Source organism: Deltaproteobacteria bacterium (genome assembly GCA_029210625.1).
Taxonomy (GTDB): domain Bacteria; phylum Myxococcota; class Myxococcia; order SLRQ01; family SLRQ01; genus JARGFU01.
The window spans coordinates 113,693-196,106 of sequence record JARGFU010000012.1 but is presented as its reverse complement, the minus strand read 5'-3'; the positions used below and the strand labels follow the sequence as shown (position 1 = coordinate 196,106).

Genomic DNA, 82,414 nt, shown 5'->3' with positions numbered 1-82,414 from the left:
GGGCCGCGGACCCGGGCGCCCGGGGGGCACGAGCTGGTGCTCGCCCTGCGCACCGACGTCGACCCCCTGAGCCCGGGGGGCTTCCCCGGGGTGCAGCTCGCCTGGGCCCACCGGCGCGTCGGGGCGGCCTTCGCGCTCCTCCTGCGCCCCTGGGAGACCTCGGGGGGCGCGCCCCAGCGGGTCCTCGGGGGCCGGCTCGAGCTGCGGGCCTTCCCCTGGCGAAAGGACGAGGCGAGCTTCTTCCTGACCGGGGGCCTCACGGCCCTGGACGAGTTCTTCCACCTGCGGGCCGGGCTCGGCGGCGGCTACGCTCTGGGGCCGGTCCGGCTCGGTCTGGAGGCGGCCTACGAGCGCCTGCTCTTCGAGTCGGATCACTTCCGCTCGAACGTGCTCGTGCTGGGCCTCTCGGTCGGCCTGACCCTGCATCGCTGACGCGCCCCCCTTGGCGCCCTAGGTTGCAGGCGAGTCTCGCGCTCGAACGAGGCTCGTGCGTGAACGAACCGTCGTGGGTGCGAGGCGGTCTGCAACGAGATCGACGATGCACGCAGACAGCCACCCCCGAAGACCACCTCGCCGCTGGCGGGAGAGTCTCTACGCGCGGGCGGCGCTCTTCCTCGCGCTGGGCTGTGGCAGCCTCATGGGCGCGGTGGGCGTGCTCGTCACGCTGATGGTGGACGACTCGGTCGAGCGCCTCCTGCTCGAGCGCACCCAGCTGGCCTCCGCCGCCGGGGCGTTCGTCGAGCAGCGCATCCTGCAGCAGCTCGCGCACCTGGCCCACCAGATCCCCGTCCACGATCCCGAGAGCTGGGGCGAGCCCGACCGCTGGACCGCCTACCGGGACGCGCTGGCGCGGGAGTATCCCACCTGCCTCTTCTCCGAGGGGGTCTTCCTCACCGACCTGGAGGGAAAGGTCCTGGTCGGCGCCCCCGACGTCCCCGAGGGGCTGCAGGCGCTCCTCGATGAGGATCAGCTCCTCGCGGGGCGGCCCCGGACCGTGGCCAGCCGGCAGGCCGAGCTGGCCCACCGGCCCATGGTCGTCTTCCTCCAGCGGCTGGAGGATCCGCTGGGGCAGCCGGCCGGCTACGTCGGCGGCCTGCTCCAGCCGGCGACCAACAACCTCCTCGAGCCGCTCACCGAGCTGGCCCGCCCCTCCCGGGCCGAGATCGAGCTGATCGATCGCGGGGGGAAGGTGGTCGCCGCGACCCGGGTCTCGGATCTCCTGAGCAAGCGCGACCACGATCGGGCCCTGGCCGACTCGATCCAGCGGCGAGAGACCCTCCAGGGCCGCTGCCACTCCTGCCACGGCGTCGAGGAGCCCGACCGGGACACCGACGTGCTCGCCTTCGCGCCCCTGCCCACGCTGCCCCTGGGGGTGGCGGTGATCCAGCCGGAGCGGATGGCCCTGGCGCCCGCCCTGCACCTGCGCAACCGCCTCCTCTTGCTGGGCACCTCCTTCATCATGCTCTTCCTGATCTTCGCCGGGCTCTCGGTTCGAGCGACGGTCGCGCCGGTGAAGCGCCTGACCCGCGCCGTCCACGCCGCCGAGGACCACGAGAACCGGATCTCCCTCGGCCCCAAGAGTCGCGACGAGATCGGGCAGCTCGCCCTGGCCCTGGAGAGCTGGCGGGGGCGGATGGTCGACTCGGTGCTGGCCATGCAGAGCGAGGAGCGCACCCTCGTCTCCCGGCGCCGCCTGCTCCACCGGGTGCTGCGGGCCCAGGAGGACGAGCGGGCGCGCGTGGCCCGCGAGCTCCACGACACGGTGGCCCAGGATCTGGCGGCCATGCGGCTGGAGATCGAGCGCCTCACCGGCCGGGTGAGCTCGGAGGCGGTCCTTCACTCGCTGCGGGAGCTCGAGCAGCGGGCCTCGTCGATGCTCGAGACCGTGCGCCGGATCCTCCTGGATCTGCGCCTCTCGGTCCTCGAGACCATGGGCTTCGTGGCTGCCCTGCAGTGGCTCCTGGAGCGGGATCCCCGCCTCAAGGCGCTGCACGGCATGCTGGAGCTCGACTGCCCGGGAGACGAGATCGAGCTCGAGTACGAGACCTCGGTCTCGCTCTACCGCATCGCCCAGGAGGCGCTGAACAACGCCGTGCTCCACGCCGGCGCGGAGCACGTCCTGGTGACGGTGCGCTGCAACGAGTCCGACATCGAGCTGCTCATCGAGGACGACGGCCGGGGCTTCGATCCGGGCCGCATCGTCGAGGAGGCCAGCGAGCAGGGCCGCGGCCTGGGGCTCATCGGGATGTCCGAGCGGGCCCGCCTGATCGGGGGCGAGATCGCCATCACCTCCAGCCGGACCGAGGGCACGACCGTCCGGGTCGTGGCCCCGCTACGGGCCCACCCCCTGAACGAAGAGGGAGAGAGCGCATGACCCTCCTACGAGTCGCCATCGCCGATGATCACGTGGTGCTCCGGGTGGGCCTGCGGGCCTTCCTCGAGGAGCAGACCGATCCCCAGATCGACATCGTCGGGGAGGCCAGCGACGGGGACGGCGCCGTGGCGCTGGTCACGGAGAAGCGCCCCGACGTGCTCATCCTCGATCTCTCCATGCCCGGGCTCGGCGGGCTCGGGACCGTGATCGAGCTGCGCCGCCAGCGGGTGCGCACCCGCATCCTGGTGCTGACCCAGCACGCCGAGGAGGTGTACCTGCGGCGGGCCCTCGAGGCGGGTGCCAACGGCTACCTGCTGAAGACCGCCCGGGGCGAGGAGCTGCTCTCGGCCCTGCGCGCCGTCGCCAGCGGCGGGACCTACGTCGATCCGGGGCTCGCCGGCGCGCTGCTGCCGGGGCGCCGGAGCGAGGAGCCGGTCCCCGCGAACGACGAGGAGATGCTCCACCTGCTCACGCCCCGGGAGCAGCAGGTGCTGGGGCTGGTGGCCGAGGGCCTCTCCAACAAGGAGATCGCCGCGTCCCTCGGGGTGGCGGTGAAGACCGCCATGGCCCACCGGGCGAACATGATGGAGAAGCTGAGCATCCACAACCGCTCGAAGCTGGTGCAGTTCGCCATCCGCGTCGGGCTGCTCACCCTCGACCCCCACAGCGACTGATCGCTTCAGGGCAGCTCGTGGGGGCGGGCCGGGGAGAGGCCCTGGAGGATCCGCCGCGCCTCCCGCGGGTCGAGGTCGGTGAGCAAGCTCACCTCGCAGCTGTCGTCATCGAGGGTGGTCGAGAGGAAGCGCCAGCCCTCGGGGCAGAGCGCTCGCTCCTGCAGACAGCCGGCCAGCCCGGAGAGGGCCGGCGGGAGGCTGCCGGCGTTCCAGCCGATCCAGATCCGGGTGCGCTCGCTGCCCTCCTCGCGCAGGCCCAGCCACTCCTGCGGCGCCTCGCCGCCGCGAAGCCAGACGACCGCCGGCGGCCAGGTGAGGGAGGCCGGCAGGTAGGCGGGCAGGACCGGGAGCCCCACGCGGTGGGTCTCGAGGGAGACCTGGCGCCAGACGTCCTCCGGGGGCTTCGGCGCGATCACCCGCCGGTCCAGGAGGAAGAGGCCGACCACCAGCAGCGCCGTCCAGAGGGCTCCCCCCAGCCAGGTTCTCAGCGAGCGCGAGGGGCTCATCCGATGCTCCAGAGCAGGGCGCCGATCAGGATCAGGCGCGGCAGCCGGAAGAGGAAGCGGTCGCCGAGGCCCACCGTGGTGTGGCGGCGATCGTGGAGGAGGGCGAGCACCCGGGCGCGGGTGGCCTCGAGGTCGGAGCGCCGGTGGACCTCCAGGCGGGCCCGGCGCAGGGCGGGCTGGTCCTCGCGCAGGCGGGTGCGGTTGCGGGTCTTGAGCAGGGCCGAGGCGAGGGCGGCGGGGCGGCCGGTGACGGCGGCGGCCAGGGCGTCGCAGGCCGATTCGTTCGCCTCGAAGTGGGCCCGGGCCAGGGTGAGGGCAAAGGGGTTGGGGGCCTGCAGGGCGCGCAGCAGCCAGAGCCCCAGCCGGACGAGGTTGCCCCCGCGGGCCACGTGGGCCAGCTCGTGGGCGATCACCCCGTCGAGCTCCCGCTCGTCGAGGCGCGCGACGATCCCGGTGGAGATGACCACCCGGGGATCGGTGAGCCCCCGCACCGCGGCGATCGCCCGCGGCTCGTCGATCAGCTGCAGCCGGGGCGGGCGCGCCCAGCGGAAGTGGCCCCGGGCGCGGAAGCCCTCGAGGAGCGCCTCGTAGCGGGCGAGGAGCTCGGGCGGCGGCTCCGGGATCACGGCGGCGTGGTCCATCCTCCGGGAGTAGAGGAGGGGCAGGGCCTCCTGGAAGAGGAAGATCAGGGCGGTGCCGCAGAGGAGAACGGTGAAGCCGATCCAGAGGGGCCAGCCGCCGTCCACCAGGAGGTCCAGCCAGCCCTGGCTCCGCAGCAGGCGCCAGCCCTCGGGGAGGCCCGGCGCGCCCGCCAGGCGCAGGACCGGGACCAAGACCGGCAGCGTCAGCCCCAGCCCCAGCAGGTGCGACCACCGCGAGGCCGAGAGCGCGCCGGTGAAGGGGCGCAGCCCCACGCAGAAGAGGAGGGCCACGGCGGCGTGGAGCAGGTTCGTGACGAGGAGGAGGAGCATCTATCCCGGCCTTCGGGCCGTTAGGGAGTCGCAACCGAACAACTAGGGAATCTTACCCCCTAAGACCACGCACTCTTCCCGAGGGTAGGGGGAAGGCCCAGTGGATACGTTTGCAGTGGGCCAACAAAGAACCCCGAAAGGAGCCCGGCCATGAAGAACTACTTCTCCAATCAGCCCGTCCCCCGTGGTGTCTACTTCAACCTCAACCCCATCGACCTCCAGTTCGTCAGCAGCGACGACGAGATCCTCGAGGGCGAGCCGGGCGCCAACTACGTCCGGATCCCGACCTTCCTGGCCCTCCTGGGCAGCCCGCTCCTCGGCGTGGCCTTCGTGATCCTCTTCCCGGTGCTGATCTTCGCGTCCATCGCCGTCCTCGCCGCCCAGGCCCTCTCCAAGAAGGCCGGTGAGGCCGTCCGCGAGCAGGCCCCGCTGCTGCGCATGCAGGGCGCTCCCGTCGCCTCCTACCTCCAGCGTGAGAACGAGGGAGAGGAAGGGTCGGATCGGGACGAGCTCTCCGACCTCGAGACCGAGGTGGACGCCGCCCGCGCCGAGGAGGAGGCAGACAAGCAGTAGGTCTGACCTTCCCCCACGAGACCCCTGCTCGCAGGAGGGACCAGCGATGAACACACCCATGAATGAACACCCCCGGCTGTTCTCCATCCTGCTGTCGGCCCGGGCTGCCCTGCTCGCCGGTACGGTCGCGCTGACCGTGCCGGCGCTGGCCGGGGCGGTACCAGCCGGTAGCCAGGACTGCCTGGACTGTCACGCCGATCTCGAAGGGGAAGAGGTCGAGTTCGCCGACGGCTCGGTCATCGACGTCGGCGTGGACCAGGAGAAGATCGACGCCTCGGTCCATGCCACGCTCGCCTGCCCGGACTGCCACCGGGCGATCAGCGATCATCCGCACCCGGAGCTGACGGCGGGCAGCCGCCGCACCTATCAGATCGACTCCGCCAAGACCTGCAACCGCTGCCACCACGCCTACTACACGCGGGCGCTCGACGGCATCCACTACCAGCTGCTCGAGCAGGGCAACACCGACGCGCCCACCTGCATCGACTGCCACGGCGCGCACGAGGTCAAGAAGCCCGGGAACCACCGGGCGACCCTCGGCCGGGGCTGCGCCCGCTGCCACGAGGAGGTCTTCTCCCGCTACGAGAAGTCGGTCCACGGCCCGGCCCTCGCCGCCGAGGCGAACGGAGATCTGCCGGCCTGCACCGACTGCCACGGCGCCCACGCCATCGCCGATCCCCGCAAGAAGGAGTTCCGCGTCGCCGAGCACGAGATCTGCGTGAAGTGCCACGGTGACGCCAAGCGGATGAAGCCCTACGGTCTCGACGCCAACGTGGCCAGCACCTACCTGGAGGACTTCCACGGGGCGTCGAACCAGCTCTACGCCGCCGGGGCCGGCCTGCCGGGCAAGCCCATGGCCACCTGCACCGACTGCCACGGGATCCACTCCATCCAGAAGTGGGATCGGGAGGGAGCCCCCGACGAGATCCGGGCTCGCATCGCCAAGCAGTGCCGCACCTGCCACGAGGAGGTGCCGGACAGCTTCGCCGACGCCTGGATGCGCCACTACCCGCCCACCTTCGAGAGCGCGCCGCTGGTGTGGGCGGTGAAGTGGTTCTACCGCCTGCTCATCCCCTTCATCATCCTGGGTCTGGTGCTGCACATCCTGATGCACCTCTGGAAGGCCCGCAGCATCTCGAACCACGGTGGGAGGAACTAGCCATGAATGCTCCCAAGCTTCGCGTCCTCGAAGATGGCACCCGGGAGATCGAGCGCTTCTCCCCCTTCCGGAGGGTCGAACACTGGTTCGCCTTCGCCACCTTCGCCCTCCTGATCCTCACGGGCTTCCCGCAGAAGTTCTACGACGCCGGCTGGGCCTCGGCCCTCACCGAGCTCTTCGGCGGCCTGGACACCATGCGCACCTTCCACCGGGTGGCGGGCATCGCCTTCTCCATCCACGCGCTGCTCCACGTGGGCGCGGCGGTGGTCGGCCTGCTCACCCACAAGATGCGCTGGACGCTCCTGCCCCTGCCCCAGGACCTGCGGGATGCCTGGCAGAACCTGCGCTACTACCTCGGGATGGCGCCGAACCCACCGCGGCTGCCCAAGTTCGACTACCGCCAGAAGTTCGAGTACGTCGGCCTGATCATGGGTGGGGTGGTGATGATCGTCACCGGCTTCTTCCTGATGTACCCGATCATCGTCGCCCAGCTCCTCCCCGGTCAGTTCATCCCCGCGGCCCGGATGATGCACTCGAGCGAGGCGGTGCTGGCCTTCCTGACCATCGCCGTCTGGCACATCTACGGCGCCAGCCTGGCCCCCGAGGTCTTCCCCTTCGACAAGGTGATCCTCTCCGGCTACATGCCGGTGGAGGAGCTGCGTCACAAGCACCGCCGGGAGTACGACCGCCTCTTCCCCGAGGGGGAACAGAGCGCGGCGCCGGCGGGCGAGGAGGGTAAAGCGGAGCCCCCCGAGAAGGGGGCAAAAGCCGGCTAGACGTAAACCGTAAACTCGAACGTTCATCAGCGGCGTCAACCAGAAATGGTTGGCGCCGCTAACGTTTCGAAATCACGGGCCATCCTCGGGTGGCACTCTCCTTGCCTTACGCCTCCGGAGAACGGTCGCTCCCTGTTCCGTTCAGGTGAAGGTCACCTGCAAATATTGCGACCCGCCACGGAGGCAACATGCATTCTCGATCGAAGCTCCTCTTCTTCTCTCTGGCGTCGCTGGCGCTGCTCACCCTCGGCGCGGGCTGTCCCGCCGAGAAGTCCGCCTGCGATCCCGCCTGCGACGCGAACGCCTGCATGGTCTGCGACGAGAGCGGCGAGAGCGCCGCCTGCGTCAGCACCTGCGGCGAGGGCACCACCTGCGAGGCGGGCGCCTGCGTGGCGGACGCCCCGGTCACCTGTGACCCGGCCTGTGGGCCCTGCCAGACCTGCGACACCTCGGGCGCCGCCCCGGCCTGCGTCGACAACTGCGGCCCCGGCCTGGTCTGCAACGCCGGCGCCTGTGAGGTCACGGCCTGCGATCCGGCCTGCGGCCCCTGCCAGACCTGCGACACCTCGGGCGCGGCCCCGGTCTGCACCGACAACTGCGCGGCGGGCGTGGCCTGCAACGCGGGCGTCTGCGAGTCGCCGGCCTGCGATCCGGCCTGCGGCCCCTGTCAGTTCTGTGATGCGTCGGGCGCCGCGCCGGTCTGCATCGACCTCTGCGGCCCCAACGAGACCTGCGACACCGGCGTCTGCAGCCAGATGAACTTCCACCAGGGCTTCACCGCCCTGGCCGGTCCCTTTGCCGACGGCCCGGCCGTCACCACCGCCTGCCTCGGCTGCCACCCCCAGGCCGGCACCGACATGCTCCAGACCGCTCACTGGAAGTGGGAGGGCTCCACTCCCGCGCTGCAGGGCCACGAGAACGACACCACGGTCGGCAAGAAGAACCTCATCAACAACTTCTGCGTCTCGATCGTCGCCAACGAGAAGCGCTGCAGCCAGTGCCACGCCGGCTACGGTTACGACTCGCCCAGCTTCGACTTCGGCAATCAGAACAACATCGACTGCCTCGTCTGCCACTCCGATCCGGGCGTCGGCTACACCAAGGAGCCGAAGACCGCGGGCCTGCCGCCGCCGGCCTACGACCTTGCCATCGCGGCCCGCAGCGTCGGTCGCCCCGAGCGCGCCAACTGCGGAAAGTGCCACTTCAGCGCGGGTGGCGGCGACAACGTGAAGAAGGGCGACATCGGCTCGGCCCTGGCCGCCCCGACGGTCGACACCGACTTCCACATGGGCAACGGCATGGACTGCGCCAACTGCCACGCGGGCCCCAACCACACCCTCACCGGTCAGGGCGTGCACCTGCCCGTCTCCGAGGGCCGGCTGGCCTGTGAGGACTGCCACGGCGGCACCCCCCACGCGAGCGCGGCCACCAACAACCACGCCCTCGACATCGCCTGCCAGACCTGCCACGTGCCGGCCTTCTCGCGGCAGCAGCCCACGAAGATGGACTGGAACTGGTCCACCGCCGGCAACCGCACCCGCGGCACCGATGGCGTCGAGACCACCACCCTCTCCGACGGCACCGTGGTGAAGAGCTACGACTACATGAAGGGTGACTTCGTCTGGGAGAAGAACGTGCGCCCGGCCTACCGCTGGTACGACGGCCGGACCACCCGGATGACCCTCGCCGACAGCTACCCGGCGGGCGACGGTGTCTCCGCCGCGCAGCCCGTGACCCTGGGCGAGCCCCTGGCCACCTTCGCCGACGCCGGCGCGAAGATCTTCCCCTTCAAGCGGATGGTCGGGCAGCAGCCCGCCTTCACCGCCACCCGGCTGGTCGCCGCGCCGAAGCTCTTCGGCCCCGGCGGCTTCTGGGCCACCATCCCCGACGCCGCCTCCTACGATCCGGCCACGGTCGAGGCGAACTGGACGGCCGCCCTGCAGGCCGGCGGCATCGCCGCGGGCCAGCTCGCCGCCGGCACGGTCCTGACCGCCTCGGACTGGGAGTGGATCCACACCGAGCTCTACCTGGGCATCAACCACGAGGTCGCGCCGCGGACCGCCGCGCTCGGGTGCTCGGACTGCCACAACGGCAACGCGGACTTCGACTTCGCCGCGCTGGGCTACAGCTGCGATCCGATGACGGGTGGCGCCGTGGCCTGCGGTAGCCGCAACCCCTAGGCCCCGGGCCTGCCCGCCGCCGGGCCTCGCCCCCTCGGGGCCCGGCGGCGATTGTCACCCGGGATCTGGCGCCTAGGGTGGTCCGGACCGCCCATGACGCGCCAGACACCTCCAGAACGACCTCCCACCGACGGCGGCGCGCCTCCCATGGAGATCTACGTGGGCGGAATCGACAGCAAGGAGCTCCTCCAGCAGGTCCTGGCGACCCTCCCGGCGGGTCTCTTCACCGTCGACGTCGAGGGGACCATCAGCTGCTGGAACCGAGCGATGGAGGAGCTCACCGGACTGAAGGCCGAGGAGATGGTGGGGCAGAACTGCTCGGCCATGCAGGGGGACACCTGCTTCGGCGGGCCCATCGGTCCTCCGGGGAAGCGCTGCGTCCTCTTCGAGGAGAAGCAGGGCTTCGATCGCAAGCGCTGCACCCTGCGCCGGAAGGACGGCAGCCGGGTGGCCGTCCACAAGAACGCCCGCCTGATGCGGAACGCGCGGGGCGAGATCATCGGGGCCATCGAGTCGGTGGCCGACCTCTCGGAGATCGAGGCCCTGCAGAACGAGGTCAGCGCGCTGCGCGATCGGGCCAAGGTCCGCACCGAGATCATCGGCCGGCACCCCTCGATGATGGCCCTCTTCGATCGCATCGACCTGGCGGCGCCCTCCCGGGCCTCGATCCTCATCACCGGCGAGACCGGCACCGGCAAGGAGCTGGTCGCCTCGGCCATCCACCACTCGAGCCCGCGCCGGAGCCGGCCCTTCATCCGGGTCAGCTGCCCGGCCCTCTCCCCCTCCCTGGTCGAGAGCGAGCTCTTCGGCCACGTGAAGGGCGCCTTCACCGGCGCCGCCACCGATCGCATCGGCCGCTTCGAGGCGGCCAACGGCGGGACCATCTTCCTGGACGAGATCTCGGATCTCTCCATCGAGGTGCAGACCAAGCTGCTGCGGGTGCTGCAGGAGCAGCAGTTCGAGCGGGTCGGTGACAGCACGACCCGCACCGTGAACATCCGGGTGCTGGCCGCCACCAACGTCGACCTGCTGCAGCGGTGCCAGGAGGGACGCTTCCGCACCGACATCTACTACCGCCTGGCCACCATCCCCCTGACCGTGCCCTCCCTCCGCGAGCGCCGGGAGGACATCCCGGTGCTGGTCGAGCACTTCCTCGAGCGTCACGCCCGGGAGCAGGAGGGCGCGCGGCCCTCGATCGGCCCGGAGGTGATGGACCGCCTCCTCGAGCACACCTGGCCGGGCAACGTGCGTGAGCTCGAGCACGCCATCGAGTTCGCCCTCACCGTCTCCCGCGACGGCCAGATCCGCCCCGAGGATCTGCCGCCTCTGCTGCGCGATCCGCGCTCCGCCAACGGCCACCACGGCGGGCGCCGCCGCCACCGGCGCGGTGATCCGCGCCCCGCCCCCGAGACCCTCCAGCGGGCCCTGGACGCCGCCGGTGGCATCCGGGCCCAGGCCGCCGCCGCGCTCGGCGTCAGCCGGGTCACGCTCTGGAAGTGGCTCAAGGAGGCGGGGCTAGGCGAAAACGGCGAGGGCGAGTAGAGCCCCCGGTCCGCCCGCGCACGCGCACGCGCTCACGCTCGCGCACGGCCTTTCCTAGGATGGCCCTCATGCGGACCCCGTCACTTCTCCTCGCCCTCGTGCTCCTCCTCACCGCCTGCCCCGAGCAGAAGGAGGAGGCGCCGCCCCCCACCGCGCCCGCGCCAGAGGAGGCCGCGCCCGCGCCGACGAAGCCCGAGGCGCCGCCCGCCGTCGAGCTCACCGGCTGCTACCAGTGGTCCGAGGAGGGGCAGGAGCCCCACCAGCTGCGCATCACCGGCAGCGAGGGCGTCCTCTCCGCCGAGTACCTCGGAGTCGAGGGGCCGGACTTCGTCGCCTGGTTCAAGACCGACGCGAAGGCCGTGAAGGTCGAGGGGGTGAAGCTCTCCTTCCAGCTCGGCGAGCGCGATCTCTGGGGCGACGCCATCGGCCTGGACACCGACCTCTCGGGCAAGGAGAGCGATGGCTTCTCCCGCAACCTCTGGACCTACTCCGGCACCCTCGACGCGAAGGGCTTCACCTTCACCTGCGAGGCCGAGGGCGCGGACGAGCACTGCACCCTGGAGCAGGGCGTCTTCGCCCGGGTCGACGCGAAGGTCTGCGGGCCCGTGCCCACCGGTTTCTGATCAAGGTACCGGGAGCTCGCAGCGGCCGTAGGACGCGTAGCAGCGGCCCTCGACGCAGACGCCCTCGCAGTCCAGATCGAGCTGGCAGTGGCGCCGCTCGCAGGCGCCCGCGCTGCAGTCGAAGTCGGGCGGGCAGTCGGGGGCCGCGGCGCAGCTCGTCGCGACGCAGTGCGGGTGCTCGCGCGCGTCACAGCTCCACCCCGTGGGGCAGAGCACCAGCCCCGAGCAGGGGTCGGTCGGCGAGCAGCCATCCCCGGGGTCCCGACAGCCCGGCACGCAGGCCCTCGCGCCCGAGCAGGAGCAGCGGACCGGCTCGCAGATCTCGAAGTATCCGCACTCCGCGTCGCTCGTGCAGTCCCCCGGCGCGTCGTCGCAGATGCCGCAGGAGGGCACCGAGCCCGGAGGGGAGCAGGGAGCACCGGCGTTGGAGCAGTCGGCGGTGGCACCACAGCACTCGGGCTGCGGACAGTCGTAGTCCGGGCACTCGGCCGGCGCGGCCGACGCCTCACGGCACGCGTGGAAGGTGGGTGCGCAGGAGCAGACGAAGCAGGTGTCCACCGCGCAGTCGGCGCGCTCCCGGCAGCCGGCCTCCGCCAGCTCGGCGCAGGGCGTCGTCGAGGCACCGCCCCCGTCGGGGTCGCCGGGGTCGTCGTCAGTGGGGCAGCCGGTGAAGAGGAGCAGCCCGGCGGTGGAGAGGAGCAGCCAGCGGTCGAACATGGAGGTCCTCCTTGTCGTTCTACTTGCCCACCTCAGCGTAGGCGGCCAGGGCCGGATCGTCACCCTCCAGGCGAGGCAGGTGCTCGTCCACCGAGACCCAGGGCAGGTGCTGCTCGAAGAAGACGTGGGCGCCGATCTCGCGGTCGAGCTCGCCCTCTAGGCAGGCCGCGGCCACGTGTATCTCGCCAGGCGCGGCGGTGGTCTGGAAGAAGAGGGTGGTGCCACAGGTCGGGCAGAAGCCCCGCCGACTCCACCTCGAGGACGCGTACCAGGTGACCGAGGTCTCGCCGGAGACGAGCTCGAAGCGCTCCTCGGGCACGCCGGTCCAGGTGACGTAGGCCGCCCCGTGGGCGCGGCGGCACCAGCGGCAGTGACAGTGGACGCCGAAGAGGGTGGGCAGCTCGAGGCGGGCGCGGACGGCGCCGCAGAGACAGTGGGCGTTCAGGTGGGTCATTCGCTCGCTCCTTCAGGGGCCCGGGGTTCTCACTCCGCGGTGCGGAAGACGAAGGGGTAGGTGACGATGACGATGCCGCCGCCCGCGGGCGCGGGGAAGCGCAGGCGCTGGAAGCGCTGGAGCAGGCAGCGCTCGACCCTCTCGTTCTGGAGGGTGGTGCGCGCGATCTTGGCGGTGCTCACGCTGCCCTCGCTGGTGATGACGAACTTCACGGCCACCTCGCCGGCCATCCCCGGCGTCGTCTGTAGTTCCTTCTCGTAGCAGTAGCGGAACTCGGCGCCATGGCGCCGGACCACCCGGGCGATCACCTCCTGCGAGAGTGAGCCCATCACGGTCGGCGGCCGGTGATCGGCCGCGCCCGAGGTCCCGGCGGGGCCGTGGTCAGGGCCGTCCCCGTCGCCGAGACCGTCGGCGGCGGGAGGGCGGCCCATCATGGCCTCGAGCAGCTCGCTCATCCGGTCGCGCCCCCCGGGCGCCGGCGTGCGGAGCGGCGAGGTGACGAGGAGGGTGTCGGGGTAGAGGAGGGCGCGATCCCACGCCTCGCCCGGGCCTTCGCGGGTGGCGTCGAGGACGTCCACGACCTGCTGCAGCGAGCTCTCATCGCCCGGGTAGATCGCGACCAGGGTCTCGTCGGGGTGCTCCTCCTTGAGCCGGGCGAGGAGGGCGCCGAGGGCCGCGCGATCGACCTCACCCGCGGCGGTCGCCGGGATCGGCGCGAGGGGGCCGAGGGTGGTCGAGGGCCGCACCTCGGCGCCGTCGAGCTCGAGCATCAGCCCGAGGGCGTCCTCCCCCGGCGTGATGAACTCCGCGATCCGCTCGGCGAGCCCCAGGTTGATGGCGCTCGCCTCCGGGCCCGAGAGCACCAGCAGCTCGCCGGGGATGCCGAAGGAGAGCAGGTGGGCCCGCCGCTCGTCGGAGAGAGCGAGGCGCTCCCCGCCGGGGCGCTCTCGCACCAGCAGGCGGATGCCATCCACGCGGTCCCGCTGCAGGCCGGCCGCCAGCGAGCGCAGGGTGGTCCCGGAGGTGCTCGCGTCCAGGGCCAGGTTGGGGCGCTCGCGTCCCTGCAGCTCACCCGCGCCCTCCCGGGCCGGTACCAGCGCCTCTCCCCGCAGGAGCAGGATGGCGTGGTCGCCGTCGGGGACGAGGCGGGCGCTGCTCTCGGGCAGGTCCAGGTCCGCCGGGAGGGGGCTCTTCAGCGCCTCCCGGAGGACGGCGTGGCGCCGGCCCTCGTTGCCCTCCCCGAGCCGGTCGATGCCCACGCCCCCGCCGACGAGGACGAGGAGGAGCACCAGCTGCAGGGGGTGGCGCCCGGCGAAGGCCGGGGCACCCGGGCCGGCGAAGATCAGCAGGGGCGCCGCCACGAAGAGCGCGGCCAGGGTGGCGATCACGCCGAGGAGGGAGGCGGTCCGGGAGAAGGCCATCGAGGCGGTGAGCATCGCGGCCATCTGATCCGGCGGGGCGGCGTAGACCGCGGAGAGGGCGGTGGAGCGATCGCCGCTCTCGAGGGCCAGGGCGAACCCGGCCACCCCCAGGAGCAGGCCGAGGGCGGCGCCGAGGGCCAGCGCGAAGCCATGGGCCCGCTCACGCTCGTCCTCGTGCTCGGAGAGCCCCTTGAGGGCCGGCGCGGCGAGGGCCAGGAGGGGCGCGCAGAGCAGGAGCACGACCCCGAAGAGGACCGGCCGCAGGCCGGTGGCCTGGCTCTCGATCAGGCCCAGGACGATCACCGCCGCCGCGCCCACGACCGCCGTGCCGCCGGCGATGCCCGCGAAGGGCAGGTGCTCGCCCGGCGTGCGGCGGGTGAAGGCCGCCGCCGTCACGCCTGCCAGGGTGAAGAGCCCGCCGGCGGAGACCAGGAAGAAGGCGAAGGCGCGGGGGATGTCGGCGATGGAGAGGGACATGCCCCACATCGCGCCCTTCTGATCCGGGGCGGCGTAGGCGATGGCCTCGAAGGCCTGCTCGATGCCCAGCACCCGGCCCAGGACGCCGACCAGCAGGACCAGGAAGGGGAGGGCGAGGTAGAGGGGCAGGGGCACCCGGCGGGAGAGGTGGAGCACCGAGAGGAGGATGGCCGCGCCGGCCTGGGCGAAGAAGAGGAGGAGAAGGAGGTACATCCAGGGGCCCCCCTCCACGAACCAGCGGCCCGGTCCCCGGCTGGCGAGGACGACGGCGGCACCGACGCCGAGGAAGGCCAGCAGATCGAAGCCGATCACGAGGGCCAGCGCGAGGCCGGGAGAGGCGGGCTTGCGGACGTCAGCGGTCGTCACGGGACCTCCTGCGAACGAGGGTACCGCCCGTACCTATCAGGAAGCGGTCAGCGCTCCGAGGGCTCGCCGAAGCGGCCGCGCAGGGTCTTCACCAGCACCTCGTCGCCGCGCCGCCAGAAGTAGGCGAAGAAGGACCAGCCCTGCCGCCAGACCAGGTAGCCGGTGATCACCATCAGCAAGAGGGTCAGGGCGATGTTGGGCCAGCCGTTCAGCGCCCACTGCCCCGACCAGGTCAGCTGCAGGCTCCGGTCGAAGGGGGCGAGGTAGGGGATCGGCCACTGGTAGCCGTCGGGCCCCCGGGAGCCGACGAGGTCCTCCAGCAGGTGGAGGTGGACCACCGCGAAGACCAGCAGGCCGGTGAGCCAGCGCCGGTGGGCCAGGAGGAGGGCGATCCCGGTGACCGCCACCGCGAAGGTGAGGTTGTGGGCCAGCACGTGGTGCCAGGCCTCCCAGTAGTCCCGGCGCAGCGCGAAGTCGCCGCGCAGGAGGTCGACGACCAGACCGGCGCCGTCCAGGTCGGGCGAGAGCGCGGCGAGGGTCACGAGGGCCCGATCGCGCCGGTCGAGCTGGAGGGCGCTGCCGAGCACCCAGCCCGAGAGGCCGTGGGTGACGGGGTTCAAGCGGCGAGCTCCATGAAGGTGAGGCCGACCGCGGCCAGCTCGCAGGCCTGCTCCAGGCAGTCGTGGTAGGGGCCCAGGAGGGGGTCCTTCTCGAGGCCCGCGGTGAAGAAGAGGATCCGGTCGAGCCCCCGCTGCCGCAGCTGGCGCGCCACCTGGGAGGCGTGCTCCCGCACCTCCTCGGCCAGGAGGAGGTGGTCGTAGTGGGGGATCGGGGTGGAGGCCTCGAGGAGGCCGAACTCGCCCGAGAAGATGAGGAAGTCGGCGCCGGCCTGCCGGGCGGCGGCCTCGACCTCCCGGATCCGGGGGTCCGTGTAGCGCTCGATCGCCGGGAGCGGCGCGCCCGCAGCGTCCTTCTCGGCGGAGCAGGGGGTCACGAAGGCCAGGGTGGCGGTTCCCGGGGGGAGGTCCCGGCAGCGGCCGGCCCGTCCGTTTGCACTCGTCGAAGTCATCGAAGTTCGGTAGAAGAGGCCCTCGAAGTCGAGGGAAGTTACGGGAAGGTCAACCGCGCCGGTACCGATGGGATGCCTGGCGCCTGGTGAAGGAGACAGCCATGTCGACGAACAAGGATACCAAGACGCTGCTGGAGTGCATGCTCAACTGGGAGAAGCAGGGCAAGGACCGCCGGGTCTTCACCCAGCCCATGGGCGGCGGTGACGAGAACCTCAAGTACTACACCTACGGCGAGGCGATGGAGGAGGCGAGGCGCCTGGCCTCCTACATCAAGAGCCTGGAGCTGCCGCCGAAGAGCTGCATCACCCTGCTCTCCAAGAACACCGCCTGGTGGATGATCACCGACATCGCCATCTGGATGGCCGGCCACGTGAGCGTGCCGATCTTTCCGACCTTCACCGCCGACACGGTCGAGCACATCATCAAGCACTCCGAGTCGAAGCTGCTCTTCGTGGGCAAGCTCGATCCGGTCTGGGAGCAGATGAAGGAGGGCATCCCCTCCGACATCACCATCGTCGCCACCCCGCTGGCGCCCGAGAACGACTACCTGCAGTGGGACGACATCATCTCCAAGCACGAGCCCCTGCAGGAGGTCGATAGCCCCGATCCGGCGACCCTGGCCACCCTGATCTACACCTCGGGCAGCACCGGCCAGCCCAAGGGCGTGATGATCAGCCACAAGGCCATGCGCCAGAGCGCGCAGTACATCTCCGAGTACCTGGACACGGGCATCACCGACCGGGCGCTCTCCTACCTGCCCCTGGCCCACTCCTTCGAGCGGGCCTTCATCGAGGCGCACCTCTTCTACTGTGGCGGGCAGGTCTTCTTCGCCGAGGCGCTCGAGACCTTCGTGAAGGATCTGCAGCGCGCGGCCCCGACGATGTTCCTCTCGGTGCCCCGCCTCTGGCTGAAGTTCCAGCTCGGCGTCTTCCAGAAGATGCCCCCCGAGAAGCTCGCTCGCCTGCTGAAGATCCCGATCCTCAAGGGCATCGTGAAGAAGAAGGTGCTCACCGGCCTCGGCCTGCAGCACGTCCGCTTCGCGGGCTCGGGCTCGGCGCCGATCCCGAAGGAGGTCATCGAGTGGTACCGCTCCCTCGGCCTCGACCTCCTCGAGGGCTACGGCATGAGCGAGAACTTCGCCTACTCCCACTCCAACCGCCCGGGCCAGGCCAAGGCCGGCACCGTCGGCGTCCCGCAGACCGGCGTCGAGTGCAAGATCTCGGAGGAGGGTGAGATCCTCGTGAAGAGCCCCGGCGACATGATGGGCTACTACAAGAACGAGGAGGCCACCAAGGAGATGTTCACCGAGGATGGCTGGCTGAAGACCGGCGATCGCGGCTCGGTGGACGAGATGGGCCGCCTCACCATCACCGGCCGGGTGAAGGAGCTCTTCAAGACCTCGAAGGGCAAGTACATCGCCCCGGCGCCCATCGAGAACATGATCAACAACCACCCCCAGGTGGAGCTCTCCTGCGTCTGCGGCAGCGGCCAGCCCCAGCCCCACGCGCTGGTGATGCTCTCCGAGGACGCCCGCGCCGGGAAGAACGGCGACAAGGCCGCCCTCGAGGCCGCACTGAAGGCTCACCTCGACGAGATCAACAGCGAGCTGGCCGGCTACGAGAAGCTCGAGTTCCTCGCCGTGGTGAAGGACGAGTGGCTCACCGAGAACGGCTTCCTCACCCCCACCCTCAAGGTGAAGCGGGGCGTGATCGAGGACACCTACACCCCGATGGCGCCGGCCTGGTACGAGGCCAAGAAGCCGGTGATCTGGCAGGAGTAGTAGTGTCGAATTAGCGACACCGCGATCCGGATTTCACGGAAGTCGACGGGGCCTGGGGATCTTCCCCCGGCCCCGTTTTCTTTGATCTCGCGGGCTTGCGAGATCGCGGCCTTCCGTCAGATCCGGCACGCGACTTGCTCGTACCTATGGTTATGAAAGTCGCCAGCTCGAGTCCCGACGAGGGGCCAGCGACAACGCCTCCCTCGGGACTCTTTCGGGGTGCGCGGCGCCGGACCTAGATTCCCGTCCGGCCCGCGCGAACCCCGGAGGCGTAGCGGGGGCGCAGCTCACTCGGAGAGCTGCCGCTCCACCAGGCGCCGGTAGACCCCGTCCGAGGTCATGAGGCTCTCGTGGTCGCCGGTCTCGACCAGCCGGCCCTGATCGAAGACCAGGATCCGGTCGGCGTCCCGGACGGTGGAGAGCCGGTGGGCGATGACGAAGGTCGTCCGCTCGTGCATCAGGCGGGAGAGGGCCTCCTGCACCAGGGCCTCGCTCTCGGCGTCGAGGTTGCTGGTGGCCTCATCGAGGATCAGCAGGCGGGGGTTGGCCAGGAGCGCCCGGGCGATGGCCAGGCGCTGACGCTGGCCCCCCGAGACCCGCACCCCGCGCTCGCCCAGCAGGGTCTGGTAGCCCTCGGGGAAGGCGGTGACGAAGTCGTGGGCGTTGGCGTCCCGGGCCGCGGCCTCGATCTCCGCGGGGGTGGCGCCGGGCCGGCCGTAGGCGATGTTCTCGGCGATGGTGCCCGAGAAGAGCACCGGCTCCTGCTCGACCATGGCCATGGCGCCGCGCAGGTCGGCCAGGGCCAGCTCGCGCAGGTCGACCCCCTCGAGGCGCACGGCCCCGGCCGTCGGATCGAAGAAGCGGAAGAGCAGGGCGGTGAGCGTGGTCTTGCCCGCCCCGGAGGGGCCCACCGCGGCGACCAGCTCGCCGGGGTGGATCTCGAAGTCGACGCCCTCGAGGACCTCCTGCTCGGGCCGGGCCGGGTAGGTGAAGTGCACGCCCTCGAAGCGCACGGCGCCGCCGCCCTCGGGCAGGGCTCGCGGCGAGGCGGGGTCGCGGATCTCGGGGAGGGTGTCGATGATCTCGAAGATGCGCTCGGTGGCGCCGGCGGCGCGCTGCAGGGTGCCCCAGAGGCCCGCCAGGCTCGCCACCGCCACCCCGACGATCGAGGTGTAGATCATGAAGGCGGCCAGGTCGCCGCCGCTCATCCGGCCGTCCACCACCCAGCGGCCGCCGATCCAGAGGATGGCCGCGATGGCGGCGTAGCCGGCGACGGTGACCGTCGCCATGAAGGTCGCCCGCCAGCGAGCGAGGTCCACCATCGAGCCGAAGGCCCGCTCGATGCCCTCGCCGTAGCGCGCCTGCTCGAAGGTCTCGCGCACGAAGGCCTGCACCGTTTGGATCGCGCCGAGGGACTCCTGGGCGTCGCCGCTGGTCTCGGCGAGACGGTCCTGCACCTCCCGGCTCATGCGGCGGATCTTCCGGCCGAGGACGACCATCGCCAGCATCATCGGCGGGACCACCGCCACCATGATCAAGGTGAGCAGGGGGCTCTGCCAGAGCAGGAGCGTGAGGCCGCCGATGAGCTGGATGAGGTTGCGCAGGGCGATGGAGAGCTGGCTGCCGACGAAGCCCTCGATGATGGCGATGTCGGCGGAGAGCCGGCCGATGAGCTCGCCGGTGCGGCGCAGGTGGAACCAGCCCACCGGCAGGTAGACCAGGCCATCGAAGCTCTGGCGGCGCAGGTCGGCCACCGCCCGGTCGCCCAGCCAGGACATCAGGTAGTGGCGGATCCAGACGACGCCGGCGTGGAGGGCGAAGAGGATCGCCAGGAAGAGGGCGACCTGATCCAGCACCTCCCTCGAGCCGCCCTCCCCGAGGCCCTCGTCGATGGCGTAGCGGGCGGCCTGCGGGTAGACCAGCGCCACCAGCGAGCCGACCATCAGGGCCACGGTCGCGACGGCGAAGCGCAGCTTGTGCGGCCGGAGCAGCTCGACCAGCCGCAGGAGGATGCCGAGCCGGCGGCTGCTGGAGTCAGAGCTCATTCGCCGCTCACAATAAGACCTCGGCGGCCGGGCACAAGGCAGGGGGGCTCTTTGCTAGAGTGAGAGCCTGTTCCGGGAGGGACGATGAAGATCGGCACCACCACCAGCCTGGGGCTGGCCATCATGCTCGTCATGGGTCTCGGGGCCTGCCCGAAGGCCCCGCGCTGGAGCGGCGAGAAGGTCAGCTGTGAGAGCGACGCGGACTGCCGCGAGCGCTTCGCCGGCAGCGAGGAGGTGAACCCCGACCAGCTCTGGTGCGACGCGAGCGTGGGCTTCTGCATCCAGGTCGAGCAGCCCGACTGCGCCACCGTCGACGACTGCCCCCAGGGGGTCCCCTGCGCCGAGGGCAGCTGGGCCTGCAACCTGGGGCGCTGCGAGCTCGCCTGCGTCGGCTGCGACGTGGACGGGGATCGGGACGGCTTCGGCGAGGGCGAGGGCTGCGCCGGCCCGGACTGCGACGACACCCACTCCGGCGTGGGCCGGCACACCGTGCGCCAGTGCTACGAGGGCCCCGAGGGGACGGCGAACCGGGGCGTCTGCCGCTCCGGACAGGAGTGGTGCATCGAGGGGATCTGGTACCCCTGCCACGGGCAGGTCCTGCCCTCCGAGGAAACCTGCAACGGCCTCGACGACGACTGCGACGGCACCGACGACGAGAGCGTGCCCCTCCCGACCTGCGGGATCGGGGTCTGCGAGGCCGAGGGGCGCTGCAGCGGCGGCGCCCTGGGGGCGTGCGTTCCCGGCACCCCGGCCCCCGGCGGCGAGGGCACCCTCCCCAACGGCGAGGACGACGACTGCGACGGGGTCGTCGACGAGGTCCTGAACGCCTCCGGCAACCTGCCGGACTGCATCTTCGTCGCGCCGACCGGCGCCGACACGCCGGGCAACGACGGCCGCAACTCCCTCCTGCCGCTGCGCACCCTGCAGTTCGCCCAGGCCGAGGCCGAGCGGCAGCTCGCCACCGAGGAGCAGGTGACGATCTGCGTGGCGGGCGGCCCGATCTGCGGCACCGGGACCGCCGACTACGTGATCGACACGGCGACGGAGGGCTTCCGGATGCACGACCGGGTCTCGATCGTGGGCAGCTACGAGAGCACCACCTGGACCGAGTGCCCCGGCCACACGACGCGGCTGCTGACCCACCACCCGCAGGGGCTGATGGTGCCCGACACCGTGCAGAACCCCACGGCGCTCGCCCGGATGGTCCTGCGCCGGGCGCAGGCCGACCTCATCGGCATGACCATCAGCGGCGCCCGGTCGTTCACCCTCTCGAACGTGGCGATCATCGGGGCCGAGGTCAGCGAGAGCACCACCCTGGGGCTCTCGATCAAGAACGGCGCCGAGGTGCGGGCCACCCGCCTCAACGTCCACGGGGGTGGGGGCGTGCTCAGCAGCGTCGGGATCAAGGTGGAGGCCTCCCGCCTCCAGCTCGAGGACAGCTGCACCCCCGACCCGAACGCCGGCGGCTGCGGCTCCTGCGCCGGGGACTGGAGCCGGGGGATCCACGGCGTGGAGTCCTGGGTCGCCAGCCAGGGCGCCGTCGGTATCGAGCTGATCGACGCCCAGGACACGACCCTCGATCGGATCTCCATCTGTGACACCCAGGCGACCTACGGCCTCGGGCTGCGGGTCAGCGGCCGGGCCCAGGGCGTGGCCTTGCGGCAGAGCTGGATCGAGGCGAGCCACGCCGGGCAGACCGGCCTCGGGGTGCTCCTCGAGTGCCACCGGGGGGCGCCGGAGATCGCCTTCAACCCGGCCATCCTCGCCAGCAGCGACGGGGCGAGCCCCGGCAGCAGCGCCCTGGGCATCGTGGCCGGCCGGGACTGCCCGGCGGTCATCCACGGCAACGGCGCGATCGTCGGCGCGGCCAGCGTGACCGGGCTCTCGATGGCCGCCGGCATCTTCTGCGAGGGCGTCCCGGACGATCCTCCGATCGACGATCCCGGGACGGCCTCGGCCTGCCAGATCATCGGCAACCGCTTCATCGCCGGCGGCGGCGAGCTCGCCGCCCCGGTGACCGCCCTGGGGGTGGCCTGCGGCGGCGGGGCCTGCGCCCGGATCGAGGGCAACCGGATCGAGGGCGCCGAGGGCAACCCCGGAGCCGCCCACTCGGCGGCCCTGGTGCTGATGCCCGACAGCCGCCCCCTGGTGGCGCGCAACCAGCTGATGGGCGGCTGCGCCGATCCCGCCCGCCCCGAGGGGACCTACTGGGCGGCGGGCCTGGAGGCGATGGACAGCGGGGCCCGGGTGGAGAACAACGCGATCCTCGGCGGCAACTGCGTCGCGACGACGGGCTCGGTGGCCTTCGGCCTGCTGGCCCACGTGACCCGGTCCACCTACGACCTCGACGTGGTGAACAACACGATCGACGGTGGCGGCTACGGCGGCGCCACGGTGGGGATCGCCTTCGACAGCGACCCCGCCGATCCCATCCGCCGCGGCTACTACCGCAACAACGTCGTGCGGCCCGGGCGGGGGGACTACGGCTGGGCCTTCGGCGCGATGAGCGCCGGGGCCCGCCCCCGGACCCTCGGCACCAACCTCGTCTGGCTCTCCCGGAGCTCCCAGGCCCTGGCCATCGACTACTCGAACCCGGCCAGCCCGGTGGTGGCCAACGACGTGGCGGAGGCCCGGGCCTTCCTCGGCGAGGCCTTCGACGTCCTCTTCGGGGATCCCCGGCTCGTCGCGCCCGACAGCGTCCCCCTCGATCCCCACGTCGAGGGGGGCTCGGCCTGCGTCGATGCCGGGGCGCCCGGCGGCGCGCCGCAGGGGGACTTCGATCTCCAGCGCCGGGACGACGGCGCCATCGACCTCGGCGCCGACGAGCTCTAGCCCAGCGCGTTCCCGAGGAGGTGGAGGCCCGCGAGGAGCAGGCCCGCGACCCCCAGGGAGAGGCCGGCCGCCTCCAGCCGCCCGCGGGTCGAGGCCCGCCCGGGCAGGAGGAGGGCGAGGATCAGGGCGATCCCCAGGAGCGCCCCCGCCGGGGGGGTGGCCGCGAGGCTCGGCGTGAGGAGCGCCGCGGGCTCGAGGCCGGCGAGCAGGCCGGCGAGGACCAGCCCCAGGGCCAGGCCGGCGCTGCGGGGTCCGCTCGTCCCCGGACGGTCCCGGAGGGCCGAGAGGAGCCGGGCGGTGGGGCCGGCGAGGAAGGGGAGGAGGGGGAGCAGGAGCGCCGGGGCCGCGGGGGCGCCGGGCGTCGGCAGGAGCGCGGCGAGCAGGACCGCGGCCACCACGCCCAGGCTCACCAGGAGGAAGCCGCGCCGGGTGCCCCGCTTCCACCAGAGCCCCAGCCCGAGGAGGCCGAGGAGCACCCAGGGGGCACGGAGCAGGAGCCCCTCGCCGCCGAGCGCGGCCGCGAGCAGCGGCGCGGGATCGACCGAGAGGGCGGGCAGGTCGGGGACGATGGGATCGTCCCACACCAGGCCCGCGGCGGTCAGCGGGAGGGCGAAGCCCGCCATCCCCGCCATCGCTCGCCCGGAGAGCTTGTCGAAGCGGGGCGCGGGCAGGTGGCGCCAGCCTCCGAAGAGGCCGTGGAGGGCGACGGCGATGATCGCCGGCGCCAGGTAGGGGTGGGCCAGGAGCGCGCCGGCGAGGACGGCGCCGGCGCCGGCCAGGACGGTCGGCCGCTTGCTGCGGTGGCTGCTGACCACCAGGAGGTGCGCGCCGAAGAGCAGGGCCATGCCCGTCGTCAGGGTGGAGCGCGCCGCCACCGCGGCGAGGGCCGGCGAGGCGGCCACCCAGGCGAGGGCCCCGGCCTCGGTGGCCCAGCGGTTGTCGGCGTGATCCTGGAGCAGGTGCGCCTTCGCGGCCTGGACGACGATCACCGCCGGCAGGGCCAGGAGGAGGAGCGCGCGGCCCGCCTCCAGCCACTCGCCCGGCGGGACCTCGGCGCCCGCCGCCGCCTCCAGGGGGAGGAGGGGCCAGCCCAGGGCAATACCGACGAGGGTCGTCAGCAGGAGGGAGAGCGTGCGCACGGCGGGGGGATCAGGAGGTGCAGACCGCCGGGTCGCTGCCGCTGCAGCAGGAGGGCGCCGGGATCTCGCAGCTGCGCGCGGGGTCCATCGGCTCACCGGCCATGCGGGCGTTCAGCCAGTCGAGCTGCTCGCGCAGGGACCAGGTCCCGCCCTGGACGTGGTTGGCGTCCTGGCAGACGAGCAGCTCGATGCCGTAGCCGCTCGCGCAGAGCTCGCTCACCCCGTCGGTCACGGTCACCAGGGGGACCAGCTCGTCGAGCTCGCCCGCCGCGACGAAGAAGGGCGGATCGTCGCCGCGCGGGATCGGCGCGGCGTTGATCGAGTTCACCTCGAGGTAGCAGTCCCAGGGCTCGCCCACGCTGCCGCCGCGCATCCCCTCGGTGAAGTCCGCCTCGTAGAGGGAGCCGCTCGCCTGGAGGATCGCGCCGAGCTCGTCGCCCGCGTCGCAGGCGTCGGTCGGGTACATGAGCGTGTCGATGTTGTCGGCCAGGTTGTGGGGCGCGTCGTTGACGAGCACGCCCTCCATGCTCGCCGGGGCGCCGTACCAGTTGCGGTAGGCGTTGAGCATCGCGGCCAGCAGGCCGTGGATGCCTCCCCGGTCGTCCACCCCGAAGGCCATCAGCTCGCGCATGTCGATGGGGGGGATGGAGGGGAGCACCGCGTCGATGTCGAACTCGGGGGCGTAGTGGGGCCCGTAGCGGGCGGTGAAGAAGGCGGCGTGGCCGCCCTGGCTGGCGCCCATGATGGCGGTCTGGTGGGAGGGGACGGCCTCCACCCCCTCGGCGGCGCCCAGGGCGATGGTGGCGCGCAGGGCGTCCCAGCTGGCGATCGCGGTGGGCTCGCCGATCAGGTAGGGGTGGCGCAGGTCCACGGTCTCGCCCAGGCCGGTGAGGCCGAGGTAGTCGGGGGCCGCCACGATGTAGCCCCGCGCGGCGATGGCGGCGGCCAGGAGCTGGCCGCCGAGGTCGGCGGAGGGCGCGCAGGGATCGGAGAAGCCGGTGGTGCCGTGGGTGTAGATGAGGAGGGGGAGCTCGGCCGGCAGATCGGCGTTCGCCGGGAAGGCCGCCACGGTGGTGGCCTCGCGGACGACCCCGCGATCCTGGGTGCGGTAGCGCAGGCGGAAGACCCGGGCGCCGTAGGGGGAGGGGCCCAGCACGTCGGCGAGGCCGCCGGCGGCCAGCAGGCCGTCGATGCCCGCGGCGTCGAGGTCGAGGAGGGTGACCTCCTCGGAGGCGACGACCCCGCCCACCTCCTCGGCCGGCAGCAGCTCGTAGCTCTCCATGCCGCAGAGCGCGACGGGCAGGGCGGGCTCGGGGTCGCGGCAGCCCGTCGAGGGGAGGATCAGGAGGAGGGCGGCGGCGACCAGGAGCAGGACTCTCATGGGAATCTCCTAGCTTGACCGGGGGATCCCGGGCATCTATACAGGTGTTCAGTCACCCTGGGCGATCGGCCCGTCGGAGGCGATGTCAGGGGTGGGGGCTAGACTGGCGCGCATACCCAAGGGGCGGTCGAAAGAGAGACCGCCTGCAGCTTCGAAACGAAAGGAAATGGGCATGGCAAACGATCCTCGCGACAACAAGGAAAAGGCCATCGATCTGGCCGTCTCGGCCATCGAGAAGCAGTTCGGCAAGGGCTCCATCATGCGGCTGGGCGTCGGAGAGCCCCTGGTCGCCGACATCGAGGCCATCCCCACCGGGGCGCTCTCCCTCGACGTGGCGCTGGGCATCGGCGGCATCCCCCGCGGGCGGATCATCGAGGTCTACGGCCCCGAGTCCTCGGGCAAGACCACCCTCACCCTCCACATGATCGCCGAGGCCCAGAAGCGGGGCGGCATCGCGGCCTTCGTCGACGCCGAGCACGCCCTCGACGTCGCCTACGCCCGCAAGCTGGGCGTGCGCACCGACGACCTGCTCATCTCCCAGCCCGACACCGGCGAGCAGGCCCTCGAGATCGCCGACATGCTGGTGCGCTCCGGCGCCATCGACGTCCTGGTCGTCGACTCGGTGGCCGCGCTCACCCCCCGGGCCGAGCTCGAGGGCGAGATGGGCGACTCCCACGTCGGCCTCCAGGCCCGGCTGATGAGCCAGGCGCTGCGGAAGCTCACCGGCTCGATCTCCAAGTCGCGTACGGTGGTGATCTTCATCAACCAGATCCGCATGAAGATCGGCGTGATGTTCGGCAGCCCCGAGACCACCTCGGGCGGCAACGCGCTGAAGTTCTACGCCAGCCAGCGCCTCGACATCCGGCGCATCGGCGCCATCAAGCAGGGTGAGGAGGTCATCGGCAACCGCACCCGGGTGAAGGTGGTGAAGAACAAGGTCGCCCCGCCCTTCCGGCAGGTGGAGTTCGACATCATCTACGGCGAGGGCATCAGCACCGAGGGCGACACCCTCGATCTGGCCGTCTCCAAGGACATCGTGGAGAAGAGCGGCGCCTGGTACAGCTACGAGGGCGAGCGCCTCGGGCAGGGCCGCGAGCGGGTCCGGGACTTCCTCAAGGAGAACCCCGAGATCCTCGCCAGCATCGACGCCAAGGTGCGCGAGGCCTTCGGCCTGAAGGTCACCCGCCCGCAGCTCCGCGCCGTCGAGGGGGGCAGCGAGGGCGAGGCCGCCGAGCAGGCCTCCTCCCGGGGCAAGAAGGCCGCGCGCTAGCGCGCTCGCGGCGAAGGCGGGCCGGTGAATCCCCGGCCGCCTCGAAGGGCTCTCACTCGCAGGGGCGGGGAGAGCCCTTCTTCATTTCGAGACGCTCCATGATCGAAGTCATTGCCCACTACTGCCCCCAGAACCACCCCTGCCCGGTGGTTCGCCTCTGCCCCGTCGATGCCATCGAGCAGGAGGGCAACTCGGCCCCGAAGGTGGACCAGGAGAGCTGCATCGACTGCTGCGCCTGCACCAACGCCTGTAGGGCCTTCCAGGGGGACTGCTGCTGAGCGTACGCTGCGGCGAATGCTGCCCCAGCCGCGCGAGATCCCCAAACCTCACCTCGCCGAGGACGGGCGGGTACGCATCCGTCCCTATCGCGAGGACGACGTCGAGCCGATCTACGAGGCGATCGCCGCCTCCAAGGTCGAGATCATGCGGTGGCTCCCCTGGTGCCACCCGGAGTACGGCATCGAGGAGACCCGGGCCTGGGTGGAGAGCCGGCCCGGGGCCTGGGAGAGCGGAGACGAGTTCAGCTTCGTCGTCGAGGAGCCCTCGACCGGGCGGATCCTCGGGGCCAACGGAATCCACGGCGCCTTCCGCAGCCGCCTGGTGGGCGGGCTGGGCTACTGGATGCGCACCGATCACGCGGGTCAGGGCCTGACCACCGCCGCCTCGCGGCTCACCCTGCGCTTCGGCTTCGAGGTGCTGGGGCTGCACCGCATCGAGATCCTGGCGAAGACGGGAAACCTGGCGAGCCGGCGGGTGGCCGAGAAGCTCGGCGCCACCTACGAGGGCGTCCTTCGCGACCGGCTCTTCTACGGCGGCCGGTCCCACGACGCGGCCTGCTACTCGCTGCTGCCCGGCGAGCTCTGACCCCTGCCGGCGTGGCGGCGGCACCACTCGGCCATCGCGACGGCCGAGGCCGCGCCGGCGTTGATCGAGCGGGTCGAGCCGTACTGCGGGACGTGCAGGATGCGCTCGACCACCTCCCGGGCTTCCGGCGAGAGGCCCTCGCCCTCCTGCCCGAAGAGGAGGAGGCAGCGGCGGGGCAGCTCGCTCTCGTGGAGCGAGCTCGAGCCCGGCAGGTTGTCGATGCCGATCAGGGGGAGCGCCTGCTGCCGGGCGTGGGCGAGCAGGCCCTCGAGGGTCGGGTGCTCGAAGAGGTGCAGGTAGCGCTCGGTCATCATGGCGCCCCGCCGGTTCCAGCGGTGCCGCCCGACGATGTGGACCCGGCCCACGCCGAAGGCGTTGGCGTTGCGGACCACGGCGCCGATGTTCGGATCCGAGCGCCAGTTCTCGATGGCGACCTCGAGGGGGTGCCGGCGGGCGTCGAGGTCCTCGACGATCGCCTCGACCCGCCAGTAGCGGTAGCGATCGAGCACGTTGCGACGATCGCCGCCGGCCAGCAGCTCGGGATCGAGGCGGGGGTCCTCCGGCCAGGGCCGGGGGTGGGGGCCGACGCCCACGGCCGGCCGCTCGGGGTCGTCCAAGGCCCTAGCCCTTGGCGGCGCCCTCGATGGCCGCGGCCAGCTCGAAGTCGAGCTTGGTGAGGCCCTCCACCGGGTAGGTGAAGAGGCTGACCTTCAGCTGGCCCGGCGTCAGGAGGAGGGCCGGGTGGTGGCGCCGCTCCTTGGCCAGGGTGCCGATCTTGTTCACCAGGGTCAGGGCCGCGACGTAGTCGGCCGGGGCATAGCTGCGCTCGAGGCGGCCCTCCTCGCCGACGCTCCAGCCCTCGCCCAGGGTCTTCACCTGCTCGGCCACCGTCTCCTCACCGAGCTTCTCGGCGCCCGCCGAGGTGGGGCTGTCGCCCTTCATCGCGTTCACGTCCACCATCCGGGCGGTGGCGAGGCCCATGACCGCGTCGGTGATCTTCGCGGCCAGGATGAAGTCGTTCTCCGAGAGGCCGTCGACGTCGTGGGTGCGCAGGGAGACCCGCACCTTGCGGCGGTCGAGGGCGAGCTCGGGGTGGTGGCCCTCCTGCTCGGCCAGGCCGCCGGTCTGGTTCACGAAGTCCAGGCCAGTCTCGAAGGCCGGGAAGACGAACTCGCGCACGAGCGTGCCCTCGCTCACCTCCCAGCTCTCGCCCAGCTGCTCGAGCAGGGGCTTCCAGGCGGCCTCGTCCAGGGGGGCGCTCCCCTTCTCGATGGGGGTGCAGCTCTTCTCCAGCAGATCGTTCATCTCTCGCGTTCCTCCGGACCTCCGAGGTTCGGGCAGCGGCGGGGGCCCGGTCAAGGGTCGCGTCCCGATCGGGAGGCGCTGCTGCGTTGCGTCATCCCCGCGCCCGGCGTACCGTCCGGTGCCCATGAGCCAAGGGAACCTCAGAGTCGCCGTCGCCGGGGCCACCGGCTATGCCGGAGCCGAGCTCCTGCGCCTCCTCCAGAGCCACCCGGAGGTGGGTCACCTGCGGGCGCTCGCGCGCAGCGAGACCGGCAAGACCGTGGCCGAGCTCTTCCCCTCCTTCCCGGGGGAGCGCGGCGCCGGGGCGCTGGTGCTCGAGCCCCTCGGCGAGCCCGAGGCGGTGGCCGCGGACCTGGCCGGCGAGTGCGATCTCGTCTTCCTGGCCCTGCCGCACGCCACCAGCGCGGCGCTGGCGGCCCCCCTCCACGCCGCCGGCCTGAAGGTCATCGATCTCTCCGCCGACTTCCGCCTGCGCGATCCCGACGTCTACGCCGGCTGGTACGGCGAGCACCCCTGCCCGGAGCTGATCCCGGAGGCGGTCTACGGGCTGCCCGAGCGCTACCGCGAGGCGCTGAAGGAGGCCACCCTGATCGCGGCCCCGGGCTGCTACCCCACCGCCACCCTCCTCTCGATCCTGCCCCTCCTCGAGGCCGGCCTGGTCGACGGCGGCATCATCGCCGACTGCAAGAGCGGCACGAGCGGGGCCGGCAGGAGCCCCAAGGTGGGGACCCTCCTCTCGGAGGCCGGCGAGCAGATCTCCGCCTACGGCATCGCCGCCCACCGCCACGAGCCCGAGATCGCGCAGGAGGCCGGCCACGCCGCCGGGCACGCGATCCGGGTGACCTTCACGCCGCACCTGGTGCCCATGAGCCGCGGCATCCTCGCCACCGTCTACCTCGGCACCACCGAGGAGGCGCCGGAGGACGAGGAGGGGCTGCGCGCCCTCTACCGGGAGCACTACCGGGACGAGCCCTTCGTCGAGGTGCTGCCCGCGGGGCGCTTCCCGGGCACCGGCTCGGTGCGCGGGAGCAACCGCTGCGCCATCGGCGTCACCCGTCACCCCCGCTCCGGGCAGGTGATCGCGGTGTCCGCCATCGACAACCTGATCAAGGGCGCCGCGGGGCAGGCGATCCAGTGCATGAACCTCTGCTGCGGTCTCCCGGAGACCGCGGGCCTCACCCCGATGGGTCTCCTGCCATGAGCGACGCTCCCTCGGTCGCCTTCACCCGGCAGCTGGGCATCGAGGTGCCCGTGATCTGCGGCGCCATGTATCCCTGCTCGAACCCCGAGCTCGTCGCCGCGGTCTCCGAGGCCGGCGGGATCGGCGTGATCCAGCCGGTCTCCCTGGCCTACGTCCACGACGAGAGCTTCCTCGACGGCCTGCGCCGGATCCGCTCTCTCACCGACAAGCCGGTGGGCTTCAACGCCGTGGTCGAGCAGAGCTCGAAGGTCTACGAGGACCGGATGCGCCTCTGGGTCGATCAGGCCCTGGAGCACGACATCCGCTTCTTCGTCACCGCCCTGGGCAACCCCCGCTGGGTGGTGGAGAAGGTCCACGCCGCGGGCGGCGTCGTCTACCACGACGTCACCGAGCGAAGGTGGGCCGAGAAGGCCCTCGAGGGCGGGGTCGACGGGCTGATCTGCGTGAACGGCCGGGCGGGCGGCCACGCCGGCACCCGGAGCCCAAAGGAGCTCCACGACGAGCTGGCCGATCTGGGCGTGCCCCTGGTCTGCGCCGGGGGCATCGGCGGCAAGGCGCGCTTCGACGAGGCGATGGCCATCGGCTACGCCGGGGTGCAGCTGGGCACCCGCTTCATCGCCACCACCGAGTGCACCGCCCACGAGGACTACAAGCAGGCCATCCTCGCGGCGCGGGAGGAGGACATCGTCCTCACCGACAAGATCTCCGGGGTCCCGGTGGCGGTCATCAAGACCCCCTACGTCGAGGAGATGGGGATCGAGGCCGGGCCGGTGGCCCGCCGCCTCCTGAAGGGGCGGCGCACCAAGCACTGGATGCGGGCCTTCTACACCCTGCGCTCGGTCTGGCAGCTCAAGCGCACTTTCCAGCGCGGGCGTGGGTACAAGGACTTCTTCCAGGCGGGGAAGAGCGTGGAGGAGGTGCACGAGGTGATGAGCGCCGCAGATGTGCTGCGGAGCCTCGTCGCTCCGGCCTGAGTTCTCGGCTGCGAGCTACGAGCCATGAGCTTCGAGCTTGGCGTGTCCCGCGCTCGCAGCTCGTAGCTGCCGATCAGCCCGCGGCCTTCGCCGCGTCGTCCAGCGCCCGCTGGACCTTCAGCGCGAGGCGCTTCACGTCCTCGTTGATCTTGATGAACTGGGCCTTGCCCTGCTCGTCTTCCATGACGCTGTTGAGGCGGTCGACGGTCTTCTGGGCCGCGGCCTTCTCCGGCACGCGGTCGTTGTCGCCGAAGAGGGTGGTGTCCAGGGCGTTGATGTGGGCGAAGCGCGCCTCGAGATCGTCCTCCTGGATGGCGCCGAGGAGATCGTCGAGGTACTGGAGGTCGGCGGCCTGGGCCAGGGCCCAGCCGGCGCGCTCGCGGACCTTGCCGTCCAGATCCTTGAGCTTCTTCACCCAGCAGGCGTTGTCGGTGCCGCACTCGTCGGCGGCGACGACCATCGGGCGGCGCTTGGCGGCGCGCTCCTCGAGCTTCGCGATCCGCTTCTGGCACTCGGCCTCGATGGCGGCCTTGTCACCCTCGAACCAGGCGGTGCAGGTCTTCAGGTCCTTGTTCTTCTCGACGATGCGGTCGTAGGTCTTGGTGGCGTTCTTGAGGGCCAGGCGGGCGTAGCCCCAGAGGGCCTCCTCGCGAGCGTCGTAGCCGAAGCCCTCGAGGGCGGAGTCGGCCAGGGGCTGGGCGCCGCGCTGATCGCCGATCATCACGAGGGCGCGGGCGTAGGCGCCGCGAGCGTTCGCCTCTTTCTCCTCGAGCATCTTGCTGATCTCGCCCACCGCCTCCTTGGCCCGCAGGCGGCCGAGGGCCTCGGCGGAGAACATCGGGGGCAGGAGCTTGAGGTCGGCGAAGGTGTCGTCGAACTTCAGCCGCCGGCGCAGAGAGGGGATGGCCCGGCGGTCGGAGAGGTCGCCGAGGAGCTGCGCGGTCTTCGCGTAGATGCCGGCTTCGAGCACGCCCTGGCCCTCGGCCCACTTCATGAGCTCCTTGTTCTTCCCGTCGAGGATGTCGATCAGCTCGGGGATGGCGTCGGCGCCCACCTGGAAGATGGCGAAGGAGGTCTCGCGGTAGAAGGAGACGCCCCGCCGCTCGATGAAGAGCATGTGGATGAGGGTGGGCATCGCCTTCGGATCGCCGATCTTGCCCATGGCCTGCACGGCGTTCTTCGAGATGAAGGGATCGGTGGCCTCGGCCTCGGCGATCTCCATCAGGGGCTCGAGGGCGGAGGGATCACCCACCTCGCCGAGGGCCTGCACGGCCGCCAGCGCGGTGAAGTTGTCCCGGCTCTTGGTGAGCTTGAGCAGGGTGCGCACCGACTTGGGATCCTTGAGCTTGCCCAGGGCGTCGGCGATGCGGCCGTTGGCCTTCGAGGCCTCCTTGTCGGAGACGGCGGCCGAGAAGTCGATGGCCGAGAGGAGGGGATCCACCGCGGCCTTGTCGCCGATCTCACCCAGCAGGAAGGCGGCCGCGGCGCGGGCCGGGTAGCTCTCCTGGAGCAGGGGGATCAGGGTCGGGACGAGGGGCTTCAGGTCCTTGCCCTCGCGAAGGTCCTTGGCGCCGAGCTTGCGCAGCTCCTCGGCGGCGTCCTTGACCTCCTTCTCGCGCTTCAGCTCCGGGATGGCCTTGGCCCACTCCTCGGCGGTGGTGGGCGGCGGGCTCGAGCAGCCGGCGATCAGGGTCAGGGCCAGGAGCGAGGCCAGAAGCGAGGAAAGCCGCGAGATCATTGGGTGTCCCCCTTGGAGGTATCGGATGCGCGACGGGTATCGAATCGACGCGCTTATAACGCGACGCGTGATTCTCGTCACGACCTGCGGCAGCCCCGAGGGGCCGCGCGAGGGGGTCGCCCGCAGGCGGCGGCGTCAGCTGCCGATGGTGCGCAGCGCCGTCCGGATGACGCTCTTGATCCGGGCGTTGGCCGGATCCTTCTCCATCGCCTCGAGCATCACGCGCGAGCCGGTGTCGCCGGCCCGGCCGAGGGCCTGCACCGCATAGAAGCGCACCCGCAGATCGGGATCCTTCGCGCTGCGCCGCAGGACGTCGATGGCCTCCGAGCCCCCGGCGAAGCCCAGGAGGACGAGGGAGGGGATCCGGGCCTCGCGATCGACCAGACCCAGCACCCGCTTGATGTGATCGTCCACGTCGATCAGCCCCTCCATCTCGACGAGGCTGGCGTCGACCGCGGCGATGACCTCCTCGGTCTCCAGGGGAGAGGAGAGGAGGCCCGCCAGGGGCATCAGGCAGCGGCCGTCCTGCAGGGGACCGGCGAGGCGGGCGGCGTGGGTGCGCACCCGGTAGGAGTCGCTCTCCAGCGCCGAGAGCACGGCCGTGACCTGATCCTCGCGAGGCCAGGACTTCAGGGCGCGCTCGACCGCGTCCCGCACCGGCGGCTCGGGATCACCGAGGAAGCCGGCGAGGGCGTGGCGGGCGTCAGGGGCGTCGAGGCCCCCCAGGAGCTCCACCGCCACCATCCGGGCGGTGCCCTCCGGGCGCTCGCGGGCGAGCACGAGGTAGGGGATCGCCTGGGGGCTGGCCAGCTGGCCCAGGGCCTTGCGGCAGGCCCGGCGGACGAAGGCGTCCTCGTCCCCGAGCCCCTCGAGGAGGGCGTTGATGGCGGTGGCCTCGCCGAGGTTGCCCATGGCCATGGCCGACGCGCCGCGCACCGCGTAGTGATCGTCCTCCTGGAGGGCGCGCTCGAGGGCCGCCAGGTCGTGCCGCGCGTCGCCGCGCCGGCCGAGGAGGAGGGCGGCCTGGATCCGGGCCTTGTAGGTGCCGCTCTCCGCGAGGGTCGAGTGGAGGGTCGCCCGCTCGCTCTCCTCGAGGGTGAAGACCCGGCCGGGGGCGGGGCGAGCGGAGGGCACCGCCTCGGCTTCGGCCTCGGCGGGAGCCGGCGCGGCCTCCTCGGGGGCCTGGGCCAGGGCCCGATCACCGCTCCCGGCCAGCCCGGCGAGGAGCAGGCAGACCCCCAGTCCCGGGTGGAGGACGGATCGGTCGCGCCGCGACGACGGTGCTGGGCCGCTCATTCCGAATCGACCGTGGTGGCGCCGGCCACGGACTGACGTTTGCGGTCCCTGATGGCCTCGAGGGACTTCACGACCTCGTCCTTGCCGGCCCCCTCGAGGGCCGAGATGGCCTTCTCCAGGGCGTCGGCCTCGCTGCGATCGCGCTCCTTGAGGGCCTCGACCGCGGCGTTCAGGCTGTCGAAGAAGCCGCGGAGCTCGTCGCGCTTCCGCAGGGGACGCAGGGCAGGGTAGGCGCCCTCGGCGATGACGGTGAGGTAGCGGCCCATGATGTAGGCGGGGCCGGCGACCCGGTGGGTCACCAGGACGCCCAGGAGGCCGAGGGCCACCATCATCAGGACGGTGATCCCGACGTAGATCCAGAGCAGGTGCTGGTCCGCGGCGAGGAGCTCCTGCTTGAGCGCGTCGTCCATCTGGAGCAGCTCGTTCATCATCAGGAGATTGGTGTTCTCCCGGTGAGCCTCGAGCATCCACTTGCCGAAGATGAGGGCGATCAGGCCACCCACCAGCGAGATGAGTAGGGTGTACTTGAGCTGGAACGACCGGTCGACGATGTACTGGCGGCGGCGTTTGGCCATCGTCCTCTCCGTGAAAGCAGGAAGGCCGCTGTGCGGGCCCGTTGCAACTACCCTCGAAACCGAGGTCCCATCCTAGTCCAGGGGCTCACATGCAAGCGAGTCGAGATGGTGCGATCCAGCTGTGGCGAAGCGTCCTCGAACGGTGCGATGCGTCAAAGCTGATCGTCGCTCACCTCGCGGGGACGAGCGCGGAGCGCAGGCCCCGCATCCTCTCCCTCGGGAAGGCGGCGGGCGCGCTCCTCTGCGGCGCCGCCGAGGTCCTGCCCGGCGCCCGGGAGGGGGCGCTGGTGGTGCAGACCGCCGACGCGCCCGAGCTGCCGGGGGTCGAGTGCCTCGCCGGTGATCACCCGGTGGCGGGGGAGGCGTCGCTGCGGGCCGGGCGCCGGGTCCTCGAGTGGGTGGAGGCCGCGCAGGAGGAGGACGCCGAGGTCTGGGTCCTCCTCTCCGGGGGCGCCTCGGCGCTCGTGGAGCTGCCGCGCCCCGGACCCACCCTCGCCGAGCTGCAGCAGGTCCAGCAGCGCCTGCTCACCGCCGGGGTCGACATCGATCTGCAGAACGCGGTTCGGGCCCGCCTCTCCCAGCTCAAGGGCGGGGGCCTGGCCGAGTGGCTGGGCGACTCGCTGAAGCGCCTGCTGGTGCTGGTGGACATCCCCGCCGGCACCCCCGAGCTCGTCGGCTCCGGGCTCTGCTCCCCGCTGCCGCCCTGGCCGGGCGGGCTGGCCGCGGAGCTCGAGCGGCGGGGGCTGCTGACCGAGCTGCCCGACATCGTCCAGCTGATCCTGCGGGAGGCCCGGAGCGAGGCGCCGGAGGCGACGGTCTGGCCCGAGGTCCTGGCCACCCCCCGGACGATGGTCGAGCTGGCCACCCACGATCTCCTGGCGGCCGGCGTGCGCATCGCGCCGGCCTCCGGTGCGCGAGCGCACCTCGAGGGCCGGGAGCTGGCCGACGAGCTGGTGGCGCACCTCCAGACCGGCGAGGGCGCGCTGATCGTGGCCGGCGAGGCCTCCTGCGATCGCGGCAGCCCGGGGCCGGCGAGCGAGGCGCGGGGCGGCCGGGCGGCCCACCTCGCCCTGGAGGTGCTCGACCGCATGGCGGGGGTGGAGCGCGAGTGGGTCTTCCTCGCCGGCGCCAGCGACCTGAAGGACGGCTCGGGGGAGGGAGGGGCGGTGGTCGCCGCCGGGCACCCCGCGAGCGCCGAGGAGCGCCGGGCCGCCCTGGAGGGTTGGTCCAGCGCCGACTTCCACCGGCGCTTCGGCTCGGCCCTCCCCGGGGGGGCGCCGCGCACCAACCTCTGCGATCTCTACCTGGCGTGGTGTTAGTCCGCGCTTCGCGCTATGGCGGGCTGCGATGAGTGATGGCAGGCGCAGCTTCCGGATCGTCTTCATGGGCACCCCCGACTTCGCGGTGCCTCCCCTGGTGCGGATGGCCGACGGCCCCGACGAGGTCGTGGCGGTGGTCACCCAGCCCGATCGCGCGCGGGGGAGGGGCCAGAAGGTCACGATCTCCCCGGTGAAGGCCGCCGCCCTCGAGCGGGGCATCGAGGTGCTGCAGCCCGAGCGGATCAAGGGCAAGCGGGGCGCCGAGTTCCGCGCGCGGATGGAGGCGCTGGCCCCCGAGCTGATCGTGGTGGCCGCCTACGGCAAGATCCTGCCGGTGTCGCTCCTCGAGCTGCCCACCCTCGACTGCATCAACGTCCACGCCTCCCTCCTGCCGCGCTGGCGCGGCGCCAGCCCGCTCCACCACGCCCTGCTGGCCGGGGACACCGAGAGCGGGGTCTCGATCATGCGGATGGAGGAGGGCCTCGACACCGGCCCGGTCTTCCTGAAGCGGGCCATCCCCGTCGGGGAGGAGACCGACTGCGCCGACCTCCACGACCGGCTGGCCGATCTGGGGGCCGAGGCCCTGATGGAGGCCCTCGAGCTCTTCCGGGCCGGGCCCGTGGAGCCCGAGGCGCAGGACGACGCGCTCGCCACCTACGCCCCGATGCTGGACAAGAAGGACGGCTGCCTCGACTTCGGCGCGAGCGCCCTCGAGCTCGCCCGGCGGGTGCGGGCCCTCCACCCCTGGCCGGGCACCTACACCGGCTGCCGGGGCAAGCTGCTCAAGGTGCTCGCCGCGAAGGCCCTCGCGACGCCCTCCGGCGCCGCGCCGGGCACGGTGACCGCCGCCACCGACGCGGGCATCGACGTCGCCTGCGGGGAGGGCACCCTGCGCCTCTCGCGGGTGCAGCTCGCCGGCAAGCGGGTCATGGACGCCGCGGACCTCGTGAACGGACGGGGCGTCGAGGCGGGCGATCTCCTCTCCGACCCGGACGCGTCATGATCGCCCGGCGGATCGCCCTCGAGGTGCTCGAGCGGGTGGAGGAGGGTGGCGCCTTCGCCAACGCCGCCCTCAACGCGGCCCTCGAGCGCGCGGGCGTGATCGACCCCCGCGAGCGGGCGCTGGCCACCGAGCTGGCCTACGGCACCCTGCGCCAGACCCTCGCCCTCGACTGGCGCATCGCGCAGGTCTCGACCCGCCCGCTGGAGGAGCTCGAGCCGCGGGTGCGCCTGCTCCTGCGCCTCGGGGCGTACCAGCTCTTCCACCTGCGGATCCCCGATCACGCGGCGGTGAGCGAGACGGTGGCCCAGGCGCACGCCCTCCACCTCGAGCGGGCGACGGGCTTCATCAACGCCGTCCTGCGGGCGCTGATCCGCCTGCGGGAGGAGGCGCTCGCGCCGCCCCTCGCCGTCGATCCCGCGACCCACCTCCTGATCGAGCAGGGGCTGCCCCCCTGGCTCTTCGAGGCCTGGCGGGAGGCCCTGCCGGTGGAGGAGCTCGCCGCGCTGGCCGCGACGATCCAGCAGCCCGCGCCCCTGACCCTGCGGGCCGCCTCGCCCGAGGCCCGGGAGGCGGCGCTGGCCCACCTCGTCGAGGCCGGGCTCGCCGCGCGCCCCACGCCCCGCAGCCCGCTGGGGATCCTCCTCGAGGGCGCCGGCACCCCCGAGAAGCTCCCGGGCTGGGACGAGCTCGGCCTTCAGTCCCAGGACGAGGGTGCGCAGCTCGCCACCCTCTTCGCCCTGGCGGAGGGCCCGACTCCCCTGACGCCCGGGATCGTCCTCGATCCCTGCGCGGCGCCGGGGGGCAAGACCGCCCACCTGGCCCAGGCCCTGCCCGACGCCCGGATCTTCGCCAGTGATCTCCACGCCTCCCGGGCCCGGCGCCTCTCCCGGGAGATCGCGCGGCTGGGCCTCGGCGAGCGGGTGGAGATTCACGCCGCCGACGCCACCCTGCCGATGCCCTACCTGGACGAGGCCGGGGTGCAGGCGGATCTGCTGGTGCTGGACGCCCCCTGCAGCGGGCTGGGGACCCTGCGCAGCCACCCCGAGATCAAGCTGCGCCGGGGTCCCGAGGACGTCACCCGCCTGGCGGGACTTCAAGAGAGGCTGCTCACCTCGCTGGCCCCCCGGGTCGCACCAGGGGGCCGCCTGGTCTTCATCGTCTGCACCTGGACGAAGGAGGAGACCCTGCAGCAGATCGAGTACTTCGAGGAGGAGCACCCCGAGTTCGAGCGGGAGCCCGTCGTCGAGCCCGGCGCTGCCCTCGAGGGTCTCGTGGACGAGGAGCATCTCTTCGCGACGTGGCCGCATCGGGACAACGTCGATGGCTTCTTCGGGGTGCGTTGGCGGCGGCGCTAGACGACTCCAACGCCGTCCACGTCCACGTACACGTGCACGTCCACGGCCTTTCCTCGGGCACGAGGGAGGCGCCGACGGGCTCCGGGGAGAACCCGTGTACGTGCACGTGTACGTGTACGTGTACGAGGTCGCCGAGAACCTGTTATCTACGCGTTCATGCCCGTGAGACCCGACGAATCCCGACCCGCCATCGCCCCCTCGATCCTCTCGGCCGACTTCGCCCGCCTGGGCGAGGAGATCACCGCGGTCGAGGAGGCCGGCGCCGACCTGATCCACGTGGACGTGATGGACGGGCACTTCGTCCCGAACCTGACCATCGGCGCCCCGGTGGTCGAGGCCCTGCGCCAGACGACGAAGCTGCCCCTGGATGTGCACCTGATGATCGAGCAGCCGCAAGCGTTCGTGGACGACTTCGCGGCGGCCGGGGCCGACGTGCTGACGGTCCACGCCGAGGCCTGCGTCCACCTCCACCGGGTGCTGCAGCAGATCCGGGAGGCGGGGATGAAGCCCTCGGTGTCGCTGAACCCCCACACGCCCCTGAACGTGCTCGATCACGTCCTGGAGGAGGTCGAGATGGTCCTCCTGATGAGCGTGAACCCCGGCTTCGGGGGGCAGAGCTTCATTCCGCAGGTCCTCCCCAAGATCGAGGCCCTGGCGAATACCGTCCAGAAGCGCGGACTTCGCGTTGACATCGAGGTGGACGGGGGAGTAAAGGTCCCGAACTTCGCGTCCGTGGCGAATGCCGGAGCGACGGTCCTGGTTGCAGGATCGGCGATCTTCGGGGCCGATTCCTACGAAGAGGTCATCGCGGCGATGCGGCGCGAGGCAGCGAAATAGAACGAAAATCGGGAAGTGGCTCAGCCTGGTAGAGCACCTGCTTCGGGTGCAGGGGGTCGCTGGTTCGAATCCAGTCTTCCCGACCAAGGGGCCGGAAGGTGAAAGCCTTCCGGCCCTTTCTTTTGGGCCTCGCCGTAGCAAGGGTGAAGCAAATCGCTCGCTTTCTTGCGGCTCGAGCCGGCTTGCCGGCCATCGGGCCGGACGACTACGATCGTCCCCATGGAGTTCGAAGAGGCCATGCGGATTCTCGCCGCGCTCGAGCGAGAAGAGGTCGATTACGTGCTGGTCGGTGCGATGGCCATGGCCGCTCAGGGCCTGGTGAGGGCGACCCGGGACCTGGATCTCTTCGTCGATCCAGCAGCAGAGAACGTGGAGAGGCTGCGGAAGGCCCTCCAGCAGGTCTTCCCACAGGATGAGAGCATCCGGGAGATTCGGGCCGAGGACCTGGCGGGAGACTATCCGGCGATCCAGTACGTCCCGCCCCATGGACTCTACGGTATCGATATCCTCTCCCGTCTGGGTGAGGCCTTCTCCTTCGAGGACATCGAATGGGAAGAGCGGAGGGTCGGGGAGACGAAGATCAGGGTCGCCACACCCGGGATGTTGATCCGGATGAAGCGAGACACCGTTCGGCCGCAGGATGGCATCGACGCGCGTGCGTTGCGCGAGCGCTTCGGCCTGAAGGAGGAGTGATGGCGGTTCGCCGGTACCGGGATGCCTCCGAGCTGCCGGAGATGGAGCCGCGAGAGCCCGGAAACCCCGAGAACTTTCGCCTCGCCTGTGAGTGGAGCCGGCTGGCGGTCACGCTTGCTGGCATTCGCCTGATTCCCGGCGTCAGACGCTACGCGTCGCACGAGGACTTGCGGGACGCGCGGGTCGAGCGCGACCAGGCTCGCTGAACGGGCCGCGGAAGGGATCCTCGTCCAGGCTGGCATCGCTCATCCCGCCGCGTACTTCTGGCGCAGGGACTCGAGGTGTTCGCGGGTATCCACCAAGCGCGCCTCGCCGCGCTCCTCCTCGGACAGCGCCAGGGCCTCTCGGAACACCTTCTCTGCACCAGGGCTCATGATGACATCCTGCCCCGGGCCCCTGACATCCGTCTCGCTGCGCCTTGCCTTCCTCCGCCGACGGTGGAGGTGCCGTCAGGAGGACTCCCGGCGGATGCGCTGGATGATCTGATCGAGGGCGCCGAGGAAGGCAGATCGGTCCTTCTTGTCCAGGGGTGGGGGACCTCCGCCGACGGCGCCCGACTCCCGCAGGGTCTGCATCAACTCCCGGGTCGCCAGGGCGTCTCCGATGGAGTCCTCGGTGAAGGGCTTGCCCCGCGGCCCGAGCACGGCGGCCCCCCGCTCGAGGCAGCGGGCCGCGAGGGGGATGTCGGCGGTGATGCAGATGTCACCCTCGCCGATGTTCTCGGCGATCCAGTCATCCGCGGCGTCGAAGCCCGACCCCACCGACACGTTGCGTACCCGGCCGCCTGCCGCCGGCACGTGCATGGGTGTGTTGCTGACGACGAAGACCTTCAGCTGGCAGCGGTCGGCCACCCGATAGATCTCGGGTTTCACCGGGCAGGCATCTGCATCCACATAGAGGTCGAGCATGACCTGCCAGTATCACGGAGCGCGCGCCCTGAGGGTCGGCCGCGGGGAGGCCGCGGGCTCGAGCCGGTCTTTCGTCCGGAAGGCTAGGTGCGCCGCAGCCGGCCGCCGAGGCCGGCGAAGAAGCCGACCTCCACGCTCTCGTCGAATGAGAAGGCGCGCATGCCGAGCTGGGCCTCCAGCGGGCCGACCGCCAGGTCGAGGCCGAGGTCGAGGCGGGCGTCGATGCCCTCCTCTCCGAAGAAGACGGCCGGGCGCAGGTAGAGGGCGTGGCCGCGGTTGCGGCGGGGGACGAAGAGCACCCGGTAGGGGACGGCGAGCTCCAGGCCCGTGCGGGTCTCGAGCTCGGAGGCGGTCCGGCGCAGGCCGAGGGCGAAGGCGGCCTCGATGTGCATCTTCGGGGGAGGCCGGAGCAGGAGCGCGCCCGAGAGGGTGTAGAAGCGGCCGGGGACGGCGCGCTCGGCGTTCGCCTCGAGGCCCACCGGACCCAGGGTCGAGGTGGTGGTGAGTCCGAGGGTGACGTCCGACCCGCCGGTGTAGAGGCTGTGCAGGCGCAGGCTGGCGCCGGGTGCCCTCCACGCCTCCTTCGCCTCGGGGGTCGGCGGCCCATCGACGGCGTAGATGACGATCGGGGCCGCCGCCACCGCGATCACGGCGACCAGCAGCGCGGCCTCGCCGCCGCCGGAGCCGCCGCAGCTGCCGACCTTCAGGCCGGAGAGGTTCAGGCCGCCGCCGCTCGGGGCGCTGGCCGGCCGGGGCTTGCGGGGAGACGCCACCGGCTCTTCGCAGGGCGCGGTGCCCTCCTCGCACACCTGTGACTCCGGAGCCCGCACCAGGGGCGGCGTCGGCTCGCCCTCTTCGGGCTCCGCGGCGCCGGGATCCACCCCCTGGCTCGCCTCGAAGGGAACGAATCCGGGCGCTTGCGGACCGTCGGCGAGGGCCGGGAGCGGTCCGAGGAGCAGCACGAGCGCGGTCAGGAGGGGTCTCACGCCCCGTACCCATTGCGAGGAGTGTGCCGAAGATCACACCGGCCCGTCGACCTGCTCGCGCCCCGGCCGGCGGGGAACACCGGCGCGCCCCTGGAGTAGGATGCGCGGAGTCATGCACTGGAAGTCCCTCACCGCCGCGATCGAGCGCTCGTCCACCCCCCGGGGCCGGGAGGTCTCGGGCCTCTTCGCCGTCGAGGGCTTCCGCCTGATCGAGCGGGCCCTCGCCGCGGGGCTCGCGATCGAGAGCGCGGTCTTCGGTGCGTCCCTGACCTCCCGCGAGGACGAGCGCGCGCGTCGGCTCCTCGAGCGGCTGGAGGCCGCCGGCGTCGAGCTCGTCGAGGCACCGGACGAGGCGCTGCTGAAAGCGACGGGCGGCCGGGAGACCGGCGCGCTGGCGGCGCTGATCCGCCTGCCCGGACCCCGGGAGCTCCGGGAGGTGCTCCCCGCGGCCGGCCCCTGCCGCGTCCTCGTCGCCGTCGGCGTCGACGATCCCGGCAACCTCGGCGCGCTCGCCCGGACGGCGCTGGCTGGCGGGGCGGACGCCTTCGTCATCACCGGCGTGGGGGATCCCTACCACCCGCGGGCGGTGCGGATCTCCCGGGGCAGCCTCTTTCGCATCCCGGTGATCCGCTTCGACGCCCCGGAGCAGCTGCTCGAGGCGCTCGAGGCCAGCGAGGTCGAGACCCTGGCGGCGGTCACCACCGGGGGCCGTCCCCTCGACGAGGTCGTGCCCCCCGCGGACGCGCGCTGGGCGATCTGCATGGGCTCGGAGGCCTTCGGCCTCCCGGAGACCCTGGTCCCGTCGATGGACCACGCGGTCTCGATCCCGATGGCCGAGGGGGTCGACTCCTACTCGGTGCACGCCGCGGCGGCGATCCTGCTCTACGCCCTGCGCGCACGGTAGACTGGTGATCATGAGCGCGTCGTGGCTCGAGCGCCTCGGGGAGATGTGGGTGATCGAGTCGAGCCGGCCCAAGCCCTGGAGCGAGACCTGCACGGTGCGGATCGAGGACGCCTTCTACCGGATCGACGAGGTCCAGGAGCGGGTGGACCGCGACTACCCGCACCGCTACTGCCTGGTCCCCATCGAGTCCTCCTGGCTGGTGCGCCGGGTGGAGGACTGGCCCGATCAGTCCGAGGGCTCCACGCCCGACTGAGCGAACGCCGCGTCGAGGGTGCGCTGGAGGAGCGGGCCGTCGCGCCGCTCCACCTCGAGGGTGAGGGCCACCATCGGCGAGGGGGCGTCGACCACCAGGAGACCGGGGCCGCTCGCGATCTGCCGCGGCGGGCCGCCCCGCTCGTGGGGCGCCTGGGCTCGCATGGCCGCGAGGGGCGCGTAGCTTTCGCCCCCGGGGAGCAGGCCCAGGTGGCGGTTGACGCCGCTGGGCGCCCAGAGCGCCAGGATCCGGGCGGGGGTGCCCTCGGCCGCCTCCCAGCCCAGGGTCTCGGGGGTGCTCTCGTCCACCTGGACGCGGACACCCGGAGGGGCGGCGGCCTCGAGGGCCTGCACGAGCTTCGCGACCTGGTCTTCGAAGGTCATGGGCGGGATCTCCGGTGCCCGGGCGTCCGGCCGGGGGGTGGCCGCGCAGGCCGCCAGCCCGAGGAGCGCGAGGAAGAGGGGGGGGTGGAGGTGCATGCCAGGGACTACCATTACCTTTTGGGCTCCCGGCTGTCTTCCGGGCCCGCCATGACGTAAAGGGGCAGCATGTCGTCCAAGCCCAACACCCCGATCCTCGCCACGAGCCTGCTTCTCACCCTCCTCCTCTCGGCGGCCTGCCCCGCCGAGGAGCCCGACGGGCCCCTCGAGTGCGGAGACACCCGCGGGACCCTGGGGAGCGGCAGCTCGAACATCGTCAACGGCGACGACACCTGGGACCCGACCGTGGTGCCCCTGACCGACGGGCAGGCGCTCGCCGTCGGCGCGATCATGAGCGACACCGGCTGGGGCTGGTCGTCCATCTGCACCGGCACGGTCGTGGCGCCGACCGTGGTGCTGACGGCGGCCCACTGCGTGGTCGATCGCCGCGGCAACGTGCAGGCGGCCAGCACCTTCGGCTTCGGCATCGGAGACAACACCGAGCGCCTGCGCGCCTTCGTCCAGCCCGTCCAGGTGGTGAAGGACCCCTGGTACAACGCCCGCAGCTCCGGGGCGGCCCACGATCAGGCCCTCCTGATCTTCGACACCCCGCTCACGGCGGAGGTGCCCGACCTGGTGCCCATCCCCTTCAACCGGACCGCCATGAACGCCGCCGAGGTGCTGCGCCAGAACGTGCAGGCGGTGGGCTTCGGCTGCATCGACTCCAACTGCGACTTCTACAACAACCTGCGCTACTGGGCGGTGGAGGAGCTCGTCGATCTCACCTCCTTCGACCTCACGATCGACGGCCACGGGGTGGCCGGGGTCTGCTTCGGTGACTCGGGCGGCCCGCTGCTGCGGCACTTCCCCGGCGAGGGCGTGAAGGTCATCGGCACCCTCTCCTACGGCGATCCCGACTGCGGCAACCAGGACCACTACTGCCTCACCGACTCCGAGGCCCACTTCCTCGACGAGTACGCGCCGGGCTGCGGCGCGGTCACCCCCGAGGGCTCCTGCGCCGGCAACAGCACCACCTACTGCGAGAACGATCTGCCGATCACGATCGACTGCAGCGCCACCGACGAGGTCTGCCAGCAGAACGGCGATGGGCTCTTCCGCTGCGTCGATCCCTGCGGCGGCGAGACCTGGCAGGGCCGCTGCGACGGCACGAGCGCCGTCTGGTGCGAGGGCGGCCAGGTGAAGACTCGCCGCTGCGCCGAGTGCGGCCTCTCCTGCGGCCTCGACCAGAACCTCGGCTACACCGTCTGCTTCTAGATGAGCGGCGGGACACCGAGGCTCGAGGACTATCCCATCCGGGTGGAGCAGCCGGTGGCCTGGGGGCAGATGGACGCCCTGGGGCACCTCAACAACACCGTCTACTTCCGCTTCTTCGAGGACGCCCGGATGGCGGCCTTCGAGGCCATCGGCCTGAACGCCCACATGGAGGCGACCGGAGAGGGGCCGATCCTCGCGAAGACCTCCTGCGTCTTCCGGGCGCCCATCACCTGGCCGGACCGGATCACGGTGGGGACCCGGATCGTCGACCTGGGCGAGGATCGCTTCACCATGGAGTACGCGATCTTCTCCGAGGCGAAGGGCCTGGCCGCGATCGGCGACGGCAGGATCGTGCTCCTCGACTACGCCACGGGGGAGAAGGTCGCGGTGCCGCCGGCGATCCGCGAGGCCATCGAGGCCCTCTAGTCGTGCTCCTCGCCCGCGTGGGCGAGGGCGTCCTTCACGATGTGCGCCACGTGGTGGTCGGCGAGGCGGTAGAGGCGCTGGCGGCCCTCGCGCTGCGCCTCCACCAGCCGCGCCTTGCGCAGCTCGGAGAGCTGATGGGAGAGGGCGGTCTGCTCCAGGCCCGTCGCGCGGGCCAGGTCGCCCGCGCTGCGAGGCTCCTCTTCGGCGAGGAGGAGGAGCACCTGCAGGCGGCCGGGGTGGGCCAGGGCCTTGAAGAGCCGGGCGGTCGCCTCGATCTGGTCTTCAGTGGTGCTCAGGGTGGCCTCCGTTCTCCGAGCCGCCGCAGTGGTGCAGCCCGCAGACCTCGCCCCCCACGTCCTCGAACTGCAGGGTGAGGTGGGTGATGCCGAAGTCGTCGCGCAGGCGGCACTCGATGGCCTGCCGCACCCGGGCGGGCTCGGCGCTCTCGGGGAGCACCAGGTGGGCGGTGACGATGGGCTCGGCGCCGGCCAGGCTCCAGACGTGGAGGTCGTGGACCGAGACCACCTCCGGGCTCTCCAGCACCGCCTGCTCCAGGCCCGCGACGTCGAAGCCGTTCGGCGGCAGCTCCAGGAGGATCCGGGTCGAGTCGCGCAGCAGGGTCCAGGTGCCCGCCAGGATCAGCCCGGCGATGAGGAAGCTGACGACCGCGTCGGCGGCGGGGTAGCCGGCCATCACCAGGAGGGCGGCGACGATGGCGCCCACCGAGCCCAGGGCGTCGGCGAGCATGTGGAGGAGCGCGCCGCGAACGTTGAGGTTGTCGCGGCCGGAGCGGTAGAGGACCCAGGCGCTCGCGAGGTTGATGAAGAGGCCGGCGGCGCCGACCAGCAGGATCGGCATCCCCGCGAGCTCGGGGGCCCCGGCGTTGATCCGCCGCACGGCCTCCACGCAGATCCAGACGATGAGGACCAGCATGGTCACCGCGTTGAAGAAGCCGCCGAGGACCTCGGCCCGCTGCAGGCCGTAGGTGCGCTGGTGGTTCGCCGCCACCTCGGCCAGGCGGGCGGCGATCAGGGCGATGACGAGCGCCGCCACGTCGCCGAGCATGTGGGCGGCGTCCGAGAGCAGGGCCAGGGAGTTGGTCCACAGGCCCACGCCCGCCTCGACCAGCAGGAAGCCGAGGTTCAGCCAGAGCGAGAGCTTCAGGGCCCGGATCGGGGCCGAGCCGTCGTCGTCGTGGGGATGGGCGTGGGTGTGCATCGGGGGGGACTTCTTTATATGAAGCATCCTTCATATTTCATCCCTCGCCCGAGGGCAAGGGGGGCGGAACTTGCGAGATCGGGCTGGAAGGGTGATCCTTTCGGACACCGGGGGCCGAAGAGACCAGCACGACCGGAACTGCATGAAGATCGGCATCATTGGCGGTGGAATGATGGGCGCCAACCTGGGCGCCCTCTGGGCCCGGGCCGGCCACGAGATCCTGCTCTCGTCTCGGCACCCGGAGAGCCTGGAGTCCAAGGTCCGGGAGATGGTCGGCTCTGCTCACGCGGTCACCGTCGAGGAGGCCATGCGCCAGGGCGAGGTGATCTTCCTCGCGGTGCCCTTCGCGGCGGTCGAGGATCTGGGCGAGGCCCACGCCGCCGCGATCGAGGGGAAGGTGATCCTCGACGCCGGTAACGTCTTCCGGCAGCGGGATGGTGACCTGGCCCTGAAGATCAAGCACGACGGCCGCGGCTCGGGCCGCTTCGTCGCCGACTGCTTCCCGGGGGCGATGGTGGTGAAGGCCTACAACACGATCTTCTGGAAGACCCTCCTGATGGAGGCGCACCGCAGCGGGGAGCAGGTGGGGGTGCCGCTGGCCGCGGACCACGAGGAGGCCTTCGCGGTGGCCGAGCAGCTGGTTCGCGACTCGGGCTTCGAGCCCTTCCGGGTGGGCGGCCTCGACCAGGGGGTCCTCCTCGAGCCGGGCAGCGAGGTCTGGAACTCGGAGTTCACGGTCGCCCAGATCCGCGCCTCGCTCGAGCTCGACTGAACGTGGCCCCGCCGCCGCTCCTCTTCGATCTGGACGGAGTGCTCGTGCACTCCTACGAGGTCTGGCGCTCGCTCTGCCGGGCCACGGCCCGCCACTTCGGCGCGCCCCCCATCAGCGACGCGTCCTTCGACGCCGGTTGGGGGCAGGGGCTGGAGGCGGACGTGCTGAGCTGGTTCCCCGGCCGGACGCCCGAGGAGGTCTCGGACTACTACGACGCGCACTTCCTCGAGCACACCGGGGCGATGCGCTACGAGCCCGGCGGGGTCGAGCTCTTCGAGGCCCTCTCCTCCCGGGGGCAGCGCTCCTCGGTGGTCACCAACACGCCGCAGGCGCTGGCCGAGGGGGTGGTGGCCGGCGGCGGCCTGCGCCCGGAGCGGATCGTCGGGGCCCGGCCCGGCGTCGGCTCGAAGCCGGCCCCCGATCTCCTGCTGCTGGCCTGCGAGGCGCTGGGCTGCGACCCCGCCAGCGCCTGGATGATCGGCGACTCGCGCTTCGACGCCGAGGCGGCGGCCGCGGCGGGGATGCGCTTCGCCGGTTTCCGTCGCCCGGGTGACCGGCGCCTGGAGAGCCTCGCCGAGGTCCTCGACCTCGACTAGGGACGCTCCCTAGCGGCCGGCCTCGTCGAGGCGGCGGGCCGCCTCCATCAGCAGGCCGGTCGTGCCCATGCCGATGCGATCCTCGACGAGCACCTCGTCGCTGTCGAAGCTGAACTCGCCGTCGGCCCAGGAGAGGGCGGCGGCCACGGCGTCGATGTCCTGGACCTCGGAGTCCGGCCGCAGGACCCCCCAGCCGTCGAGGCCGGGCATCACGACGTCGCAGACGATCACCTCCGGCCGGGTCCGCAGGGCGTACTGCAGCCCGGCGCTCCCGCCCGTGGCGATCTTCACCGCGTGGCCGGCCTTGGCGAGGGCCTCCCCCAGCAGCCGGGCCACCGCGACGTCGTCATCGATGATCAGGATCGAGGCCACGGGCCGCACCATAGCCGTCTTCCAGCCTTTCACAACGGTCCGGGCAGCCGGTCGCCCGGCCGGAGACGACCGCGCAGGGGAGGTGCACCCCCGGAGGCTTTCGCGTTACCCTCGCCCGGGAGGTCAGGCGGGTTCACGAGCAACCCGGGGGACATGGGAAACGCGGCAGACCAGGGGGCCGGCAGGGCTCCGGATCCGCTCCTCGGGCGGATCATCTCGGACCGGTACGAGGTCCTCTCGCTCCTCGCCAAGGGGGGCATGGGGAGGGTGTACCGGGCCGAGCAGCAGCCCCTCGGCCGGCAGGTCGCCCTGAAGATCCTCGCGGTGAACGACGCGACGGACGATCCCGACTTCCGCCGGCGCTTCCTCCTCGAGGCCTCGATCTGCGCCCGGCTCAAGCACCCGAACACCGTCACGATCTTCGACTACGGGCGCACCGACGACGACGTCTACTACATCGCGATGGAGCTGCTCGAGGGCCTCTCCCTGCGCCACGCGATCCACCAGCAGGCGCCCTTCGAGCCGGGCCGCGCGGTGCACATCGCCCTGCAGATCGCCCGCAGCCTGCGCGAGGCCCACGGCCTCGGGGTGATCCACCGGGATCTGAAGCCCGGCAACATCTTCCTGGTGCAGAACGACGAGGATCCCGACTACGTGAAGGTCCTCGACTTCGGGCTGGTGAAGGTGGTGAAGGGCCCCGATCAGGACCTCACCCTCACCGGGCAGTTCATGGGCAGCCCGAAGTACATGCCGCCCGAGCAGATCCGCGGCCAGCCGGTCGACGCGCGCTCGGACATCTACGCCCTCGGCGCGATCCTCTACGAGATGGCCTGCGGCCGCCCGCCCTTCGAGCGGCCCGCCCCCATGGACGTGCTCCTGGCGCACCTCAACGAGCCGCTGCCCTCCATGGCCGAGATCGCGCCGGACGCGCCGGAGGTGCCCTTCCTGGAGGAGGTCGCGCGGCGCTGCCTCGAGAAGGCGCCGATGAACCGCTACGCCTCGATGGAGGAGCTGATCGCCGCCCTGCGAACGGCGGCGGCGGCGGCCGAGGTCGCCCTCCCCGAGGGCTCGAGCACCTCGCGCTCGCTCTCCACCGCCGCGGTCGAGCGGGTGATGGCCTCGATGGCGCCGCTGGACGACTCCCTCGAGATCAGCGCCATCGACACGGGTCCCCCGATCAAGGAGCGGCGCAAGACCGCGCTGATCCTGGGGCTCGTCCTCGTCGCCGTGGCGGCGCTCGGAGCGGCGGCGGCCTGGGTGGTGGGGCAGCGGGCGGAGCATCCTCCGGGGCCCGCCCGCCCGGCGCCCCCCGTGGTCGCGCCCACGCCCGCGCCCACCCCCGACGAGCCCTCCGGCGTCCCCGTCCTGGGCCTCTTGAGCCTCGGCTCCCGGCCTGAGGGCGCCCGGGTGAAGCTGGGCGAGGCCGTCCTCTGCGAGGCGACCCCCTGCGCCGAGGTGCGCCTGCCGGGCAGCCCCGCGCCCGGGAGCGAGCTGCGCCTCGGCTTCGAGCTCGAGGGGTGGCGCGGCGTCGAGCTGCCCCTGGAGGTGCTCGCCGGGCCGATGTCGCTGGAGGCCGAGCTCGAGGCGCTGCCCCGGAAGCCCCGGAAGCCCCGCCGGCCGAAGCGGCCCGAGAAGCCCGCCGGCGAGGAGCGCCCGCCGGAGGGCTACAAGGACGATCCCTACTGATGCTCGCCGTCCGCTCCCCCCGTCTCGTCCTCGGCCTCCTCCTCGCCGCGCTCCTCCTGCCGGTGCTCCCCGCGCGCGCGGACCTCCGGCGCGAGGCCAAGAAGCACTTCGCCCGGGGGATGGAGCTGATCCGGACCGGCGAGTACGAGGAGGGCGTCGCCGCGCTCGAGCGGGCCTACGAGCTCAAGCCGCACCCGGTCGTGATCTTCAACATCGCCCGCGCCTGGACCGACGCCGGGGAGCCCGAGCGGGCGCTGCACTACTACCGGCGCTACCTCGAGAGCGACCCCGCGGACCGCAGCAAGGTGGAGGCGATCGTCACCACCCTCGAGGCCATGCAGCGCGAGGAGCTCGAGGCCGCCCGGGCCGCGGAGGCCGAGGCCGAGGCCGCCCGCGAGAGGGCCTCCCGCGGAGAGGAGACCCTGACCCTGGGCGCCGAGGCCCGGGGCGAGCTCGATCGCTCCGCGGCCCTCCTCCTCGACCTGGCGCGGCTCACTCACAGCCCCGAGCTCGAGGCGCGGGCCGAGGCCCTCGGGGCCATCGCCCGGAGCGCGAGCCTCGCGCCTGCCCCCGCCGCGGCCAGCGAGGACCCCGGGGCGGCCCCCGACGCCGCCGTCACGGTGGCCGGGAGTGGAGAGGCCGGCGTCGCCGACGAGACCGGAGCGGGGGAGGGCGCCGCCGCGCGGGAGCCCGAGGCGCCGGCCCGGCCGCGCAACGAGGTGCCGGACGAGCTGCCCGACGAGGAGGTCTACGCCGAGCAGGTGGTCGCGGCCTCGCGCCTGGCGGCCTCTCCCCTCGACGCGCCGGGGGCCACCGCGGCGGTGAGCGAGCAGGATCTGCGGCTCTCCGGGGCGAGCGATCTGGCCGCCATCCTGCGCCGCGCCGCCGGGGTCGAGGTGATGACCCTGACCCCGGGCGACTCCCAGGTCTCGATCCGCGGCCTGAACCAGCGCCTCTCGAACAAAGTGCTGGTGCTCATCGACGGCCGCTCGGTCTACCTCGACTTCCTCGGGACGACCCTCTGGCCCGCGCTCCCGGTGGCCCGCGACGAGATCGAGCGCATCGAGGTGATCCGCGGCCCGGCCTCGGCGCTCTACGGCGCCGACGCCTTCAGCGGGATCATCAACATCGTCCTGCGCGATCCCGGCGAGGAGCGGGTGCACCTCTCGCTGCGGGCCGGTGAGGGCGGCACCCTCGGCCTCCAGACCGTGCTCTCCGGCCGCACCGAGAAGGGCCTGGCCTGGCGGGCGAGCGCCCACGGGCAGCAGGCCCAGCAGCACTCCCTGCCGGTGGATCCCGAGCGGGCGGACCTCCTCGTCTTCCCCGAGCAGCCCCAGATCGGCCTGCGCAACCTCGGGGCCCGCCTCGACCTGACGCTGCGGCCGGCGCGGGGCTTCACCCTGCGAGGCGGCGCGGGCCTGACCGGGGGCTCCCAGACCTTCCTGGGGATCGGGCGCCTGCGCGAGCTCCACGCCCGCGACTCGGTCTTCGGCCAGACCCACCTCTCCCTCTCCACGCCCTGGGGCGTCGAGGCCCGCGCCTACTGGAACCTCTACCGGGCCGACGTGGGCGACTTCGCCTCGCCCCTCGGGAGCGTCGAGACCCGCATCGACGATCTGGCCTCCCACGCGGTCGACGCCGAGGTCGTCCTCGCCCGCAGCTTCCACCTCCTCTTGCCTCACGAGCTGGTGGTGGGCGCGGGCTACCGCTTCAAGTCCATCGTGATGTCCTGGCTGGACGACGACCACCTCGAGCACCACCTCTCGGCCTTCCTGGAGGACGCCCTGGTGCTGCACCCGCGGCTGCGCCTCACCCTCTCCGGTCGCCTCGATCACCACCCGCTCCTCGAGCAGCCGCAGCTCTCGCCGCGCGCGGCGCTGAACTGGCGCTTCACCGACACCCAGGCCCTGCGCCTCTCGGCCGGCTCCGCCTTCCGCTCGCCCACCTTCGTCGAGAGCTACCTCGACTTCGCCAACCAGACGCCGGTGCGGGGCGTGACCGCGCTGGGCCTGGGCAACCGCGAGCTGCTCCCCGAGGTCATCACCTCCTTCGAGCTGGGCTACCGGCTCGAGGGGAGCTTCCTCGCGGTGGAGGCCAACGCCTACTACAACCGGGTCTCCCGCCAGATCCTGCTCTCCCGGATCGAGCCCTACGGCCTCACCGACGCGCCCGGCTACCTCGAGGACGCCGAGGCCTTCCCGGTGGGGCAGCTGGTCTTCGAGAACGACGACGCCCGCTTCCGGCAAGCCGGCGCCGAGCTGGGCTGCCGCTTCTTCCCCCTCGAGGGCGTCGATGCCTACTTCAGCTACGCCTTCCACGACACGCGCCCCGAGGACGCCAGCGGCCTCGAGGGGCGGGAGGCCGACCGGCGCACGCCAGCCCACGCCCTGGGCGCGGGCCTGCAGTACCGCTCGCCCTTCGGCCTCGAGCTGGGCGTCGATCTGAGCTTCCGCTCCGGCACGGTCTGGGTGGAGCAGGTCACCGACGAGGTGCGGGGGGTCCGCTTCGAGGCCTTCGAGCTGCCCGCCTACACGGTCCTGGACGCGTGGCTGGGCTACCGCTTCCCCGGCGACCGCCTCGAGCTGGCCCTCACCGGCTCCAACCTCGTCGACGCGGGTCACCGCGAGCACCCCTTCGGCCAGCGCCTGCAGCGGCGCCTCGGTCTCCTCCTGCGGGCGAGCTTCTAGATGAGACGCGCGATCCTCCTGACGCTGGCGCTCCTCGCCGCCGCCTGCACCGAGCCCGAGGTGGCCCCCGGGGCCGGCGTCGACCTCGGCCTCAAGGGCCTGATCCAGGGCTCGGTGGTCTACCAGGGGCCCCGGCCCACCTGCGCGGGCGACTCGCCCTCGGTCGCGGGCCGGGTCGTCCTCTTCCTCTTCTCGGCCGACGACCCGCCCTTCCCGGAGGGGAGCGCCACCGCGCCCCTGAACCTCCTCACCCTCCCCGGTGATCACCTCTTCGGCGCGCCGGCCCCCTGCCGCGGCGCCGGGGACGACGAGGTGCTGCTGCGCTCGGCGAGCTTCGCCTGGCCGGGCATCGCGCCGGGGCGCTACCAGATCCGGGCCTTCTACGACGACGACGGCGACTTCCACCCCTTCTTCGGGCTGCGCGCCGCGCCGGACGCCGGCGACGTGGTGGGCGCCGCCCTCGAGGCCGGCGGTGCGCGGCTGGCCGCGCTCGTGGTGCCCGAGAGCGAGGCGATCGAGGAGCGCATGCTCGAGGGCGTGGTGGTCACCCTCGGCGCGGTGATGCGGACCTCGCCGCCGCGCAGCACCCTCGGGCGCTCGCCTCCCTCGCTCTCCTCCCGGGCGACCTTCCCGCTGCAGCCCGACCCCCTCCTCTTCGAGGGCGCCCTGCACGATCTCTCCCCCCAGCGCCTGACCCGGCTCTCGACCGCCGACGCCGCCACCGCCGACGCCTTCGCCGCGGCCGGCATCGAGGACGAGGACGACGCGCTCGCCGACGCCTTCTACCTGCGTCCCCTGGATCTGGACGGCGACGGCCTGCCCGAGCCCCACCCGATCCTGGGCGGCCAGGGGGTGCCCTGGGTGACGCCGCTGACGATCCTGGAGCGGGTGCGCTCGGCCGAGGAGGTGGCCCTGGGTATCCCCGCGGTGCGCCTGGTCGCCTCGCCCCGGCCCAGCGTGATCGCCACCCGGCGGGCGCGCCACCCGGGCCTCGACCTGCTGCTGCCCCCGGTGGCCCTCGTCGAGCTGAAGCCCGGCGATCGCGCCTGCACGATCCCCTACCTGGCGCCGGGCAACCTGGCGTCCGCCTACGAGGGCGCCCCCGCCGAGTGCCAGGCGCTCCCCACCGGCCGCTACGGCTACTCGGTGGTCCACGGCCTCGCGGGCGGCGAGGTGGTCGAGGGCGTCCCCTCCGCGAGCTCCGACACCGGCCTCGATCTGGTCGGGGCGAGCTTCGCCACCCAGAGCTGGCGGGTGCCCAACGCCCTGGGCCCGGCCGACACCCACTACGATCCCACGGCCGCCGCCGGCCTGCCGGACGCGCTGCAGCTTCCCGAGCAGGGCCCGGGCGCGCGGGTGGCGGTGGTGGAGCCCGATCCCGGCCTGGGCCTGCGCGAGGGGTGCGAGAGCGCCCTCGATCCGACCACCGGCACGATGCGGGCGCCAGTGCTGGAGGCCGTCCCCGCCACCTGCTGCGAGGCGGTCGCCCACCTCTGCGAGCTGCCCCTCTGCGCGGCGCAGGACTTCGGGCCCGGGCGCCACCTGCGGGAGATCGCGGGGGAGAGCGCCGGCGTCACCTGCCTGCCCTTCGAGCTGCCGGCTTCCTGCTGCAACTGAGGCGTCGCCCTCGGTGCGAAAGCGGGGCGTTGCGGTTAGGATGCGCGGGAAAGGAGCCTCCTCTTGAAAGCTCAATGCAGCACCTGCCAGCAGACCTTCGACACCGAGAGCTTCGGGCCGCAGGACTGCCCCCACTGCGGGATGCGGGTCCACCTCGTGGATCCCCGGGCCCAGCCCCGGGAGGAGCCGGCGGCCGCCGCGCCGGAGCCTCCGGCCGCGGAGGCGCGGACGCCCTGGGAAGAGCGGGAGAAGCGCGGCTTCTTCGCCGGCTTCCTGGAGACCACCAAGCAGGCGCTCTTCCACCCGCGCGAGCTCTTCGAGCCCATGACGGTCTCCGACACCCGGGGCGCCTTCTCCTACGCCTGGATCGCCACCACCGTCGGCGGGGTCTTCGCCCTGCTCTGGGGCTGGATCCAGTGGAAGACCCAGGCGGCGCAGATGGCCAACATGACCGGCGGGGATCCGCAGGTCGCCGAGCTGATCGGACAGATGGTGCCGCTGATGGACCTGCTCTACGGCGGGCTGGGCTTCGTCCTCCTCCCCATCAGCTCCGTGATCTCGATCTTCCTGGGCGCCGGCCTCCTCCACCTCATGGTGATGATGGTCGGCGCGAACAACCGCGGCTTCAACGCCACCTTCCGGGCCTACTGCTTCGGTCAGGCGCCACAGCTCTTCGCCGCCCTGCCGGCCTGCGGCGGGATGGTCGCCCTGGTCTGGAGCCTCGCCCTCTCCGGCTACGCCCTGATCCACCTGCAGCGCACCACCGGCGGCAAGGCCACGGCGGCGGTGCTGCTGGTGGTGGCGCTGGGCTGCCTCTGCTGCTGCCTCCTCTACGGCATCGTCGCGGCCTCGGTCGTCGCGGCGATGGGCGGCGGGGGCCTGGGGTGATCCCGCTGGCCGCTCCCTCACCGGCGCCGCTGCGGCGCCTCGGCCTGGCCGAGGTCTACCTGGGCATCGGCCTGCTGGCGGTGCTGGTCGCCCGCTTCTTCCCCTTCGAGGCGATGGGCACCCTCTACCGCTGCCCCTCCCTCGTGCTCTTCGATCTGCCCTGCCTCACCTGCGGCTTCACCCGCTCCTGGATCCGGCTGGCGCACCTCGAGGTCGGCAGCGCCTTCGCGGTCTCCCCGCTGGGCGCGACGATCTTCCTCTTGCTCTGCGGCCTGCTCCTCTTCGGTGTGCTGCGCCTCGCCCTCGGGCTTCGCTGGCCGCGCTTCTCCCTCTCCCGGCGGGCGACCCTCGGCCTGAAGCTCTCCCTGGTCACCGTGATCCTGGCGAACTGGGCCTACCTCGTCTTCTCCCACCGCGTGCTGGGGACCTGGCAGTGAGCGAGCTCCCCCCCCTCCTGGCCTCGGTGGTCGTGCTCGCCTACCTGATGGGCTCGGTGCCCTTCGGTCTGCTCATCGCCCGCACCTTCGCGAAGGTGGACGTGCGCGAGCAGGGCAGCGGCAACATCGGCGCGACCAACGTCGCGCGCACCGTGGGCAAGGGCCTCGGCGCGCTGACCCTGCTCCTCGACGCCACCAAGGGGCTGGTGCCGGTGCTCGTCGCCTCGGCCCTCGTCGAGGGCCGCACCGCTCAGCCGACCCTCTGGATCGCGATCACCGGCCTCGCCGCCTTCCTGGGCCACTGCTTCCCCCTCTACCTGAAGTTCAAGGGCGGCAAGGGCGTGGCCACCGCCCTGGGCGTCTTCCTGGGCACGGCGCCCCTGGCGGCGCTCGCCGGCGCCGCGGTCTGGGGGATGGTCTACGGGGTCTTCCGGATCTCCAGCATCGGCTCCCTCCTGGCCGCGCTGCTGGTGCCCACCCTGATCTGGTTCTTCTACGACCACACGACCTTCTGGCTGGCCGTGCTCATCACCGTGGTGGTCATCGCCAAGCACCACGGCAACATCCGCCGGATCATCCAGCGGGTGGAGGAGAAGGCGTAGCCTCGCCTTCGCCCTCGGGCTCGGGCTCGACGATCTTCGGGGCGAAGGAGAAGGGCACCTCCAGGAGGAAGCCCGCCTCGCTCGGCGGGAAGCGCAGGCCCTCGAAGGAGGCGCGCAGGCAGCCCTCGAGGGGAGCGGGGTCCGAGGTCTCGGAGGTGAAGGTGAGCCCCTCGAGCTCTCCGCCGGGGGCGACGTCGAGGGTGAGGAGGAAGCGGCCGCCGTACTCGGGGGCCTCCTTCAGGAGGAGCTCGTAGCAGCGGGTGACCTCCGGGAGGTGGCTGCGCAGCAGGGCGTCGACCTCTCCCTCCTCCTCGCGGGCGGCGCCGGGCGACGCGGCGCCGGTGGCTCCCTCCGCCGGGGTGGCCGCCGGGGAGGTCGCGGGGCCCACCGGCACCTCGCCGGCGGGGCCGCCGTGGGCGCAGGCGCCGGTCAGGGCGAGGAGCAGGAGGGCGCCCGCGGCTCTCATGCCCGCCCCAGGTGCGTCGTGAAGAAGGCGATGACCTCGGGCAGGTAGCGGGCCCAGCCGTCGCCGCCGTGGCCGAGGTCGTCCGCCGCGATCAGGTCGACCGCGTTGCCCTCGGCGCGCAGGCCCTCGACGAGCTGCTCGCTCTGCCCGAAGGGGACCACCGGATCGCCGCGGCCGTGCAGCAGCAGGAAGGGCGGGGCGCCCGGGCGGATCCAGGTGAGCGGGCTGGCGAGGCGCGCGTTCGTCGCGCGCTCCTCGAGGGGCCCGCCGAGGAGGCCGCCCTCCGGGCTCGCCGCGGAGCGGTGCTCGAGCTCGGGCACCACCCCTTCGGGGAAGGTGTCCATCGTCTCGAAGCAGGTGGGCGGGAAGAGGGCGCAGACCGCCTGCACCGCCGAGGAGGCGCCCGGGCTGCCCCGCTCACCCTCCAGCTCGGCGACGCCGATGCTGGTGCCCAGGAGGCAGGCCAGGTGACCCCCGGCCGACGAGCCGAAGACGCCGATGCGATCGGGATCGACGCCGAGGGCGCCGGCGTTCGCGCGCAGGTAGCGGATCGCCGCCTTGGCGTCGTGGATCTGGGCCGGGAAGCAGGCCTCGGGGGTGAGGGTGTAGCTGGCGCTGAAGGTGGCGAAGCCCGCCCGGGCCAGGGGTGCCTGCCGGTCGAGGAGGCGGCTGAAGCGATCGCCCCAGCGCCAGGCGCCGCCGTGCAGGTAGACCACCGCCGGGGCCCCGGCCGGGAGGTCGGGGCGGCGCAGGGCGCAGAGGGCCCGCTCGCTTGCGCCGGTGGTGAAGGGGATCCGCTCCTCGAAGAGGAGGTCCTCCGGGAGGACGAGGCCCTCCGGCATCAAGCGCGGCGCCTCCGCAGGCCGAGGGCGAGGAGGCCCGCGCCCAGCAGCAGGGCGGCGAGGCCGGGGGTGGCCCCGGTGCTCGCGCAGCCGCAGCCCTTGGGATCGGCCGGGGGCGCCGGCTCGCCCACCAGGCGGGCCGCCGCGGCCCAGGCGTCGATCTTGCCGTGGCCCCAGTCGTCGTTGGGGACCTCGCCGGTGAAGCCGTCGGCGGTGGCGGTCTCGGTGAGGATCGTCTCGATCGCCTCGGGGTCGAGGGTGGGGTCCGCCTCGAGGAGGAGCGCGACCACGCCGGCGACGTGGGGGGTGGCCATGGAGGTGCCGCGCATGGCGACGACGTCCTCCTCCAGCATCATGCTGCGGTCCATGATGAGGGCGTTGCGGCCGAAGGGCGCGGCGATGTACTCGCCCGGCGCGGTGATCTCCGGCTTGAGGCCCGTGCGCGAGGGATCGCCGGTGGGGCCCACCGAGGAGAAGGCCGCCAGGTCTCCGACGATCAGGGCGGCCTCCTCGAAGGGCCGGCCGTCCCGATCGGTCCAGGCCTTGCGGCTGGTCAGGGCGCCCACGGTGATGGCCCGGGCGGCCGTGCCGGGCATGGCCACGGTGGTGCGGCTGTCGCCGGGCAGGAAGTCGCCGCCCTCGCGGTTGCCGAAGGCCGCGCCCCCGCCGAGCATCGCGTTGCTCGCGATCCAGGCGTGGACTCCGCCGGTGCCGGTGAGGGAGAGCACCCAGAAGGTGCCCGCCGGGTTGCCCGCGGTGGTGTCCGGCGAGGTCGAGGGGACGAGGACCACGTTGGCCCGGTACTTCCCGTTGTCCGGGTCCGGCCCCTCCCAGGCGATCTGCACCTGGCCGTAGGCGGCGCCGCTGCCGTCCCGCAGGACGAGGGTGCCCGGCGCGGTGGCGCCGCGCGGGCCGGTCTCGGCCAGGACCGAGTCGTCCCGGTCGCGCAGGGCGAGGTCGAGGGTGGCGCCGTCGTCCTCGAACCACAGATCGATGAAGCCGCCGTCCGAGCCGAAGCCCGGCTCGACGTAGAGGACCGTGCGCACCGGATCGGCGCCGAGGGTGGCGCCGAAGTGGAGGTTCGACAGGCCCTCGTTGCCGGCGGCGATGGCCAGCACGTGGCCGGGACCCGAGATGTCGTCGAGGACCTGCTCCTCGAGGCGGGTGCCGTCATGGGGGCCGTAGTGGCCGCCCAGGGACATGTTGATCACGCAGGGCTCACCGAGCGCGTCGGCCTGATCGAAGATCCAGCGGGCCGACTCGGCCAGGAGGGTGAAGGAGAGGCTCTTGGCGACCACGAAGCGCACGTCGGGGGCGACGCCGCCGTAGTCGTGGTCGCGCCCGCCGGCGGTGGCGGCGACGTGGGTGCCGTGGCCGACGAGGTCCGAGGCGGCGGGGCAGCTCTCGTCCGCGATGCTGGCCGCGTCGCAGAGGTGGCCCTCGGAGAAGCCCGGCGGGGGCGTCCCGGAGGTGGTCTGATCCCAGAGGGCGAGCACCCGGGGGTTGCCCTCCGCGTCGTCGAAGGCGGGGTGGCGATAGTCGAGGCCGGTGTCCACCAGCCCGAGGATCACGCCCTTGCCCGTCAGGGGCAGGTTCAGACCCTCGCCGGTCTGCACCCGGTCGGCGCCGATGAGGGGGACCGAGGTGTCGAGCAGGGGACGGCGGGGGAGGGAGGCCTCGGCCCGGGAGAGGGAGGGGAGGGCGCCGAAGGCCGCCAGCGCGGCGGCGGGGAGGCGCACGGCGTGGATCTCGCGGGAGAGGTGGGTGGCGCTGCCGCCGAGGGCGAGCACCGAGGCGCGTAGCGCGTCGCCCTGTCCGGGCTTCGCCCGGGCGTAGAGGGGGACGAGCGTCTCGGGGCGCAGGTCGGGGAAGACCGCCGGGAGGGCCAGCGCTCCGCGGCCCTCGACCGTCGCTGTGAGGCGCTGGAGGTAGAGGTCGAGGGGGGAGGGGAGCGGCTCGCCTGGCAGGGGAGCCACCGCGTCGGCCGGTGGAGCGATCTCGCTCCTCGAGCCGGTCGACTCCGTTGCTTCCGCGGTACCAGGGGAGAGGCCGAGCACGTGTACGAGCACGAGCACGTGCACGGCGCTACCCCTTCGGGACAGGGTCGGTTTGATGGCGCGCACGAACCGTCCATACCACGCTGGTGGCGACCTCACGAGGGCACCTTGCCTCATGGGGCCCGGGGGGGCATACAGCATCCCGTGGCCCTCCCCGCGCGCATCCAGGAATCGGCACCCGAGACCCTGCCGGAGACCTCGCCGACGCCCGTCGTCGCGGTGGGGCTGCGCGGCGACGACAAGCGGCACTTCGTGCGCGGCGTCTTCGACCGGCTGGCCGGCCGCTACGACGCGATGAACCTCCTCATCTCCCTGGGGCAGACCTCCTGGTGGCGCTGGCGCTCCCTGAAGGCCCTCCCCCTCCACGCCGGGATGCGGATCCTCGACGTGGGCTGCGGCACCGGCTGGGTCGTGCGGCACCTCGCCGGCCGGGCGCCCGACGCGACGATCGAGGGCATGGACCTCTCCGAGGGGATGCTGATCGAGGCCCGCGCCCGGGACCCGCAGGCCACCTACTTCCAGGGAGACGTCACCGACATCCCCCGGGAGGACGGCAGCTACGACCTGGTCACCACGGTCTTCACCCTGCGCAACTTCCCGGACCTCGACGCCTCCCTCGACGACATGGTGCGGGTGCTCGGCCCCGGCGGGCGGATCTTCATCCTCGACGGCTTCCCGCCCCAGGGGCCCGCCCTCTGGCGCGGCTTCCACGCCCTCTGGATGCGGCACATCGTGCCCCTCCTGGTGCGGCCCTTCGCCGACCACCGCTCCTTCCGCTACCTGGCCGAGAGCATCCTGCGCCACGTCACCCCCGACGAGGTCGCTCGCCGCCTGGAGGCGCGAGGGCTCACCGTCGAGCGGATCCACCGCTTCGGCCTCGGCTCGGCCGCGGCGATCACCGCCCGCCGGGCGAGCTGATCGCCTCGCCCCCTCGAGGGCGGATCACTGCGCCGCTTTCGGGGTTTCTCCCGCGATGGTTTATCCTCGGTGCGGGTCGATGATCGGTGTCTCCAGCAGCTCGCTCCAGAGGGGCCTCCTCGCCGCGCTCGTGATCGCGGCGCTGCCCGCCGGGGTCCACGCGCAGGCGCCGGACCTCCTGCCCGCCCTCGCCCTCGAGCGCATCGTCCGCGCCGGCCGGCAGCTGGACGCCGGTCAGCTGCCCGCGGCGCTGAAGACCCTGCGAGAGGGGAAGGAGGCGCCCGCCGACGAGGCGCTCGCTCGCAGCCTGCGGGCCACCACCCTCGAGGGGCTGATCCTCCTGCGCCTGGGGCGCCTGAGCGAGGGGCGCGCCCGGCTCGAGCAGGTGACCGCTAGCGAGGGAGTGCCGGCGGGCCTGCGCCGCCTGATCGCCTTCGAGCAGGCCCGGATCCTCCGGGGGGACGGTGAGCTGGAGGCGGCCCTCGAGCTCTACGAGACCATCCCCTTCGGCTCCTGGCACTGGTTCGAGGCCCGGGAGGCCGAGATCGATCTGCTCACCTCGCAGGGCAAGCTCGAGGCGGCCTGCGCTCTGGCCGCCGAGCTCGCCGGTGAGCTGCGCCACGAGCGCCGGGAGCCCACCGCCTTCCTGCGCCTGGCCCGCTGCCTGGAGAGAGAGGCCCGCCGCCACGCCCGCCGCGGCGACGCCGACGCCGCCCGCCGGCGCCTGGCCGAGGCCCGGGGGCTCTACCGCGCGGTGGTCATCCTCTGGCCCCGCAGCGCCGCCACGGCGCCCCTCGGGCGGCAGGGGCTGGAGCGGCTGGCCGAGAAGGAGGATCTGCCTCCCTTCTCCCTCGAGGCCGAGGACCTCCTGGAGCGGGCCCGGCGGATGGCCGCCATCGCGCACCCCCGCTACACCCGGCAGGTGCTCCTCGGCCTGCGCACCGAGCTGGCCAGCCGGGCCTCGCGGGCGGCCCGCACCGAGCTGGACCTCCTGCTGGGTGAGAACGCCTTCCGCCTGCGCCGCTTCAAGCGCGCCTGGCGCTGGCTGGAGAGCGCCCGGAAGCTCGCGCCGGATCCGGAGCTCGAGGGGAGGGCGATGCTCGGCCTCGGCCGCCTGCGGGCGCGGGCCGGCCGGCACCTCGCGCTCGAGACCTACCATGAGGTCGCCGACCGCTACCCCGGCGAGGAGGTCGGGCTCCACGCCCTGGACCAGGGCGCCGAGAGCGCCCGCCGCCTCGGGGATCTGGCGCAGGCGCGGAAGATCCTGCGGACCTGCCTCGAGCGCGCCGAGGCCCTCGGGGCGAGCGACCACCTCCTCCTCTGCCGGTGGCGGCTGGCCTGGCTCGAGCACCTGGACGGCGACACCGAGGCGGCGCTGGAGCTGATCGGCCGCGAGGACGAGCCCCTCGTCTCGAGCCCCGAGCGGCCCATCGATCCGGCCCTGGAGGGCCGCATCCGCTACTGGCGGGGGCGCTGGCAGGAGCTGGCCGGGGACCGGGAGGCGTGGCGGGAGACCCACCGGCGCCTGGCCGCCGATCAGCCGATGCAGATCTACGGCCTGCTGGCCCGCCGGCGCCTGGCCGACGCCGGGGTGATCGTCGACTCCCCCCTCCTGGAGGTGCGGTCCGACCCCCCCTCGGCGCGGCTGCACCCGGCGGTGGCCGAGGCGGTGGAGCTCCACGCCATGGGCCTGCGCCGCGACGCCCGCCTGGCCCTCGGCTCCCTCAACCGGGAGACCGTCGACGGCGACAGCCGCCGGATCGCGGCCCGGCTGATGGAGCAGGGAGGCGAGCTGCCCCGCTCCCACCGGATGGCGCCGCTGCCCTGGACCGGCGGCCTGGAGGAGCCGCCGCCCATCGATCGCGAGGCCGCCCGCCTCTCCTATCCCCGGGCCTTCGCCGCCGTGGTCGAGAGCGAGCGCCGGGACGAGCGGGTCGATCCCGAGCTGCTCTGGGCGCTGATGCGCAACGAGAGCGGCTTCGACCCGAAGGCCCACTCCACCGCCGGCGCCCGCGGGCTCACCCAGATGCTCCTCTCCACCGCCCGCTCGGTGGCCCGCCGCCACAAGCAGGGCGCGGTGCAGGGCTGGCAGCTCTACGATCCCGAGATCGCCGTCACCCTGGGCTCGGCCTACCTCGGCGATCTCCTCGCCCGCTTCGACGGACACCTCGGCCTGGCGCTGGCCTCCTACAACGCGGGCGAGGCGGCGGTGGATCGCTGGCGCTGGCAGTACCGGGGCTGGACCTTCGACGTGCTGATGGAGGAGATCCCCTTCGAGGAGACCCGCCGCTACGTCGGCCGGGTGATCACCTTCTACGCCATGTACCGCCTCCTGGGCGGCGGCGAGCTGGGGGAGCTGCCCCTCGACCTGAAGACACCGCTGACCGGCAAGGCGCCCCCGCAGCCCTGAGGGCCTGGGGGGTGTCACCCGGGTGAGACAGCGCTGCCACGGTGTTACCGCTCTTCCACGGCTCCGAGGCAGGAAATGGACACCCGCGAGGCGCCCGAGGCCCCGGCGGCGGGCGCCCCCTCCCTGCCCCAAGACGCTGATATTCCAGCCGAATCCGGCACGGGCGCCTCCCGGAGCCGCCCGGTCGGGAGCCCTGGCACGGCGGATGCTTCGTTCTACCGCTCTACCCCAGCGGACCACCCCAGACGTCACCTTCCCGCGACCCACCCTCCGACCTGGCCCGCCCATCCTTCGAAGGAGGAACGCCATGAACGACCTCGCCCCCAGCGAGTGGAGCACGCGCCGCCGGGCCCCCCGGGCGGCCTTCGGCGGGCACGCGGACATCTTCACCTGGGACGGCCGGAGCCGCTGCCGGCTCACCGACCTCTCGGGGAGCGGCGCCTTCCTGCGCTGCCGCAGCCCCCTGGCCGAGGGGAAGTACGTCACCCTGCGCCTGCACCTCCCGGCCGGGCGCGCCTTCACCGTGCTGGGCAAGGTGGTGCGGGCCGTCCACTCCCGGGACCACGGTCCCCGCCGCAGCGGGATGGGCCTGCGCTTCGTCGACCTGAAGCACCGGGACCGCCAGGCCATCCAGGCTTACGTCGACGAGCGGCGGGCCTAGAGGGCCGCGCTCTCCCACTGGCGCGCGTGCGCCGGAGGCGTGATAGACCCCCCCCATGCCACGCGCTCGCGACACCAGGAAGAGCTTCACCGCGGTCGTCCTCGCCGCCGGGATGGGCACCCGGATGCGCTCCGGGAAGGCCAAGGTCCTCCACGAGATCTGCGGTCGCCCGCTCTGCTACTTCCCCATCGCCGCGGCCCGGGCCGCCGGCGCGCGCCGGGTGGTGGTGGTGGTGGGGCACCAGGGGGACGCCGTCCGCGCCCGCCTGGAGGCCCTCTTCGGTGAGGGCGAGCTCGACTTCGTCGTGCAGAAGGAGCAGCGGGGCACCGGCCACGCCGTGCGCTGCGCTCGCAAGGCCGTCGAGGCGAGCGGCGCGCAGCAGGTGATGGTCCTCAACGGCGACCTGGCCCTCTGCACCGCCGCCACCCTGCGCAAGCTCCTCGCGGCCGGGAAGGGCGAGCAGGCCGCGCTCCTCACCGTGCGCCTGCCCGATCCGAGCGGCTACGGGCGGATCGTCCGGCCGCAGGGCGCGGCGGGCCGGCGGGAGATCAGCGCGATCGTCGAGCACCAGGACGCCAGCAAGGCCGAGCGGGAGATCGACGAGATCAACGTCGGCGCCTACCTCTTCGACCGGAGGCTCCTCTTCGAGGGGACCGCCCGGCTGAAGGGCTGGGGGAAGAAGAAGGAGCTCTACCTCACCGACGTGGTCGCCCTGGCCCGCAAGGAGGGCCACCGGGTCATCGGCAAGTGCGTCACGGAGGTCGCCGAGGTGCTCGGCGTGAACGACCGCGCCGAGCTGGCCGAGGCCGAGGGCCTCCTGCGTGCGCGGATCAACCGCGAGCACCTGAAGGCGGGCGTGAGCTTCGAGGACCCCGCCGCCACCTACGTCGAGGTCGGCGTGAAGCTCGGCCGCGACGTCCACCTCGCGGCGGGGGTGCACCTGCAGGGCGCGACGGTGATCGCCAGCGACTGCCGCGTCGGCGTGGGCTCGGTGTTGCGGGACGCCGTCCTCGAGCGGGGGGCCAAGGTGCGGCCCTACTGCGTCGTCGAGGAGGCCCGCCTCGGGCCGGGCGCCGGCGTCGGCCCCTTCGCCCGGGTCCGCCCGGGGACGGTCCTGGGGCCGAAGGCCCACCTCGGGAACTTCGTCGAGACCAAGAAGGCCATCGTCGGGGCGGGTACCAAGGCCGGCCACCTCACCTACCTGGGTGACACCGTGATCGGCCCCGGCGCGAACATCGGCGCCGGCACCATCACCTGCAACTACGACGGGGTGCACAAGCACCAGACCCTCATCGGCGCCGGCGTCTTCATCGGCTCGAACACCGCGCTGGTGGCGCCGGTCAGCATCGAGCAGGGGGCCTATGTCGGCGCCGGCTCGACCATCACCCACGACGTGCCGGCCGAGAGCCTCGGCCTCTCCCGGGCGCGCCAGCGCAACCTCGAGGGTTGGGTGCGTCGCAAGAAGAAGTAGAGGAAGGCGTCATGTGCGGAATCGTCGGATACGTCGGTGGTGAGGAGGCGGCGCCCATCCTGGTGAGCGGGCTCTCCCGCCTGGAGTATCGGGGCTACGACTCGGCCGGGCTGGCGGTGGTCTCGCCGGCGGGCCTCGAGACCGTGCGGGCCGAGGGGAAGCTGGCCGGCCTGATCGCGCTGCTGCGCGAGCGGACCCCGGCGGGCCAGTGCGGCATCGGCCACACCCGCTGGGCGACCCACGGGCCCCCCTCCGAGCGGAACGCGCACCCCCACGTGCAGGACGGGGTGGCCGTCGTCCACAACGGCATCATCGAGAACCACCTCCGGCTGCGGGCCGAGCTCCAGGCCGAGGGCTGCGTCTTCGCCTCGGACACCGACACCGAGATCTTCGCCCACCTCATCTCCCGCGAGCTGGGCGGCGGAGCCGAGACCCTCACCGACGCCGTGCGCGCGGCCCTCTCGCGGGTCGAGGGCACCTACGCCCTCGCCGTCCTCTGCGAGGGCGAGCTGGATCAGATCGTCGTGGCGAAGAACGCCTCGCCGCTGGTGATCGGCCTGGCCGAGGGGGCCACCCTCGTCGCCTCGGACGTCCCCGCGCTCCTCGATCACACCCGCGACGTGATCTTCCTCGAGGAGGGCGAGGTTGCCACCGTGACCCGCCAGGGGGTCACCCTCACCACCTTCTCCGGCGAGCAGATCGAGCGGGAGCCCACCCACATCACCTGGTCTCCGGTGATGGCCGAGAAGGGCGGGCACAAGCACTTCATGCACAAGGAGATCCACGAGCAGCCGCGCGCGGTGGCGGACACCCTCGCCGGCCGGGTGGAGCTCGAGCGGGCGGACGTGGCGCTCGAGCACACCGGCCTCGAGGACGACGAGCGGCTGAAGGCCCTGCAGCGCGTGGTCATCGTGGCCTGCGGCACCAGCTGGCACGCCGGCCTCGTGGGCAAGTTCCTCATCGAGCGCCTCGCCCGGATCCCGGTGGAGGTCGATCTGGCCTCCGAGTTCCGCTACCGCGATCCCCTCGTGGACGGCGGGACCCTGCTGGTGCCGATCTCCCAGTCCGGAGAGACCGCCGACACCCTGGCGGCCCTGGGCGAGGCGAAGGCCAAGGGCGCGCCCAGCCTGGGCCTCGTCAACGTCGTGGGCTCGGCCATCGCCCGGCAGGCGGATGGGGTGCTCTATACCCACGCCGGGCCCGAGATCGGCGTGGCCTCCACCAAGTGCTTCACCACCCAGCTGGCGGCGCTGACCCTGCTGGCCGTCCGCCTCGGACGCGCCCGCGGCACCCTCGGCGAGGAGGAGGCCCGGCGCGAGCTCTCGGCCCTGCTGAAGGTGCCCCACCAGATCGCCGAGGTCCTCGAGTCGGAGGAGGCCGTCCAGCGCGCCGCGGTGGAGATCGCCGGCGCCACCGACGCCCTCTTCCTCGGGCGGGGGCTGACCTTCCCGATCGCCCTCGAGGGGGCGCTGAAGCTCAAGGAGATCTCCTACATCCACGCCGAGGGGTATCCCTCCGGCGAGATGAAGCACGGCCCGATCGCACTCATCGAGGAGGGGCTGCCGGTGGTGGTGATCGCGACGCGGCACGCGGCCTACGAGAAGACCCTGGCCAACATCGAGGAGGTGCGGGCCCGCGGCGGGCGGATCGTCGCCATCGCGACCGCGGGCGACGAGCAGATCAGAGCCCTCGCCTCCGAGGTGCTCTACATCCCCGAGGTCTCCGCCCTGATGGAGCCCCTGGTCGCCACGGTGCCCCTCCAGCTGCTGGCCTACCACGTGGCCGATCACCGCGGCACGGACGTGGATCAGCCCCGCAACCTCGCCAAGAGCGTGACCGTGGAGTGAGCGCGCCCCTTCAGCGCTCGTTCATCGACCGGATGAAGGCGATGAAGGGGGCGTCGTGGCGCTCGATGTGGTCGATCAGCCAGACGTAGATCTGGTGCAGGGTGGCCGCGGGGCGCTCGCCGAGGCCGTGGGCGGTCTGGATCGAGTCGAGGAGCACGACGAGCTCCTGGTGCGACGCCAGGTGCGCCGCGGTCGCCTGAGGGTCGTAGCCGCGGTCCAACATCATGGAGCGCTCGTGCTCGGTGTGGTCGTCCCAGAAGCGGCGCAGGTAGCGGGAGGCGTGGAAGAGGCCGTGGCTCTCGTCCTCGCCCTCGATGGAGCGAGCGACCAAGCCCAGCCACTCGACGATCTCGCGGTGCTCGGCGTCGAGGTTGGCCGAGCCCGTGACCAGGCGGTTCGACCAGACGATCTTGTCTGCGTGGCGACTGGTTGCCATGCGATCAGCGCTCGGCGGTGAACTGGATCGAGCTCTCGAGATCGATGGGCAGGGAGAGGCCGTCGATCTCGATGCTGCCGACGAGCTCGTAGTCCAGGGCGTTCTTCTCCTTCACGGTCACCTCCAGGCCAGGGAGCTCCGCCTCGGTCAGATCCACCGGCACCTCGAAGAGGGCGGAGGAGGAGGGCGGGATGGTCTGGCCCAGGCCGAGCTTGCCGTCGGAGAGGGACTTGCCCTCGACCTTCAGGTCGTAGCGCACGAAGTCGAGCTTGATCTCGAAGGGGTTGTCGTTGTGCACCGCCAGCCGGAAGACCGCGGCGATGGCGTCGTTGCGCTGCCGGGCCGCGTCGGGATCGCCGAAGGTGGGGTAGGGCAGGCGAGGGCTGCGGACCATCCCCGCCCGGGAGAAGCTCATCGGGCTGGCCCCGGCCACCGAGACCGTCGCCTCCATCAGGAGCGGCAGGCTCTTGGTCTGGGCGAAGGCCTGGATCTCCTCGGCGCTGCGCGCGTAGGTCACCGAGGCTGGCAGGGTGAGGTCCGCCTGGCCGCCGGCGGGCACCTCGAGGTTCAGCTCGACCACGGCCTCGGCCAGGATCTCGTCGCCGGTGGAGAGCTCGAGCGTGGCCTTCTGCAGGGTGATGGCCGCGGCCGTCGGGTTGTGGGCCGTGGCGTCGAAGGTCACGGTGAAGCTCGACAGGTCCTGGGCGGTGGTTCGCACGCGGCCGTACTCGAAGCGGGGCGCGTCGGGCGCGGGGCCCACCTCCTGCTTGCCGGCGCAGGCCGGCGCGAGCATGAGAGCGGCGAGCGTGAGCGTGGACTTCAGCTTCCCGTACATGTCGTTTCCCCCGATGGAAGTTGGCGGACCTCGATGAGCTGGACGTCAGGCCAGTCGGTCCCGAAGAGATCGGCCTTGATGAAGCCGACCTCGGGGACGAGGTGGAAGCGATCCTCCTGGGAGGTCATGCCGCCACCCGCGTCGGTGCGGTCGTAGACCACGAAGGCCGGGAAGGCCTCCACGGCCTCGGCGAGGCCAGGGACGGTGATCGACTCGGCCTCGGTGAGGGAGGTGCGCGCCGTCCAGGTCTCGGTCTCGCTGGTGAAGACGTCGGTGGCCGTGGTGTCGGTGCGCAGAGGGTTGGTCCCGGTGGGCCGGAAGGGGCGGGCCAGCCAGTCGATGGGCGGGTCGAACTCCACGTCCATGTTGGGCGAGCCCACCTCGGAGCGCTGGTGGATCTTCACCAGGCCGTCCTCGACGGTCACGTAGTCGGTGCGCCGCAGGAAGCCCCCGAGGCGGTAGCGGATCTGCCGGGCCATGAAGCCGAGGGCGTCGTTCTCGGCCTCGACGCCGATGGTCATCTCCTGCACGCCGCCGAGGCCGCCCTGGAGGACGAAGCAGCTGCCGAGGGCCAGCCCGAAATACTCCTCGTCGGTGACCACGTCGACGCCGCCGTCGGTGTCACCGCCGCCGCCGTCGCAGGCAGGAAGGAGGAGGAGGAGGGGCAGGAGGAGGGGAGGGAGGATGCGGCGCATGGGGACCCCGTTTGCGGGCTCGAGAACTTCGTCGGATTTCGTCGATAGCACCCGGAACCGGGGCGTTCAATCTCGGCCGGCTGGGCTCCCGTCATCCTTGACGGACGCCGCGGGGGGTGGCGCTTAGTATCCCCGACTGGTGTGCCGTCGGGGCCTGACGAAGGAGACGCCCGGCCCGGGCCTCATCGAAAGGAAGATCATGCGCAGCCTCGCCCCCGCCCTCGCCCTGGGTGCCGCCCTCCTGCTCGCCGCGGCCTGTCCGAAGAAGAACAACGGCGGGGGAGACGGTGGGACCGACGGCGGCGGCGGCACGGACGTCCCCTTCGAGGTGTTCCTCGAGTCCCACGGCAGCCCGACCTGGAAGCCGGTGGGCTTCCAGTTCTTCTCGGCCCCGATGGGCGATCAGGCCGGCGGCTTCATCGAGCTCGGCGAGACCCTCGAGACCCTGGTCGCCGGCGGCCAGCACGCGCTCGACCTGGACTACGAGGTGATCGTCCCCGCCGCCGAGCACGCGCCGCCCTACGACGACGAGTGGTCCGGCGTCGTCAGCGAGGCCGGCTTCAAGCACACCGGCGGCTTCATCGAGACCGAGTTCGACCAGCCCGCGGGGATCTACCTCCTGATGAACCTGGTCCCCACCGAGGGCGCGCCCACCGGGGACACCCCCTCGGGTACGGGCCTGCCCCTGATCGCGAACGACACCTTCCCGATCACCATCGAGGGGACCATCTCCCGGGCCGGGCAGGTCGTGGACGGCAACGTGGACGGTCAGTTCCCTGCCCCCTCCTCCTTCGTGCCGCCCCTGGGCCCCGACGGCCTCTCCCACGTGCCGATCTGGATGGTCGAGCAGACCTCCTTCTTCACGGTGCAGGTCGACACCCCGGGCATCTACGAGTGGCAGATCCAGCTCCTCGACAGCCAGGGCATGGGCTGGACCGCCTCGATCCCCTTCACCGTCAGCCCCGAGGTGATCGTCGATGCGGACGGGGGCGTGGTCGACGGCGGCGGCTCGGTCACCAAGTCCTGCCGCGAGGGCGGCCTCTGTGATCCCGACCGCTACTCCGACGCGGATCAGGGGCCCTATCCCACGGCCGCCTACCCCAACATGTTCCTCCGGGACGCCTTCGGGGCCTTCCGGGCCAGCAACCGCAACGGCGAGATCATCCACGCCGCCGGCAAGGCGAACGACCAGAACATCGACTTCTGGCTGATGTCCCGCGCGAGCGACTCCGAGCCCCTGGTGAACGTCTTCGGCACCGGCGGCCTCAGCGTGGGCAAGCTCTACCAGTTCGTCGACGCGGCCGGCGCGCCCCTCGGCACCCCCGTGCTCGAGCTGAACCCCGACTCGGGCAACTACTCGCTCCTGGTGCAGGTGGTGGAGGTCGAGGCCGTGGAGGGCTACACCCCCGACGGGATCAAGAGCGCCACCACCCTGCGCTTCGCCCGCCGCGATCCCGCCACTGGCTTCGTCGTGCGGGGCACCAACGAGGTGCGCGCCCTCTGGCCGGTGGACCCCACCGTGGACCTCCAGGACGGGCCGGTGCCCGGCAGCCCGCGGCGCCTCACGGTCTGGGCCGACAAGCGCAGCGTCGACGTCTTCGAGGCGCCCGGGACCGGCGAGGGTGACACCCTGGCGCTGGTGCCCTCGACCGATCCGGACAACGAGCCGCCCACCGTGCTCGTCGGCAAGATGTGGCAGTTCACCGGCGCCGGCGGCGCGCCCTGCGGTGGCGCCAACGTCTTCTCCCACCGCCTGGCGGCCACCGGCTACTCACCCCTGGTGCTGGTCCACGCCACCTCGGCGCCCGACTGCACGGCGGTGCCCGCGAACGCCGCCGACGTGGAGGCGGGGATCAGCGCCGGGACCTACACGGTCTCCGGCACCTTCCACGCCCTCCTGCCCCAGGTGCCCTAGGCCTCCGGCACGCGCCGCAGGCGCTCGGCGGCCCGGACGCCCTCCGCCCAGCTGTCGAACTCGGGGGTGTCGACGGCGAGGGCGTGGATGGCGAGGTAGAGGTCACCGCCCTCCCGGGGGATGCGCAGGGTGCGGCGCTCGGTCAGGGGCAGGCGCAGCCGCACCCGCTCCGGCGCTCCGCGATCCAGGGCGAGGTCGAGGGCCAGGTCGAGGCCGTCGGGGGCCACCAGGGCGTCCAGGCCCAGGGTGAGATCCGGGGCGGGCGAGCGCCCCTGCGCCCGCGCCTCGGGGTTGCGGTAGGTGAGGAGGAGGGGCTGTCCGGCCCGCCCCAGGAGGCGCGGCCGCGCCAGGAGCTCGCCCTCGGCGTTCATCAGGGCCAGGTCGTAGACCAGCCGGCTGTCCCGGGCGATGGGCGCCCGGCGGGGCTCGCCCTTCGCCTTGGCCCGGCTCTGACCGCTGACCATCGTGGCGACCAGCAGCAGCGTCCCCGCCGCGGCGGCCAGCCCGAGGAGCCAACGATCGGCTCGATGTGTCCTCCGCTCCATGGTCATCCCTACGTTGGGTTCGTTTCCACATTGCGTGCCAGTCCTGATTTCCCGGCCCGGATCCGGCCAAGTGCCTGAAATCCGGTGGCCGCGGCCCCTCGGGCGGGGCCCCGGAGGCCTCCCGGGGGCCGCGACGGCGTGTCGGTCTGGCGCCAGGGGCGTGTCATCGTGTCAGCGTTGCAGGGGGTAGAGGGTGGGCGCGGAGGGCTTCGCCGGGCGGGAGGCCATTCCTTTCCCGGTTCCGGATCGAGCTGCGCCCCACCTTGTTGACGCCCGGCGGGCCCGAAAGGTTCATTGGTGGCTGGATTTTCGGCGGGGGGGGCTGGTAGACCCCCGCCCATGAGCAAGGAAACCGTCGTTCTCGCCTACAGCGGAGGCCTCGACACCTCCATCATCCTCAAGTGGCTGGTCCTCGAGGGCTACCGGGTCGTGGCCTTCGTGGCCGACGTGGGCCAGGAGGAGGACTTCGACGAGGTGCGCCGCCGGGCCATCGCCACGGGCGCCGACGCGGTCCACGTGGTGGACCTCAAGCGCGAGTTCGTCACCGACTTCATCTTCCCGGCGGTGGCCGGCAACGCGGTCTACGAGGGGCGCTACCTCCTGGGCACCGCCCTGGCCCGCCCCATCATCGCCAAGGCCCACGTCGCCGTCGCCCGCCAGGAGAACGCGCAGCTCGTCTCCCACGGCGCCACCGGCAAGGGCAACGACCAGGTGCGCTTCGAGCTGGGCTTCGCCGCCCTCGCCCCGGACCTGAAGGTCTTCGCCCCCTGGAAGGAGAAGGCCTTCCTCGACCGCTTCGCTGGCCGCAAGGACCTGATCGCCTTCGCCGAGGAGCAGGGCATCGAGATCCCCGTCACCCTGGAGAAGCCCTTCTCCACCGACGAGAACCTCATGCACAAGTCCTACGAGTCGGGGATCCTCGATGACCCCTCGGCCCGGCCCGGCAAGGAGATCTTCACCGTCTGCCTCGACCCGACCGACGCGCCGGACGCGGTGACGAAGATCGATGTCGAGTTCCGGAACGCGATCCCGGTGCGGGTGAAGAACCTCGAGGACGGCCGGGAGGAGACCGAGCCGCTGGCCCTCTTCGAGTTCTGCAACGAGCTGGGCCGCAAGAACGGCGTCGGCCGGATCGACATCGTCGAGAACCGCTACGTGGGCATCAAGTCGCGCGGCATCTACGAGACCCCGGGGGGCACCATCCTCCACCGGGCCCTGCGCGACCTCGAGGGCATCGCCATGGACCAGGTGGTCCGCCGCCTGCGCGACATGCTCGCCCCCGAGTACGCCGACATCATCTACAACGGCTACTGGTTCAGCCCCGAGATGGACTTCCTCTCGGCGGCCCTGAAGAAGTCCCAGGAGCTCATCGACGGCGTCGTCACCCTCGAACTCTACAAGGGCAACTGCATGCCGGTGGGGCGCACCTCCCCCAGCTCGCTCTACGACGAGAACCTCTCCTCGATGGACATCCACGGGGGCTTCGACCAGCAGGACAGCAAGGGCTTCATCGCCATCAACGCCCTGCGCCTGAAGGCCCACCGCCTGATCGTCAAGAGTCGGGGGTAGCGTCCGCTCCCCCCGAACCCCCCAGCTCGGGCCAGGGGTTCACGGGGCCGCGCCCTGCGGCGCTGCGCGCGCCGCGGCCGGGCGCTCACTTCCCCGGGAAAAGCTATCGGTAGACGTCGCGGCGGTGGGCGATGCGAATGACCACGACGGTTACGATCTCGTCGTCGACGGTGTAGAGGATCCGGTAGACGCCCTGGCGCACCCGGTACTTCTCCGAGCCCGAGAGCTTCTGGCAGCCGGGGGGGCGGGGGTCGACGGCGAGAGAGCTGATGCGGGCGACGATGCGCTGCCGGTCCTTCTTGCTGCCGATCCCCTCGAGCTCCTTGGCGGCCGAGGGCTTGATCTTCAGCTCATAGCTTGCCACTGGCGTGCAGCCCCTTGACGACCTCCTCGAAGGAGAGGTCGGGCTCACTGACGCGATCGGCGAAGGCCTCGAGGTCCTCGGCGTCCTCGACGAGGCTCGCTCGGACCGCCTCGTTCACCAGGTCGGAGACGGATCGGTCGGTCTCCGCCGCCTTGAGCCGCAGGACCCGGTGGAGGGCCTCGTCGAAATAGACCGTGGCGCGCTTCCCGCTCATGGCTCCAAAGTAGCTACTTGACGCTATGACGTCAAGGCGTCATCCGGGACAGGCGCGAACGAGGGACTTGATCTCCTTGGTGGAGTGAGTCAGTGTACTACTACACTGATGCACCTGCCGACCCCGGGGAGGAGTCCCGCTTGCGCCACCTGCTGCACGTCGATCCCGCCGATGCCGTCCCGATCTGGCGGCAGATCGAGGAGGGCGTGCGCAACCTGGTGGCCAGCCGGACCCTGAAGCCGGGGACGATCGTTCCCTCGGTGCGGGAGCTGGCCCGGGAGCTGCGGATCAACCCGGCGACGGTCTCGAAGGCCTACCAGCGCCTCTGCGAGGCGGGAGTGCTGGAGGTGCGGCGAGGGCAGGGCACCTTCGTGGCCGAGGCGGCCCCCATCCTGGACGAGGGCGAGCGAGAGCAGCGCCTACGGGAGGGAGCCGCCCGCTACGCCAGCCTGGCCCGGACCCTCGACGCCGGGCGGACCGAGGCCATCGAGGCCCTGCGCGGGGCCTTCGACGAGCTGGAGCAGGACCGGAAAGGGGAGGGCGATGAGTAGCGAGGTGACGATCGCGATCGAGGCGCTGACGGTGCGCTACGGGCGCAGCACTGCTGTGAGCGAGGTCTCACTGGTGGTGCCCGAGGGTTCGGTCTGCGCCCTCCTCGGCCGTAACGGGGCGGGCAAGTCCTCGCTGATCCGCTGCCTGCTCGGCCACCGCCGGCCCGACGCAGGGCGGGTCACCCTCTTCGGGGAGGAGGTCTGGCGCCGTCGGGCGGCCCTGATGGCGCGGGTGGGCGTGGTCCCGGAGAGCCCCGACGCTCCGCCCGAGCTCACCGTCGATCAGATCGCGCGGGTGGTCTCCCCGATCCACGCGCGTTAGAACCAGGTTGCGCTGGAGCGGCGCCTGACCCGCTTCGCGATCCCTCGTCACCGACCCTTCCGCCGCCTCTCCAGGGGCCAGAAGGCGCAGGTCGCCCTCTCCCTGGCGCTGGCCACCGACTCCGAGTTGCTGATCCTGGATGATCCCACTCTCGGTCTGGACGCCGTCGCCCGGCGCTCGATCCTGGAGGAGCTGGTGGACGAGCTGGCCGGTGGCGGGCGGACGATCTTGATCACCACCCACGACCTCGCCGGCATCGAGGGCCTCGCCGACCGGGTGGCCTTCCTGAAGGAGGGACGGCTGATCCTCGACGAGCCGCTGGAGCGCTTGAAGGAGCGCTTCCGCCTGCTCCGCTGGCAGGAGGGCGAGGGGCCGGCCGGCGAGCTGACGGTCGTTCAGCGGCGCGAGGGGCCCTGGGGGCAGGAGGCCGTGGTCAGCGACTTCACCGAGGGTTGGGGCCAGGAGGGCTGCGAGGTCTCCGCGCTCTCCCTGGAGGAGATCTTCGTCGCCCTCGGTGGTGGGGAGCAGGAGGTGCCGTCATGAGGCCCCTGCTGGCGGTCGCCTCCCGGGAGTGGCTCGGTGCCCGGCGCTATCTGCTGGTGGCGGTGGTCTTCGGCGTCTTCCCGATCCTGCTCTCTCTCGTGCCCCCGCTCCGGCCGGCCGGCGGATGGGGATGGCTGCTCCTGCCGCTGGCGGAGGGGCTCGCGCTGAGCCTCGGCGTGGGCCTGGCCATCGGCCTCGGCGGCTCGACGGTGGCCCGGGAGGTGGACGACGGCCGGTTGGCCTTCCTGCTCTCTCGCCCCATCTCCACCCGGGCGATCTGGTTCGGGAAGGTGATCACGTCCTGGGGCGTGGCAGCGGCGGCCTTCGCGATCACCCTGGCGCCGACCCGGATCCTGATGACGCTCGGCGTCTACGAGGGCGCGGACTTCGCCGGGACCCCCTTCCCCCCGGGCCTCGACCTCGCGGTGATGGGCGGGCTGCTCCTGATCCTGCTCCTCGCCAACTGGATCAGCCTGATGGTGCGGGCGCGAAGCGGGTGGATGGCGCTGGACCTCCTGGGCGCGGCCCTCCTGGCGCTGATCGCGACGATGATCTGGCGGCGGCTCACCGATGTCGGAGAGATTTGGCTGCTGCAGGTGCTCGCGGTCGTGGCCGCGGTGGCCCTGGTCGTCGCGCTGCTCGGTGCGGGAGAACGCCAGCTGGCGCGGTCGACTGGATCTGCGCCGGGGTTACCGGGCGATGGCGCTGGCGACCTGGGGGATGTTGATTCCCTGCGGGGTGGGGGCCGATCTCTTCACCCGCTGGGCGGTGAAGGCCGACGTTGACGACCTCGTAACGATCTACGCCACAGACACGGCTTCCACGGGGGAGTGGATGACCGTCGCTGGTCGGAGCGCCCGGGGTGGTGTGCGACGCCATCCGGTCTTCCTGGTCCAGGCCAGGACGGGCCTCTCCCGGGAGATTCCGTACTTCGCGGCGTCGATGCCGCGGCTCTCGCGAGACGGCACCACGGCGGCATGGTTGGAGTACGCAGGTCGACCCGGTGAGGGACCCTCACGGGTCGTCGTCGCGGAGCTCGGTGATCGGGGGGTCCGAACGCGGAGGCTGGAATCCACGGCCGAGCCCTCGAGCGACAGCCTGATCCTCTCGGGTCTGGATCTGGTCCTGGATGCCAGCGGAAGGCGACTGGCGGTCCTGGGGTAGGGTGAGGTCGCGATCTGGGATCTCCAGTCCGGTGAGCTTCTTGCCAGGACGCGCAACGCCAGCAGGTCGAGAGATTCGGTGCCGAGGATGGCCTTCGTCGGAGAGCGCCTGCGCATCCTCCAGGTCCAGCCTGCGAAGTCCCGCGAGGTGACCCTCGTGCTCGAGGAGCTGGATCCAGCGGAAGGGAAGCTGCGAGTCGTTGCCCGTCGGGAGCTACCCACGACGTCGCCCAGCGGTTTGATCCGCGGGGGACCCGTTGACCCTTTGCTCGGATTCGCGAGCTGGAGAGACGAGAAGACCTGGCTCCTCGACCCCGAGACCCTGGAGATCCGGGCCACGATCGACACGGCTCGAGCCTTCCGGCTCCTCGACGATGATCGACTCGTCTACTTCCGGCGGGACGAGTCGGGGACCCTTGCCTTGAATGTCGCTGGTGAGAGCGACGCCCGGACCCTGGCGCTGCCGGGCAGGGTGCCGGGAGCGACGTTCACGGGAGAGCTGGGCTGGGAGCTCGAGCCTGGCAAGCTGGTGGTCGGTCTCACGCGCTTCGGTCCAGGCAAGACCTACGAGAAGACAACCCACCTCGTCGACCTGGCCTCCGGGGAGTGGTCAGAGGTGGCACGCGATGTGGAGCTGAGGAATAGCTGGTGGTCGCGAGCCGAGTTCTCGGCGCTTCCGGTCGGAAGCCTGGGCACCCGCCTACTGCAGAGGGACCATGGAGGAGGTCTACTCCTGCTGGATCCGGATGGATCGGTGACCCCGATCCTCGAGCCCAAACCCGCTCCATGGTGGCTGCCGGATCGACGCTGAACCCTCGACTCCAGGCAGGCAACGCCAGCCCGAACGGGCGCGGTTGGGGATCAGGCCAGGCGGCGCCGGGCGAGGCCGTCGGGCGCCGCCGGCTCGCGCCGGGACGGAGAGGCGATCAGCACCCGGTTCTTGCCCTGGGCCTTGGCCCGGTAGAGCGCCTCGTCGGCGGCCGCGATCAGCGCGTCGGGCGTCCGGCCGTGCTCGGGGTAGGTGCTGAGGCCGATGGTCGCCGTGATCCGGTGGCCGGAGATGAGCGTCGCCGAGAGCCGATTTCGCACCCGCTCGGCCACCCGGAAGGCCCCGCCCGCCGGGGAGGGGCAGCCGGTCTCCGGGAGGATGATCGCGAACTCCTCGCCCCCGTAGCGGCAGGCGATGTCCACGTCGTAGCCCCGCTCGCCCCCGCTGCGGCGGAGGCTCGCGCCGAGGATCTTGGCGGTGGCCCGCAGGACCTCGTCGCCGATCAGGTGGCCCTGGCGGTCGTTGATCTGCTTGAAGTCGTCGAGGTCGACCAGCAGCAGGGAGAAGGTGCCCCCGTAGCGCTCGCAGCGCGCGAGCTCACCGTGCAGGCACTGGAAGAAGTGCCGGCGGTTGTAGAGCCCCGTCAGCTCGTCCCGCACGACCATCTGGCGCAGGGCCGCCTCCCGGTCCCGGATCATCCGGGCCAGGGTGATCGAGACCCCGCAGACCGCCGAGCAGATGGCCAGCACCAGGCCCAGGGTGACGAGCAGGAAGTCGTGGTTCTCCAGCAGGGCCGGCCGGAGGAAGGGCATGGGCAGGGTGGGCAGGGCGCCGAAGTGCTCCGCGCCGATGAGTCCACCGTAGAGGACCAGCACGAAGCCCATCACGGTCCAGATCTCGCGGGGGCGCTCGAGGAGGAACGCCGTCTCCATGATGATCAGGACGTAGAGCACCCAGAAGAGGCTCTGGATGCCGCCCGAGTAGTGCACCACGACCGTCACGATCAGGGTGTCGAGCAGGAGCAGCCAGAGGTTGGCCTGCCAGACCTGCGCCCAGCGCCGGTGGGTGAGCTGGAAGAGGAGGTTGTAGGTGAAGACCACGAAGAGGGAGGCGACCGGGGCGTGGAGCTGCTCGGGCGAGAGCAGGGAGCCGTCCCCGCGCAGCGCGACGAAGTAGAGGCAGGCCACGTAGAGCACGAAGCCCCCCAGGGCGATCCAGCGCGCCCGGGTCACCTGCTGCAGGCGCTGCAGGTTGCTGCGCTGCGCCTCGCCGTCGAGGTCGGGACCCAGCGCGAGCGCGCCGGTGGGCCAGAGCCCTCGCGGCCCGCTGCTCACCCCGTCCCTACCCATCTCCAACCCCATCCGGCGACATAGCCTCAGGTGGGGGGTGAGGTCACTCCCCGCGGCGACGCCGGGCGCCCACCGCCCGAAGCGGAGGCCCGCGCGTTCGAGCTCGCCTCAGGGTTGGCCGGGGAGGGTGAGCTCGAGGGCGTAGGCCGCGGAGGCGCTCTCGCAGCGCTCGGTGCGCACCAGCAGGGAGAGCGGCGCCTCGGGGCTCGCGGGGAGTTGCAGGGTGCCGGTGCTGCCGGCCCGCACCTGGAGTCGCGCCCGGGGGCGCCGGCGCTGCTTCTTGCTCGCGCCCTCGGCCGGGGGCACCACCACCTCGAGGTCGGCCTCCTCCGGGGCGGAGAGGGTGAGCTCGGCGCCCTCGGGGATCGCCTCGAGCCGCCACCAGTCCTCCGAGCCGCCCAGGCCGGTCATGGCCATCACGGGCTTCCCGGCCGGCAGGGGGCTGGCCTCCTCGGGCCGATCGTTGGGCTCGCGCTCCTGGGTGAGGCCGGAGGGGAGCAGGGCGACCTTCAGCTGGTAGTCGTCCGAGACGTTCTCCACCGGCAGGGGGAGCTTGCCGTCCTCGTCGCCCACCAGCACCTGGCGCACCTGGAGCATCCAGGTGCCCGGCGTGATCTCGATGGCCGGGAGCGCCTCGCCGCGGTGGGTGCCCTTGCGATCGGCGCGGGCGATCACCTCCAGCTTGCCGGGGGCGTCCCGGCGCTCGCCCAGCAGCTCCAGCACCAGATCGATGTTGGGCAGCCCTTCGATGCTCGCGAAGAGGGTGGCGGGGTCGGGGCCGGGCAGCTCGAGCCGGTAGAAGTCGGCGTCCCCCTGGGTCCTCGAGATCCGCTTGCCCAGGTGGCCCTCGACGGTGCGCAGGCCCTCCTGGCGGGAGGCCAGGCGGGCGGCGAGGGAGGGCAGATCCGAGACCCGCTCGGGGGAGAGGAGGTTGGCGGTGCGGGGATCGTCGTTGGGCTCGGCCTCGACGCTGAGGGGAGGCGCGGGCTGCTGCCACCAGGCGTAGGCGCCGCCGAGGCCGCCCGCGAGGAGCACCGCCGGCGCCATCGCCTTGAGGAAGCGGGAGATGACCAGGCGGCGGGCGAAGCGCTCGAAGTCGGCCCGGGCGGCCAGGTGCGACCCGCTCTCGGTGGGATCCACCGGCAGGGCCACGATCTCCTGGGAGGTCCCCAGGCCCCGGCCCACCAGCGCCTCGAGGGCCGCGCGCATCTCGTCGGCGTCGGTGAAGCGGTCGGCCGGGCGCTTGGCCATCGCCTTCTCGAGGATGGCCGCCATCTCGGCGCTCACCCCCTGGCCTCCCTCGTGCTCCCGGATCTTGGGCACCGGCCGGGTGATGTGGGCCGTCATCACGCCCAGCGGGGTCTCGGCGGTGAAGGGCACCTGCCCGGTGAGCATCTCGAAGAGCATCGCCCCGAGGGAGTAGAGGTCGCTGCGGCCGTCGAGGGGGTCGCCCCGGGCCTGCTCGGGGGAGAGGTAGTAGGGGGTGCCGACGATCTCGCCGGCGCCGGTGTCGCCCTTCGCGCGGGCGGTGAGCTTGGCGATGCCGAAGTCGAGGACCTTCACGAAGTCCTTGCGATCCCGCAGATCGACCAGCATCACGTTGGCCGGCTTGATGTCCCGGTGGATGATCTCGGCCTCGTGGGCCTCGGCCAGGGAGCGCAGGACCTGGGCGCCGATGCTGGCCACCCGCAGCTCGGGCAGGCGCCCGGCCTCCCGCAGGATGTCGGAGAGGGGCCGGCCCCGGATGAACTCCATCACCAGGTAGAGGGCGCCGTCCCGGGTCTGGCCGAAGTCGAAGACCTGGATGGTGTTGTGGTGGACCAGCCGGGAGACGATCCGCGCCTCCTGCTTGAAGCGGTCCCGCACCATCTTGCCCCGGGGGCCGTCGACCAGCTCGGGGCGCAGGAGCTTGAGGGCGCAGACCTTGCCCATCCGGACGTGCTCGACCCGGAAGACCGAGCCCATCCCCCCCTCGCCGAGCTTCGCCTGGATCTTGTAGCGGCCGTCGATGAGGACATCGAGGGAGGCGCCCACCAGGGTGTCGGTGTCTCCGCCCAGCCCCCGGAGGTCGGCGCCGCAGCCGCCGCAGTAGTTCGTGGGGCTCAGGTGGACGTGGCCGCACTGCGGACAGGGGGGCATGTCCCCGGCCGGCGGGGCGAGCTCGAGCTCCGCGGATGAAACAGGGGCGGCCATGCGTTGCAACCTTGCAGTCTACACCTTTTGGAAAACTCCTTGTGATTACGCCGGATAGACGGCAGAAAGCGGGGACCCGACCGTGACCGGCACGCGCCGCCAGGGGACCAACGCGAATGCTGAACTGGCTCTATCAGATCTTCTCCCGAGACCTCGCCATCGACCTGGGGACCGCGAACACCCTCATCGTGGTGAAGGGGGCGGGGATCGTCTCCAACGAGCCCTCGGTGGTCGCCGTGCAGCAGGACGCCCGCGGCGGCAAGAAGGTGCTGGCGGTGGGCAAGCAGGCCAAGGAGATGCTCGGCCGCACCCCGGGGAACATCGTGGCCATCCGCCCGATGAAGGACGGCGTCATCGCCGACTTCGAGATCACCGCGGCGATGCTGCGCTACTTCATCCAGACCGCCCACAACCGCAAGGCGCTGGTGAAGCCCCGGATCATCATCGGCATCCCCTCGGGCATCACCGAGGTCGAGCGCCGCGCCGTGCGCGAGGCCGCCGAGAGCGCCGGCGCCCGTGAGGTCTACCTCATCGAGCAGCCCATGGCCGCGGCCATCGGCGCCGGCCTGCCGATCACCGAGCCGGCCGGCAACATGATCGTCGACATCGGCGGCGGCACCTCCGACGTCGCCGTCATCTCGCTCGCCGGCATCGTCTACTCCCGCTCCGTGCGGGTGGGCGGCGACAAGATGGACGAGGCGATCATCCAGCACATCAAGCGCAAGTACAACTTGCTCATCGGTGAGCGCAGCGCCGAGCTCATCAAGATGACCGTCGGGAACGCCTACCCCTCCGACGAGGTCACCCAGATGGAGATCAAGGGCCGCGACCTGGTGGCCGGCGTGCCCCGCACCCTGACGGTCTCCTCCGACGAGATCCGCGACGCCCTCTCCGAGCCGGTGAACGCCATCGTCGAGGCGGTGAAGGTCACCCTCGAGCGCACCCCGCCCGAGCTGGCCGGCGACATCGCCGACCGGGGCATCGTCCTGGCCGGCGGCGGCGCGCTCCTGAAGAACCTCGATCTGCTCCTGCGCGAGGAGACCGGCCTGCCGGTCTTCCTGGCCGAGGACCCCCTCTCGGCGGTGGTCATCGGGGCCGGCAAGGCCCTCGAGGAGATCGACATGCTCCGCCAGGTCACGGCCCACTCCTAGGTCCGGCCCGGGGCTGTTCAGAAACTGGACCCTGGTGTGCACAGGTCGGTGCCTGTACGCGCAACCACACACCAGGGGGCGGGCCGGCCGGCGGGCGCTCCGGGCTAAGTGCCCGGAATGACGCGACGCGCTGCGTCCGGCCCGGCTGGCACGGGCCTTGGAAAGGGGGAGGGAAACGAAGCCTGCCAGGAGGCCCCCATGCCCCACGCCCTCTCCACCGACCTCTTCACCAACCCCCTCGCCGACCTGCCCTCCGATCCTTCCGGCGGGAACGTCCCCGATCGCCGGCAGGACGACCGCCGGGGCAGCCTGGTGCCCGTCCACCGCTTCGGGGACGAGCGCCGGCGGGGCGACGAGCGGCGGACCCGCAGCCGGCGGGGCTTCGACCGGCACCCCATCGAGCTCATGGTCGAGCTGCGCTACGGCGGAGAGGCCACCCGGGCCCTGACCGTGGACCTCTCGGTGCTGGGGACCAGCCTGGGGGACGGGCCGCCCCTGCCCATCGGCACCCTGGTGCGCCTGACCTTCGAGCTGCCCGACGACCTGGAGGAGTTCCCCCTGATGACCTGGGCCCAGGTGGTCAGCCACGACGGGGACGGGGTCCTGGGCTACCGCTTCGTGGGCCTGCGCCCCTGTGACGCCCGCCGGATCGGGCGCCTCCTGGCCCCCCGGGAGGGGCTGGCCCTGGCCAGCGGCCATCGTTTTTGAGGGGGAGGGGTCGACCACTGGACCTGCGGGTTGTGGTAATCTGCCTCCCTCGACCATGAGCAGGGCACGCGACCGCCGACAGAAGCACGAGGACTTCATCAAGGAACGCCGCAAGGTGGACCGGAGGACCTCCGAGCGGCACGTCCTGGCGATCCCCATGGAGCTCACCGCTGGAGGCGACCTCTACTTCCACGTCAGCGGCGATCTCTCCGAGGGTGGGGCCTTCTTCGACCGGGCGATCCCCCATCCGGTGGGCACCGAGGTCGAGGTGGTCTTCATGCTGCCAGGCCCGGACGCCGTGCCGATCCGCTGCCGCGGGCAGGTGGTGAACGTGCCCGAGCGCGGGGATGGCCTGGGCATGGGCGTGCAGTTCCTCGATCTGAGCGACTCGGACCGCGACCGGATCCAGAGCTTCACCGGCGAGATCCTGGCCTCCGCCGACGAGTGAAGATCCCGCGGCCCTTCGCCGTCGGAGCCTTCGTGACCAAGAAACAGCGAAACTCGCTTCGGGCGGCCGTGGCCGTCCTCGGGCTCGGTGGGCTCCTCCTGGCCTCCGGCTGCTCCTTCCTCGAGGCGCTGCTGGCCGACGTGGTGCAGAAGCCGCAGCTGACCTTCGAGCGCTTCGAGGTGAAGAACATCTCCTTCGATGGCCTCACCCTCGGCCTGCACTGGCGGGTGGACAACCCCAACGAGGTGGGCCTGCGGCTGGCGTCGATCGGCTACGGCCTGACGGTGGACGGTCACGCCCTGGCCCGCGGCGAGTCCGAGCGCGGCATCGAGCTGGCGCCCCGGGGGAGCTCGCAGGTCGAGCTGCCCCTCTCGGTGCGCTACCAGGATCTGGGCCAGGCGCTGCTGGCGCTCTACCAGAAGCAGCAGGTGCCCTG

Annotated in this window: 82 protein-coding genes and 1 tRNA gene (1 of these 83 only partly in view); 50 read left to right on the top strand and 33 right to left on the bottom strand. The window is 72.1% G+C overall.

Annotated elements, in window-relative coordinates:
- The 3 genes from P1V51_13420 to P1V51_13410 all read left to right on the top strand — a co-directional run.
- Positions 1-432 (top strand): hypothetical protein (locus P1V51_13420; protein MDF1564042.1); only part of this gene is annotated, 432 nt, incomplete at its 5' end.
- A 106-nt stretch (positions 433-538) separates the two neighbouring features.
- Positions 539-2,374 (top strand): histidine kinase, encoded by a 1,836-nt coding sequence (locus P1V51_13415; GenBank protein MDF1564041.1) that lies wholly within the window; start codon positions 539-541, stop codon positions 2,372-2,374.
- A complete protein-coding gene (locus P1V51_13410) occupies positions 2,371-3,048 on the top strand; it encodes a response regulator transcription factor (GenBank protein MDF1564040.1) in 678 nt (225 codons plus the stop codon). Before P1V51_13415 ends, P1V51_13410 begins: the two co-directional genes overlap by 4 nt.
- 5 nt (positions 3,049-3,053) lie before the next feature.
- On the opposite strand, the gene P1V51_13405 is transcribed toward P1V51_13410, so the two are convergent.
- Together P1V51_13405 and P1V51_13400 are read right to left on the bottom strand one after the other, a co-directional pair.
- Positions 3,054-3,554 (bottom strand): hypothetical protein, encoded by a 501-nt coding sequence (locus P1V51_13405; GenBank protein ID MDF1564039.1) that lies wholly within the window; start codon positions 3,552-3,554, stop codon positions 3,054-3,056.
- Entirely contained in the window at positions 3,551-4,525 is a 975-nt protein-coding gene (locus P1V51_13400; protein MDF1564038.1) for a M56 family metallopeptidase, read from the bottom strand. Before P1V51_13400 ends, P1V51_13405 begins: the two co-directional genes overlap by 4 nt.
- 150 nt (positions 4,526-4,675) lie before the next feature.
- Between P1V51_13400 and P1V51_13395 the strand changes: the two genes are divergently transcribed.
- The 6 genes from P1V51_13395 (at position 4,676) to P1V51_13370 (ending at position 11,378) form a co-directional block, all read left to right on the top strand.
- Positions 4,676-5,098, top strand: coding sequence for a hypothetical protein (locus tag P1V51_13395; GenBank protein ID MDF1564037.1), 423 nt, complete (start codon positions 4,676-4,678; stop codon positions 5,096-5,098).
- A gap of 58 nt (positions 5,099-5,156) precedes the next feature.
- Positions 5,157-6,257: a cytochrome C gene (locus tag P1V51_13390; GenBank protein MDF1564036.1), complete on the top strand. Its 1,101-nt coding sequence runs from the start codon at positions 5,157-5,159 to the stop codon at positions 6,255-6,257.
- A 2-nt stretch (positions 6,258-6,259) separates the two neighbouring features.
- The gene (locus tag P1V51_13385; GenBank protein ID MDF1564035.1) at positions 6,260-7,033 is read left to right on the top strand and encodes a cytochrome b/b6 domain-containing protein; all 774 of its coding nucleotides are present in this window, start codon (positions 6,260-6,262) and stop codon (positions 7,031-7,033) included.
- 188 nt (positions 7,034-7,221) lie between these two features.
- Positions 7,222-9,213: a tetrathionate reductase family octaheme c-type cytochrome gene (locus P1V51_13380; protein MDF1564034.1), complete on the top strand. Its 1,992-nt coding sequence runs from the start codon at positions 7,222-7,224 to the stop codon at positions 9,211-9,213.
- A gap of 93 nt (positions 9,214-9,306) precedes the next feature.
- Entirely contained in the window at positions 9,307-10,755 is a 1,449-nt protein-coding gene (locus P1V51_13375) for a sigma 54-interacting transcriptional regulator (protein ID MDF1564033.1), read from the top strand.
- A 68-nt stretch (positions 10,756-10,823) separates the two neighbouring features.
- Entirely contained in the window at positions 10,824-11,378 is a 555-nt protein-coding gene (locus P1V51_13370) for a hypothetical protein (GenBank protein ID MDF1564032.1), read from the top strand.
- Here P1V51_13370 and P1V51_13365 read toward each other — a convergent pair whose 3' ends face one another.
- The 5 genes from P1V51_13365 to P1V51_13345 are packed head-to-tail and all read right to left on the bottom strand — an operon-like array spanning position 11,379 to position 15,882.
- Positions 11,379-12,095: a hypothetical protein gene (locus tag P1V51_13365; protein ID MDF1564031.1), complete on the bottom strand. Its 717-nt coding sequence runs from the start codon at positions 12,093-12,095 to the stop codon at positions 11,379-11,381.
- A gap of 19 nt (positions 12,096-12,114) precedes the next feature.
- Entirely contained in the window at positions 12,115-12,549 is a 435-nt protein-coding gene (locus P1V51_13360; GenBank protein ID MDF1564030.1) for a GFA family protein, read from the bottom strand.
- Positions 12,550-12,578: 29 nt separating this feature from the next.
- A complete protein-coding gene (locus P1V51_13355) occupies positions 12,579-14,813 on the bottom strand; it encodes an AgmX/PglI C-terminal domain-containing protein (GenBank protein MDF1564029.1) in 2,235 nt (744 codons plus the stop codon).
- A 47-nt stretch (positions 14,814-14,860) separates the two neighbouring features.
- Positions 14,861-15,433 carry a metal-dependent hydrolase gene (locus P1V51_13350; protein MDF1564028.1) on the bottom strand — a complete coding sequence of 191 codons (573 nt, stop codon included), beginning with the start codon at positions 15,431-15,433 and terminating at the stop codon, positions 14,861-14,863.
- Positions 15,430-15,882, bottom strand: coding sequence for a hypothetical protein (locus tag P1V51_13345; protein ID MDF1564027.1), 453 nt, complete (start codon positions 15,880-15,882; stop codon positions 15,430-15,432). Before P1V51_13345 ends, P1V51_13350 begins: the two co-directional genes overlap by 4 nt.
- 101 nt (positions 15,883-15,983) lie before the next feature.
- Between P1V51_13345 and P1V51_13340 the strand changes: the two genes are divergently transcribed.
- Complete coding sequence (locus tag P1V51_13340) at positions 15,984-17,663, top strand: AMP-binding protein (GenBank protein MDF1564026.1); 1,680 nt, start codon at positions 15,984-15,986, stop codon at positions 17,661-17,663.
- Positions 17,664-17,950: 287 nt separating this feature from the next.
- On the opposite strand, the gene P1V51_13335 is transcribed toward P1V51_13340, so the two are convergent.
- Complete coding sequence (locus tag P1V51_13335; protein ID MDF1564025.1) at positions 17,951-19,708, bottom strand: ABC transporter transmembrane domain-containing protein; 1,758 nt, start codon at positions 19,706-19,708, stop codon at positions 17,951-17,953.
- A gap of 84 nt (positions 19,709-19,792) precedes the next feature.
- Here P1V51_13335 and P1V51_13330 point away from each other — a divergent pair, with 84 nt between their 5' ends.
- Complete coding sequence (locus tag P1V51_13330) at positions 19,793-22,540, top strand: hypothetical protein (GenBank protein MDF1564024.1); 2,748 nt, start codon at positions 19,793-19,795, stop codon at positions 22,538-22,540.
- Here P1V51_13330 and P1V51_13325 read toward each other — a convergent pair.
- Complete coding sequence (locus P1V51_13325; protein MDF1564023.1) at positions 22,537-23,679, bottom strand: hypothetical protein; 1,143 nt, start codon at positions 23,677-23,679, stop codon at positions 22,537-22,539. The genes P1V51_13330 and P1V51_13325 overlap by 4 nt on opposite strands.
- 10 nt (positions 23,680-23,689) lie before the next feature.
- Entirely contained in the window at positions 23,690-25,060 is a 1,371-nt protein-coding gene (locus P1V51_13320; GenBank protein MDF1564022.1) for a lipase family protein, read from the bottom strand.
- A gap of 172 nt (positions 25,061-25,232) precedes the next feature.
- Here P1V51_13320 and recA point away from each other — a divergent pair, with 172 nt between their 5' ends.
- From recA to P1V51_13305, 3 genes are all read left to right on the top strand, one after another.
- Positions 25,233-26,330, top strand: a complete 1,098-nt coding sequence (recA, locus tag P1V51_13315; GenBank protein MDF1564021.1) for a recombinase RecA — start codon at positions 25,233-25,235, stop codon at positions 26,328-26,330.
- A gap of 98 nt (positions 26,331-26,428) precedes the next feature.
- A complete protein-coding gene (locus P1V51_13310; protein ID MDF1564020.1) occupies positions 26,429-26,608 on the top strand; it encodes a 4Fe-4S ferredoxin in 180 nt (59 codons plus the stop codon).
- 16 nt (positions 26,609-26,624) lie between these two features.
- The gene (locus P1V51_13305) at positions 26,625-27,194 is read left to right on the top strand and encodes a GNAT family protein (GenBank protein MDF1564019.1); all 570 of its coding nucleotides are present in this window, start codon (positions 26,625-26,627) and stop codon (positions 27,192-27,194) included.
- On the opposite strand, the gene P1V51_13300 is transcribed toward P1V51_13305, so the two are convergent.
- Together P1V51_13300 and P1V51_13295 are read right to left on the bottom strand one after the other, a co-directional pair.
- Entirely contained in the window at positions 27,167-27,811 is a 645-nt protein-coding gene (locus P1V51_13300) for a TrmH family RNA methyltransferase (GenBank protein MDF1564018.1), read from the bottom strand. The genes P1V51_13305 and P1V51_13300 overlap by 28 nt on opposite strands.
- A 4-nt stretch (positions 27,812-27,815) precedes the next feature.
- Positions 27,816-28,499, bottom strand: a complete 684-nt coding sequence (locus P1V51_13295) for a 4a-hydroxytetrahydrobiopterin dehydratase (protein MDF1564017.1) — start codon at positions 28,497-28,499, stop codon at positions 27,816-27,818.
- A gap of 124 nt (positions 28,500-28,623) precedes the next feature.
- Between P1V51_13295 and argC the strand changes: the two genes are divergently transcribed.
- Positions 28,624-29,700 (top strand): N-acetyl-gamma-glutamyl-phosphate reductase, encoded by a 1,077-nt coding sequence (argC, locus tag P1V51_13290; protein ID MDF1564016.1) that lies wholly within the window; start codon positions 28,624-28,626, stop codon positions 29,698-29,700.
- Entirely contained in the window at positions 29,697-30,674 is a 978-nt protein-coding gene (locus P1V51_13285) for a nitronate monooxygenase (protein ID MDF1564015.1), read from the top strand. The genes argC and P1V51_13285 overlap by 4 nt, the downstream gene beginning before the upstream one ends.
- Before the next feature lie 73 nt (positions 30,675-30,747).
- Here the strand turns inward: P1V51_13285 and P1V51_13280 are convergent, their stop codons facing one another.
- The 3 genes from P1V51_13280 to P1V51_13270 all read right to left on the bottom strand — a co-directional run bounded on the left by P1V51_13280 (position 30,748) and on the right by P1V51_13270 (position 34,283).
- Positions 30,748-32,412 (bottom strand): HEAT repeat domain-containing protein, encoded by a 1,665-nt coding sequence (locus P1V51_13280; GenBank protein ID MDF1564014.1) that lies wholly within the window; start codon positions 32,410-32,412, stop codon positions 30,748-30,750.
- Positions 32,413-32,547: 135 nt separating this feature from the next.
- Complete coding sequence (locus P1V51_13275) at positions 32,548-33,708, bottom strand: HEAT repeat domain-containing protein (GenBank protein MDF1564013.1); 1,161 nt, start codon at positions 33,706-33,708, stop codon at positions 32,548-32,550.
- Positions 33,705-34,283, bottom strand: coding sequence for a signal protein (locus P1V51_13270; protein ID MDF1564012.1), 579 nt, complete (start codon positions 34,281-34,283; stop codon positions 33,705-33,707). Before P1V51_13270 ends, P1V51_13275 begins: the two co-directional genes overlap by 4 nt.
- 89 nt (positions 34,284-34,372) lie before the next feature.
- Between P1V51_13270 and P1V51_13265 the strand changes: the two genes are divergently transcribed.
- The 6 genes from P1V51_13265 to P1V51_13240 all read left to right on the top strand — a co-directional run bounded on the left by P1V51_13265 (position 34,373) and on the right by P1V51_13240 (position 39,490).
- Complete coding sequence (locus P1V51_13265; GenBank protein ID MDF1564011.1) at positions 34,373-35,602, top strand: DUF4147 domain-containing protein; 1,230 nt, start codon at positions 34,373-34,375, stop codon at positions 35,600-35,602.
- Positions 35,603-35,630: 28 nt separating this feature from the next.
- Positions 35,631-36,605, top strand: coding sequence for a methionyl-tRNA formyltransferase (gene fmt / locus P1V51_13260; protein ID MDF1564010.1), 975 nt, complete (start codon positions 35,631-35,633; stop codon positions 36,603-36,605).
- On the top strand, positions 36,602-37,960 hold the full coding sequence (locus P1V51_13255) for a transcription antitermination factor NusB (protein ID MDF1564009.1): 1,359 nt from the start codon (positions 36,602-36,604) through the stop codon (positions 37,958-37,960). Before fmt ends, P1V51_13255 begins: the two co-directional genes overlap by 4 nt.
- 162 nt (positions 37,961-38,122) lie before the next feature.
- Positions 38,123-38,797: a ribulose-phosphate 3-epimerase gene (gene rpe / locus P1V51_13250; GenBank protein ID MDF1564008.1), complete on the top strand. Its 675-nt coding sequence runs from the start codon at positions 38,123-38,125 to the stop codon at positions 38,795-38,797.
- 9 nt (positions 38,798-38,806) lie between these two features.
- Positions 38,807-38,883, top strand: a tRNA-Pro gene (locus P1V51_13245).
- Positions 38,884-39,016: 133 nt separating this feature from the next.
- On the top strand, positions 39,017-39,490 hold the full coding sequence (locus P1V51_13240) for a hypothetical protein (GenBank protein ID MDF1564007.1): 474 nt from the start codon (positions 39,017-39,019) through the stop codon (positions 39,488-39,490).
- Between the two features lie 245 nt (positions 39,491-39,735).
- Here the strand turns inward: P1V51_13240 and P1V51_13235 are convergent, their stop codons facing one another.
- The 3 genes from P1V51_13235 to P1V51_13225 all read right to left on the bottom strand — a co-directional run bounded on the left by P1V51_13235 (position 39,736) and on the right by P1V51_13225 (position 41,384).
- Complete coding sequence (locus P1V51_13235) at positions 39,736-39,864, bottom strand: hypothetical protein (protein MDF1564006.1); 129 nt, start codon at positions 39,862-39,864, stop codon at positions 39,736-39,738.
- Positions 39,865-39,939: 75 nt separating this feature from the next.
- Positions 39,940-40,398 (bottom strand): YaiI/YqxD family protein, encoded by a 459-nt coding sequence (locus P1V51_13230; GenBank protein MDF1564005.1) that lies wholly within the window; start codon positions 40,396-40,398, stop codon positions 39,940-39,942.
- 83 nt (positions 40,399-40,481) lie between these two features.
- Complete coding sequence (locus P1V51_13225) at positions 40,482-41,384, bottom strand: hypothetical protein (GenBank protein MDF1564004.1); 903 nt, start codon at positions 41,382-41,384, stop codon at positions 40,482-40,484.
- A gap of 112 nt (positions 41,385-41,496) precedes the next feature.
- Here P1V51_13225 and P1V51_13220 point away from each other — a divergent pair, with 112 nt between their 5' ends.
- Both P1V51_13220 and P1V51_13215 read left to right on the top strand, forming a co-directional pair.
- Complete coding sequence (locus P1V51_13220; GenBank protein MDF1564003.1) at positions 41,497-42,288, top strand: RNA methyltransferase; 792 nt, start codon at positions 41,497-41,499, stop codon at positions 42,286-42,288.
- A gap of 10 nt (positions 42,289-42,298) precedes the next feature.
- The gene (locus P1V51_13215; protein ID MDF1564002.1) at positions 42,299-42,541 is read left to right on the top strand and encodes a hypothetical protein; all 243 of its coding nucleotides are present in this window, start codon (positions 42,299-42,301) and stop codon (positions 42,539-42,541) included.
- Here the strand turns inward: P1V51_13215 and P1V51_13210 are convergent.
- Complete coding sequence (locus P1V51_13210; protein ID MDF1564001.1) at positions 42,514-43,020, bottom strand: hypothetical protein; 507 nt, start codon at positions 43,018-43,020, stop codon at positions 42,514-42,516. The genes P1V51_13215 and P1V51_13210 overlap by 28 nt on opposite strands.
- A 69-nt stretch (positions 43,021-43,089) precedes the next feature.
- Between P1V51_13210 and P1V51_13205 the strand changes: the two genes are divergently transcribed.
- Together P1V51_13205 and P1V51_13200 are read left to right on the top strand one after the other, a co-directional pair.
- Positions 43,090-44,235, top strand: a complete 1,146-nt coding sequence (locus tag P1V51_13205) for a trypsin-like serine protease (GenBank protein MDF1564000.1) — start codon at positions 43,090-43,092, stop codon at positions 44,233-44,235.
- Positions 44,236-44,661 carry a thioesterase family protein gene (locus tag P1V51_13200; GenBank protein ID MDF1563999.1) on the top strand — a complete coding sequence of 142 codons (426 nt, stop codon included), beginning with the start codon at positions 44,236-44,238 and terminating at the stop codon, positions 44,659-44,661.
- Here the strand turns inward: P1V51_13200 and P1V51_13195 are convergent.
- Both P1V51_13195 and P1V51_13190 read right to left on the bottom strand, forming a co-directional pair.
- Positions 44,658-44,936, bottom strand: a complete 279-nt coding sequence (locus P1V51_13195; GenBank protein ID MDF1563998.1) for a metalloregulator ArsR/SmtB family transcription factor — start codon at positions 44,934-44,936, stop codon at positions 44,658-44,660. The genes P1V51_13200 and P1V51_13195 overlap by 4 nt on opposite strands.
- A 7-nt stretch (positions 44,937-44,943) precedes the next feature.
- Positions 44,944-45,879: a cation diffusion facilitator family transporter gene (locus P1V51_13190; protein ID MDF1563997.1), complete on the bottom strand. Its 936-nt coding sequence runs from the start codon at positions 45,877-45,879 to the stop codon at positions 44,944-44,946.
- A gap of 142 nt (positions 45,880-46,021) precedes the next feature.
- Here P1V51_13190 and P1V51_13185 point away from each other — a divergent pair, with 142 nt between their 5' ends.
- Positions 46,022-46,651 carry an NAD(P)-binding domain-containing protein gene (locus P1V51_13185; GenBank protein MDF1563996.1) on the top strand — a complete coding sequence of 210 codons (630 nt, stop codon included), beginning with the start codon at positions 46,022-46,024 and terminating at the stop codon, positions 46,649-46,651.
- A gap of 2 nt (positions 46,652-46,653) precedes the next feature.
- Positions 46,654-47,247 carry an HAD family hydrolase gene (locus tag P1V51_13180; GenBank protein MDF1563995.1) on the top strand — a complete coding sequence of 198 codons (594 nt, stop codon included), beginning with the start codon at positions 46,654-46,656 and terminating at the stop codon, positions 47,245-47,247.
- A gap of 9 nt (positions 47,248-47,256) precedes the next feature.
- Here P1V51_13180 and P1V51_13175 read toward each other — a convergent pair whose 3' ends face one another.
- A complete protein-coding gene (locus P1V51_13175) occupies positions 47,257-47,619 on the bottom strand; it encodes a response regulator (protein MDF1563994.1) in 363 nt (120 codons plus the stop codon).
- A 153-nt stretch (positions 47,620-47,772) separates the two neighbouring features.
- On the opposite strand from P1V51_13175, the gene P1V51_13170 reads away from it, so the two are divergent.
- The 6 genes from P1V51_13170 (at position 47,773) to plsY (ending at position 55,536) form a co-directional block, all read left to right on the top strand.
- Complete coding sequence (locus P1V51_13170) at positions 47,773-49,305, top strand: serine/threonine-protein kinase (protein MDF1563993.1); 1,533 nt, start codon at positions 47,773-47,775, stop codon at positions 49,303-49,305.
- The gene (locus P1V51_13165; protein ID MDF1563992.1) at positions 49,305-51,992 is read left to right on the top strand and encodes a TonB-dependent receptor; all 2,688 of its coding nucleotides are present in this window, start codon (positions 49,305-49,307) and stop codon (positions 51,990-51,992) included. Before P1V51_13170 ends, P1V51_13165 begins: the two co-directional genes overlap by 1 nt.
- Positions 51,993-53,609: a hypothetical protein gene (locus P1V51_13160; GenBank protein MDF1563991.1), complete on the top strand. Its 1,617-nt coding sequence runs from the start codon at positions 51,993-51,995 to the stop codon at positions 53,607-53,609.
- Between the two features lie 63 nt (positions 53,610-53,672).
- The gene (locus P1V51_13155) at positions 53,673-54,497 is read left to right on the top strand and encodes a Yip1 family protein (protein MDF1563990.1); all 825 of its coding nucleotides are present in this window, start codon (positions 53,673-53,675) and stop codon (positions 54,495-54,497) included.
- On the top strand, positions 54,494-54,934 hold the full coding sequence (locus tag P1V51_13150) for a DUF2752 domain-containing protein (GenBank protein MDF1563989.1): 441 nt from the start codon (positions 54,494-54,496) through the stop codon (positions 54,932-54,934). Before P1V51_13155 ends, P1V51_13150 begins: the two co-directional genes overlap by 4 nt.
- Positions 54,931-55,536: a glycerol-3-phosphate 1-O-acyltransferase PlsY gene (gene plsY, locus P1V51_13145; protein ID MDF1563988.1), complete on the top strand. Its 606-nt coding sequence runs from the start codon at positions 54,931-54,933 to the stop codon at positions 55,534-55,536. Before P1V51_13150 ends, plsY begins: the two co-directional genes overlap by 4 nt.
- On the opposite strand, the gene P1V51_13140 is transcribed toward plsY, so the two are convergent.
- From P1V51_13140 to P1V51_13130, 3 genes are read right to left on the bottom strand one after another with little or no spacing between them, the layout of a single operon-like run.
- Positions 55,508-56,002 carry an AgmX/PglI C-terminal domain-containing protein gene (locus P1V51_13140; protein ID MDF1563987.1) on the bottom strand — a complete coding sequence of 165 codons (495 nt, stop codon included), beginning with the start codon at positions 56,000-56,002 and terminating at the stop codon, positions 55,508-55,510. The two genes, plsY and P1V51_13140, sit on opposite strands and share 29 nt — an antisense overlap.
- Positions 55,999-56,844 (bottom strand): alpha/beta hydrolase, encoded by an 846-nt coding sequence (locus P1V51_13135; GenBank protein ID MDF1563986.1) that lies wholly within the window; start codon positions 56,842-56,844, stop codon positions 55,999-56,001. Before P1V51_13135 ends, P1V51_13140 begins: the two co-directional genes overlap by 4 nt.
- On the bottom strand, positions 56,844-58,820 hold the full coding sequence (locus tag P1V51_13130) for a S8 family serine peptidase (protein ID MDF1563985.1): 1,977 nt from the start codon (positions 58,818-58,820) through the stop codon (positions 56,844-56,846). Before P1V51_13130 ends, P1V51_13135 begins: the two co-directional genes overlap by 1 nt.
- A 225-nt stretch (positions 58,821-59,045) precedes the next feature.
- Between P1V51_13130 and P1V51_13125 the strand changes: the two genes are divergently transcribed.
- The 5 genes from P1V51_13125 to glmS all read left to right on the top strand — a co-directional run bounded on the left by P1V51_13125 (position 59,046) and on the right by glmS (position 66,208).
- Positions 59,046-59,819 (top strand): class I SAM-dependent methyltransferase, encoded by a 774-nt coding sequence (locus tag P1V51_13125; GenBank protein ID MDF1563984.1) that lies wholly within the window; start codon positions 59,046-59,048, stop codon positions 59,817-59,819.
- A 79-nt stretch (positions 59,820-59,898) separates the two neighbouring features.
- On the top strand, positions 59,899-62,229 hold the full coding sequence (locus P1V51_13120) for a transglycosylase SLT domain-containing protein (GenBank protein MDF1563983.1): 2,331 nt from the start codon (positions 59,899-59,901) through the stop codon (positions 62,227-62,229).
- A 307-nt stretch (positions 62,230-62,536) separates the two neighbouring features.
- The gene (locus tag P1V51_13115) at positions 62,537-62,890 is read left to right on the top strand and encodes a PilZ domain-containing protein (protein MDF1563982.1); all 354 of its coding nucleotides are present in this window, start codon (positions 62,537-62,539) and stop codon (positions 62,888-62,890) included.
- Between the two features lie 55 nt (positions 62,891-62,945).
- Complete coding sequence (gene glmU, locus P1V51_13110) at positions 62,946-64,361, top strand: bifunctional UDP-N-acetylglucosamine diphosphorylase/glucosamine-1-phosphate N-acetyltransferase GlmU (GenBank protein ID MDF1563981.1); 1,416 nt, start codon at positions 62,946-62,948, stop codon at positions 64,359-64,361.
- Positions 64,362-64,372: 11 nt separating this feature from the next.
- On the top strand, positions 64,373-66,208 hold the full coding sequence (gene glmS, locus P1V51_13105; GenBank protein ID MDF1563980.1) for a glutamine--fructose-6-phosphate transaminase (isomerizing): 1,836 nt from the start codon (positions 64,373-64,375) through the stop codon (positions 66,206-66,208).
- Between the two features lie 10 nt (positions 66,209-66,218).
- Here glmS and P1V51_13100 read toward each other — a convergent pair whose 3' ends face one another.
- Genes P1V51_13100 through P1V51_13090 form a run of 3 tightly spaced genes read right to left on the bottom strand, consistent with a single transcriptional unit; the run spans position 66,219 to position 68,174 of the window.
- The gene (locus P1V51_13100; protein MDF1563979.1) at positions 66,219-66,644 is read right to left on the bottom strand and encodes a hemerythrin domain-containing protein; all 426 of its coding nucleotides are present in this window, start codon (positions 66,642-66,644) and stop codon (positions 66,219-66,221) included.
- A gap of 4 nt (positions 66,645-66,648) precedes the next feature.
- Positions 66,649-67,479, bottom strand: a complete 831-nt coding sequence (locus P1V51_13095) for an LEA type 2 family protein (GenBank protein MDF1563978.1) — start codon at positions 67,477-67,479, stop codon at positions 66,649-66,651.
- Positions 67,464-68,174, bottom strand: a complete 711-nt coding sequence (locus P1V51_13090; GenBank protein MDF1563977.1) for a hypothetical protein — start codon at positions 68,172-68,174, stop codon at positions 67,464-67,466. The genes P1V51_13095 and P1V51_13090 overlap by 16 nt, the downstream gene beginning before the upstream one ends.
- Positions 68,175-68,373: 199 nt before the next feature.
- Between P1V51_13090 and P1V51_13085 the strand changes: the two genes are divergently transcribed.
- Complete coding sequence (locus tag P1V51_13085) at positions 68,374-70,089, top strand: hypothetical protein (protein MDF1563976.1); 1,716 nt, start codon at positions 68,374-68,376, stop codon at positions 70,087-70,089.
- Here the strand turns inward: P1V51_13085 and P1V51_13080 are convergent.
- Positions 70,086-70,634 (bottom strand): hypothetical protein, encoded by a 549-nt coding sequence (locus tag P1V51_13080; GenBank protein MDF1563975.1) that lies wholly within the window; start codon positions 70,632-70,634, stop codon positions 70,086-70,088. The genes P1V51_13085 and P1V51_13080 overlap by 4 nt on opposite strands.
- A 339-nt stretch (positions 70,635-70,973) precedes the next feature.
- Here P1V51_13080 and P1V51_13075 point away from each other — a divergent pair, with 339 nt between their 5' ends.
- Positions 70,974-72,203, top strand: a complete 1,230-nt coding sequence (locus tag P1V51_13075) for an argininosuccinate synthase (protein ID MDF1563974.1) — start codon at positions 70,974-70,976, stop codon at positions 72,201-72,203.
- Positions 72,204-72,306: 103 nt separating this feature from the next.
- On the opposite strand, the gene P1V51_13070 is transcribed toward P1V51_13075, so the two are convergent.
- Together P1V51_13070 and P1V51_13065 are read right to left on the bottom strand one after the other, a co-directional pair.
- Positions 72,307-72,567 (bottom strand): type II toxin-antitoxin system RelE/ParE family toxin, encoded by a 261-nt coding sequence (locus P1V51_13070; protein ID MDF1563973.1) that lies wholly within the window; start codon positions 72,565-72,567, stop codon positions 72,307-72,309.
- Positions 72,554-72,781, bottom strand: a complete 228-nt coding sequence (locus tag P1V51_13065; GenBank protein MDF1563972.1) for a CopG family transcriptional regulator — start codon at positions 72,779-72,781, stop codon at positions 72,554-72,556. The genes P1V51_13070 and P1V51_13065 overlap by 14 nt, the downstream gene beginning before the upstream one ends.
- Before the next feature lie 140 nt (positions 72,782-72,921).
- Here P1V51_13065 and P1V51_13060 point away from each other — a divergent pair, with 140 nt between their 5' ends.
- The 5 genes from P1V51_13060 (at position 72,922) to P1V51_13040 (ending at position 76,171) form a co-directional block, all read left to right on the top strand.
- Complete coding sequence (locus tag P1V51_13060; GenBank protein MDF1563971.1) at positions 72,922-73,332, top strand: GntR family transcriptional regulator; 411 nt, start codon at positions 72,922-72,924, stop codon at positions 73,330-73,332.
- On the top strand, positions 73,325-73,654 hold the full coding sequence (locus P1V51_13055) for an ATP-binding cassette domain-containing protein (protein MDF1563970.1): 330 nt from the start codon (positions 73,325-73,327) through the stop codon (positions 73,652-73,654). Before P1V51_13060 ends, P1V51_13055 begins: the two co-directional genes overlap by 8 nt.
- A 39-nt stretch (positions 73,655-73,693) precedes the next feature.
- Positions 73,694-74,197 (top strand): AAA family ATPase, encoded by a 504-nt coding sequence (locus tag P1V51_13050; protein ID MDF1563969.1) that lies wholly within the window; start codon positions 73,694-73,696, stop codon positions 74,195-74,197.
- Positions 74,194-74,982 (top strand): hypothetical protein, encoded by a 789-nt coding sequence (locus P1V51_13045; protein MDF1563968.1) that lies wholly within the window; start codon positions 74,194-74,196, stop codon positions 74,980-74,982. Before P1V51_13050 ends, P1V51_13045 begins: the two co-directional genes overlap by 4 nt.
- Before the next feature lie 466 nt (positions 74,983-75,448).
- Complete coding sequence (locus tag P1V51_13040; GenBank protein ID MDF1563967.1) at positions 75,449-76,171, top strand: hypothetical protein; 723 nt, start codon at positions 75,449-75,451, stop codon at positions 76,169-76,171.
- Positions 76,172-76,221: 50 nt separating this feature from the next.
- Here P1V51_13040 and P1V51_13035 read toward each other — a convergent pair whose 3' ends face one another.
- Positions 76,222-77,478: a GGDEF domain-containing protein gene (locus tag P1V51_13035; protein ID MDF1563966.1), complete on the bottom strand. Its 1,257-nt coding sequence runs from the start codon at positions 77,476-77,478 to the stop codon at positions 76,222-76,224.
- 108 nt (positions 77,479-77,586) lie between these two features.
- Positions 77,587-79,671, bottom strand: coding sequence for a serine/threonine-protein kinase (locus P1V51_13030; protein MDF1563965.1), 2,085 nt, complete (start codon positions 79,669-79,671; stop codon positions 77,587-77,589).
- Positions 79,672-79,787: 116 nt separating this feature from the next.
- Between P1V51_13030 and P1V51_13025 the strand changes: the two genes are divergently transcribed.
- The 4 genes from P1V51_13025 to P1V51_13010 form a co-directional block, all read left to right on the top strand.
- The gene (locus P1V51_13025; protein MDF1563964.1) at positions 79,788-80,822 is read left to right on the top strand and encodes a rod shape-determining protein; all 1,035 of its coding nucleotides are present in this window, start codon (positions 79,788-79,790) and stop codon (positions 80,820-80,822) included.
- A gap of 198 nt (positions 80,823-81,020) precedes the next feature.
- Positions 81,021-81,530: a PilZ domain-containing protein gene (locus P1V51_13020; protein MDF1563963.1), complete on the top strand. Its 510-nt coding sequence runs from the start codon at positions 81,021-81,023 to the stop codon at positions 81,528-81,530.
- A 55-nt stretch (positions 81,531-81,585) separates the two neighbouring features.
- On the top strand, positions 81,586-81,978 hold the full coding sequence (locus tag P1V51_13015) for a PilZ domain-containing protein (protein ID MDF1563962.1): 393 nt from the start codon (positions 81,586-81,588) through the stop codon (positions 81,976-81,978).
- 32 nt (positions 81,979-82,010) lie between these two features.
- Positions 82,011-82,414, top strand: partial view of an LEA type 2 family protein gene (locus P1V51_13010; GenBank protein MDF1563961.1) — the 5' portion only. 445 nt of this gene lie beyond the right edge of the window; the window shows 404 of its 849 coding nt (coding positions 1-404); its start codon is at positions 82,011-82,013; the stop codon falls past the right edge of the window.

Bases quoted from the DNA above. Each gene is read 5' to 3' on its own strand.
- P1V51_13170 (MDF1563993.1), top strand. From the start codon at position 47,773: ATGGGAAACGCGGCAGACCAGGGGGCCGGCAGGGCTCCGGATCCGCTC.
- P1V51_13030 (MDF1563965.1), bottom strand. From the start codon at position 79,671: ATGGCCGCCCCTGTTTCATCCGCGGAGCTCGAGCTCGCCCCGCCGGCC.
- P1V51_13190 (MDF1563997.1), bottom strand. From the start codon at position 45,879: ATGCACACCCACGCCCATCCCCACGACGACGACGGCTCGGCCCCGATC.
- P1V51_13135 (MDF1563986.1), bottom strand. From the start codon at position 56,844: ATGCCGGAGGGCCTCGTCCTCCCGGAGGACCTCCTCTTCGAGGAGCGG.
- P1V51_13365 (MDF1564031.1), bottom strand. From the start codon at position 12,095: ATGTTCGACCGCTGGCTGCTCCTCTCCACCGCCGGGCTGCTCCTCTTC.
- P1V51_13065 (MDF1563972.1), bottom strand. From the start codon at position 72,781: ATGAGCGGGAAGCGCGCCACGGTCTATTTCGACGAGGCCCTCCACCGG.
- P1V51_13265 (MDF1564011.1), top strand. From the start codon at position 34,373: ATGCAAGCGAGTCGAGATGGTGCGATCCAGCTGTGGCGAAGCGTCCTC.
- P1V51_13015 (MDF1563962.1), top strand. From the start codon at position 81,586: ATGAGCAGGGCACGCGACCGCCGACAGAAGCACGAGGACTTCATCAAG.
- P1V51_13360 (MDF1564030.1), bottom strand. From the start codon at position 12,549: ATGACCCACCTGAACGCCCACTGTCTCTGCGGCGCCGTCCGCGCCCGC.
- P1V51_13395 (MDF1564037.1), top strand. From the start codon at position 4,676: ATGAAGAACTACTTCTCCAATCAGCCCGTCCCCCGTGGTGTCTACTTC.
- P1V51_13020 (MDF1563963.1), top strand. From the start codon at position 81,021: ATGCCCCACGCCCTCTCCACCGACCTCTTCACCAACCCCCTCGCCGAC.
- P1V51_13385 (MDF1564035.1), top strand. From the start codon at position 6,260: ATGAATGCTCCCAAGCTTCGCGTCCTCGAAGATGGCACCCGGGAGATC.
- P1V51_13185 (MDF1563996.1), top strand. From the start codon at position 46,022: ATGAAGATCGGCATCATTGGCGGTGGAATGATGGGCGCCAACCTGGGC.
- P1V51_13390 (MDF1564036.1), top strand. From the start codon at position 5,157: ATGAATGAACACCCCCGGCTGTTCTCCATCCTGCTGTCGGCCCGGGCT.
- P1V51_13095 (MDF1563978.1), bottom strand. From the start codon at position 67,479: ATGTACGGGAAGCTGAAGTCCACGCTCACGCTCGCCGCTCTCATGCTC.
- P1V51_13255 (MDF1564009.1), top strand. From the start codon at position 36,602: ATGATCGCCCGGCGGATCGCCCTCGAGGTGCTCGAGCGGGTGGAGGAG.
- glmU (MDF1563981.1), top strand. From the start codon at position 62,946: ATGCCACGCGCTCGCGACACCAGGAAGAGCTTCACCGCGGTCGTCCTC.
- P1V51_13040 (MDF1563967.1), top strand. From the start codon at position 75,449: ATGGCCTTCGTCGGAGAGCGCCTGCGCATCCTCCAGGTCCAGCCTGCG.
- fmt (MDF1564010.1), top strand. From the start codon at position 35,631: ATGAGTGATGGCAGGCGCAGCTTCCGGATCGTCTTCATGGGCACCCCC.
- recA (MDF1564021.1), top strand. From the start codon at position 25,233: ATGGCAAACGATCCTCGCGACAACAAGGAAAAGGCCATCGATCTGGCC.
- P1V51_13220 (MDF1564003.1), top strand. From the start codon at position 41,497: ATGCACTGGAAGTCCCTCACCGCCGCGATCGAGCGCTCGTCCACCCCC.
- P1V51_13045 (MDF1563968.1), top strand. From the start codon at position 74,194: ATGAGGCCCCTGCTGGCGGTCGCCTCCCGGGAGTGGCTCGGTGCCCGG.
- P1V51_13035 (MDF1563966.1), bottom strand. From the start codon at position 77,478: ATGGGTAGGGACGGGGTGAGCAGCGGGCCGCGAGGGCTCTGGCCCACC.
- P1V51_13280 (MDF1564014.1), bottom strand. From the start codon at position 32,412: ATGATCTCGCGGCTTTCCTCGCTTCTGGCCTCGCTCCTGGCCCTGACC.
- P1V51_13285 (MDF1564015.1), top strand. From the start codon at position 29,697: ATGAGCGACGCTCCCTCGGTCGCCTTCACCCGGCAGCTGGGCATCGAG.
- argC (MDF1564016.1), top strand. From the start codon at position 28,624: ATGAGCCAAGGGAACCTCAGAGTCGCCGTCGCCGGGGCCACCGGCTAT.
- P1V51_13380 (MDF1564034.1), top strand. From the start codon at position 7,222: ATGCATTCTCGATCGAAGCTCCTCTTCTTCTCTCTGGCGTCGCTGGCG.
- P1V51_13025 (MDF1563964.1), top strand. From the start codon at position 79,788: ATGCTGAACTGGCTCTATCAGATCTTCTCCCGAGACCTCGCCATCGAC.
- P1V51_13370 (MDF1564032.1), top strand. From the start codon at position 10,824: ATGCGGACCCCGTCACTTCTCCTCGCCCTCGTGCTCCTCCTCACCGCC.
- P1V51_13215 (MDF1564002.1), top strand. From the start codon at position 42,299: ATGAGCGCGTCGTGGCTCGAGCGCCTCGGGGAGATGTGGGTGATCGAG.
- P1V51_13310 (MDF1564020.1), top strand. From the start codon at position 26,429: ATGATCGAAGTCATTGCCCACTACTGCCCCCAGAACCACCCCTGCCCG.
- P1V51_13335 (MDF1564025.1), bottom strand. From the start codon at position 19,708: ATGAGCTCTGACTCCAGCAGCCGCCGGCTCGGCATCCTCCTGCGGCTG.
- P1V51_13275 (MDF1564013.1), bottom strand. From the start codon at position 33,708: ATGAGCGGCCCAGCACCGTCGTCGCGGCGCGACCGATCCGTCCTCCAC.
- P1V51_13075 (MDF1563974.1), top strand. From the start codon at position 70,974: ATGAGCAAGGAAACCGTCGTTCTCGCCTACAGCGGAGGCCTCGACACC.
- glmS (MDF1563980.1), top strand. From the start codon at position 64,373: ATGTGCGGAATCGTCGGATACGTCGGTGGTGAGGAGGCGGCGCCCATC.
- P1V51_13320 (MDF1564022.1), bottom strand. From the start codon at position 25,060: ATGAGAGTCCTGCTCCTGGTCGCCGCCGCCCTCCTCCTGATCCTCCCC.
- P1V51_13305 (MDF1564019.1), top strand. From the start codon at position 26,625: ATGCTGCCCCAGCCGCGCGAGATCCCCAAACCTCACCTCGCCGAGGAC.
- P1V51_13205 (MDF1564000.1), top strand. From the start codon at position 43,090: ATGTCGTCCAAGCCCAACACCCCGATCCTCGCCACGAGCCTGCTTCTC.
- P1V51_13140 (MDF1563987.1), bottom strand. From the start codon at position 56,002: ATGAGAGCCGCGGGCGCCCTCCTGCTCCTCGCCCTGACCGGCGCCTGC.
- P1V51_13230 (MDF1564005.1), bottom strand. From the start codon at position 40,398: ATGCTCGACCTCTATGTGGATGCAGATGCCTGCCCGGTGAAACCCGAG.
- P1V51_13085 (MDF1563976.1), top strand. From the start codon at position 68,374: ATGCGCAGCCTCGCCCCCGCCCTCGCCCTGGGTGCCGCCCTCCTGCTC.
- P1V51_13375 (MDF1564033.1), top strand. From the start codon at position 9,307: ATGACGCGCCAGACACCTCCAGAACGACCTCCCACCGACGGCGGCGCG.
- P1V51_13410 (MDF1564040.1), top strand. From the start codon at position 2,371: ATGACCCTCCTACGAGTCGCCATCGCCGATGATCACGTGGTGCTCCGG.
- P1V51_13330 (MDF1564024.1), top strand. From the start codon at position 19,793: ATGAAGATCGGCACCACCACCAGCCTGGGGCTGGCCATCATGCTCGTC.
- P1V51_13165 (MDF1563992.1), top strand. From the start codon at position 49,305: ATGCTCGCCGTCCGCTCCCCCCGTCTCGTCCTCGGCCTCCTCCTCGCC.
- P1V51_13080 (MDF1563975.1), bottom strand. From the start codon at position 70,634: ATGGAGCGGAGGACACATCGAGCCGATCGTTGGCTCCTCGGGCTGGCC.
- P1V51_13055 (MDF1563970.1), top strand. From the start codon at position 73,325: ATGAGTAGCGAGGTGACGATCGCGATCGAGGCGCTGACGGTGCGCTAC.
- P1V51_13415 (MDF1564041.1), top strand. From the start codon at position 539: ATGCACGCAGACAGCCACCCCCGAAGACCACCTCGCCGCTGGCGGGAG.
- P1V51_13295 (MDF1564017.1), bottom strand. From the start codon at position 28,499: ATGAACGATCTGCTGGAGAAGAGCTGCACCCCCATCGAGAAGGGGAGC.
- P1V51_13400 (MDF1564038.1), bottom strand. From the start codon at position 4,525: ATGCTCCTCCTCCTCGTCACGAACCTGCTCCACGCCGCCGTGGCCCTC.
- P1V51_13120 (MDF1563983.1), top strand. From the start codon at position 59,899: ATGATCGGTGTCTCCAGCAGCTCGCTCCAGAGGGGCCTCCTCGCCGCG.
- P1V51_13100 (MDF1563979.1), bottom strand. From the start codon at position 66,644: ATGGCAACCAGTCGCCACGCAGACAAGATCGTCTGGTCGAACCGCCTG.
- P1V51_13200 (MDF1563999.1), top strand. From the start codon at position 44,236: ATGAGCGGCGGGACACCGAGGCTCGAGGACTATCCCATCCGGGTGGAG.
- P1V51_13270 (MDF1564012.1), bottom strand. From the start codon at position 34,283: ATGGCCAAACGCCGCCGCCAGTACATCGTCGACCGGTCGTTCCAGCTC.
- P1V51_13240 (MDF1564007.1), top strand. From the start codon at position 39,017: ATGGAGTTCGAAGAGGCCATGCGGATTCTCGCCGCGCTCGAGCGAGAA.
- P1V51_13160 (MDF1563991.1), top strand. From the start codon at position 51,993: ATGAGACGCGCGATCCTCCTGACGCTGGCGCTCCTCGCCGCCGCCTGC.
- P1V51_13115 (MDF1563982.1), top strand. From the start codon at position 62,537: ATGAACGACCTCGCCCCCAGCGAGTGGAGCACGCGCCGCCGGGCCCCC.
- P1V51_13405 (MDF1564039.1), bottom strand. From the start codon at position 3,554: ATGAGCCCCTCGCGCTCGCTGAGAACCTGGCTGGGGGGAGCCCTCTGG.
- P1V51_13340 (MDF1564026.1), top strand. From the start codon at position 15,984: ATGTCGACGAACAAGGATACCAAGACGCTGCTGGAGTGCATGCTCAAC.
- P1V51_13090 (MDF1563977.1), bottom strand. From the start codon at position 68,174: ATGCGCCGCATCCTCCCTCCCCTCCTCCTGCCCCTCCTCCTCCTCCTT.
- P1V51_13210 (MDF1564001.1), bottom strand. From the start codon at position 43,020: ATGCACCTCCACCCCCCCCTCTTCCTCGCGCTCCTCGGGCTGGCGGCC.
- P1V51_13345 (MDF1564027.1), bottom strand. From the start codon at position 15,882: ATGACTTCGACGAGTGCAAACGGACGGGCCGGCCGCTGCCGGGACCTC.
- P1V51_13235 (MDF1564006.1), bottom strand. From the start codon at position 39,864: ATGAGCCCTGGTGCAGAGAAGGTGTTCCGAGAGGCCCTGGCGCTGTCC.